General features: G+C 61.2%; 92 protein-coding genes, 2 tRNA genes and 1 riboswitch (1 of these 95 running past the window's edge). Of the genes, 67 read left to right on the forward strand and 27 right to left on the reverse strand.

Features of this window, described 5'->3' with window-relative positions; translation table 11 throughout:
* The 4 genes from tssI to AB9N64_RS19950 all read left to right on the forward strand — a co-directional run.
* Positions 1-1,027, forward strand: the 3' portion of a protein-coding gene (gene tssI, locus AB9N64_RS19935; RefSeq protein WP_371359633.1) for a type VI secretion system tip protein TssI/VgrG. 995 nt of this gene lie to the left of the window's left edge; only the last 1,027 of its 2,022 coding nucleotides appear in the window; its start codon lies off the left edge, out of view; its stop codon occupies positions 1,025-1,027.
* Positions 1,027-1,752 (forward strand): DUF4123 domain-containing protein, encoded by a 726-nt coding sequence (locus tag AB9N64_RS19940; protein ID WP_371359634.1) that lies wholly within the window; start codon positions 1,027-1,029, stop codon positions 1,750-1,752. The genes tssI and AB9N64_RS19940 overlap by 1 nt, the downstream gene beginning before the upstream one ends.
* A gap of 97 nt (positions 1,753-1,849) precedes the next feature.
* Complete coding sequence (locus tag AB9N64_RS19945) at positions 1,850-2,686, forward strand: 23S rRNA (adenine(2030)-N(6))-methyltransferase RlmJ (protein ID WP_014716619.1); 837 nt, start codon at positions 1,850-1,852, stop codon at positions 2,684-2,686.
* Positions 2,687-3,008: 322 nt separating this feature from the next.
* Positions 3,009-3,950 (forward strand): transposase, encoded by a 942-nt coding sequence (locus tag AB9N64_RS19950; protein ID WP_172832683.1) that lies wholly within the window; start codon positions 3,009-3,011, stop codon positions 3,948-3,950.
* Positions 3,951-4,000: 50 nt separating this feature from the next.
* Here the strand turns inward: AB9N64_RS19950 and msrA are convergent, their stop codons facing one another.
* The 4 genes from msrA to aceE all read right to left on the reverse strand — a co-directional run bounded on the left by msrA (position 4,001) and on the right by aceE (position 12,134).
* Positions 4,001-4,648: a peptide-methionine (S)-S-oxide reductase MsrA gene (gene msrA / locus AB9N64_RS19955; protein ID WP_014716620.1), complete on the reverse strand. Its 648-nt coding sequence runs from the start codon at positions 4,646-4,648 to the stop codon at positions 4,001-4,003.
* A 72-nt stretch (positions 4,649-4,720) separates the two neighbouring features.
* The gene (locus AB9N64_RS19960; RefSeq protein ID WP_020301653.1) at positions 4,721-7,414 is read right to left on the reverse strand and encodes a bifunctional diguanylate cyclase/phosphodiesterase; all 2,694 of its coding nucleotides are present in this window, start codon (positions 7,412-7,414) and stop codon (positions 4,721-4,723) included.
* Positions 7,415-7,830: 416 nt separating this feature from the next.
* Positions 7,831-9,477 (reverse strand): dihydrolipoyllysine-residue acetyltransferase, encoded by a 1,647-nt coding sequence (aceF, locus tag AB9N64_RS19965; protein WP_014716622.1) that lies wholly within the window; start codon positions 9,475-9,477, stop codon positions 7,831-7,833.
* Between the two features lie 11 nt (positions 9,478-9,488).
* Positions 9,489-12,134, reverse strand: a complete 2,646-nt coding sequence (aceE, locus tag AB9N64_RS19970; protein WP_014716623.1) for a pyruvate dehydrogenase (acetyl-transferring), homodimeric type — start codon at positions 12,132-12,134, stop codon at positions 9,489-9,491.
* A 383-nt stretch (positions 12,135-12,517) separates the two neighbouring features.
* On the opposite strand from aceE, the gene glnE reads away from it, so the two are divergent.
* The 8 genes from glnE (at position 12,518) to AB9N64_RS20010 (ending at position 22,637) form a co-directional block, all read left to right on the forward strand.
* Entirely contained in the window at positions 12,518-15,457 is a 2,940-nt protein-coding gene (gene glnE, locus AB9N64_RS19975) for a bifunctional [glutamate--ammonia ligase]-adenylyl-L-tyrosine phosphorylase/[glutamate--ammonia-ligase] adenylyltransferase (RefSeq protein ID WP_371359635.1), read from the forward strand.
* Between the two features lie 221 nt (positions 15,458-15,678).
* Positions 15,679-16,713, forward strand: a complete 1,035-nt coding sequence (gene waaF / locus AB9N64_RS19980) for a lipopolysaccharide heptosyltransferase II (protein WP_019818313.1) — start codon at positions 15,679-15,681, stop codon at positions 16,711-16,713.
* Between the two features lies 1 nt (position 16,714).
* On the forward strand, positions 16,715-17,776 hold the full coding sequence (gene waaC / locus AB9N64_RS19985) for a lipopolysaccharide heptosyltransferase I (RefSeq protein WP_102666012.1): 1,062 nt from the start codon (positions 16,715-16,717) through the stop codon (positions 17,774-17,776).
* Entirely contained in the window at positions 17,776-18,900 is a 1,125-nt protein-coding gene (locus AB9N64_RS19990) for a glycosyltransferase family 4 protein (protein WP_014716627.1), read from the forward strand. Before waaC ends, AB9N64_RS19990 begins: the two co-directional genes overlap by 1 nt.
* Positions 18,897-19,703 carry a lipopolysaccharide core heptose(I) kinase RfaP gene (gene rfaP, locus AB9N64_RS19995; RefSeq protein WP_014716628.1) on the forward strand — a complete coding sequence of 269 codons (807 nt, stop codon included), beginning with the start codon at positions 18,897-18,899 and terminating at the stop codon, positions 19,701-19,703. Before AB9N64_RS19990 ends, rfaP begins: the two co-directional genes overlap by 4 nt.
* Positions 19,703-20,437, forward strand: a complete 735-nt coding sequence (locus AB9N64_RS20000) for a lipopolysaccharide kinase InaA family protein (RefSeq protein ID WP_003187993.1) — start codon at positions 19,703-19,705, stop codon at positions 20,435-20,437. The genes rfaP and AB9N64_RS20000 overlap by 1 nt, the downstream gene beginning before the upstream one ends.
* Positions 20,434-21,186, forward strand: coding sequence for a lipopolysaccharide kinase InaA family protein (locus AB9N64_RS20005; protein WP_032904063.1), 753 nt, complete (start codon positions 20,434-20,436; stop codon positions 21,184-21,186). The genes AB9N64_RS20000 and AB9N64_RS20005 overlap by 4 nt, the downstream gene beginning before the upstream one ends.
* On the forward strand, positions 21,186-22,637 hold the full coding sequence (locus AB9N64_RS20010) for a lipopolysaccharide kinase InaA family protein (RefSeq protein WP_014716630.1): 1,452 nt from the start codon (positions 21,186-21,188) through the stop codon (positions 22,635-22,637). Before AB9N64_RS20005 ends, AB9N64_RS20010 begins: the two co-directional genes overlap by 1 nt.
* Before the next feature lie 98 nt (positions 22,638-22,735).
* Here AB9N64_RS20010 and AB9N64_RS20015 read toward each other — a convergent pair whose 3' ends face one another.
* Positions 22,736-24,820, reverse strand: coding sequence for a TonB-dependent receptor family protein (locus AB9N64_RS20015; RefSeq protein WP_371359636.1), 2,085 nt, complete (start codon positions 24,818-24,820; stop codon positions 22,736-22,738).
* Positions 24,821-25,009: 189 nt separating this feature from the next.
* Here AB9N64_RS20015 and AB9N64_RS20020 point away from each other — a divergent pair, with 189 nt between their 5' ends.
* The 7 genes from AB9N64_RS20020 (at position 25,010) to AB9N64_RS20050 (ending at position 32,063) form a co-directional block, all read left to right on the forward strand.
* Positions 25,010-25,336: a YceK/YidQ family lipoprotein gene (locus AB9N64_RS20020; RefSeq protein ID WP_019818311.1), complete on the forward strand. Its 327-nt coding sequence runs from the start codon at positions 25,010-25,012 to the stop codon at positions 25,334-25,336.
* Positions 25,337-25,391: 55 nt separating this feature from the next.
* Positions 25,392-25,748 carry a YceK/YidQ family lipoprotein gene (locus AB9N64_RS20025; protein WP_130175234.1) on the forward strand — a complete coding sequence of 119 codons (357 nt, stop codon included), beginning with the start codon at positions 25,392-25,394 and terminating at the stop codon, positions 25,746-25,748.
* Positions 25,749-25,890: 142 nt separating this feature from the next.
* Positions 25,891-27,648: a carbamoyltransferase gene (locus AB9N64_RS20030; RefSeq protein ID WP_014716634.1), complete on the forward strand. Its 1,758-nt coding sequence runs from the start codon at positions 25,891-25,893 to the stop codon at positions 27,646-27,648.
* Positions 27,649-28,545, forward strand: a complete 897-nt coding sequence (locus AB9N64_RS20035) for a GNAT family N-acetyltransferase (protein ID WP_014716635.1) — start codon at positions 27,649-27,651, stop codon at positions 28,543-28,545.
* Positions 28,542-29,948, forward strand: a complete 1,407-nt coding sequence (locus tag AB9N64_RS20040; protein WP_371359637.1) for a PIG-L family deacetylase — start codon at positions 28,542-28,544, stop codon at positions 29,946-29,948. Before AB9N64_RS20035 ends, AB9N64_RS20040 begins: the two co-directional genes overlap by 4 nt.
* Before the next feature lie 85 nt (positions 29,949-30,033).
* The gene (locus tag AB9N64_RS20045; RefSeq protein WP_014716637.1) at positions 30,034-31,182 is read left to right on the forward strand and encodes a glycosyltransferase family 4 protein; all 1,149 of its coding nucleotides are present in this window, start codon (positions 30,034-30,036) and stop codon (positions 31,180-31,182) included.
* A complete protein-coding gene (locus AB9N64_RS20050; protein WP_032904058.1) occupies positions 31,179-32,063 on the forward strand; it encodes a glycosyltransferase in 885 nt (294 codons plus the stop codon). Before AB9N64_RS20045 ends, AB9N64_RS20050 begins: the two co-directional genes overlap by 4 nt.
* Positions 32,064-32,111: 48 nt before the next feature.
* On the opposite strand, the gene AB9N64_RS20055 is transcribed toward AB9N64_RS20050, so the two are convergent.
* A complete protein-coding gene (locus AB9N64_RS20055; protein ID WP_103452214.1) occupies positions 32,112-33,953 on the reverse strand; it encodes a bifunctional O-antigen ligase/aminoglycoside phosphotransferase family protein in 1,842 nt (613 codons plus the stop codon).
* Positions 33,954-34,111: 158 nt separating this feature from the next.
* Here AB9N64_RS20055 and msbA point away from each other — a divergent pair, with 158 nt between their 5' ends.
* Positions 34,112-35,917, forward strand: coding sequence for a lipid A export permease/ATP-binding protein MsbA (msbA, locus tag AB9N64_RS20060; RefSeq protein WP_014716640.1), 1,806 nt, complete (start codon positions 34,112-34,114; stop codon positions 35,915-35,917).
* A 157-nt stretch (positions 35,918-36,074) separates the two neighbouring features.
* Positions 36,075-37,499 carry a bifunctional D-glycero-beta-D-manno-heptose-7-phosphate kinase/D-glycero-beta-D-manno-heptose 1-phosphate adenylyltransferase HldE gene (hldE, locus tag AB9N64_RS20065; protein WP_038448616.1) on the forward strand — a complete coding sequence of 475 codons (1,425 nt, stop codon included), beginning with the start codon at positions 36,075-36,077 and terminating at the stop codon, positions 37,497-37,499.
* A gap of 27 nt (positions 37,500-37,526) precedes the next feature.
* On the opposite strand, the gene AB9N64_RS20070 is transcribed toward hldE, so the two are convergent.
* The 4 genes from AB9N64_RS20070 to AB9N64_RS20085 are packed head-to-tail and all read right to left on the reverse strand — an operon-like array spanning position 37,527 to position 40,903.
* Positions 37,527-38,486: a hypothetical protein gene (locus AB9N64_RS20070; RefSeq protein WP_003188010.1), complete on the reverse strand. Its 960-nt coding sequence runs from the start codon at positions 38,484-38,486 to the stop codon at positions 37,527-37,529.
* Between the two features lie 41 nt (positions 38,487-38,527).
* A complete protein-coding gene (locus AB9N64_RS20075; protein WP_137270879.1) occupies positions 38,528-39,340 on the reverse strand; it encodes an aldo/keto reductase in 813 nt (270 codons plus the stop codon).
* Positions 39,337-40,512: an FAD-binding oxidoreductase gene (locus tag AB9N64_RS20080; protein WP_137270880.1), complete on the reverse strand. Its 1,176-nt coding sequence runs from the start codon at positions 40,510-40,512 to the stop codon at positions 39,337-39,339. Before AB9N64_RS20080 ends, AB9N64_RS20075 begins: the two co-directional genes overlap by 4 nt.
* 55 nt (positions 40,513-40,567) lie before the next feature.
* Entirely contained in the window at positions 40,568-40,903 is a 336-nt protein-coding gene (locus AB9N64_RS20085; protein ID WP_003188013.1) for a multidrug efflux SMR transporter, read from the reverse strand.
* A 103-nt stretch (positions 40,904-41,006) separates the two neighbouring features.
* On the opposite strand from AB9N64_RS20085, the gene AB9N64_RS20090 reads away from it, so the two are divergent.
* Both AB9N64_RS20090 and waaA read left to right on the forward strand, forming a co-directional pair.
* A complete protein-coding gene (locus AB9N64_RS20090) occupies positions 41,007-41,897 on the forward strand; it encodes a LysR family transcriptional regulator (protein ID WP_014716644.1) in 891 nt (296 codons plus the stop codon).
* A 23-nt stretch (positions 41,898-41,920) separates the two neighbouring features.
* The gene (gene waaA / locus AB9N64_RS20095) at positions 41,921-43,198 is read left to right on the forward strand and encodes a lipid IV(A) 3-deoxy-D-manno-octulosonic acid transferase (RefSeq protein WP_371359638.1); all 1,278 of its coding nucleotides are present in this window, start codon (positions 41,921-41,923) and stop codon (positions 43,196-43,198) included.
* 103 nt (positions 43,199-43,301) lie between these two features.
* Here the strand turns inward: waaA and AB9N64_RS20100 are convergent, their stop codons facing one another.
* Positions 43,302-44,741, reverse strand: coding sequence for a TolC family outer membrane protein (locus tag AB9N64_RS20100; RefSeq protein WP_014716646.1), 1,440 nt, complete (start codon positions 44,739-44,741; stop codon positions 43,302-43,304).
* A 196-nt stretch (positions 44,742-44,937) separates the two neighbouring features.
* A riboswitch (TPP riboswitch) is annotated at positions 44,938-45,043 on the forward strand.
* 149 nt (positions 45,044-45,192) lie between these two features.
* On the opposite strand from AB9N64_RS20100, the gene thiC reads away from it, so the two are divergent.
* Positions 45,193-47,082 carry a phosphomethylpyrimidine synthase ThiC gene (thiC, locus tag AB9N64_RS20105; RefSeq protein WP_014716647.1) on the forward strand — a complete coding sequence of 630 codons (1,890 nt, stop codon included), beginning with the start codon at positions 45,193-45,195 and terminating at the stop codon, positions 47,080-47,082.
* Positions 47,083-47,249: 167 nt separating this feature from the next.
* On the opposite strand, the gene AB9N64_RS20110 is transcribed toward thiC, so the two are convergent.
* Positions 47,250-47,996 carry an RsiV family protein gene (locus AB9N64_RS20110; RefSeq protein WP_014716648.1) on the reverse strand — a complete coding sequence of 249 codons (747 nt, stop codon included), beginning with the start codon at positions 47,994-47,996 and terminating at the stop codon, positions 47,250-47,252.
* A gap of 192 nt (positions 47,997-48,188) precedes the next feature.
* Between AB9N64_RS20110 and AB9N64_RS20115 the strand changes: the two genes are divergently transcribed.
* From AB9N64_RS20115 to AB9N64_RS20150, 8 genes are all read left to right on the forward strand, one after another.
* Positions 48,189-48,806, forward strand: a complete 618-nt coding sequence (locus tag AB9N64_RS20115) for an NUDIX domain-containing protein (RefSeq protein WP_014716649.1) — start codon at positions 48,189-48,191, stop codon at positions 48,804-48,806.
* Positions 48,797-49,246 carry a DUF1249 domain-containing protein gene (locus AB9N64_RS20120; RefSeq protein ID WP_371359639.1) on the forward strand — a complete coding sequence of 150 codons (450 nt, stop codon included), beginning with the start codon at positions 48,797-48,799 and terminating at the stop codon, positions 49,244-49,246. Before AB9N64_RS20115 ends, AB9N64_RS20120 begins: the two co-directional genes overlap by 10 nt.
* Positions 49,247-49,343: 97 nt before the next feature.
* On the forward strand, positions 49,344-50,156 hold the full coding sequence (gene cpdA / locus AB9N64_RS20125) for a 3',5'-cyclic-AMP phosphodiesterase (protein WP_014716650.1): 813 nt from the start codon (positions 49,344-49,346) through the stop codon (positions 50,154-50,156).
* Between the two features lie 178 nt (positions 50,157-50,334).
* On the forward strand, positions 50,335-50,943 hold the full coding sequence (locus AB9N64_RS20130) for a YqiA/YcfP family alpha/beta fold hydrolase (RefSeq protein WP_014716651.1): 609 nt from the start codon (positions 50,335-50,337) through the stop codon (positions 50,941-50,943).
* A 46-nt stretch (positions 50,944-50,989) separates the two neighbouring features.
* Positions 50,990-52,894 carry a DNA topoisomerase IV subunit B gene (gene parE / locus AB9N64_RS20135; protein ID WP_003188026.1) on the forward strand — a complete coding sequence of 635 codons (1,905 nt, stop codon included), beginning with the start codon at positions 50,990-50,992 and terminating at the stop codon, positions 52,892-52,894.
* Positions 52,894-53,889 (forward strand): esterase-like activity of phytase family protein, encoded by a 996-nt coding sequence (locus tag AB9N64_RS20140; protein ID WP_014716652.1) that lies wholly within the window; start codon positions 52,894-52,896, stop codon positions 53,887-53,889. The genes parE and AB9N64_RS20140 overlap by 1 nt, the downstream gene beginning before the upstream one ends.
* 70 nt (positions 53,890-53,959) lie before the next feature.
* Positions 53,960-56,224: a DNA topoisomerase IV subunit A gene (gene parC / locus AB9N64_RS20145; RefSeq protein WP_020301636.1), complete on the forward strand. Its 2,265-nt coding sequence runs from the start codon at positions 53,960-53,962 to the stop codon at positions 56,222-56,224.
* Between the two features lie 173 nt (positions 56,225-56,397).
* The gene (locus AB9N64_RS20150) at positions 56,398-57,111 is read left to right on the forward strand and encodes a membrane integrity-associated transporter subunit PqiC (RefSeq protein WP_032873461.1); all 714 of its coding nucleotides are present in this window, start codon (positions 56,398-56,400) and stop codon (positions 57,109-57,111) included.
* A gap of 223 nt (positions 57,112-57,334) precedes the next feature.
* Here the strand turns inward: AB9N64_RS20150 and AB9N64_RS20155 are convergent, their stop codons facing one another.
* Complete coding sequence (locus AB9N64_RS20155) at positions 57,335-58,867, reverse strand: HAMP domain-containing protein (RefSeq protein ID WP_014716655.1); 1,533 nt, start codon at positions 58,865-58,867, stop codon at positions 57,335-57,337.
* 133 nt (positions 58,868-59,000) lie between these two features.
* Between AB9N64_RS20155 and serB the strand changes: the two genes are divergently transcribed.
* The gene (gene serB / locus AB9N64_RS20160; protein WP_003188034.1) at positions 59,001-60,215 is read left to right on the forward strand and encodes a phosphoserine phosphatase SerB; all 1,215 of its coding nucleotides are present in this window, start codon (positions 59,001-59,003) and stop codon (positions 60,213-60,215) included.
* Positions 60,216-60,349: 134 nt separating this feature from the next.
* Here the strand turns inward: serB and asd are convergent, their stop codons facing one another.
* The 3 genes from asd to AB9N64_RS20175 are packed head-to-tail and all read right to left on the reverse strand — an operon-like array spanning position 60,350 to position 63,634.
* Positions 60,350-61,210, reverse strand: a complete 861-nt coding sequence (gene asd / locus AB9N64_RS20165; protein ID WP_371359640.1) for an archaetidylserine decarboxylase — start codon at positions 61,208-61,210, stop codon at positions 60,350-60,352.
* A 15-nt stretch (positions 61,211-61,225) separates the two neighbouring features.
* Complete coding sequence (locus AB9N64_RS20170) at positions 61,226-62,041, reverse strand: rhodanese-like domain-containing protein (protein WP_323557735.1); 816 nt, start codon at positions 62,039-62,041, stop codon at positions 61,226-61,228.
* Positions 62,042-62,098: 57 nt separating this feature from the next.
* Positions 62,099-63,634: an HDOD domain-containing protein gene (locus AB9N64_RS20175; protein ID WP_371359641.1), complete on the reverse strand. Its 1,536-nt coding sequence runs from the start codon at positions 63,632-63,634 to the stop codon at positions 62,099-62,101.
* Positions 63,635-63,800: 166 nt separating this feature from the next.
* On the opposite strand from AB9N64_RS20175, the gene motA reads away from it, so the two are divergent.
* Positions 63,801-64,652 (forward strand): flagellar motor stator protein MotA, encoded by an 852-nt coding sequence (gene motA, locus AB9N64_RS20180; protein WP_371359642.1) that lies wholly within the window; start codon positions 63,801-63,803, stop codon positions 64,650-64,652.
* Between the two features lie 3 nt (positions 64,653-64,655).
* Positions 64,656-65,675 (forward strand): flagellar motor protein MotB, encoded by a 1,020-nt coding sequence (gene motB / locus AB9N64_RS20185; protein ID WP_014716660.1) that lies wholly within the window; start codon positions 64,656-64,658, stop codon positions 65,673-65,675.
* Between the two features lie 58 nt (positions 65,676-65,733).
* On the opposite strand, the gene AB9N64_RS20190 is transcribed toward motB, so the two are convergent.
* Together AB9N64_RS20190 and rsgA are read right to left on the reverse strand one after the other, a co-directional pair.
* Entirely contained in the window at positions 65,734-66,129 is a 396-nt protein-coding gene (locus AB9N64_RS20190; protein WP_014716661.1) for a type II toxin-antitoxin system PemK/MazF family toxin, read from the reverse strand.
* 286 nt (positions 66,130-66,415) lie between these two features.
* Positions 66,416-67,447, reverse strand: a complete 1,032-nt coding sequence (gene rsgA, locus AB9N64_RS20195) for a small ribosomal subunit biogenesis GTPase RsgA (RefSeq protein ID WP_003188044.1) — start codon at positions 67,445-67,447, stop codon at positions 66,416-66,418.
* A gap of 108 nt (positions 67,448-67,555) precedes the next feature.
* On the opposite strand from rsgA, the gene orn reads away from it, so the two are divergent.
* Together orn and AB9N64_RS20205 are read left to right on the forward strand one after the other, a co-directional pair.
* Positions 67,556-68,098: an oligoribonuclease gene (gene orn / locus AB9N64_RS20200; protein ID WP_003171343.1), complete on the forward strand. Its 543-nt coding sequence runs from the start codon at positions 67,556-67,558 to the stop codon at positions 68,096-68,098.
* Positions 68,099-68,280: 182 nt separating this feature from the next.
* Entirely contained in the window at positions 68,281-68,898 is a 618-nt protein-coding gene (locus AB9N64_RS20205) for a trimeric intracellular cation channel family protein (RefSeq protein WP_169913170.1), read from the forward strand.
* Here the strand turns inward: AB9N64_RS20205 and queG are convergent.
* Positions 68,895-69,959: a tRNA epoxyqueuosine(34) reductase QueG gene (gene queG, locus AB9N64_RS20210; RefSeq protein ID WP_014716663.1), complete on the reverse strand. Its 1,065-nt coding sequence runs from the start codon at positions 69,957-69,959 to the stop codon at positions 68,895-68,897. The two genes, AB9N64_RS20205 and queG, sit on opposite strands and share 4 nt — an antisense overlap.
* A gap of 63 nt (positions 69,960-70,022) precedes the next feature.
* Here queG and AB9N64_RS20215 point away from each other — a divergent pair, with 63 nt between their 5' ends.
* The 12 genes from AB9N64_RS20215 to AB9N64_RS20270 all read left to right on the forward strand — a co-directional run bounded on the left by AB9N64_RS20215 (position 70,023) and on the right by AB9N64_RS20270 (position 84,371).
* Positions 70,023-70,883 (forward strand): NAD(P)H-hydrate dehydratase, encoded by an 861-nt coding sequence (locus tag AB9N64_RS20215; protein ID WP_014716664.1) that lies wholly within the window; start codon positions 70,023-70,025, stop codon positions 70,881-70,883.
* Positions 70,871-71,341: a tRNA (adenosine(37)-N6)-threonylcarbamoyltransferase complex ATPase subunit type 1 TsaE gene (gene tsaE, locus AB9N64_RS20220; protein ID WP_014716665.1), complete on the forward strand. Its 471-nt coding sequence runs from the start codon at positions 70,871-70,873 to the stop codon at positions 71,339-71,341. The genes AB9N64_RS20215 and tsaE overlap by 13 nt, the downstream gene beginning before the upstream one ends.
* Before the next feature lie 15 nt (positions 71,342-71,356).
* Complete coding sequence (locus tag AB9N64_RS20225; RefSeq protein WP_003188054.1) at positions 71,357-72,778, forward strand: N-acetylmuramoyl-L-alanine amidase; 1,422 nt, start codon at positions 71,357-71,359, stop codon at positions 72,776-72,778.
* On the forward strand, positions 72,778-74,694 hold the full coding sequence (mutL, locus tag AB9N64_RS20230; RefSeq protein WP_371359643.1) for a DNA mismatch repair endonuclease MutL: 1,917 nt from the start codon (positions 72,778-72,780) through the stop codon (positions 74,692-74,694). The genes AB9N64_RS20225 and mutL overlap by 1 nt, the downstream gene beginning before the upstream one ends.
* The gene (gene miaA, locus AB9N64_RS20235) at positions 74,694-75,665 is read left to right on the forward strand and encodes a tRNA (adenosine(37)-N6)-dimethylallyltransferase MiaA (protein ID WP_014716667.1); all 972 of its coding nucleotides are present in this window, start codon (positions 74,694-74,696) and stop codon (positions 75,663-75,665) included. Before mutL ends, miaA begins: the two co-directional genes overlap by 1 nt.
* A 94-nt stretch (positions 75,666-75,759) precedes the next feature.
* On the forward strand, positions 75,760-76,020 hold the full coding sequence (gene hfq / locus AB9N64_RS20240; RefSeq protein WP_003188059.1) for an RNA chaperone Hfq: 261 nt from the start codon (positions 75,760-75,762) through the stop codon (positions 76,018-76,020).
* 12 nt (positions 76,021-76,032) lie between these two features.
* Positions 76,033-77,334 carry a ribosome rescue GTPase HflX gene (hflX, locus tag AB9N64_RS20245; protein ID WP_003188061.1) on the forward strand — a complete coding sequence of 434 codons (1,302 nt, stop codon included), beginning with the start codon at positions 76,033-76,035 and terminating at the stop codon, positions 77,332-77,334.
* Positions 77,335-77,430: 96 nt separating this feature from the next.
* A complete protein-coding gene (gene hflK / locus AB9N64_RS20250) occupies positions 77,431-78,606 on the forward strand; it encodes an FtsH protease activity modulator HflK (RefSeq protein WP_003188062.1) in 1,176 nt (391 codons plus the stop codon).
* Complete coding sequence (gene hflC, locus AB9N64_RS20255; RefSeq protein WP_003188064.1) at positions 78,606-79,472, forward strand: protease modulator HflC; 867 nt, start codon at positions 78,606-78,608, stop codon at positions 79,470-79,472. Before hflK ends, hflC begins: the two co-directional genes overlap by 1 nt.
* A gap of 293 nt (positions 79,473-79,765) precedes the next feature.
* Positions 79,766-80,953, forward strand: a complete 1,188-nt coding sequence (locus tag AB9N64_RS20260; RefSeq protein WP_014716668.1) for an ATP phosphoribosyltransferase regulatory subunit — start codon at positions 79,766-79,768, stop codon at positions 80,951-80,953.
* A gap of 54 nt (positions 80,954-81,007) precedes the next feature.
* A complete protein-coding gene (locus tag AB9N64_RS20265; protein ID WP_014716669.1) occupies positions 81,008-82,297 on the forward strand; it encodes an adenylosuccinate synthase in 1,290 nt (429 codons plus the stop codon).
* A gap of 139 nt (positions 82,298-82,436) precedes the next feature.
* Positions 82,437-84,371, forward strand: coding sequence for a methyl-accepting chemotaxis protein (locus tag AB9N64_RS20270; RefSeq protein WP_014716670.1), 1,935 nt, complete (start codon positions 82,437-82,439; stop codon positions 84,369-84,371).
* 107 nt (positions 84,372-84,478) lie between these two features.
* Here AB9N64_RS20270 and AB9N64_RS20275 read toward each other — a convergent pair whose 3' ends face one another.
* The 4 genes from AB9N64_RS20275 to AB9N64_RS20290 all read right to left on the reverse strand — a co-directional run bounded on the left by AB9N64_RS20275 (position 84,479) and on the right by AB9N64_RS20290 (position 87,529).
* Entirely contained in the window at positions 84,479-86,032 is a 1,554-nt protein-coding gene (locus AB9N64_RS20275) for an iron ABC transporter permease (RefSeq protein ID WP_014716671.1), read from the reverse strand.
* On the reverse strand, positions 86,032-87,057 hold the full coding sequence (locus AB9N64_RS20280) for an extracellular solute-binding protein (RefSeq protein WP_014716672.1): 1,026 nt from the start codon (positions 87,055-87,057) through the stop codon (positions 86,032-86,034). The genes AB9N64_RS20275 and AB9N64_RS20280 overlap by 1 nt, the downstream gene beginning before the upstream one ends.
* Before the next feature lie 144 nt (positions 87,058-87,201).
* Positions 87,202-87,288, reverse strand: a tRNA-Leu gene (locus AB9N64_RS20285).
* 154 nt (positions 87,289-87,442) lie between these two features.
* Positions 87,443-87,529, reverse strand: a tRNA-Leu gene (locus AB9N64_RS20290).
* A 224-nt stretch (positions 87,530-87,753) separates the two neighbouring features.
* On the opposite strand from AB9N64_RS20290, the gene rnr reads away from it, so the two are divergent.
* From rnr to AB9N64_RS20365, 15 genes are all read left to right on the forward strand, one after another.
* Complete coding sequence (gene rnr / locus AB9N64_RS20295) at positions 87,754-90,381, forward strand: ribonuclease R (protein WP_371359644.1); 2,628 nt, start codon at positions 87,754-87,756, stop codon at positions 90,379-90,381.
* The gene (gene rlmB, locus AB9N64_RS20300) at positions 90,378-91,139 is read left to right on the forward strand and encodes a 23S rRNA (guanosine(2251)-2'-O)-methyltransferase RlmB (protein ID WP_003188074.1); all 762 of its coding nucleotides are present in this window, start codon (positions 90,378-90,380) and stop codon (positions 91,137-91,139) included. The genes rnr and rlmB overlap by 4 nt, the downstream gene beginning before the upstream one ends.
* Before the next feature lie 294 nt (positions 91,140-91,433).
* Positions 91,434-91,853, forward strand: coding sequence for a 30S ribosomal protein S6 (rpsF, locus tag AB9N64_RS20305; protein WP_003188075.1), 420 nt, complete (start codon positions 91,434-91,436; stop codon positions 91,851-91,853).
* 29 nt (positions 91,854-91,882) lie between these two features.
* Entirely contained in the window at positions 91,883-92,113 is a 231-nt protein-coding gene (gene rpsR, locus AB9N64_RS20310) for a 30S ribosomal protein S18 (protein ID WP_002551829.1), read from the forward strand.
* Positions 92,114-92,149: 36 nt separating this feature from the next.
* Entirely contained in the window at positions 92,150-93,043 is an 894-nt protein-coding gene (locus AB9N64_RS20315) for a hypothetical protein (protein ID WP_014716675.1), read from the forward strand.
* A gap of 18 nt (positions 93,044-93,061) precedes the next feature.
* Positions 93,062-93,508 (forward strand): 50S ribosomal protein L9, encoded by a 447-nt coding sequence (gene rplI, locus AB9N64_RS20320; protein ID WP_003171376.1) that lies wholly within the window; start codon positions 93,062-93,064, stop codon positions 93,506-93,508.
* Positions 93,509-93,618: 110 nt separating this feature from the next.
* Positions 93,619-95,016, forward strand: coding sequence for a replicative DNA helicase (dnaB, locus tag AB9N64_RS20325; protein ID WP_003188079.1), 1,398 nt, complete (start codon positions 93,619-93,621; stop codon positions 95,014-95,016).
* A 184-nt stretch (positions 95,017-95,200) separates the two neighbouring features.
* Entirely contained in the window at positions 95,201-97,504 is a 2,304-nt protein-coding gene (locus AB9N64_RS20330) for a YgiQ family radical SAM protein (protein ID WP_003188080.1), read from the forward strand.
* Positions 97,505-97,705: 201 nt separating this feature from the next.
* Positions 97,706-98,638, forward strand: a complete 933-nt coding sequence (locus tag AB9N64_RS20335) for a hypothetical protein (protein WP_019818300.1) — start codon at positions 97,706-97,708, stop codon at positions 98,636-98,638.
* A complete protein-coding gene (locus tag AB9N64_RS20340; RefSeq protein WP_038448649.1) occupies positions 98,635-99,084 on the forward strand; it encodes a hypothetical protein in 450 nt (149 codons plus the stop codon). Before AB9N64_RS20335 ends, AB9N64_RS20340 begins: the two co-directional genes overlap by 4 nt.
* Before the next feature lie 165 nt (positions 99,085-99,249).
* Entirely contained in the window at positions 99,250-100,170 is a 921-nt protein-coding gene (locus AB9N64_RS20345; RefSeq protein WP_371359645.1) for an NAD synthetase, read from the forward strand.
* Positions 100,167-100,616, forward strand: coding sequence for a hypothetical protein (locus tag AB9N64_RS20350; protein WP_371359646.1), 450 nt, complete (start codon positions 100,167-100,169; stop codon positions 100,614-100,616). The genes AB9N64_RS20345 and AB9N64_RS20350 overlap by 4 nt, the downstream gene beginning before the upstream one ends.
* Before the next feature lie 187 nt (positions 100,617-100,803).
* Complete coding sequence (locus AB9N64_RS20355; RefSeq protein WP_371359647.1) at positions 100,804-104,094, forward strand: DUF2126 domain-containing protein; 3,291 nt, start codon at positions 100,804-100,806, stop codon at positions 104,092-104,094.
* A gap of 158 nt (positions 104,095-104,252) precedes the next feature.
* The gene (locus AB9N64_RS20360) at positions 104,253-106,739 is read left to right on the forward strand and encodes a circularly permuted type 2 ATP-grasp protein (protein ID WP_073453148.1); all 2,487 of its coding nucleotides are present in this window, start codon (positions 104,253-104,255) and stop codon (positions 106,737-106,739) included.
* Positions 106,739-107,629: a transglutaminase family protein gene (locus AB9N64_RS20365; protein ID WP_019818297.1), complete on the forward strand. Its 891-nt coding sequence runs from the start codon at positions 106,739-106,741 to the stop codon at positions 107,627-107,629. Before AB9N64_RS20360 ends, AB9N64_RS20365 begins: the two co-directional genes overlap by 1 nt.
* Positions 107,630-107,760: 131 nt before the next feature.
* On the opposite strand, the gene AB9N64_RS20370 is transcribed toward AB9N64_RS20365, so the two are convergent.
* Positions 107,761-107,943, reverse strand: a complete 183-nt coding sequence (locus tag AB9N64_RS20370; RefSeq protein WP_014716683.1) for a hypothetical protein — start codon at positions 107,941-107,943, stop codon at positions 107,761-107,763.
* Between the two features lie 333 nt (positions 107,944-108,276).
* Here AB9N64_RS20370 and azu point away from each other — a divergent pair, with 333 nt between their 5' ends.
* Positions 108,277-108,723, forward strand: a complete 447-nt coding sequence (gene azu, locus AB9N64_RS20375) for an azurin (protein WP_014716684.1) — start codon at positions 108,277-108,279, stop codon at positions 108,721-108,723.
* A 136-nt stretch (positions 108,724-108,859) separates the two neighbouring features.
* Here the strand turns inward: azu and nadE are convergent, their stop codons facing one another.
* The 3 genes from nadE to AB9N64_RS20390 form a co-directional block, all read right to left on the reverse strand.
* Positions 108,860-109,687: an ammonia-dependent NAD(+) synthetase gene (gene nadE / locus AB9N64_RS20380; protein WP_014716685.1), complete on the reverse strand. Its 828-nt coding sequence runs from the start codon at positions 109,685-109,687 to the stop codon at positions 108,860-108,862.
* A 3-nt stretch (positions 109,688-109,690) separates the two neighbouring features.
* On the reverse strand, positions 109,691-110,905 hold the full coding sequence (gene pncB, locus AB9N64_RS20385; protein ID WP_003188094.1) for a nicotinate phosphoribosyltransferase: 1,215 nt from the start codon (positions 110,903-110,905) through the stop codon (positions 109,691-109,693).
* A gap of 207 nt (positions 110,906-111,112) precedes the next feature.
* Positions 111,113-112,003 (reverse strand): LysR family transcriptional regulator, encoded by an 891-nt coding sequence (locus AB9N64_RS20390; protein WP_014716686.1) that lies wholly within the window; start codon positions 112,001-112,003, stop codon positions 111,113-111,115.
* A 153-nt stretch (positions 112,004-112,156) separates the two neighbouring features.
* Here AB9N64_RS20390 and AB9N64_RS20395 point away from each other — a divergent pair, with 153 nt between their 5' ends.
* Positions 112,157-113,647 (forward strand): aldehyde dehydrogenase family protein, encoded by a 1,491-nt coding sequence (locus AB9N64_RS20395; protein WP_003188096.1) that lies wholly within the window; start codon positions 112,157-112,159, stop codon positions 113,645-113,647.
* 144 nt (positions 113,648-113,791) lie between these two features.
* The gene (locus AB9N64_RS20400) at positions 113,792-115,075 is read left to right on the forward strand and encodes an FAD-binding oxidoreductase (protein WP_038448662.1); all 1,284 of its coding nucleotides are present in this window, start codon (positions 113,792-113,794) and stop codon (positions 115,073-115,075) included.
* The last annotated feature ends 268 nt before the right edge of the window (positions 115,076-115,343 follow it).

A 115,343-nucleotide genomic window follows, 5' to 3' on the forward strand; every position in this document is an offset into this window, starting at 1 on the left:
CGAGGAAGAGGGTGGGGAGCTGCGCCAGGGGTATCGCAACACATTTGTCGCCGCGCCATGGGATGCGGTGTTTCGTCCGCCTTTGCCGGAGCCGCCGCGCCCGACGGTATCGGGGTATCAAAGCGCGGTGGTTACCGGCCCGGTTGACAGTGAGGTCCACTGTGACGAGTACGGCCGGGTCAAGGTGCAACTGGCCTGGGATCGTGTCGGTGAGCACAACGACCGTTCCAGTTGCTGGCTGCGGGTAGCCAGCGGCTGGGCCCATGACCGTTATGGCGTGGTGCTGATCCCCCGGGTCGGTATGGAGGTGCTGGTGGGGTTCGTCAATGGCGACATGGACATGCCGCTGGTGGTGGGGTGCCTGCCCAACGCCGCCACGCCAGTGCCCCTCGACCTGCCCGCAGACAAGACCCGCAGTCTCTGGCGTAGCCAGAGCAGCCCTGGCGGTGGTGGCTACAACGAACTGCGTATCGAGGACCGCAAGGGCGCTGAGGAAATCTACCTGCGCGCCCAGCGGGACTGGACCCAGCATGTGTTGCACGACCAGCAGGTACAGGTCGATAACCAGCGTCGCGTGCAGGTGGGCGGCGAGTCGCGCCATGAGCTGCGGGGCGAAGAGCAGCGCATCACCCACGGCAACCGTTTGACGCAGCTCAAGCAGGATGACCATCTGGTGGTTGGCGGTTCGCAGCACATGCGTGCCGGGCAGACCATTGCGTTGGGGGCCGGACAAAACATCATTATTGATGCGGGTGCCAGCGTGACGATCCAGGCGGGTGGGCAGTCGATCACGTTGTCAGCGGGCGGGATATTCAGCAGTGTGCCGATCCAGCTCGGCAGCGCGCCTGCTCCGACACCTGCACCGTTGATGCCTGGATTGAACGAGACTTTATTGACCGTGGTTCCCGCGCCGTTAAGCCGTGCACAAGTGTTCAGCCTCAAACGCAGCGCGCCGTTCTGCGAAGAATGCGAGCGCTGCAAGAACGGCCAGTGTGACATCGGCGCCCATGCACGGAGTGCGTCCTGATGCCCGCGCCCTTGACGCCCAATGCCTGGCTGGCGCACTACCCGTTGCAGCCAGATGAACAGCTGTACGCCGTGCTGGGCAATGCCAGCGACGCCAAGCCGCTCGCCACCTGGCAAGGCACGGCTGCGGGGAAGATGCCGCGACCGATCTGGGTGGGCACGGCCTACGCTGACTGGGAGGAGGTCATGCCCTACGTTGGCGTCGTTGAGCCGAGCAGTGCTTTTCTCGATTGGATAGCCACCACCCAAGCGGCGGATTGGGGCTGGCTGGCGGTCTCATCCAGCCCGCTGGAGGTGGTGATCGCGCATTTGAAGGGGTTGACCCAGGTGTACTTGCCGGAAAGCCAGCCGGTGTTTTTGCGCTTCTGGGACGGCGCGCACCTTTTGCCGATGTTGCAGTCATTAGGCGACGAGGCGGCGCGCGTGTTGCCGGTGTTCCAGCGCTACCTGGTCAACGGCCAACCGCTGTCGGTGGCGCCCAAATCAGTCACTGCGGCCCCAACCAGTCCGTGGTGGCAGGTACCGGCATCGTTGCTGATGCATATGGCCCAGCAGTCACCGCAGGTGCTGGTCGACAACCTGTTGCAATGGCTCCAGGAACAGCGCCCTGACCTCTACACCGCGTTTACGCCAGCGACCTTGCAGCACAAGGTCGCCTACTTCGTACGCAGGCCGCAAGTCAGCCATGGCGCATTGGCTGATTACCTTGCCTCGCAACTCAGTTGAGCCCCTGGCAATAGCGTGACATCCGTGCCGCCTGCCGTGCGGCCCTGCACCTTTGCGTCGGTAGGAGGTAAACTTCGCCCCCTGCGCAGGAGCAACCATGAATTATCGTCACGCCTTTCACGCCGGCAACCACGCCGATGTCTTCAAACACCTGACCTTGACCCGCCTCATCGCCCTGATGTCGCGCAAGGAACAGCCGTTCGCCTACCTCGACACTCACGCAGGCATTGGCTTGTACGACTTGCAGGGCGACCAGGCCAACCGCACCGGTGAGTACCTGGAAGGCATCGCCCGCCTGTGGGGCGCAAGCGACCTGCCTCCGCTCACCGCCGACTACATGCGCGTGCTGCACGAGATGAACCCGGATGGCCAGTTGCGCTACTACCCGGGCTCGCCGGAACTGGCGCGCCGCCTCACGCGGCCCCAGGACCGTGTGCTGCTCAATGAGAAGCACCCGGAAGATGGCGTGCTGCTCAAGGACAACATGAAGGGTGATCGCCGCGTCAAAGTGCATCTGGGCGAGGGCTGGCATGTGCCACGGGCCTTGCTGCCGGTGCCGGAAAAGCGCGGGCTGATGCTGATCGACCCGCCGTTTGAAAAACTCGACGAAATGCAGCGTTGCGCGGCGTCCCTCAAGGAAGCCGTCAGCCGTATGCGCCAGACGGTCGCGGCGATCTGGTACCCGGTGAAAGACCAGCGCATGTTGCGCCGTTTCTACCAGGACCTGGCCGGTACCGGTGCGCCGAAGCTGCTGCGTGTGGAGTTGCTGGTGCATCCGCTGGACACGCCCAACACCCTCACCGGCTCGGGCCTGGCGATTGCCAACCCGCCGTGGGGCCTGGAAGAGGAATTGCGTGAGTTGCTGCCATGGTTGTCCAAGCAACTGGGCCAGACCCAGGGTGGCTGGCAGATGGATTGGCTCATCGCCGAATAACCGATCTCAATCCAAACGCAGGACCCAATGTGGGAGCGGGCTTGCTCGCGAAAGCGGAGTGTCAGTCACTGAATTTGCTGACTGATATACCGCTTTCGCGAGCAAGCCCGCTTGTATGCTAGGACTTGAAGGGAGGAGAAGGGACAAAGCCCGATTCTGACTGTTGACGCAGTACAGACCGTGGGAGATTTCGCCCCTCCTCCTTTCACCCAAGCGCCGATAAAGAATGCATCTGGCTATGACCGACGATAGGAACAAGCCTGCGCCTCTGGGTGAGCCCTTCAAGTGCTCAAAACCTTAGCCCGGAGGAAGCCCCATGGCAATGCCAGTTTCTGTCTCAAAGCCAATCGTAGGCGTCGATGTCGCTAAGAATGAACTGGTGATTTATCACGCTGAAGTCGATCTGTTAGAAACAATCCCAAACACCAAAGCCGCTATCAAAAAATGGCTGAAGGCCTTGTCCTGCAAAGTGGCCATCGCAATTGAAGCCACCAATATCTACCACTTGGAGTTTGCTGATCTAGCTCATGAAGCTGGTTGCGTGGTTTACATGGTTGGAGGTTATGAGCTCAAGCATTACCGCGAAAGCGTGAAGATCCGGGCCAAGACCGATGCTTTGGATGCCAAGCTGCTCGTCCGCTATTTGAGAAAGGAGGCAGACGAACTGCGTCCCTGGACACCTCCATCACCGCTGTATCGCCATCTTCTAAGCCTGTTTCGTCGGCGCGCAGCCTTGGTTCAGGCGCGCGTCAGCCTGACGCAAAGCTGGGCGAACGAGCCGCTTCTTAAGGCCTCGTTTGCCGAGCAGGTGAAGTCGATGCAGAGACTGGAAGGGTTAATCGAAAAAATGATCAGTGACTGCCTGAAAGAAGCAGGTTTACTGGGTCAGTTGAAGCGTTGCTTGAAAGTCGAAGGTATCGGTTTTTTGACTGGCGCGCGTTTGATTGCCACCTTCCAACGGGGAGAGTTCAGGAATTCGGACGCGTTTATCGCCTTTCTTGGTATGGATTTGCGCGTCAACAAGTCAGGACAGAAGGATGGTCGTCGTAGTTTAAGTAAGCGCGGCGACTCAGAAGCTCGGCGCCTGCTGCATAACGCAGCGATGGCGGCTAGCCGAACAGAGACATGGAAAGCGTTTTATCAAGCACAGAGGGCGCGAGGCTATAGCACCACACAGGCGCTGGTAATACTGGCCCGCAAGCTTGCTAGGGTGGTGTTCGCTCTGCTGAAAGGGCAAAGCGAATATCAGCCAAAAGTTGGTTGAGGGTTGCCCCTCAACCATAGAATCTCCCACATTTTGGTTTGTGTAGCTTCCTAGATCGGGCAGGTCACGCCAGTGCCGCCGATCCCACAGTAACCCTGGGGATTCTTCGCCAGGTACTGCTGGTGATACGCCTCGGCGAAGTACACCGTCGGGGCCTCTTCGATTTCCGTGGTGATTTCACCCAGGCCGGCCTTGCTCAGCTCTTGCTGATAAGCCTCGGCACTGGCTTTGGCCGCCGCCAATTGCTCCGGCGTGGTGGCGTAGATCACCGAGCGGTACTGGCTGCCGATGTCGTTGCCCTGGCGCATGCCCTGGGTCGGGTTGTGCAGTTCCCAGAACATCTTCAGCAGGTCTTCGTATTTCACCTTGGCCTGGTCATACACCACCAGCACCACTTCGCTGTGGCCGGTCAGGCCCGAGCAGACTTCTTCGTAAGTCGGGTTAGGCGTGAAGCCGCCGGCGTAGCCGACCACGGTGCTGACCACGCCGTCGCGCTGCCAGAACTTGCGTTCTGCGCCCCAGAAGCAGCCCAGGCCGAAGATCGCAAAGCCGACGTCATCCAGGAACGGGCCCAGCAGTGGGTTGCCGTTGACGAAGTGCGTTTCCGGTAACTTCATCGGGGTTTCACGACCAGGCAACGCTTGTTCTTGAGTAGGCAGCACGTTTTTGTTCACCAGAATTTCCGAGCGCAAGACCATGATCAGTCCTCTCGTCAGGTTGAGTAACAGTAAATTGTCAGACAGCCAGTGTGCCCGAGTGTTACAGCGCTGTCAGGCGATTGGCCCGCGCGGGTAGCGTTTAAGCCTCTGCATCAGCTCGGCACCCGGGATCGGGCGGTCGAACAGGTAGCCCTGGCCCACGTCGCAACGGTGCCGGCGCAGGAACGCCAACTGCTCAGCGGTTTCGATGCCTTCGGCCACGACCTTGAGTTTGAGGTTGTGGGCCATGGCGATCACCGCCGAGGTGATTTCCATGTCGTCCTGGTTGTCCGGGATTTCATGGATAAAGCTGCGATCAATCTTAATGATGTCGATGGGGAATTTTTTCAAGTAGCTCAGCGACGAGTAACCGGTACCGAAGTCGTCCATCGCCAGGGTCAGGCCAAAGCTCTTGAGCTGGTCCAGTTGCAGGCGCGTATCTTCGGTGGCTTCCAGCAGCAAGCCTTCGGTCAGTTCCAGTTCCAGCAGGTTGGCCGGCAGCTGTTCCTCCTTGAGGATGGTGGCAATCGAGGCCACCAGGTCCGGGTCGGAGAATTGCTTGGGCGACAGGTTGATGGCCACCTGCAAGTTGCCCAGGCCTGCGGCCGTCAATTGGCGGCTCATGCGGCAGGCCTGGCGCGCGATCCATTTACCGATGGGGATGATCAGCCCGGTTTCTTCAGCCACGCTGATGAACTGGTCGGGGCGGATCATGCCTTTTTCCGGGTGGTTCCAGCGCAACAGTGCTTCCATGCCCAGCAGGCGACCGCTGCGCAGGCATAGCTTGGGCTGGTAGAACACGTCCAGCTCGTTCTGGGTCAGGGCACGGCGCAGATTGTTTTCCACGAACAGCTTGTAGCTGGCCTCGGCATTCAGGGCTTCGGTGAACACCTGCACCTGGTGTTTACCGTTGGCCTTGGCCTTGTGCAGGGCCAGGCCGGCGTTGCGCATCAAGGTCTGTGGGTCGCGACCATGCAGCGGCGCACAGGCCAGGCCCACGGAGCCGGTGACGCTGATCAATTGGTTGTCGACGAACATCGGCTTGTCGAGGGTGGTCAGCAACTGGCTGGCCACCTGCTGGCCGGTCTCAAGGTCGGCGTCGTCCAACAGCACCGCGAATTCGTTGCTGGCAAAACGCGCCAGGCTGCCGCCGCTGCTCAAGCTGTTGCGCAGGCGGCGCGCCAGGCTGATCAGCAACTTGTCGCCGGTCTGGTGGCCGAGGCTGTCGTTGATGCGCTTGAAGTTGTCGATGTCCACCAACAGCAGGCTGATCGGGCTGTCGCTGTCGCGGGCAAAGCGCTCGTCGAGGTTGCGAATGAACGCGGGGCGATTGCCCAGGTTGGTCAGGTTGTCGGTGTAGGCCAGGCGTTCGATGCGCTGCTGCGCCAGCTTGGTCTGGGTGATGTCTTCGTAGATGCCGATGTAGTGGGTCAACTCGCGGTTGTCGCCATACACTTTGGAAATCGACAGCTGGCCCCAGTAGGGTTCCAGGTTCTTGCGGCGGCTCTTGAACTCGCCTTGCCAGCTGTTGCTTTTGGCCAGGGCCGAGGGCGCGTCGAACAGCAATTCGCTGAGGTTCTCCAGGGCTGGCAGTTGGGCCAGGCGATGGCCGTGGACTTCTTCGGCGCTGTACTGGGTGATCGCGGTGAAGCTGGGGTTGACGTACTCCACCACGCCGTCGCAATTGACCAGCAGGAACGCGTTGGCGCTTTGCTCTACCGCGCGCTGGAACAGGTGCAAGGCGCTGGTGGCAGTGCGGCGGTTGTGGTTGTTGATGACCTGGGCGAACTGGTCTGCCAACTCGCCGGCGAACGCGATTTCATCGGACTGCCAGGCGCGCGGGCTGCCACCTTGTTCCAGGCACAGCACGCCGACCACCTGGCCGTCGACACGGATGCTGGCGTCGAGCATCGCGTGGATGTCCTTGGCGCGCAGGCTTTCAGCCATTTCCCGGGTGCGTGGGTCGCGCATGGCGTGGGTGGCGTCGATGGCGCGGCTGGAGTGCAGGGCTTCCAGGTAATCCGGGAAGCCGCTGGCATCGATGGCTTCAGGCAGGTGGTGTTGTTGATCGGCGCGGTGATAGGCGGAGATCGGTACCAAGTGATGGCCTTCGAGGTTCCAGATGCTGGCGCAGTCGATCTGGTAAATGTCGCAGGCGCTGCGCGTGATCAGTTCAGCGGCTTCTTGCAGGGAGTTTGGCGTGGTGTAGCGTTGGCGCGCCAGCAGCAGGATCAGTTCCTGCTGGGCGCGCACTCGCTCCAGATGCTGCAACTGTTCCTGCTGTGCTCGCTGATTGAGCTCCAGGGCAATTTGCAGGCGGCTGTTCTGGTTTTCCAGGTCGACCGTCGGGGCGGGTGCGCTGTTCTCGCTGAACAGCCCCTCGACCACCATCAGGTAGCCGCGCACCAGGTGGCGGTTGTGTTGTTTGTAGGCCTCGCCCATTTCCAGCACGCTCAGCGGGCCGTCATGGGTGTGCAGGGTATAGCGCACCAGATAATGGGGGCTGTGGGCCAGTTGTTGCTGGATCGCATCGTGCAACTGGTAGCGCGCCTGGGGTTCCATCAGGCTGGCGTAGGGCGTGCCGATCAAGGCGCAGAGTTCAACCGCCGGCAGGCCGAACTGGCGTTCGCAATTGGGATCGAGGTAGAGCAGGGCCCAGCTTGCCTCATTAAGCCGCTCGAAACGCAGCATACCGAGGCGCGAAGGCACCGGTAATTGCGTCACTACCTCGGCCGCCATACGGGCGACATCGGGTTGGCTTTTCATGGGGAAACTCGCTTGGGAAAATGCGCACTGCGCTGGGCTCACGCCCTCTTGACTGTCGACTGCGGCAAGGTTGCATCATGCAGGACGCAGTGACAAGAGAGGATGAAGGCTAAGTGCTATAAGCCTGTTATCGGCCGCGCGAGGGATTTCTGTAATTGGGGTGATCGGTGGTGCGTTGACGCAGGTAGGGTGCTTGCGTGTGGCGAGCAAGCTTGCTTGCGCTGGGCTGCGCAGCGGCCCCAAAATCTTGGGAGCGCTTCGCACTCCAGCGGGAGCAAGCTCCCTCGCCACAGCAAGCTCGCTCCTACAAAATACAGGCAAAAAAAGCCCCGCCAAGTGGCGGGGTTGAGGTACGAGCGTGGCGCTCGGAAATCGGTGTGGCAAGGACCTTCCCGGTAACAGGAAGGCCCTGCGACTTACAGCAGGATGGTGCGGATGTCGTTCAGCAACTGGCTCAGGCGCTGGGTGAAGCGCGCAGCCGCGGCGCCGTTGATCACGCGGTGATCGTAGGACAGCGACAGTGGCAGCATCAGCTTGGGTTGGAACGCTTTACCGTCCCACACAGGCTGGATGGTGGCCTTGGACACACCCAGGATCGCCACTTCCGGCGCGTTGACGATTGGCGTGAAGCCAGTACCGCCAATGTGGCCGAGGCTGGAGATGGTGAAGCAGGCGCCCTGCATGTCGTCCGGGGTGAGCTTCTTGTCGCGGGCCTTGGCAGCCAGTGCAGCCGCTTCGCCAGCGAGCTGCAGCAGGCTCTTCTGGTCGACGTTCTTGATGACCGGTACCAGCAGGCCATCCGGGGTGTCGACCGCAAAGCCGATGTGCACGTACTTCTTGCGAATGATCGCCTTGCCGCTTGGCGCCAGCGAGCTGTTGAAGTCCGGCAGTTCCTTGAGCAGGTGTGCACAGGCCTTGAGCAGCAGTGGCAGTACGGTCAGCTTCACGCCGGCCTTCTCGGCCACGGCTTTCTGCGCAACGCGGAACGCTTCCAGGTCGGTGATATCGGCCTGGTCGAATTGGGTCACGTGCGGGATGTTCAACCAGCTGGCATGCAGGCCTGCCGCGCCGATTTGCATCAGGCGGGTCATCGGCACTTCTTCGGTTTCGCCGAAGCGGCTGAAGTCCACGGTACGGATCGGCGGAATGCCCGAACCACCGGTAGCGCCGCCGGCAGCCGGAGCTTCCTTGGCTTTTTGCATCATGGTTTTGACGTAAACCTGCACGTCTTCCTTCAGCACACGGCCGTGCGGGCCGCTGGCTGCAACAGCGCTCAGCTCGACGCCGAATTCACGGGCCAACTGACGCACGGCTGGGCCGGCGTGAACCTTGGCACCGCTTGGCGCAGGTGCAGCCGCCGCAGGGGCGGGCGCAGCTTCGGCTTTTGCGGCCGGCGCAGGGGCAGCAGCGGCAGGTGCCGCTTCAGCCTTGGCCGCCGGAGCAGCAGCCGGTGCTGGTGCGGCGGCTGGCGCAGCACCTTGTACTTTGAGCTTGAGGATGAAGTCACCGGTGCCGACTTCGTCTTCCAGCTTGACCGCGATGCTTTCCACTACGCCGGCAGCCGGCGACGGGATCTCCATGGAGGCCTTGTCGGACTCCAGGGTGATCAGCGACTGGTCGGCTTCGACGGTGTCGCCGACCTTGACCAGCAGCTCGATGATCTTGGCCTTGCCCGACGAGCCGATGTCCGGGACGTGAATGTCCTGGACGGTCGCGGCGGCAGGTGCGGCGGCCGGGGCTGGAGCAGCCTCGGCAGCGGCAGGCTTTTCAGCAGCAGGTGCAGGTGCAGCGGCGGCCGGAGCCGCGGCCGCAGGGGCTGCATCAGCAGCGCCTTCGATTTCCAGTTCCAGCAGTTCGTCGCCTTCTTTCAGGCGGTCGCCCAGCTTCACTTTCAGGCTCTTGACCACGCCGGCCTTGGGAGCAGGGATTTCCATGCTCGCTTTGTCCGACTCCAGGGTCAGGATGCTCTGGTCGGCTTCGACGGTGTCGCCGACCTTCACAAACAGCTCGATTACTTCACCTTCACCGCTGCCGATGTCAGGTACGCGAATGAGTTCGCTCACAAAAAATCTCCTCAGCAGTCCAGTGGGTTGCGTTTTTCCGGGTTGATCCCGAACTTGACGATAGCGTCAGCCACCACCTTAGGTTCGATCTCACCACGGTCAGCCAAGGCTTCCAGGGCTGCCAACACCACGAAGTGACGGTCGACTTCGAAGAAGTGACGCAGCTTCTTGCGGCTGTCACTGCGGCCGAAACCATCGGTGCCCAGGACTTTGAATTCCTTGGACGGGACCCACTGGCGAATTTGTTCAGCAAACAGCTTCATGTAGTCGGTAGAGGCAATGACTGGACCCTTACGGCCGGCCAGGCACTCTTCGACGTAACTCTTGGCTGGCTTCTGGCCAGGGTGCAGACGGTTGCTGCGCTCCACGGCCAGGCCGTCGCGGCGCAGCTCGTTGAAGCTGGTGACGCTCCATACGTCGGCACCGACGTTGAACTCGTCGCGCAGGATCTTCGCCGCTTCACGCACTTCACGCAGGATGGTGCCGGAGCCCATCAGCTGTACGTGGTGTGCTGCTTCCTTGGTGTCTTCTTCGAGCAGGTACATGCCCTTGATGATGCCTTCTTCCACACCGGCCGGCATGGCTGGCTGCTGGTAGGACTCGTTCATCACGGTGATGTAGTAGAAAACGTCCTGCTGCTCTTCGGTCATCTTCTTCATGCCGTCCTGGATGATCACCGCCAGCTCATAGCCGTAGGTTGGATCAAAGGTGCGGCAGTTCGGGATGGTGGCAGCCAGGATGTGGCTGTGACCGTCTTCGTGTTGCAGGCCTTCGCCGTTCAGCGTGGTGCGGCCGGCGGTACCGCCGATCAGGAAGCCACGGGTACGGCTGTCGCCTGCTGCCCAGGCCAGGTCGCCGATACGCTGGAAGCCGAACATCGAGTAGAAGATGTAGAACGGCAGCATTGGCTGGTTGTGGCTGGAGTACGAAGTACCGGCAGCGATGAAGGAGCTCATGGCGCCCGCTTCGTTGATGCCTTCTTCGAGGATCTGGCCCTTCTTGTCTTCCTTGTAGAACATCACCTGGTCTTTATCGACTGGCTCGTAGAGCTGGCCGACGGAGGAGTAGATGCCCAACTGACGGAACATGCCTTCCATACCGAAGGTACGGGCTTCGTCCGGGATGATCGGGACGATGCGCGGGCCGATGTCCTTGTCCTTGACCAATTGCGCGAGGATACGCACGAAGGCCATGGTGGTGGAGATTTCACGGTCGCCCGAGCCGTCAAGGATAGCCTTGAGGGTGCTCAGGTCTGGCGTCGGCACGCTGAAGCTGTTGGCGCGGCGCTGTGGCACGAAACCGCCCAGTGCAGTGCGGCGCTCGCTCAGGTAGCGGGCTTCGGCGCTGTTTGGCTCTGGCTTGAAGAACGGCAGGTTCTCCAGCTCTTCGTCCTTGACCGGGATGTCGAAGCGGTCGCGGAACAACTTCAGGCTGTCGACATCGACTTTCTTGGTGTTGTGCGCGGTGTTCTTCGCTTCGCCGGCACCGGTGCCATAACCCTTGATGGTCTTGGCGAGGATGACGGTGGGTTGTTCTTTGTGGTTGACCGCTTCGTGGTACGCCGCGTAGACCTTGTACGGGTCGTGGCCGCCACGGTTGAGCTTCCAGATTTCGTCGTCGGACAGGTCGGCAACCATCGCCTTGAGTTCAGGCGTGTTGAAGAAGTGCTCACGGACGAACGCGCCGTCTTTGGCTTTGTAGTTCTGGTACTCGCCGTCGATGACTTCGTCCATGCGACGCTGCAGGATACCGTCGACGTCCTTGGCCAGCAGTGGGTCCCAGAAGCGGCCCCAGATGACTTTGGTCACGTTCCACTGAGCACCGCGGAACACGCCTTCGAGTTCCTGGATGATCTTGCCATTGCCGCGAACCGGGCCGTCGAGGCGCTGCAGGTTGCAGTTGATGACGAAGATCAGGTTGTCGAGCTTCTCGCGGCCGGCCAGGGAAATGGCACCCAGGGATTCCGGCTCGTCGCACTCGCCGTCGCCGAGGAAGCACCAGACTTTCTGCTTGCCTTCGGGGATGAAACCACGGGCTTCCAGGTACTTCATGAAGCGTGCCTGGTAGATCGCCTGGATTGGGCCCAGACCCATGGAAACGGTCGGGAACTGCCAGAAATCAGGCATCAGCCAAGGGTGCGGGTAGGACGACAGGCCCTGACCGTCGACTTCCTGGCGGAAGTTGTTCATTTGTTCTTCGCTGATGCGACCTTCCATGAACGCACGGGCGTAGACGCCTGGCGAGGTGTGGCCCTGGAAGTAGATCAGGTCGCCGCCGTGTTCGTCGGTCGGGGCCTGGAAGAAGTAGTTGAAGCCGATGTCATACAGGGTTGCGCTGGAAGCGAAGCTGGAGATGTGACCGCCCAGGTCCGAATCTTTCAAGTTCGTGCGCATTACCATCGCCATGGCGTTCCAACGTACCAGCGAGCGAATGCGGCGTTCCATGAACAGGTCGCCAGGCATGCGTGCTTCGTGGGTAACGGGGATGGTGTTGCGGTATGGCGTAGTGATGGCGTAAGGCAGTTGCGAGCCGCTGCGGGTCGCGAGTTCGCCCATACGGGTCATCAGGTAGTGAGCACGGTCTTCGCCTTCTTTGTCGAGAACCGATTCCAGGGCGTCCAGCCATTCCTGGGTTTCGACGGGATCGAGGTCTTGCATGGCTTGCTCCAGGGCGGAAAGGCTACCAGAATCGGTTGCCTGAAGTTTGCGACTGGCCTTGTGGGCAGACGACATAAATTCTTGGATGGCCGAAGGTTGCTTCGGCGTCCTGTAGTTTTACTACAAATCGTCGGCCATTTCAGCCTTTCGAATGTATATACGAGTAGTAAAACTACACAAGACTGAGCGTATGGCTCGGTCTTGCTGGTGAGCATAATCGTTATTGTTGGTCTATTGCGAACAAGAAAAGGTGAAACTTTGATGTTGCCTGCCAAGATTAATTTAATTTCAGCTATTTCTAACCTTTGTTCGACAGTCCTTCACCGAGCATGGCTCTTGCCTTCACAACTACACGCCATTTACACGCCGATCAAGGATAGACCATGAGCCTTCCAACGCTGGCCGAACTGCCGGCCATTCTGTTGCCTTACGCCGGCCGGGCCGAGCAGTCATTTCGTGACGCAGTGGCCGCGCTGGACGACGATCATGGCCTTTCTGCGTGGACGCCGCAACGGTGGGCCGACTTCGCTCGCGTGTGCGCCGCCAGTGATTTCGTCATTGAACAGAGTGTTCGTGACCCTTTGATGTTGCTTGAACTGGCGGCCTGGGGCGAGCTGGACCGCGGCTTTGCGCCCGGCGAGCTGTGCAGCCAGATAGCCGGTGCCGTGCAACAGGCCGAAACAGAAGATGAACTGGGCCGTGCGCTACGCCGCCAACGCACGCGCCAGCAGGTGCGCATCATCTGGCGCGACCTCACACGCCAGGCTGACCTGGTGCAAACCTGTCGCGATCTGTCCGACATGGCCGACGCCTGCATCGACCAGGCCTATCAATGGCTGTACCAGCGCCACTGCGCCCAGTTCGGCACGCCGACCGGCGCACGCAGTGGCGAGGCGCAGCACATGGTCATCCTCGGCATGGGCAAGCTCGGTGCGGTGGAGCTGAACCTGTCGTCGGATATCGACCTGATCTTCGCCTACCCCGAAGGCGGCGAGACGGTGGGCGTGAAGCGCGCCCTGGATAATCAGGAGTTCTTTATTCGCCTGGGTCAAAAACTGATCAAGGCCCTGGACCCGATGACCGTCGACGGTTTTGTCTTCCGCGTCGACATGCGCCTGCGTCCCTACGGTTCGGCCGGCGCCCTGGTGCTCAGCTTCAACGCGCTGGAGCAGTACTACCAGGACCAGGGCCGGGACTGGGAGCGCTACGCCATGATCAAGGCGCGGGTGGTGGCCGGCGACCAGGCGGCTGGCGCGCAACTGCTCGACATGCTGCGCCCGTTTGTCTATCGCCGTTATCTGGACTTCTCGGCCATCGAAGCGCTGCGCACCATGAAGCAACTGATCCAGCAGGAAGTGCGGCGCAAGGGCATGGCCGACAATATCAAGCTGGGCGCGGGCGGCATTCGTGAGGTGGAATTTATCGCCCAGGCATTCCAGCTGATCCATGGCGGCCGCGACCTCAGCCTGCAGCAACGCCCGCTGTTGAACGTGCTGGGCACGCTGGAAGGCCAGGGTTATTTGCCCGCGGCGGTGATCAGCGAGCTGCGCAGCGGTTACGAGTTCCTGCGCTACACCGAACATGCGATCCAGGCGATTGCCGACCGCCAGACGCAAATGCTGCCGGACAGCCCCGAAGACCAGGCACGCATTGCCTTTATGCTGGGCTTTAGTGACTGGGCCGCGTTCCATGAGCGCCTGATGTACTGGCGTGGCCGTGTGGACTGGCACTTTCGCCAAGTGATTGCCGACCCTGATGAAGAAGAGGGCGAAGAAAGCGAATTGGTGGTCGGCGGTGAATGGTTGCCACTGTGGGAGGAATCCCAGGATGACGATGCCGCGTGCCGCCAACTGAGTGAAGGCGGTTTCACCGATGCTCCCAAGGCCCTCAAGGCCTTGGCCAGCCTGCGCGCCAGCCCGCAGTTGCGCGCCATGCAGCGCCTGGGGCGTGAGCGCCTGGATGCGTTCATCCCACGCCTGCTGGCCCAGGCCGTTGAACATGCCAACCCAGACCTGGTGCTGGAGCGCGTGTTGCCGCTGGTGGAAGCCGTGGCCCGGCGTTCGGCCTACCTGGTGTTGCTGACCGAGAACCCCGACGCCCTGCGTCGCCTGCTGACATTGTGCGCAGCCAGCCCGTGGATCGCCGAACAGATCACCCGTTTCCCGCTGTTGCTCGATGAATTGCTCAACGAAGGCCGCTTGTTCAAGCCGCCGCTGGCGCCGGAACTGGCCGCTGAGTTGCGCGAGCGCCTCACGCGCATTCCCGAAGATGACCTTGAGCAGCAGATGGAAGCCTTGCGCCATTTCAAACTGGCGCACCGCCTGCGGGTGGCCGCTTCCGAAATCGCTGGCAGCCTGCCGTTGATGAAGGTCAGCGACTACCTCACCTGGCTGGCCGAAGCCATTCTTGAACAAGTGCTGGCCCTGGCCTGGCGCCAGACCGTCGCCCGCCACGGCTCGCCGCAGCGCCTGGACGGCACCCTGTGCGATCCTGGGTTCATCATTGTCGGTTATGGGAAAGTCGGCGGCATCGAACTGGGGCATGGTTCGGACCTGGACCTGGTGTTTATCCATGACGGCGACCCCCAGGCCGAGACGGACGGTGCCAAGCCGATCGATGGCGCACAATTCTTTACACGCCTGGGCCAGCGCATCATTCACCTGCTGACCACCCAGACCAACTCTGGCCAGCTGTATGAAGTGGACATGCGCCTGCGACCTTCCGGCGCATCCGGCTTGTTGGTGAGTTCCCTGGGGGCGTTTGATCGCTATCAACAAAATGAAGCCTGGACCTGGGAACATCAGGCCCTGATCCGTGCGCGGGTACTGGTGGGCAGCCAGGATGTGGGCCGGGCGTTCGAGCAGGTACGGGCTAACGTGTTGGGGCGTGAGCGGGACTTGGAGAAGCTGCGCCAGGAGGTCAGCGAGATGCGTGCCAAGATGCGTGACAACCTGGGCACCAAGGCCACGACTGCCGGCAGGGGCGCCAATGCCTTCGAGGCCACGGCGCTGTTCGACCTCAAGCAGGACGCCGGAGGTATCGTCGATATTGAATTTATGGTGCAATACGCGGCTTTGGCGTGGTCTGCGCAACATCCATCGTTGCTGCGCTACACCGACAATATCCGCATTTTGGAGGGCCTGGAGCAGGTCGGGCTGATGCCCGCCGCCGATGCCCATTTGCTGCGTGAAGTGTACAAGGCTTATCGCTCAGCCGCGCACCGCCAGGCTTTGCAGAACGAGGCCGGTACGGTAGCCGGGGACCAGTTCGCCGACGAGCGGCGACAGGTGATGCGAATCTGGCAGGCGCTGGGCTTAAATTGAAACTCGACTGATTGGCGACGCCAATTTTTATATGGGATGCGGATTAATGTGGGAGCCGGGCTTGCCCGCGATGCAGGCGCCTCGGTTCATCAGGGATACCGAGGTGATGCGATCGCAGGCAAGCCAGCTCCCACATAAAGATGCTCCCTGGCGCACCGCGATCTACAGTTATTATCGAGGCGGGGAGGCATAGGCCTCCCCGCATCGTTTGTGGAAACTACATGAATATTCTGATCGTTGGGCCCAGTTGGGTCGGTGACATGGTGATGGCACAGACACTGTTTCAGTGCCTGCGCCTGCGCTATCCAGACTGCCAGATCGACGTGCTCGCCCCTGAGTGGAGCCGGCCGATCCTCGAGCGCATGCCAGAGGTGCGTAAGGCCTTGAGCTTCCCGCTCGGCCACGGCGCCCTTGAGTTGGCGACCCGCCGACGTATCGGCAAGTCCATGGCGGGCCAGTACGACCAGGCGATCCTGCTGCCTAACTCGCTGAAGTCGGCGCTGGTGCCGTACTTTGCCGGTATCCCCAAGCGCACCGGCTGGCGCGGCGAGTTTCGCTATGTGCTGCTCAACGACGTGCGCACCCTGGATAAAGCCCGTTACCCGTTGATGATCGAACGCTTTATGGCTTTGGCCTACGAGCCGGGCACTGAACTGCCCAAGCCGTACCCGCGCCCCAGCTTGCAGATCGACCCGGTGACCCGCGACGCGGCGCTGGCCAAGTTCGGCCTGACCCTGGATCGGCCCGTATTGGCCTTGTGCCCGGGCGCCGAATTTGGCGAGTCCAAGCGTTGGCCGTCGGAGCATTACGCCAAAGTCGCCGAAACCAAGATCCGCGAAGGCTGGCAGGTGTGGTTGTTCGGCTCCAAGAACGATCATTCGGTGGGTGAAGACATTCGTCAGCGCTTGATCCCCGGCCTGCGTGAAGAGGCGGTGAACCTCAGTGGCGACACGTCCCTGGCCGAGGCCATCGACCTGTTGTCGTGCGCCGACTCGGTGGTGTCCAACGACTCCGGCCTGATGCATGTGGCGGCGGCGCTGAATCGTCCGCTGGTGGCCGTGTACGGCTCCACATCCCCAGGCTTCACTCCGCCGTTAGCCGACAAGGTCGAAGTGGTGCGCCTGGGCCTGGATTGCAGCCCGTGCTTTGACCGTACTTGCCGCTTCGGCCACTACAACTGCCTGCGCCAGTTGCTGCCCCAGCCGGTAACCGATGCCCTGCAGCGTTTGCAGGGCGACGTGGTCGAGGTTCATTGAGTTGCGGGTTCTGGTAATCAAGACCTCATCCCTGGGCGACGTGATCCATGCCTTGCCGGCCCTCACCGACGCAGCGCGGGCGATTCCCGGCATTCGGTTCGACTGGGTGGTGGAAGAAGGCTTTGCCGAAATCCCCACCTGGCACCCGGCGGTCGACAAGGTGATTCCGGTGGCGATTCGCCGCTGGCGCAAGAACCTCTGGCAAACCATCAAGAGCGGTGAATGGCGGCGCTTCAAGCAGGCGGTGCAGTCGACTAAATACGACCTGGTGATCGACGCCCAGGGCTTGCTCAAAAGCGCCTGGCTGACGCGCTATGTGCGGGCGCCCATCGCTGGCTTCGACAAAGACTCTGCGCGTGAACCCCTGGCTGCGCGCTTTTATTCCCGGCGCCTGGCCGTGGCCCGTGGGCAGCATGCGGTGGAGCGCTTGCGCCAGCTGTTTGCCGTGGCCCTGGGCTACGACCTGCCCCAACGCCTGGGCGACTACGGCCTGAGCGTTGAAAAGCTGCTCGGCCTGCCGCCGAAAAAACCGTTCGTATTGCTGTTGCATGGCACCACTTGGGACACCAAGCACTGGCCCGAAGCCTATTGGCGCGAGCTGGCCGAACGCATGGGCCGCCTGGGCGTGGACGTAAAGCTGCCGTGGGGCAACGCCGCCGAAAAGGCGCGGGCCGAACGCCTGGCCCTCGGCCTGCCCAACACCGAAGTGTTGCCCAAGCTCAACCTGGCGGGCGTTGCCCGTGTCTTGGCGAGCGCCCGTGCCTGCGTGGCCGTCGACACCGGCCTTGGCCACTTGGCGGCGGCATTGGACGTGCCGACCATTTCCCTGTTTGGCCCCACCAACCCAGGCCTTACCGGTGCCTACGGCAAAGGCCAGATTCACTTGGCCAGCGACTGGCCGTGCGCGCCTTGCCTGCAAAAACAGTGCACTTATCAACCCACTGCCGACGACCTGCGGCGGTTCGACATCGCCCGCGAGTCGCCCCTGTGCTTCACGCGCTTGAACCCTGAGCGTGTTGCAAGCCGGCTGAGCACGTTGTTACTGGCCGAGGAGCAGCACTGATGCAACTGGCTTTTGTTCTGTACAAGTACTTCCCTTTCGGTGGCCTGCAGCGCGACTTCATGCGCATCGCCCTGGAATGCCAGCAGCGCGGCCACAGCATTCGGGTGTACACCCTGATCTGGGAAGGTGATATCCCGCCAGGCTTTGAAGTGCTGGTGGCGCCGGTCAAGGCCTTGGTCAACCACCGTCGCAACGAAAAGCTCTACGCCTGGATCCAGGCCGACCTGGCCAAGCGCCCAGTGGACCGCGTGGTGGGCTTCAACAAGATGCCGGGGCTGGACCTGTACTTTGCCGCCGACGGTGTGTTCGAGGACAAGGCCCAGACCCTGCGCAACCCGATGTATCGCTGGTTCGGGCGCTACAAGCACTTTGCCGAATACGAGCGCGCCGTGTTCGATAAAAACGCCAAGACGCAGATCATGGTGTTGTCTGAGCACCAGCAGCAGCTGTTTACCCAGTATTACGGCACCCAGGCCGAGCGTTTTCACCTGTTGCCACCGGGTATTGCCCGCGACCGCCGCGCCCCGCCGAACGCCGCCGAAATCCGCGCCGAGTTCCGCGCTGAATTTGGCTTGGCCGAGGATGATCTGCTGTTGGTGCAGATCGGTTCGGGGTTCAAGACCAAGGGCGTCGACCGCAGCCTCAAGGCGCTGGCCGCTCTGCCTTCGCGGCTGAAGAAACGCACCCGGCTATTTGTAATCGGCCAGGACGACCCCAAAGTATTCCAATTGCAGAGCGCGGCGCTGGGCCTGGGCGACCAGGTGCAGTTCTTCAAGGGCCGCAATGATATTCCGCGTTTCCTGCTGGGGGCGGACCTGTTGATTCACCCTGCGTACAACGAGGCGGCCGGCATGGTGCTGGTCGAAGCGGTGGTCGCCGGCCTCCCTGTACTGGTGAGCCAGGTGTGCGGCTATGCGTTCTACATCGACAAGGCCCAGAGCGGCCGGGTGTTGGACGAGCCGTTCGAGCAAACCCAGCTCAACCAGTATTTGGTCGATATGCTCGACGACCCACAAGCGCGTGCGACCTGGAGTCGCAATGGTCTGGCCTTCGCCGAGACGGCCGACCTCTTTAGCATGCCGCAGTACGCTGCGGACCTGATTCTGGCGGAGCCAAACCGATGAAGTTGATTCTAGCCGAACCCTTCAAGACCCTCTGGGCCGGACGCGATGCGTTCGCCGAGGTCGAGAAGCTGGAAGGCCAGGTGTTCCGCGAGCTGGCCGCTCGCCGTACGTTGCGTACGGTGGTCGAGGGCCAGCCTTATTTTGTGAAGATCCACCGTGGGATCGGCTGGGGCGAAATCCTCAAGAACCTGGTCACCGCCAAATTACCGGTGTTGGGCGCGGGCCAGGAGTGGGTGGCGATCCAGCGCTTGCAGGCGCTTGGCGTACCGACCATGACCGCCGTGGCGTTCGGTGAAAAAGGCAGCAACCCGGCCGACCAGCATTCGTTCATCATCACCCAGGAACTGACCCCCATCATCAGCCTGGAAGACCTGACCCTGGACTGGGTCAAGCAACCGCCCGTGCCGGCCATCAAGCATGCCTTGACCCTTGAGCTGGCGCGTACCGTGGGCGCGATGCACCGCGGCGGCGTCAACCACCGTGACTGCTACCTGTGCCATTTCCTGCTGCACACCGACCGGCCTATCAGCGTCGACAACCTCAAGCTGTCGGTGATCGACCTGCACCGTGCCCAGGTACGTGCGACGATCCCCGTGCGTTGGCGCAACAAAGACCTGGCCGGCCTGTATTACTCCGCGTTGGAGATCGGCTTGACCCAGCGCGACAAGCTGCGTTTTCTCAAGGCCTACTTCCAGCAGCCGCTGCGCCAGATCCTGGCAGAGCAAACCGCGCTGTTGTCTGCGCTGGAACGCATGGCAGCAAAGCTGTATGCGCGTAAACAGCGATATGGGGATGCGATCTGATGGCGGGTTGGAATCTGGAACCTGCCTACGCCGCCCTGGCGGATGACTTTGGAAGCCTGGACGCGGTGTTCGCCCTGCAAGGCGAGCGGCTGACCCGCGACCCGTTGTCGGAAGTGATCCGGGTGGAGCGTGGCGGGGTCAATTATTACGTCAAGCGCTACGTAGGTGCCGGCAAGGGCCTGCGTCGTTACTTGGGCAGGCCGCGGGTGAAGTCCGAATGGCAGAACCTCAAGCGCTTCGCCAAGTGGGGCATCCCTACCGCCGACGTGGTGGCCTGGGGCCTGGACCGTAAGGGCCTGGCCTATAACCGTGGCGCCATGATCACCCGCGAACTGCCCAAGACCGAAGATCTGTCGGTGCTGGCCGAGCGTCACGATGAGCGCCTCAAAGACCCCCGGTGGGTCGATGGCATCAGCCGCCAGCTCGCCGAATACACGCGCACCATGCACGATCACCGCTTCACCCATAACGACTTGAAGTGGCGCAATCTGCTGGTGGACGACCAACGCACCCTGTACCTGATCGACTGCCCCAACGGTGATTTCTGGCGCGGTTTCTGGCTCAAGTACCGCATCACCAAAGACCTGGCCTGCCTGGACAAAGTCGCCAAGTATCACTTGTCGGCCACCCAGCGCCTGCGCTTCTACCTGCAATATCGTCAGCGCGCGCACCTGACCGCGTCGGACAAACAGCGAATTCGCCATGTGGTGAAGTTTTTCGAGGGACGCGAATGAGTGACTTCCTGGCGGCCGAAGACCGCGCTCTGCTTGAGCGCAACGGCCTGGCGACCTTCGACGCGCTGTGGGCCAAGCAACTGGATGCAGTGGACGAGCCGAACACCAGCGGCGACGGTTGGAGCAGTGTGTATCGCCTGGAGCTTGAGGGGCAGGGTTACTACCTCAAGCGCCAGAGCAACTACCTCACGCGCACCTTGCACCGCCCGTTCGGCGAGCCGAGTTTTGCCCGCGAGTTTCGCAACATCAGCCTGTATCGAAAGCTCGGTATACCGGCCCTGCAAGCGGCGTTCTTCGGTGAACGCAAGGTCAAGGGCGAGCGCCGGGCGATGCTGCTCACCCGTGCGCTGGATGGCTGGAATGACCTGGACTCGTTGCTGGAGCAGTGGTCGCAATTGAGCGCAGCCCAGCACAGTGCGATCCTGTTGGCGTGCGGCAAGCTGGCGCGTCATCTGCACAGCGTCGGGCAAGTGCATGGCTGTTTTTACCCCAAGCATATTTTCCTGCAGCCTGCCGGTGAGGGTTATGCCGCGCAGTTGATCGACCTGGAGAAAACCCGCCCGCTGCTGTTTGGCTGGCGTGACCGGGTCAAGGACCTGGAACCGCTGCTGCGCCGCGCGCCGCAATGGTCGGACGCGCAGGTGCGCCAATTGCTGGCGGCGTACCTTGAGCAGCCCGAGGACAGTGCCCTGGTGTCCACTTGGCACCAGCGCCTGACCGCGCGCCGCAGCCATAAGGAGAACCGCTGATGCGTTTATCCGAGCTGAAAACGGCTGGGCGTACCCCCGGCCTGCCACTGACCCTCGACCTGGCGGATGCCGCCGGCCCTGGGCAATTGCAATTGCTGAGCCTTTTACGGGTGTTGCCGGGGCAGCGCTATGTGGGCGCCGCCGTGTGGCGGGGTCGCCCGGTGTTGGCCAAGTTGTTGGTGGGCAACAAGGCGGCGCGGCATTTTCAGCGTGAGCTTACGGGGGTGCGCCTGTTGGCTGAGCAGGGCCTGACCACGCCGTTGCTGCTGGCCGATGGCTTGCAGGACGGCGAGGGCGGTTGGCTGCTGTTTGAATTTATCGAGGGGGCCCAAAGCCTGTCCGACGCTTGGCTCGCCGTCGAAAACCTGCCGCCGTTGGCGGACGAACAAACCGCTGTGCTCGCCGAAGCGCTGGGCGCGATTGCCCAGATGCATGCCAAGGGCCTGTGGCAAGAAGACCTGCACCTGGACAACCTGCTGCGCAAGGATGGCAAGCTGTATTTGATCGATGGCGCCGGTATTCGTGTCGAAGAGGCGGGCAAGCCGTTGTCGCGCAATCGAGTGCTGGAGAACCTCGGTGTGTTCTTCGCCCAACTGCCCAAGAACCTCGAGCCCTTTACCGAAGAGTTGCTGGTGTATTACTTGCTGGCCAACGGCGAACACGCCTTGCCAATGCAAGCCTTGGAAAAGCAGGTGCGTAAAGTCAGCGCCTGGCGTTTGAGAGACTACCTGGACAAGACCGGCCGCGAATGCACGCTGTTCAGCGTGGTGCGCGGCGCTTTTGGCTTGCGTGCGATCCGCCGCGAAGAAGAAGCCGCCATGGTGCCGGTGCTGGAGCAGGCCGATGCGTTGCTCGACCAGGGTCACCTGTACAAGACCGGTGGCGCGGCGAGCGTGGCCAAGGTCGACGTGGCTGGCCGGCCGCTGGTTATCAAACGCTACAACATCAAGGGCTTTGCCCATTGGCTCAAGCGCTTCTGGCGCCCGAGCCGCGCCTGGCACTCCTGGCGCGAAGGCAACCGCCTGGCCTTCCTGGGCTTCGCCACGCCCAAGCCGCTGGCGGTGCTGGAGAAACGGTTCCTGTGGTTGCGCAGCCGTGCCTACCTGGTCACCGAATACCTGCCTGGGCCAGACATCATCGAGCGCTTTGCGCCGTATGTTGAAAGCGGCGATGCGCCCGAGAGCGAATTGCAGGCGCTGGACCAGTTGTTTGCCGAGCTGATCCGCGAGCGCATCAGCCATGGGGATTTCAAGGGCCATAACCTGTTCTGGAGCGACGGGCGCTGGGCGATGATTGACCTGGATGCGATGTGCCAGCACGGTTCGCTGTCCAGCTTCGCCCCTGCGTATGCCAAAGACCGTGCGCGATTTATGCGTAACTGGCCGCAGGGCAGTGCGCTGTACCAGGTGATTGACCAGCGCTTGCCCAAAGAGGCGGGTGTCGGCAGTTAAATCTATCGCGGGCAAGCCCGCTCCCACACTTGATCTGTGAACGCGGTCAAAATGTGGGAGCGGGCTTGCCCGCGATGGCGCCCGTCCAGGCGCTGCATTCAGAACTGGTACTGCGCCCCAGCCCCCGCATACCAGGATCGTCCCGGCGCGGCTTCGTAATAGCGACCATTGCCGTCGCCCACAATTACCGACCCCACATACTGGCGATCCAGCAGGTTATCCAGGCGCAAGGTCTGGTGAAAGGTCCAGTGCTCTACCTTCTGCTCAAACCGTGCGCGCCAGTTGAAGACGCTGTAGGCCGGTGCGGCGTTTTGCTGGTTGGTGTCTTCTACGTAGACTTTGCTGCGGTACAGGCCCTCGATGGCGGTGCTGACCCAGTCCCGTGGTTTCCAGTTCAGTTCGGCGAACAGGGTGGTTTGTGGCACGCCGGGGAGGTAGTTGCCTTTGTCGATGGTTTTCCCATTATTGACGAAGTCGCTGTCGTATTGAGCTTGCAGGCGGGTGTAGGCGAGGCTGGTGCTCCAGTGGTCGTTGAGTTGGCTTTCCAGGCCTAGTTCGAAGCCGCGGCGCAGAGTGCGGCCGGCGTTTTGGTAGGTAGAGCGCCCGCCGTCTGATCGCGCTATCACTAACTCGTTGTCCGTGGTGATCTGGAATAGAGCAGCATTAATGCGGGTGTCCTGGCCGATGCGCGCCTTTACGCCAACCTCATACTGCTTGCTGACAGACGGCTTGAGGTTGAAGTTAAAACCGTTCGAAGTGTTTGAGTAAGCTGACTCAGCTTGAGTCGGCGTTTCAAAACCTTTGCCTGCGCTTACATAGGCGTGCAGGTCGGGAGTAAAGGCGTACATGGCGCTGATCGACGGGGTGTTCTTCTGGTGAGTCTTACTGCCGCTGTCGTCGCCATCGCTGATGAAGTGGTCGTCAACGTCCATCTTCATAGTGCTGTGACGCAAGCCGGCTTGCAGAGTCCAGTCGCCCAGCAACCAGTTGGCCTGTACGAAAGGGTCGAGGCTGGTGGCGGTGTCGATTTCATCACGACCCAGGACACCTTTGACGCCGTGTATGCCGTTGACGGTATTTGAGTAGCCCTGGCGATCATCCTGGCTGCGGTCGTAGTCGAGACCGGTGATCAAGGTCAGATCTCCAGGTGCGCTGGTAATGGGTTGCAGCCAATGGACGGAGCCACCGTAGAACGTTCGGTCGAAGTCCACTACGCCGCCGCGTTTGTCCGAGGCGCTGCCGCCTGGTATCGACAGGTACTGAATCACACTACGGCGCCCAGTGTAGGCATTGACCTGCAAGGTGGTGCCACCGAAATACCGCTCGTAATTCATCCCCAATTGCTGATGATCGATACTTTTGCGCGTGTTGTAGTTCAGCGCATTGGCGCTCACCGAACGCGGGTCGGCCTTGTACGCTGCCCAGGTTTGTCCCAGCGGATCCTGCGTACCGTTCTGCTCCAGGCTGCTGTAGATCAGCGCCAGCTTGCTGTCGTCATCGGGCTGGAAATTGAGCTTGGCGAAGGTCTGGTCGCGGCGCGCGCTGCTGTGATCGCGGTAGCCGTTGGTGTCCATGCGCGAGGCGTCGAGCACAAACCCGGCGCCATTCGCCGCGCCCTCGGCGCTCAGGTGGTTCTTGTTCAGCCCGTCGCTGCCCACCAGGGTTTCGGCGCCGATGCGCGGCGGGCCCTCGCCGTCGCGGGAGAACATCTGGATCACGCCCCCGGCGTTGCTGCCATACAGCGTCGCCGCCGGGCCGCGCAGCACTTCGATGCGCTCGGCGGTGTCGAGGTTGAAGGTGGCGGCTTGACCCTGACCGTCCGGGGTACTGGCGGGAATGCCGTCGGCGACCAGCTTGATGCCGCGCACGCCGAATGCCGAACGGGCGCCGAAGCCGCGGGAAGAAATTTGCAGGTCCTGCGCATAGTTCTGGCGGTTCTGCACCACCAGGCCGGGCACGCGGGACAGGGCTTCGGAGGCGTTGATGCCGAGTTGGCCGTCACTGATCTGTTCGCGGCTGATGCCGTCCACGGAGTAGGGCAAATCAAACGTTGGGCTGGCGCTGCGCGAACCGGTGACCACGCTGGGGTCAAGTATCAGTGGCGAGTCCTCGCCTTGCGCTGTGGTGCTCAAGGCCAGCAGGCCAGGCAGCAAGAGGGAAAAGCGAGCGTGCGTTTTTTTCATGAGGCAGCCAGAGTCTCGGGCACGCATAGTGAAGGCGCGCAAAAAGTGCGCAAGTGTAAACAGTCAGGTAAGTTTTACCATTTCGGATTTTTCCCACGCAATGTGGCGGTGCTTCTCGGATGAATGAGCCAATCTCTCGGTGCTAGCGTGGCTGACCGTTTGCGAGGCTCGGATATGAAAAGAAAAAGAATGGCTGCACTGGGTATAAGTGTCGTTGCGCTGTTATTAAGCGGTTGTGGAACCGTTAATAGCGTCATGCGCAAAGAGGGCGACACGGCGCGTGAGCTCAGGCTCGTAAAAACCTATTGCCAATCCATTCCCCGCGCTTACAGCGGCGTGGCGTTTGATTTCTGCATGCTGCACGCGGCCCCGGACCCCACCGGGTTCCTCATACCCTTCGTGCTCGTAGATATTGCGGTGTCCGCGGTTGCCGATACGGTGGTTTTGCCCTATACGATTTATCGACAATCGGCCGACGGTAATATCAGCATCTATTGGCGTCCAGGCCGTTCATAAGCCTATGGGTATAAAGCACCTGCCCAGCCCATTTACTGGGCGAAAGGAGTAGTCCGTGAGTCGTGGTTTCAAAGTACTGCTGGTTTCAACCTTGTTAATGGCCTCCGGTTGCGGAACGATCAATACCGTCTTGCGTCCGGATGCCGTGGCCAGCCAGAATCTCAAGGAGTCGCGCAGCCACTGCGAAAACGTGCCGCGTATCTACAGTGGGGTGATCTACGGCTTTTGTACCCTCAACGGCGAGCCCGCACCGGACAAAAGCCTGAAGGACCAAAGCCTGCTGGATCGCCAAGGCAATGCCTTCCCGATCATCGCGATTGAATTTGTCGCCTCTGGTGTCATGGACACCCTGATGCTGCCTTACACGATCTACCGCCAGAGCAAGGACGGCAGCATCGAGATCTTCCGCTAGCCCCTCTCGGCGCTTGCCGCTAACAGCTTCCCTCTGCTTTTAAGCTATAATCCCGCCCTTTAGCTGTTTCTCGCCCAGGCGAGAGGCACACTTTTTTCAGGCGCGATGCGCCTGCATGCAGACTAAAAGAGGCTAGACCCCAGTGGCATTGACGATTCTTGGCCTGTCCGGCGCCCTTAGCCATGATCCTTCCGCAGCCCTGTATATCGACGGCAAGCTGATTGCGGCCGCCGAAGAAGAGCGCTTCGTACGCGACAAACATGCAAAGAACCGCATGCCCTACGAGTCGGCGAAGTTCTGCCTGGAGCAGGCTGGCATCAAGCCTTCGGACGTTGACGTGGTGGCGATCCCGTTCGCCCCGATCAGCCTGTTCGGCGAGGCGCGCTGGCACTACGCCAAGCGTTACTGGTACGCCCCGGACCGCGCCCTCGACGCGATCCTGATGGGCAACCGTCGTTACAAACGCTATCGCAACAAGATCGTCTGGTGCCTGGAGCAACTGGGCTTCGATCCTAAGAAAATCAAGATCGAACCGGTTGAACACCACCTGGCTCACGCTTCCAGCGCCTACCACTGCTCGGGCTTCCAGGAAAAAACCGCGATCCTGGGCATCGATGGCAAGGGCGAGTACGCCACCACCTTCTTCGGCTACGGCGAAAACGGCAAGATCCACAAGATCAAGGAATTCTACGATCCGGACTCCCTCGGCGGCCTGTACGGCGCAATCACCGAGTTCCTCGGTTTCGAGATGCTCGACGGTGAGTTCAAGGTCATGGGCATGGCGCCGTACGGCGATGCCAGCAAGTACGATTTCTCGCGCCTGGCCTCCTTTGAAAACGGCGAGCTGGTGATCAACACCGACTACGCCAATGTCATCGGCCTGCGCCGCTACAAAGAGAAGGGCAAGGGTTTCTACTTCTCGCCGAAACTGATCGAGTGGCTGGGGCCGAAACGCGAAGGCGACATCGCCGACGAGCCGTACATCCACTACGCGGCCAGCATGCAGGCGCTGTTCGAGAAACTGGCCTTGCAGATGATCGACCACTACCTGGGCGACATCCTCAAGGACACCGGCAAGCTGGCCTTCGCCGGCGGCTGTGCGCTGAACGTCAAGCTGAACCAGAAGATCATTGCCCGTGACGACGTCAAAGAGCTGTTCGTACAGCCGGCTTCCGGCGATGCCGGCACCGCCGTCGGTGCGGCGGCCTACGTGTCCCATGCTCGTGGTGTACCGGTCGAGAAGATGGAACACGTCTACCTCGGCCCGTCCTACAGCAACGAAGACGTGATTGCCGCGTGCGCCAAGCACGAGAGCAAGCCGAACTGGCGCAAGATCGAGAACATGCCTAAGCGCATTGCCAAGATCATGGTCGACGGCAATCCGGTCGCCTGGTTCCAGGGCCGCATGGAGTTTGGCCCGCGTGCGTTGGGCGGTCGTTCGATCATCGGTTGCCCAAGTGCAACCGGCGTGGCGGATCGCATCAACCACCAGATCAAGTTCCGCGAGCGCTGGAGGCCTTTCTGCCCGTCGATGCTCGACACCGTGGCCCCACAGATGATCAAGGTCGATCACCCGGCGCCGTTCATGACCTTCACCTTTGAAGTCGCCGAAGAGTGGAAGACCCGTGTACCGGAAGTGGTGCACGAAGACGGTACTTCCCGTGCCCAGGTGCTCAAGCGCGAATACAACCCGCGCTACTACGACATGATGAAAGAGCTGGAAGTGCTGACCGGTAACGGCGTATCCCTGAACACCTCGCTCAACCGTCGTGGCGAAGCGATGATCTGCTCGCCGACCGACGCGCTGAACATGTTCTTCGGCTCGGACCTGCAGTACCTGATCATGGAAGACATCCTGGTGGTCAAGGACGGCGTGGACCCTTATGACGCCGTGGTTTAAATGCTGAACCGCTTCCAGGGCTGGCGTGAACGTGGCTGGGCGCCTGTCGAGGCCGAGGTTTACGCCCAGGCCTGGCAGCGTTACGGCGGCAGCGTGGCGACCCATCCCCAGGTGATCGAGCGGCTGGCCGGCCTGGCGCAGATACCCGTGCGCTACCTGGGCTGGGAGCAAGGGGGGGAGTTCAAGGGGGCGATCGCCACCTGGGGGCGCGACCTGGCGCTGTCCAAGGACGTGCTCAAGCGCAGCGGCAAGAAAGGCCTGTTTGACCTGGGCAACGCCGAGATCATCCTGCCGATTGCCGCCGATGCGCAGGTACCGTTACGGCACCGTGCGCGCTACCTCTCGGCGCTGAACGAGGGGCGCGTGAGCACCCTCAAGCCTCAGGCCGAGCAATTGGCCATGGCGCGCACGCCCGAAGACCTGTCGAAGAAGTTTCGCTATAACCAGCGGCGTGAACTGCGCCTGTTGGAAGAGGCGGGCGGCGTGGTACGGGCGGTCAGTGAGTTTTCCAGCGTAGAACTGGCGGCGATTTATTGCGACCTGTTCCAGCGTCGTTGGGGCTTCCCGGCGGCGGGCGCGGCGCGTCTGGCCGAGGTGCTGGAGTTGCTCAAGGAATTCCTGTTCGGCTCGGTGCTGTTTCTGAACGACGCGCCGATTGCAGTGCAATTGGTGTATCAGGTGCAGTCCAACGAGTGGTTCAGCGCCGAGTATGTCAACGGCGGCGTCGACCCTGAAACCCGTGCATTCAGCCCTGGCAGTGTGCTGAGTTTCCTCAATACCCAAAGTGCCTGGGAACAGGCGCGGGCGGCGAACAAGTCACTGCGCTTCTCCTTCGGGCGTTCCGACCGTGAATACAAGGAGCGCTGGTGCAACCCGGTGCCGGTGTTCAGCGTATGAGCCGCAAACAGCAACTGCTCAAGCGCCATCGGCGTAACAAACGTATTGCGCTGCTGATCGGCGTGTTGGTGTTGGCCGCGACCGGCGTACTGGTTGCCTGGTGGTTGCCGCTGATCCTTGCGGTGCTGTTGTGGGCCGCCCATGAGGCCTGGTTTGCCGATCACCTGTTTTACTCGCCCAAAGACAGCTATGAGTACGCGTTCCCGGCCGGCAGCGAACAACCCGGCTTGCGCCTGGAGGCGGGCCGACTGTTGCTGGATGCGCCGTTGGCGGCGGAGGAAACCCTGATCGTCGGCATTGAGTTGAAAAGTACCTGGCTGGGGCGTTTCTTCGACCCTGCGGTAGACCTGTCGGGCCTGGCAAGCCCGGACCGGCAAACCTTCGAACGCGGCGTCGCTGGGCGGCGTTATCTGAACCTGACCGGCGCCGCCGAAGACTTGGCGGCGGGCAAGCTCCACTTGCGCGGGCGTTTTTGCCGGATCAAGGGGCAGCCGACGCTGTGGCGCTTTCGCCAGCCCGACTATCGCCAGCAACGTGTGATGGTGATCGCGCCCCATGCCGACGATGCCGAGCTGGCTGCGTTCAGCCTTTACAGCCAGGCGACTGAAAGCTGGATCGTCACGCTGACCGCCGGTGAAATCGAAGCCGAGCATTATCAGCACATGGGCCTGCCCAAGGCTGAAGCTGCGCGCCTCAAGGGCCGTTTGCGCGCCTGGGACAGCGTCGCCGTGCCCCGCTGGGCGGGCGTGCCCGAGGCGCAGTGCGTGCAATTGGGCTACTTTTGCATGCAGTTGCAAGCCATGCAGGTCGCGCCGGATCAGCCTCAAGCCTCGCGCGAAGCCGATTTGGCCGATACGCGGCTGTTTCGCCAGTTCAATGGTTTTGCCCTGCCTGGCGATGCTGATGGCGCGCCGACTTGGCACAACCTGATCGCCGATCTGCGGGCGCTGCTGCTCAAGGCGCGGCCCCAGGTCATCGTGTTGCCCACGCCGTTGCTGGACCCCCACGCCGACCATATCTGCGCCCATGCGGCAGTGCTGGAAGCCTTGCAGGGCCTGGCGTGGCAGCCCGACACATTGCTCGGCTACGCCAATCACCTGCATGATAACGACCGTTGGCCCATGGGCGATTCCGGCGCTGGCGTAGCATTGCCGCCGCGTTTCGATGGCGCTGTGGAGCTGGTGCCGTGCAGTTTCGCCCTCGCCTTGAGCCAGCAGCAGGACAAGGCCATGGCCCTGGGCATGATGCACGACCTGCAGCCGCCAGCGCCGTTCAAGCGTCGAGTGCGTAGGTGGTTGCAGCAACTGCTGGCGGGCCGTAGTCCATCGCCCTATGGCGAGAACGAATTCTTTCGCAAGGCCGTGCGCCGCCACGAGCTGTTGTGGGTCCTGAAGCAGGACTGAGAGCCGATTGAAGGCGGGCCGTTATGCGCCTGCCGCCCTTTTTACCGGGCTGCGTGCCCGTAGCCAGATCGCTGCATGGAGAGTTATGAAGCCTCGTTTCAAGGTTTTGCAGTTACAGCCGGACTACAACGTCAAGACCCATGACTTCGCGGACTTGGGTGAGCAAATCGTCAAATCCCTGCCGGCTGAGCGTTTCGAGGTGACCTCCGGATTTCTCAGTGGGCGCCCGCTGCCCGGCCAGCCCCTGAGCGTGGCCGAGCACTCCCACTATTTCGAGCTGCCGGAGAAGTCTCTCAAGGGTATTCGCTTTGGCGCCATGTGGCAGATCTACAAATACTGCCGTGAGCAGAAGTTCGACGTGGTCATCTGTAACCGGTTCAAGTCGGTGAACATGATGCTGTCGCTCAACCGCTGGTTGAAGATCCCGCTGTGCATCGGCATCTCCCACGGCTTTGGCGAGTACGCCCGTGGTTACCGTCGACGTCAGACCCAGCGCTGGGTCAGCCCGGCGTGGCGCTTTGTCGGTGTGTCCGAAGCGGTCAAGGACTACCTGGTAGACCTCAACTGCGGCTTCACCCGTGAGAACACCACCTACGTCACCAACGCGATCGACATTCCCCAGGCAGAGGCTTTGCAGCTGTCCCGTGAAGACGCACGCAAGGCCTTGGGCCTGCCCATGGATGCACGGATGATTGGTGCCCTGGGCCGCCTCGTGCCGATCAAGGGTCATACCCATCTGCTGCAAGCCTTCGCCACGCTCAAGGACAAATACCCTGAGGCGCAGGTGGGCATCATTGGTTCCGGCCGTGCCGAAGCCGACCTGCGCGCCGACATCGAGCGCCTGGGCCTGACCGGCCGTGCGCACTTGCTGGGTTTTCGCGAAGACGGCATGAAGTACGTGCGTGGCTTCGATATCTGGACCATGCCGTCGCTGTTCGAAGGTCTGGGCCTGGCCTTGCTGGAAGGCATGAGCGGCCATCTGCCGGTGATTGCCTCCAACGGCCCGGCGATGCTGCCGCTGGTGCAGGGCGCGGGCGGCTTGTCCCACGACCCGGGCAATGTCGAACAACTGGCTGCGGCCCTGGATACTTACCTGGCCTTGAGCGATGAACAATTGCGCGCCAAGGGGGAGGAGGTGTTCCGCTATCTGGAGGCCAACCACACCCTCGACGAGTTCAAGCACAAGTACCTGACCCTGATTGAAACCGGTTTGCGTGAAGTAGGTAGAGCATGAATCAGCCACAACCCCTGGTCTCGGTGATCATCGCTTCCTACAACCATGGCCAGTACATCGAGCAAAGTATTCTCAGTGTGCTGGGGCAGACCTACCCCAATATCGAGCTGTTGGTGGTCGACGACGGCTCCAAGGATGACAGCGTCGAACGCATCCAGCGCTTGCAGGCCGAGCACGGCTTTGATTTCCAGGTGCAGCAGAATCAAGGGCTCAGCGCCACCTTGAACGGTGCGATTGCTCGCGCCAAGGGCAGCCTGATCGCACCGTTCGGCTCGGATGACATCATGTTGCCGGACCGTATTGCCACCCAGGTGGCGTATATGGACGGCAAGCCGAAGGTGGGCATGTGTGCTGGCAATATCGAGCTGATCGACGGGGATGGCAACCTGCACCCAGAGAAGAAACAGCGTCGCGACGTGCCGTTTCGCTGTCTGGATTTCGACGACCTGTTCCTGGACCGCAAACCGTTTCCACCGGCGCCGACCATGCTGATACGTCGCGAAGTGCTGGAGGAGGTCGGTGGTTTCGACCCACAGATTCCCCTGGAAGACTTGCTGATCCAACTGAAGATCACGGCGGCGGGCTATACCATCGACGCCCTTGACGTGGTGATGGCCAAGTATCGCCAGCACGCTAACAACACGTACAAGAACCACCGCTACATGATCCAGAACATCCTCAAGACCTACGCGAAGTTCAGCGAGCACCCGGCCTATGACGCGGTTCGCTACAACTTCCTGAACTCGATGTTCCTCAAGACCGCCGACCGCGACCGTCCGTTGGCGCGGGAGATTCTCAAGCAGATCCCTTTGAAGTTCTGGGGGCGCAAGACCTTGCGGGGGCTGGTGCGGTTGTATCTGGCGCCGCTCAAGAAGAGCTGAGCCGGCACCGCACCCTGTAGGAGCGAGCAAGCTCGCTCCTACAGGTGTTTACAGGCTTTGGACCTGCTCGCGGATTTTCGCAGTGGCGGTTGGGCTTGCCACCGAGGCGTAACCTTTGAGCAGTTGTTCGAAGTGCGTTTCGAACAGCCAGCTGCGGTCCTGCGGATAACGCTGCATGTGGCGCAGGTTACGTTGGCGCAAGGCGTGACGCAGTGAAGACGGGTAGATGCGCAGGTCAGCCACGTCGATCAGGGCAAACTCACCGTCGTCCATCAACAACACGTTACCCAGGTGCAGCGAGCGGAAGTACACGCCGCGCTCGTGCAGTTGCGCCATGAACCGGCCAAAGCGCTCCACCAGTGACTCACGCAGACTGCTGTCCAGGCTTTGCAGCGCTTGGCGCAACGTCAGGCCGGGCAGTGGTGTGTAGGTCACGGCGCTGCTGGCATCGCTGAGGCGATAGAGCCCAAGGATGTGCGGCGTGGGAATGCCCAGGGTGCGCAGTTGCTCGCTGTTGCTGGCAAAGCGCTCGGAGTACGGGTTGAAACTGCCGGAGGTGTACCAGCGGCGTGGGCGGAACAGTTTGAGGAAACTGCCGTCCTCCAGGCGCAGGACTTTGGGCCCCAGGCCATCGGCTTCAATCACGTGGGCGTTGCTGCACAGCTGTTCAAACGCCGCGGGCTTGAGGTTCTGCACCTTCATGCGCAGCAGGCTGCGGTGGCGTTGGGCGAGGCTCAGGCCAGTGATAATTGCCAGGGGAATCCACAGCAGGAACCAGTGTTCCTTGGGGCGCGACAATATGCCGCCGCCTTCGGTCAGGCCTGCTCCGATGCCATAGGCCAGCAGGGACGATGCCAGGATGAACAGCGGCTGGGCGCGCTCCTTCAAACCTTTGTATAGGCCCCAGCCGAGCATGAAGGCCCAGGGGATAAAACCAATGATGCCGACGTAATAGAGCACGCCGAGGGCAAAGCTGTGGGGCTCGCGCAGTTGATAACCGTCCGCCAAGGTCAGGAACAACTCGGAGTCGTAACTATGGCCGATCCACGGGTGCTCGGCGATAAGCTGCAAAGACATGCTCCACAATTCCAAGCGGAACGAGCTGCCACGCATAATGATTGATTCAGGATAGAACAGCATCAGCCCGACGATGCCCAAGGCGGTGCCGGCGAGCAGTAGCATTGAGCGTCGATTGCGGCTGACAAAACTCATCCAAAGTATGGCCAGCGTCAGCGCCACCAGCGGCGTGCGTGAGCCGGTCGCCAGCACCGCAGCGGTCATGATCGCCAGGGACGGTACGCTGAACCACAACACGTTGAGACGCTGGGTGGTCATGCAGACGTATAGCCAGTACACCGTGAAAAAGCCAAACAGGTGCGAGCTGAGCAGCGGGTTGTCGAGGGCGCCCAGACCACCGATCATGCGCATGCCAGGTTGATAGCCCTTGGCGAACGCCACCAGATTACCCAGGCTCACCACCAGCGCAATCACCGCAGCGCTGAAGAAGATCGGTTTGAACAATTCGTTGCGGTAATGCAGCAGCAGACCGCAGCCACCAAACAGCATGAAGGTATTCAGCGGTCGCTTGAACAGGTCGGTATCGGAACTGGGCGCGGGGCTCCAGAGCAGACTGGTCAACGCCCAGGCGGAGAACGCCAGGAACGCGATCGCCAGGGGTTCGCGCAGCAGGTCCTTGAACTCCCGAGGACGCATGCACAACAGAAACAAGGTCGGTACGCTGAACAGGATGTAGACAATTCGGTGCAGTACATTGCGATTGCCGACAAAGAACAGTGCACTCAGGAGCAGCAACAAGCCAACAGGCAAAATCCATAGGACCAGGAAGTCGAAAACGCGATTTGAGCCATAGGTAAGGCGCTTGGAGTGCATACAGTAAAGCCATTCCAGAAAGAGAAAGCCGACCATCTTAAGCTAGTGGCTAAGTAATGTCGCCGGTAGGATCCAACCGGGCCGCGGCTTACGCCGGGTGCAAGTACAACAGAGAAGCTGTGCTAAAGTCAGCCTCCTTTTTCAAAACGCCGCGTGATATGACCGACTCCAGTCCGAGCGCAAGCCCTTCGAGCTTGAAAATATACTTCCGCCTGCTCAGTTACGTTAAGCCCTATATGGGCTTGTTCGCGTTGAGTATCCTTGGATTTCTGATTTTCGCGTCGACCCAACCGATGCTGGGTTACATCCTCAAGTACTTTGTCGACGGTCTTTCCAATCCGGAAGCTGTGCTGTTCCCGACCGTGCCCTTTTTGCGCGACCTGCAATTGCTGCAGGCGGTGCCGCTGCTGATCATCCTGATCGCGGCCTGGCAGGGCCTGGGTTCATTCCTGGGCAACTACCTGTTGGCCAAGGTCTCCCTGGGTTTGGTCCACGACCTGCGGGTGCAACTGTTCAACAACCTGCTGACGCTGCCCAACCGTTACTTCGATAACCACAACTCCGGGCACCTTATTTCCCGCATTACCTTCAACGTGACCATGGTCACGGGTGCCGCGACCGATGCCATCAAGGTGGTGATTCGCGAAGGCATGACGGTGATCTTCCTGTTCGCTTCCTTGCTGTACATGAACTGGCGCCTCACCTTGGTAATGATCGCGATCCTGCCGTTGATTGCCGTGATGGTCAGTACCGCCAGCAAGAAATTTCGCAAGCAGAGCAAGAAGATCCAGGTGGCCATGGGCGACGTGACCCACGTGGCCTCGGAGACCATCCAGGGCTACCGCGTGGTGCGCAGCTTCGGCGGCGAAGTCTACGAACAGAAGCGCTTTTTCAAGGCCAGCCAGAGCAACACCAACAAGCAACTGCGCATGACCCGCACCGGGGCGATCTACACCCCGGCGCTGCAATTGGTGATCTACTCCGCCATGGCCGTGCTGATGTTCCTGGTGCTGTACCTGCGTGGCGACGCCTCGGCGGGTGACATGGTGGCCTACATCACCCTGGCGGGCTTGCTGCCCAAGCCGATCCGCCAACTTTCGGAAGTCAGCTCGACCATCCAGAAAGGCGTGGCGGGCGCCGAAAGCATCTTCGAACAACTGGACGAAGACGTTGAGGTCGACCACGGCACTCTCGAACGCGACAAGGTCAGCGGTCGCCTGGAAGTGCGTCACCTGAACTTCACCTACCCTGGCACCGATCGCCATGTGCTCAAGGACATCAGCTTCACCGCCGAGCCTGGGCAGATGATCGCCCTGGTGGGGCGTTCGGGCAGTGGCAAGTCGACCCTGGCCAGCCTGATCCCGCGCTTCTACCACCATGAAAGCGGTGAGATCCTGCTCGATGGCATCGAGATCGAAGACTACAAGCTGCTCAACCTGCGCAAGCATATTGCCCAGGTCACCCAGCATGTGACCCTGTTCAGCGACACCGTGACCAACAACATTGCCTATGGCGACCTGGCCGGTGCGCCTCGTGCCGACGTTGAAGCGGCGGCGGCGGATGCCAATGCCAAGGACTTCATCGATCAGTTGCCCAAGGGCTTCGATACTCAGGTGGGTGAGAACGGTGTGCTGTTGTCGGGCGGCCAGCGCCAGCGCCTGGCGATTGCGCGCGCCTTGCTCAAGAATGCGCCGCTGCTGATTCTCGACGAGGCCACCTCCGCTCTCGACACCGAGTCCGAGCGGCATATTCAGGCGGCACTCGATAAGGTCATGCAAGGCCGCACGACTCTGGTGATCGCACACCGGCTGTCCACCATCGAGAAGGCTGACCTGATTCTGGTGATGGACGACGGGCGGATTGTCGAGCGTGGTACCCACGGCGAGTTGTTGGCGCAGAACGGTTACTACGCCCGCCTGCATGCCATGGGCCTGGATGCACCGGTGCAGGCGGATATCACCTGATCCACCCGGCATCACGGGGTAAATGAAATGTAGGAGCGAGCTTGCTCGCTCCTACAGAGAGCAAATCCCCTCCCACATTTGCCCTGCGGCGGTCGCAAGCCATCGCAAACCCTGTGCTAATATCGCGCCCCTGTTCATTTTGTATGTGGGTTGCTCCATGAAGTTGTCCATGCCGCGATTCAATCAAGCCGCTGTCTTGGTGGTCGGCGATGTCATGCTCGACCGTTACTGGCATGGTGGTACCTCACGGATTTCCCCTGAGGCTCCGGTACCGGTCGTCAAGGTCGAGCAAATCGAAGACCGCCCAGGTGGCGCTGCCAACGTCGCGCTCAATATTGCCGCCCTCGGCGCCCCGGCCTCCCTGGTGGGGGTGACCGGCGACGACGAAGCGGCCGAAAGCCTGGCCAACAGCCTGCAGGGCGCCGGCGTGCGTGCGTTGTTTCAGCGCATCGCCCATCAGCCGACCATCGTCAAGCTGCGGGTCATGAGCCGTCATCAGCAGTTGCTGCGTATCGATTTTGAAGAACCCTTCGCCACCGACGCCCTGGCCCTTGGCGACCAGGTCGAGGCACTGCTCGAAGGTATCAAGGTGCTGGTGTTGTCCGACTACGGCAAAGGCGCCTTGCAGAATCACCAGGTGTTGATCCAGGCCGCCAAGGCCCGCAACATTCCGGTGCTGGCCGATCCCAAGGGCAAGGACTTTTCGGTTTACCGAGGCGCCAGCCTGCTCACGCCCAACCTCAGTGAGTTCGAAACCATCGTCGGCGGTTGCGCTGATGAGCACGAACTGGTGAGCAAGGGCGCGGCGCTGATGGCCGATCTCGACTTGGGCGCCTTGCTGGTGACCCGTGGCGAGCACGGCATGACCCTGCTGCGTCCGGGCCATCCGGCGATGCACCTGCCAGCGCGTGCCCGTGAAGTGTTCGACGTCACCGGCGCCGGTGATACCGTGATTTCTACCCTGGCAGCCTCCATTGCTGCCGGTGAAGAATTGCCCCACGCCGTGGCCCTGGCCAACCTGGCGGCGGGCATTGTGGTGGGCAAGCTGGGTACCGCCGCCATCAGCGCACCGGAGTTGCGCCGTGCGATTCAGCGCTCGGAAGGCTCGGAGCGCGGTGTGCTAGGCCTGGAGCAATTGCTGCTGGCGATTGACGATGCCCGGGCTCACAACGAAAGCATTGTGTTCACCAACGGTTGCTTTGACATCCTGCACGCCGGGCATGTGACGTACCTGGAGCAGGCGAGTGCCCAAGGCGACCGTTTGATCGTCGCGGTCAACGATGACGCGTCGGTCAGCCGCTTGAAAGGCCCTGGCCGCCCGATCAACAGTGTTGACCGGCGCATGGCGGTACTCGCGGGCCTGGGTGCGGTGGACTGGGTGATCAGCTTCTCTGAAGGCACGCCGGAAAATCTGTTGGCCCAGGTCAAGCCCGACGTGCTGGTCAAGGGCGGTGACTACAGCGTCGACCAAGTGGTCGGTGCGGACATCGTCAGTGCCTACGGTGGCACGGTCAAAGTGCTGGGGTTGGTTGAAAACAGCTCCACCACCGCGATTGTCGAGAAGATCCGCAACAACGAGTGATACCCCGTGGGGCGAGCCTGCTCGCCCCTAGCTTTTCTTCGGCACGATCTTGCGCAGCATCTGCCGCGCCTTGCCGGTCAAGCGCTTGAGCTTGGAGTCTTTTTCCGGCTCTGCCAGGCCCTGCTGCCTGAGCCAGTCCTTCCAGCGAATGCGCTCATCGCGCACCAGCCAGCCTTCTTGCTGGGCAAAACTTTCCGCCAGATACAGGCCGCGCGTGCTGGCCGGGTACAGCTGATCCTTCTTGACGGTATACAACTCTGCAAGCGGCTCGCCGTCTTTGAGCGGCATCAAGTACAGGTCCGGACGCTGACGATCCAGGCGTGCCACCAGTTGGTCGCCCTCCAAGCGCTCATCCACATGAAACAAACTGAGGGACTTGGCTTCCTTCGGCACTTCCAGGCGCAGGTCATAAATCAATTGCAGCGAGGCGGTCGGCAGGTGCACGTAGGCCCGTGGGCGCTCGATCAGTTGCATGGTGGCGCAGCGTACCGGGCGTGCGGCGCCGGACAAGGGGCTGAGCCGAAACGGTAGGGCTTCGCGGTAATGCAGGGCGGCGGAGTAGGGCGCCGGCAGCCAGGTGTCGTTGAAGCGCCCGCCGAGCCAGCCTTCGGGTGTTTCGAGCAGGCACTCTTCGGCAATTTCCTGGATGGCGGTGTGCAGCGGCAGGTTCAGTTCATGGGCCGGGACGTAGCCGGAGATCAGCTTGAGCACCACGTCGCCACGGTCCTGGCGGCGTTGGCGCACCAGCACCCAGTAGTCCTTGTTTTGCCAGTGCAGGGTCAGGCGTACCGAGACGCCGAGGTTCGCCAGTTCCAGGGCGAAGCGTTCGGCATCTGGTACCTCGACCGGCTTGCGCCGTTGCAGGGTCTGGGCGAAGTTGAGCGGCATGCCGACGCTCTGGTAGCTCAGGCCTTCGGGGGTGGCTTCGACGTGCAGCGGCAGTGTCTTGAAGTTGCTGGGGTTCTTTCTTATGAGCGTACGCGGCATGTCGGCTCCTTCTTGCGACGGGGTCGGCCGCGTGGGCGGCATCAGAGTTGACGAATGACCCGGGCAGCAGTTGCTACGTTATGGGCCAGGTGCAGCGGATTAATGGTCCCGACAATAGCACTGGCGACGCCCGTTTGCGCGAACAACAAGGTGAAACTGGCCTGAATTGGATCCATTCCCGGTTCCAGGCATACGTGGCCGCTGGCCAGCGCCTTTTTCACCAGGATGCCCTTGCCGTGGGCGGCCGCATAGTCGATCACGGCCTTCTCAGCCTGTTCGTTGAGGTTGTAGGTGACCATCGCGCAGTCGCCCTGTTCCAGCGCTTTCACGCCGCCCTCGACGGTTTTGCCGGAGAAGCCGAAACCGCGAATCTTGCCGTCTTTCTTCAACTGCGCCAGGGTCTGGTAAACCTCGCAATCGTTGAGGATATGCAAGTCGTTGCCGTCGGAGTGCACCAGCACCAGGTCGATAAAATCCGTTTCAAGTCGTTTCAGACTGCGTTCGATCGACATCCGCGTATGGGCCGCGCTGAAATCGTGATGGGACACGCCATTGGCAAACTCTTCGCCAACCTTGCTGACGATGACCCAGTCCTTGCGCTGGTCACGCAGCAGCGGCCCCAGGCGCTCTTCGCTCATGCCATAGGCCGGTGCGGTGTCGATCAGGTTGATGCCCAGTTCGCGGGCCTGGCGCAACAGCATGCGGGCCTCGTCGTCGCCAGGGATCTGAAAGCCGTTGGGGTATTTCACCCCTTGGTCGCGGCCCAACTTGACGGTGCCCAGGCCCAGGGGTGACACCATCAGGCCGGTGCTGCCCAGGGGGCGATGCAGGTCGTGCAGGGTTGGCAGGCTCATGGCAACAGGTGCTCCCAGACGGGTTGGCCGATTGCCGGTGCTGGCAGCTCGGGCAGCGGGGTATTGGCGCCTGGGCGGATGCCGTCGCGCTCCAGAGCGTGGAGTACGCGGTCGGCGAAGTCCGGCGCCAGGGCCAGTTTGGTGGGCCAGCCGACCAGCAGGCGGCCGTCTTCGGCAAGGAACGCGTTATCGGGACGGCTCAGCCCCGATTGCAGCGGCTCGGCGCGATCCACCCGCAGGGTGGCCCACTGGGTCTGGCTCATGTCGATCCAGGGCAGCAGTTGAGCGAGCTCTTTCTGCGCGGTGGCGATCTGTTCTTGCTGCGTACGCGCCACACCGTCAGCCTCGGCGATATCACCGCCCATGTACCACACCCAGTTGCCATCCGCGGCCGGGTGGGTGGTCACGGTAATCCGTGGCTTGGTGCCGCCGCCCAGGCAGTGGGCGTACAGCGGCTTGAGGCCGGGGCCTTTGGCGATGATCATGTGCAGCGGGCGTTTTTGCATGGCCGGCTGGCTATGGCCCAGGGCGGCGAGCAAGTCTGCCGTGCCGCCGCCAGCGCTCAGGACTATGCGCTGGGCGCGGATCTCACGGCCATCGACCTTCAAGCCCACCAGGGTGTCACCCTCCAGCAACGGTTCGATGTGCACACCTGCGAGCAGGCTGTCACCAGCCAGTTGCGCCAAGCGATTGATCAGGCTGGGCACGTCCACCACCAGCTCGGCCAGGCGGTAGACCTTGCCTTTGAAGCGACGGTCCTGCAGCGCCAGGGGCAGTTCGTCGCCCTTGACCTGATCGACGCGGCCACGCACGGCCTTGCTGGCGAAAAAGCTGGTGAGGTTGCCGGCAATCGTCCCGGGCGACCACAAGTAATGTGCCTGGGACAGCACGCGCACACCGGACAGGTCCAGCTCGCCGTTGCCGGCCAGGGCTTCACGCCAGCGGCGCGGCATATCGGCAATGGCTTCGGAGGCGCCGGTGAGGGCGCCATGCAGGGCGTATTTCGCACCGCCGTGGATGATGCCCTGGGACTTCAGGCTTTGCCCGCCGCCCAGGGTGGCGCTTTCCACCAGTACCGTGGAAAACCCCTGGCCGCGCAGGCGCGCATTGAGCCAGAGGCCGGCAACCCCGGCGCCGACAATCAGAACGTCGGTGGAAATAACGGATGGCATCGGCGACCTCAGTGTTCAAGACAAGAGGCGCAGTATACAGGCTGTTGAGTGGCGGTCAGTGTCCGGCGGTTTTCGAGAACAGCTGAATCACCACCACGCCCAGCACAATCAGGCCCATCCCCAGCATCGCCGGCACATCCAACTTCTGCCCGTAGATGAACAGCGCCGCGATGCTGACCATGACGATGCCCATCCCTGCCCATACCGCGTACGCCACGCCGACCGGCACGGTGCGCACCACCAGAGTCAGCATCCAGAACGCCACGCCGTAACCGACGATCACCAGCAACAACGGAATAGGGGTGCTCCAGCCTTTGATGGCTTTCATGGAAACGGTGGCGATCACTTCCGAGCAGATGGCGATGGCCAAGTAGTAGTAGGCGGCATTCATGGGGCAATCCTCGAGGTGATGCGCATTTGATAAGGTCGGCATTCTAGAGGTTCGCCAGATGGGGTAAAGTCATTACCTATCTGGAATTGAGATGGGTTGAGCCATGAGCGTGCAATGGGATCTGGAGCAGATGCGCCTGTTTGTCAGCGTCGCCGAGCAGCGCTCGTTTTCTGCCGTGGCGCGGGGGCAGCGCAAGGCGCAATCGGCGGTCAGCAGTGGTATTGCCCTGCTGGAGGCTGACTTGGGCGTTGTCCTGTTCGAACGTAGCAGCGGCCGGCAACCGCGCCTGACCGAGGCCGGCAGTGTGTTGTTGGAGGAAGCGCGTGAGGTGCTGCGCCAGTGTGAGCGCCTCACGGGCCGGGCGTTGTCGTTGACCCGCGGCGAGGAAGCCTGCCTGCGCCTGGCTCAGGATGAGGCGATGTTGTTCCAGCCTGTGCTCGACAGCCTGGAGGCGCTGGCCGTGCACTACCCGCTGCTGGAGGTGCAGTTGTCCAGCGCGGCCCAGGGCGATGTGGCGCGCAAGCTGGTGGAGCGCAAGGCGGACCTGGGGCTGTTGTTCTATCACGACCAGATTCCCGAAGCCCTGGAGCGAAGGGTGGTGGGCAGCGTGGAAATGGTCACGGTGTGCGGAGTCAATCACCCGTTGGCCAAGGAGCAGTACGTGACGTGCCAACACCTGGCCCAGTTTCGGCAGTTGCTGATGTCGACCCAGACCAGCGTCTACCCCGGCAGCGAGGCGGCCAGCCCCCTGGTGTGGCGCGCCGACAGCTTCTACGTATTGGCCGAATGGCTGATGAGTGGCCTGGGCTGGGCCTGGCTGCCTCGGCATATCGTGCAATACCCGACCTACCAGCAACAGATGGTCGAATTGGCCAGCGAATGGACCCCGCCCGCCCTGGTGGTGGAACTGGTGTGGCGCCGCGACGAGCACCTTGGGCCCGCCGCGCGCTTCTTGGCCAAACGTTTTGCCGAGTGCTTGCAGGCGATCGACTGAAAAAGCCGATAAACTCCGCCGCCATGAATAGAACTCTCTACAGCTGTCTGTTTTACCTGGCGCTGCCGTTGGTGGCTTTACGCTTGTGGTTGCGTGCGCGCAAAGCGCCGGCTTATGCCAAGCGGGTGGGCGAGCGGTTTTCCTATGGCTTGCCGGTGATGCGGCCCGGCGGGATTTGGGTGCACGCGGTGTCGGTCGGCGAAAGCATTGCCGCCGCCCCGATGGTTCGCGGCTTGTTGGAGCGTTATCCACAGCTGCCGATTACCGTCACCTGCATGACGCCCACCGGTTCCGAGCGGATCCAGGCGTTGTTCGCCAACGAACCCCGCATCCAGCACTGCTATTTGCCGTACGACTTACCGTGCGCCGCCAAGCGTTTTCTCGACCGCGTGCAGCCTACGCTGGCGGTGATCATGGAAACCGAGCTGTGGCCCAACCATATCCACGCCTGTGCCCAGCGCGGTATCCCGGTGGCGCTGGCCAATGCGCGGTTGTCGGCGCGCTCGGCCAAGGGGTACGCGCGATTTGCCAAGCTGACGGCGCCGATGCTGGCAGAAATGAGCCTGTTCGCCGTACAGACCGAGACCGAGGCCGAACGCTTGCGCAGCCTGGGTGCACGTCCTGAAACCGTGGAAGTGACCGGCTCGATCAAGTTCGACCTGAGCATCGACCCGCAGTTGACGGCCCGCGCCGCTGCCCTGCGTGAACAATGGGGCGCCAGCGAGCGTCCGGTCTGGATCGCCGCCAGTACCCACGAAGGTGAAGATGACGTGGTGCTGGCCGCTCATCGCCAGTTGCTGGCGAACTATCCCAATGCACTGCTGATTCTGGTGCCCCGTCATCAGGAGCGCTTTGGCCCTACGTTTGAGCGCTGCGTGCAGCAAGGGTTTGCCACCGTGCGTCGCTCCAGCGGCGAGCCGGTTACCGAGCACACCTCGGTGCTGCTCGGCGACACCATGGGCGAATTGCTGTTTCTTTACGCCCTGGCCGACAGCGCATTCGTCGGCGGCAGCCTGGTGCCGACCGGCGGGCACAACCCGCTGGAACCGGCGGCGCTGGGTAAACCGGTGATCATGGGCCCGCATGTCTTCAATTTCCTCGACATCACCGCGATGATGCGCGACGCCGGGGCGTTGCGAGAGGTGGACGATGCCGATGGGCTGGCCGAAGCGGTGCGACAGTTGTTTGAGTTGCCCCAGGACGCACGCAAGATGGCGCAGGCGGGGCTCAAGGTGATGCAGGCCAATCGGGGCGCGCTCAAGCGTTTACTGGACGGTTTGGACAAACTGATCAAACACTGACAACACCAACCCAATGTGGGAGCTGGCTTGCCTGCGATAGCATCACCTCGGTGTACCTGATGTACCGAGGTGTCTGCATCGCAGGCAAGCCAGCTCCCACATTTTAATAGCCGGGGCGGGCCTTGAGCTGTTCGGCAGCGGCTTTGGCCAGGTCCGGCGGCAGGAAGTCTTTGTCCGGGTTGTAGTCAGCCTTGAGATAGCGCGCCAGATCTTGCAAATCCCCCGGGTTGAGCGTGCCGGCCGCCTGCTTCAAGCGCAGGTTGTCGAGGATGTAATCGTAGCGGCTGTTGTTGTAGTTGCGCACCGACGCGTACAGCTGGCGCTGTGAGTCCAGCACGTCGACGATGTTGCGCGTGCCCACCTGATAGCCGATTTCCGTGGCTTCCACTGCGCTCTGGTTGGAGATGATCGACTGGCGGCGCGCTTGCACCTGCTCCACATCGGTGTTGACTGCACGGTGCAGATTGCGGGTGTTTTCCACCACTTGGCGGCGCAGGCCTTCACGTTGTTGCTCGGTCTGGTCGAGGCGCGAATAGGATTCGCGCACTTGCGAGCTGGTAAGGCCGCCGCTATAGATCGGGATGTTCAAGCGCAGGCCGACGGTGCGTTGCGACACATCGCCACCGTACGGGATGGGCAACTGATTCGGGTTGCTGAAACCCAGGGCGTCGTTGTCGCCTTTTTCGTATTGCGCAACCGCATCGAGGGTCGGCAAGTGGCCGGCCTTGCGCTGCCGAAGGGTTTCTTCGGCGGCGGTTACCGCGTAATTGCTGGCGAGCAGGTTGAGATTCTGGCGCCCGGCGGTTTCGACCCAGGCCTTGGCGTCGTTCGGCGCCGGCGGCAGCACCGGCAGCGTATGAACGATGCCCTGGATCGAATTGTATTGGCGGTTGGTCAGGGTGATCAGCGCTTCGAAAGCGTCGTCCACCTGGCGCTGGGCCAGGATGCGGTTGGCCCGGGCAGTGTCGTAGCTGGCCTGGGATTGCAGCACATCGGTCTTGTCCGACAGGCCCACATCGAAGCGTTCGTTGGACTGGTCGAGCTGGCGCTTGAAGGCATTTTCTTCGGCTTTGGTCGACGCCAGGTTGTCCTGGGCGCGCAGCACGGCGAAGTAGCTCTCGGCACTTTGCAAAATCAGGTTCTGCTCGGAGGCCGACAGTTGCAGCGAGGCTTGCTCGTTGACCGCTTGGGCGGCTTGCAGCTGGAACCAGCGGTCGGCGCGAAACAGCGGCTGGCTCAGGGTGGCGCGCCAGGAGTGGGCGTCACGGTTGGCCGTGGCGGCCGGTTGATCGATCTGGGTGCGCACGTTATTGCTGTCGGCACCGGCCGACAGATTCGGCAGCAAACCTGCGCGGGCCTGGGGCACCACTTCTTTTTGCGCGCCGTACTGCGCACGGGCAGCGGCCAGGTCGGCGTTGTTGTGCGCCGCTTCCTGATAGACGCTGACCAGGTCGGTGTTGGCGGACAAGGGCGCTTCAGCTGCCCAGACCAGTCCGTTGGTCGCACAAGACACGGCAACAGCCAGTGAGAGTTTGCGCAGCATGAGGCGATCCCTAATTTTAATATTACGACTATAATTTAGCGCTCAAGGCTAAGGCTGGCCATTCCTGGCGTCAAGCCTTGAAGCAGTGCCCGAGTGTAGTGGTCGGACCTGCGCACAACAATCCCACGATCGCGCCATTCATCACGCTGAATGCACCGCTATTGGCAATTTGCCCACGCCATGGTCTAGACTGGCCGCGTTCTTGTCGGGGTGCCTTGTTGGAAGGCTGAGATCGGTAAATACCGGATCCCGTTGAACCTGATCAGGTTAGCGCCTGCGTAGGGAACAAGATTTCTCGTCACCCGGCGAGTCCTCTTGTGCTTCGTCCGGGATGTTGTTCGACAATCGAACAGCCCTCGTGCGCCAAGCACAGCACTGGTTACAGTGCGTCCGTCCGTCACAGGTTCGCTCCGACAAAAATCCACCGCCTGGATAAGTTGGAGAGCCCGTGATGAGTACAAAACTAAAAAATACCGTGCACCTGAGTGAATCGGCCAAGGTCGACTCCGGCTCCGTGCAGCCGTTTACCCGCTCGCAGAAAATCTACGTGCAGGGCTCCCGCCCGGATATTCGCGTGCCGATGCGCGAGATCAGCCTGGACGTCACGCCCACCGATTTCGGCGGCGAAATCAACGCGCCGGTTACCGTCTACGACACCTCAGGCCCCTACACCGACCCGAATGTGATTATCGACGTGCGCAAAGGCCTGGCCGACGTGCGCTCGCCGTGGATCGAAGTACGCGACGACACCGAGCGCCTGCCCGGTCTCACATCGCACTTCGGCCAGCAGCGCTTGAGCGACGCCGAACTGACTGCCCTGCGTTTTGCCCATGTAAAGAACCCGCGCCGCGCCAAGGCCGGTGCCAACGTCACGCAAATGCATTACGCGCGCAAAGGTATCATCACGGCCGAGATGGAATACGTCGCCATCCGCGAAAACATGAAGCTTGAAGAAGCCCGTGCCAGTGGCTTGCTGGATCAGCAGCATGCCGGCCACAGCTTCGGCGCCAGCGTGCCGAAAATCATCACGCCTGAATTCGTACGCGAAGAAATCGCCCGGGGCCGCGCGATCATCCCGGCCAACATCAACCACACCGAGCTGGAACCGATGATCATCGGCCGTAACTTCCTGGTGAAGATCAACGGCAACATTGGCAACAGCGCCCTGGGGTCGTCCATCGAAGAGGAAGTGGCGAAGCTCACCTGGGGCATTCGCTGGGGCTCGGACACGGTGATGGACCTGTCCACCGGTAAACACATCCACGAAACCCGCGAGTGGATCATCCGCAACTCGCCAGTGCCAATCGGTACCGTGCCGATCTACCAGGCCCTGGAAAAAGTCGGGGGCGCCGCCGAAGACCTGACCTGGGAGCTGTTCCGCGACACCTTGATCGAACAGGCCGAGCAGGGCGTCGACTACTTCACCATCCACGCTGGGGTATTGCTGCGGTATGTGCCGCTGACTGCCAAGCGCGTGACCGGCATCGTCTCCCGTGGTGGTTCGATCATGGCCAAGTGGTGCCTGGCCCACCACAAAGAGAACTTCACCTACACGCATTTCGACGAAATCTGCGAAATCATGAAGGCCTATGACGTCAGCTTCTCCCTTGGCGATGGCTTGCGCCCGGGTTCGATTGCCGATGCCAACGACGCCGCGCAATTCGGCGAACTGGAAACCCTGGGCGAACTGACCAAGACCGCCTGGAAGCACGACGTGCAAACCATGATCGAAGGCCCCGGCCATGTGCCGATGCAGTTGATCAAGGAGAACATGGACAAGCAACTGGAGTGCTGCGACGAGGCGCCGTTCTACACCCTAGGCCCGCTGACCACCGACATTGCGCCCGGCTATGATCACATCACTTCGGGTATCGGCGCGGCAATGATCGGCTGGTTCGGTTGTGCCATGCTCTGCTACGTCACGCCCAAGGAGCACCTGGGCTTGCCGAACAAGGATGACGTGAAGACCGGGATCATTACCTACAAGATCGCGGCCCACGCGGCCGACCTCGCCAAAGGCCACCCCGGCGCGCAGATTCGCGATAACGCCTTGAGCAAGGCGCGCTTCGAGTTCCGCTGGGAAGACCAGTTCAACCTCGGCCTGGACCCGGATACCGCACGTTCATATCACGATGAAACCTTGCCGAAGGATTCGGCCAAGGTCGCGCATTTCTGTTCGATGTGCGGGCCTAAGTTCTGTTCGATGAAAATCACCCAGGAAGTGCGTGAGTACGCGGCCAACCAGCGCATCGATGCGGTGGATGTGGATGTGGCCAAGGGCTTGGCCGAGCAGGCTGAGCGGTTCAAGCAGGAAGGTAGCCAGCTCTACAAGAAGGTCTGATCCATAGGCGGCGGTGCCTGCACCGCCGTCATCGCGGGCAAGCCCGGCTCCCACAGTTGGCCTAAGTGGACACAGATTTTGTGTTCACAGCCGGTCCCCTGTGGGAGTCGGGCTTGCCCGCGATAGCGATCCGACAAACACCCACTCTCCCCTGCAATAACAACCGATCAGCGGCGTGCCGGCATCAGCTCAGGCTTGATCACGCCGGTGAGGCGCGTATAGGGCAGGGTGATTTCGATCAGCCCCTGTGCGTAAGGGGCGATGGTGCTGACGTTGTACTTGAGCACCACGCCGCCGCTGGTCAGGGCCACGTTCGGGGTTTTCTGAAACGGCCAGCTCTTCACGAACTCCGGATCGCGGTCCATCTTGGTGCTGATCAACCAGCTGTTGTGGGCAACTTTAGCGGTATTCCAGAACGCCTGCTCCTGGCCGGGCAGCAGCATGTCGGCCAGGGTCAGTTCCTTATGCAGAATCCGTGAATAGTTGATAAACCCGCGGCCTGGCTCGCCGTGGGCGACGCCCGTGTCCAGGTAGCTGGACACTTCAACGATCACCAGTCCGTCATGCTGGTCACGTACCTTGGCTTGCAAGTACATGCCGTGGCGGTCAGGCGACTCACGCAGGAAGGTGTTCCGGTAGGCGTTCAGGCTCGCCGGTACGCTGGCGCCAGGCGTGGTGCGGGTCATTTGCAGCAAACGCTGTTCCACCAGGCTGTCGAGTTGTGGCTCGGTGGGGAAATGCACGGTGTCGATATTCACCAGCGGGCAGGCCGGGCTATCACAGCCGGGCTTGATCTGCTCCGATTTGTCGGTAGTAACGTCCAGCGGCTTGAGATAGGCAGGTTGGAACAGGCTCTGGCAAGCACCCAGGGTCAAGGCAATACAGGCCACGGAGGCGATTTTTAAAAGCGACATGTGTGTCCTTCGTAAATCGATGGAAAGCGAAAAGAGTAGCGCTTGGACTGCCAACGTGGCCGCCAGTTCGCCACTAAACTGATTGCAGTGAGTTTGACGCTCGCCGCCTCTCCCGGCAACCGCAAAGGGGCTGCATCAACGGGCGTCGGCGCGTAGGATGGCGCCCATTGCACGAGCTTAACGAGGGACACCATGACGGACATCGCGAAGTCGACGCCGAACAAAATCGAGATTGTTCAGCGTGACAATGCCTATAAAGGCTTCTACAAGCTCGATCGCCTGCAACTGCGCCACGAAAAATTCGACGGCGGCATGAGCCGGGTGATCAACCGCGAGGTGTTCGTGCGTCATGACGCCGTATGCGTGCTGCCCTACGACCCGCTGCGCGATGAGGTGGTGCTGATCGAACAGTTCCGCGTCGGCGCCATGGGCCGCGCCGATAACCCCTGGCTGGTGGAGATGGTCGCCGGCCTGATTGACAAGGATGAGCAACCCGAGGAGGTTGCACACCGCGAGGCCGAGGAGGAAGCTGGGCTGACATTCTCCGCGCTGTGGCCGATCACCAAGTATTTCCCATCGCCGGGCGGCAGTACCGAATTTGTCCACCTGTACCTGGGCCGTTGCGACAGCTCGGGCGCGGGTGGCGTCCATGGATTGGAAGAAGAAGCAGAAGATATCCGCGTCACCGCCTGGGCATTCGAAGATGCCTTGCAGGCGGTGCGCGACGGCAAGATTTCCAACGCAGCCAGCATTATCGCCCTGCAATGGCTTGCGCTTAATCGCGCGGAAGTGAGGGGGTTATGGCAGTAAAGGCACGGGAACGTTATCGAGTAGACCTGATCGGGCTGCAAGCGGCCTGCGAGGCCAACTATGCGCGGCTGATGCGCCTGCTCCCGGACATGCGCCACGCCCCCCAGGCGCGGCGCATTGCTGTCACCCATGGCGACCAGATGCTCGGCGTGCTGACCCTGGAAGTCATTCTCACCTGCCCGTACACCACCACCCTGCGGGTGCGCCAGGAACACAGCCTGCCGTGGTTGCCGGTGCCGCAACTGGAATTACAGGTCTACCACGACGCCCGTATGGCCGAAGTGATCAGCGCCGAGCACGCACGACGCTTTCGCAGCATCTATCCTTACCCGAATGTGTTCATGCACCAGCCCGATGAGAAAGCACAGCTCAATGTGTTCCTCGGTGAATGGCTCAGCCACTGCCTGGCCTTGGGCCATGAGTTTGAAGTGGTGCGGTAGAGGTGAACTGCGTCTGCTTCCTTGGGTTTCCTCTTTGTGTCCTGCCCCAGCATAATCGCGCCAAATGTCCATTCCTGTAGTTGCCAGGGAGAGCGCCTTGCCGAGCGTATCCGCCGTGAATCCTGATGCCGTGTTGCTGGTGCAGTTGTCCGACAGCCATCTGTTTGCCGACGCTGACGCCACGCTGCTGGGCATGAACACCCGTGAAAGCCTGCAGCGGGTGGTCGAGCTGGTGCGTGCGCAACAGCCGGCCATCGACCTGATACTGGCGACCGGCGACTTGTCCCAGGACGGCACGCTGGCGTCCTATCAACAGTTTCGCGATTTGACCGCTCCCCTTGGCGCCCCGGCGCGCTGGATTCCCGGCAACCACGACGAACCGCAGGTCATGGCCCAGGCTGCCATGCACAGTGATTTGCTCGAACCGGTGGTGGATATCGGCAACTGGCGTATCACCCTGCTGGATTCGGCGGTACCCGGGTCGGTGCCGGGTTACTTGCAAGACGAGCAACTGCAACGGCTGGCGCAGGCCTTGAGCGAAGCGCCGGATCGCCATCACCTGGTGTGTTTCCACCATCATCCGGTGCCCATCGGCTGTGCATGGATGGAGCCGATTGGCCTGCGCAACCCCGAGGCTCTGTTTGCCGTGCTTGAGCGCTTCCCGCAGACCAAGGCATTGCTTTGGGGCCATGTGCATCAGGAAATCGACGGCGAGCGCAACGGTGTGCGACTGCTGGCTTCGCCGTCCACCTGTATCCAGTTTGCGCCGGGAAGTGAGGATTTCCAGGTCAGCGAGCAAGCGCCGGGTTATCGCTGGTTGCGCTTGCATGGCGACGGACGGTTGGAAACGGGGGTGGAGCGGGTCAAAGGCTTCGCTTTTACGGTCGATTACGGCAGCAACGGCTATTAAGGCCTGCAAACACTGATCAAAAGGTGGGAGCTGGCTTGCCTGCCATGACGGTGTACCTGGCGCTGACTCGTTGACTCAATCGCCGCCATCGCAGGCAAGCCAGCTCCCACATTGGGTCCGCTTCTGCCTGCATTCCCTGTAAACTGCGCCTCTTTGGCCCCAGCACGGAGAGCCCGGCATGTCCGCTTCGATCCTGTATATCCACGGCTTCAACAGTGCGCCGGCTTCCAACAAGGCCAGCCAGTTGACCACCGTGATGGGCACCCTCGGCCTGTCCGACCAGTTACGCGTACCGGCGCTGCATCACCACCCTCGTCAGGCAATTCTTCAATTGGAGCAAGCGATTGCGCAACTGGGCCGGCCACTGCTGGTCGGCAGCTCGCTCGGCGGCTACTATGCAACCCATCTTGCCGAACGCCATGGTCTCAAGGCGTTGCTGGTCAACCCGGCGGTCAGTCCCCATCGGATGTTCGACGGTTACCTGGGCACCCAGAAGAACCTCTACACCGATGAGACCTGGGAGTTGACACAGGACCACGTCACGGCCTTGGCCGAGCTGGAAGTACCGGCGCCCCAGGATGCCGCGCGTTATCAGGTGTGGTTGCAGACCGGGGACGAAACCCTGGATTATCGCCTGGCCCAACAGTATTACCGGGCCTGCGCCTTGCGCATCCAGGCCGGTGGCGACCATGGTTACCAGGGGTTCGCCCAGCAATTGCCGGCACTGTTGTGCTTTGCCGGCATTGGCGCAGATCAGTTTCAATCCTTCGATTTTTCGTCACTGTAGAAAATCGCAGGTCACTTTTTAATCGAACGACTCACGACGAGACCCCATGGCCACTCCCAGCGCTAGCTCTTATAACGCCGACGCCATCGAAGTCCTCTCGGGCCTCGACCCGGTGCGCAAACGCCCCGGCATGTACACCGACACCAGTCGGCCGAACCACCTTGCCCAAGAAGTCATCGACAACAGCGTCGACGAAGCCTTGGCCGGGCACGCCAAGTCGGTGCAAGTCATCCTTCACGCCGACCATTCCCTGGAAGTGTCCGACGACGGTCGTGGCATGCCGGTGGACATTCACCCCGAAGAGGGTGTGCCGGGCGTCGAGCTGATCCTTACCAAGCTGCATGCCGGCGGCAAGTTCTCCAACAAGAACTACCAGTTCTCCGGCGGTTTGCACGGCGTGGGTATTTCCGTGGTCAACGCGCTGTCGACCCTGGTGCGGGTCAAGGTCAAGCGCGATGGCAACGAGTACCAGATGACTTTCGCCGATGGCTACAAAGCCACCGACCTGGAAGTGATCGGCACCGTGGGCAAGCGCAACACCGGCACCAGCGTGTACTTTGCGCCGGACCCCAAGTATTTCGATTCGCCCAAATTCTCCATCAGCCGCCTCAAGCACGTGCTCAAGGCCAAGGCTGTGTTGTGTCCGGGGCTGCTGGTCAGCTTTGAAGACAAAGGTACCGGCGAGAAGGTCGAATGGCACTACGAAGACGGCCTGCGCTCTTACCTGGAAGACTCGGTCAGCGACTTCGAGCGCCTGCCCAACGAGCCGTTCTGCGGCAGCCTGTCGGGTAATAAAGAAGCGGTGGACTGGGCGCTGCTGTGGTTGCCCGAAGGTGGCGACAGCGTGCAGGAAAGCTACGTCAACCTGATCCCCACGGCCCAGGGCGGCACCCACGTCAACGGTTTGCGCCAAGGCTTGCTGGATGCCATGCGTGAGTTCTGCGAATACCGCAGCCTGTTGCCGCGCGGCGTCAAACTGGCGCCGGAAGACGTGTGGGAGCGCATCGCGTTCGTGCTGTCGATGAAGATGCAGGAACCGCAATTCTCCGGGCAGACCAAGGAGCGCCTGTCGTCCCGCGAGGCAGCGGCGTTTGTCTCTGGCGTGGTCAAGGACGCCTTCAGCCTGTGGCTCAACGAGCATCCGGAACTGGGCCTGGCCCTGGCGGAGCTGGCGATCAACAACGCCGGCCGGCGCTTGAAGGCGAGCAAAAAGGTCGAGCGCAAGCGCATCACCCAGGGCCCGGCACTGCCGGGCAAACTGGCCGATTGCGCCGGGCAAGACCCGATGCGTTCCGAGCTGTTCCTGGTGGAAGGTGACTCCGCCGGCGGTTCCGCCAAGCAAGCGCGGGACAAGGAGTTCCAGGCGATCCTGCCGTTGCGCGGCAAGATCCTCAACACCTGGGAAGTCGATGGCAGCGAAGTGCTGGCCAGCCAGGAAGTGCATAACATCGCGGTCGCCATCGGCGTCGATCCGGGCGCGGCAGACATGAGCCAGTTGCGCTACGGCAAGATCTGTATCCTCGCCGACGCCGACTCTGACGGCCTGCACATTGCTACCTTGCTGTGCGCGTTGTTCGTCCAGCATTTCCGCCCGTTGGTGGATGCCGGTCACGTCTACGTCGCCATGCCGCCGCTGTACCGCATCGACCTGGGCAAGGAGATTTTCTACGCCCTGGACGAAGCCGAGCGCGATGGCATCCTTGACCGCCTGGTGGCCGAGAAGAAACGCGGCAAGCCACAGGTCACGCGATTCAAGGGCCTGGGTGAAATGAACCCGCCGCAACTGCGCGAAACCACCATGGACCCGAACACCCGGCGCCTGGTGCAGTTGACCCTGGAAGACTTCGCCGCCACCTCGGAAATGATGGACATGCTGCTGGCGAAGAAACGCGCCGGCGACCGCAAGACCTGGCTTGAATCCAAAGGCAACCTGGCCGAGGTACTGGGCTGATGCGCACAGGCTTCGCCCTGGCGATCCTGATGTTGAGCGGGATGGCGGTCACCCAGGTGGCCGCAGCCAGCGTGGCAGAGCTCAAGCTGGTCTCGGAACACCCGGTTGACGGCATGCGCGGCGGGAACCTGTCGGGCCTGGCGTTGTGTGGCAACGAGCTGTGGACGGTTTCGGACCGCGATGACGACCAGATCTACCGCCTGGATACCCGTGCGCCGACCTGGAGCGCGCAAGCGCTGACGATCGACGTGCCGCCCGTGCCCGAGTCCGGCCTGCCTTGGGGCTTGCGTTCGCGCACCAAGGCCGCTTCGTTCATACGCGGCGGTGACCTGGACTTTGAAGGCATCAGCTGTGATGCCGCAGGCAACCGCTACATTGTCAGCGAAGCCCATGCCGCGGTGTTGCAGGTACCCGCAACGGGCGCCCCGGAGTGGTTGAAAATCGCACCGGGCATGGTGCGTGAAGCCAGGGCCAGTGGCATGTTGCTGCACTTTAATGCCTTGTTCGAAGGCCTGGCGGTAAACCCTGAAGGCAATCAGATCTGGCTGGCTGCCGAGCGCGAACGCCGTGGCCTGGTCTCGATCAAGCGTGGGCAGAGCGTATGGGATTGCGATGGCCGTTGTGTATTGTTGAGCGAGGCCGGCCAGGAAGTGCAACCGGCGCAGTTCCCCAACGCCAAGGCCGTGTCCAAGGACTTTGCTGACCTGTCGCTGTTCAACGGCAAGCTGTTTACCCTGGAGCGCAATGCGTTTCAGATCTGCCGGCGCGACCCGCTCACGGCCAAGGTTGAGCTGTGCTGGTCGTTTGCCGACGAAGCCCTGACGCCGCAGCGACGTTACCCGCAGTCGTATGGCCTGGCTGAAGCCCTGTTGGTGGATGCCGACGGTGCCTGGGTCGGGATCGACAACAATTTCGGCCCGCGTGCCGATGGTGAAAAACGTCCGATGGTCTATCGTTTTGCCGCTCCGGATGGCGGCTGGAGTGCCCAGCCATGAGTCGAGATTTTTTTGAATTGAATCAGCGCAGCGGCAGTTCCGCTGCGCCTTACCCCATGATGAGGCCCGCATGAGTGACATCCTCGCAGACAGCTTAGATGGCGTAGAACGCCGGTCGCTGGCTGAATTCACCGAAAATGCCTACCTCAACTACTCCATGTACGTGATCATGGACCGTGCCTTGCCGCATATCGGCGACGGCCTGAAGCCCGTGCAACGGCGCATCATCTACGCCATGAGTGAGTTGGGCCTGGACGCCGATTCCAAGCACAAGAAATCGGCGCGTACCGTCGGTGACGTGCTGGGTAAATTCCACCCCCACGGTGATTCGGCGTGCTATGAAGCCATGGTGCTGATGGCCCAGCCGTTCAGCTACCGCTATACCCTGGTGGACGGGCAGGGTAACTGGGGTGCACCGGATGACCCCAAATCCTTCGCCGCCATGCGTTACACCGAGGCGCGGCTGTCGCGTTATTCCGAAGTGCTGCTCAGCGAGCTGGGCCAGGGCACTGCCGACTGGGGGCCGAACTTTGACGGCACCCTCGACGAACCCCTGGTGTTGCCGGCGCGTTTGCCGAATATCCTGCTCAACGGCACCACCGGTATTGCGGTCGGCATGGCCACCGATGTGCCGCCGCACAACCTGCGCGAAGTCGCCACTGCCTGCGTGCGCTTGCTGGATGAGCCCAAAGCTACGGTCGAGCAGCTCTGCGAGCATATCCAGGGCCCGGATTACCCGACCGAAGCAGAAATCATCACGCCGCGCGCGGACCTGCTGAAGATGTACGAAACGGGCAAGGGCTCGGTGCGTATGCGCGCGGTGTACCACATCGAGGACGGCGACATTATTGTGACCGCGCTGCCGCACCAGGTATCGGGTGCCAAGGTGCTGGAGCAGATCGCCGCGTTGATGCAGGCCAAGCCGTCGAAATTGCCGCAAGTGGCCGACCTGCGTGACGAGTCCGACCATGAGAACCCATGCCGCATCGTGATCATCCCGACCAACAGCCGGGTGGATCATGAAGTGCTGATGCAGCACTTGTTTGCCAGCACCGACCTGGAGTCCAGCTACCGGGTCAACGTCAACATCATCGGCCTGGACGGCAAGCCGCAGTTGAAGAACCTGCGCAACCTGCTGGTTGAGTGGCTAGAGTTCCGCGTACAAACCGTGCGCCGCCGCCTGCAATTCCGCCTCGACAAGGTTGAGCGCCGCTTGCACCTGTTGGACGGCTTGCTGATCGCCTACCTCAATTTGGATGAAGTGATCCATATCATCCGTACCGCCGAGCATCCGAAGGCCGAGCTGATCGCGCGTTTCGAGCTGAGCGAAATCCAGGCGGACTACATCCTCGACACCCGCTTGCGCCAGTTGGCTCGCCTGGAAGAAATGAAGCTGCGCGACGAGCAGGATGCCCTGCTCAAGGAACAAGCCAAGCTGCAAGCCCTGCTGGGCAGCGAAGCCAAGCTCAAGAAGCTGGTGCGCAGCGAACTGATCAAAGACGCCGAAACCTATGGCGATGACCGTCGCTCGCCTATCGTCGAGCGCGCTGAAGCCAAGGCGCTGACCGAAACCGAGCTGTTGCCCAACGAGAAAATTACCGTCGTTCTGTCGGAAAAGGGTTGGGTTCGCTCCGCCAAAGGGCATGATATTGACGCCACCGGCCTTTCGTACAAAGCCGGTGATGGCTTCAAGACCGCTGCCGCCGGGCGTTCCAATCAATTCGCGGTGTTTATCGACTCGACCGGGCGCAGTTATTCGGTGCCGGCCCACACCCTGCCGTCTGCACGGGGGCAGGGCGAGCCGTTGACCGGGCGCCTCACGCCGCCACCGGGGGCGAATTTCGAGTGCGTGCTGTTGCCGGACGATGATTCGCTGTATGTCATCGCCTCCGACGCCGGTTACGGTTTCGTGGTCAAGGGTGAAGACCTGCAGGCCAAGAACAAGGCGGGCAAGGCGCTGTTGAGCCTGCCGAACAATGCCAAGGTGATCCTGCCAAGGCCGGTGGAGGATCGGGAGAGTAACTGGCTGGCGTCGGTGACCACCGAAGGGCGCTTGCTGGTGTTCAAGATCAGCGACTTGCCGCAGCTGGGCAAGGGTAAAGGCAACAAGATCATCGGGATTCCCGGTGACCGGGTGGCCAGTCGCGAGGAGTATGTGACTGACATCGCCGTGGTCCCGGAAGGTTCTACCCTGGTGCTCCAGGCCGGCAAGCGCACGTTGTCATTGCGCCCTGACGACCTTGAACACTACAAGGGTGAGCGTGGCCGGCGAGGTAACAAACTGCCACGAGGCTTCCAGCGAGTGGATGCCTTGCTGGTCGAAACGCCGGTTTAAGCGGTACTAGAGGCCTCGATCTACGATTTAACGCGTAGATCGATGCTTTCGCGCTGGAGTCATGGCGCATATTCACGGATGATATGGCCTTTCCAGCGCCGGCGTGGCCGAGCGTGTTCAGGTTATTTTTAGTATTACATTGTGGTTCGCCTTGTGGCAGCCACTTGGATGGGATGATGACTGCTCCACGCCTTCCTCTATTTTTGATGCTCGCTGGCCTTTTGGGGTTGGCGGGTTGCAGCACACATCAACCGGTGTCGCTGTACCAGCTGGACAGCGGAAGTCCGGCTCAGCCAGCCCAAACCGCTGGCATGGCCGTATTGCTGGGGCCGGTAGTGGTTGCCGATTACCTGCAACGCGAAACCCTGCTTCAACGTCAGAACGACGGCAGCCTGCAAGGTTCCACAGATGGTCGTTGGGCCGGTAGCCTGTCGTCGGATATCAACCAGTTGATGTTGCGTCAGGTCGCCGGCCAGCTGGACAGCCAGCGTGTGGTCCTGGCACCGGGACCCTCCGGGTTCACCCCGGATGTACAGGTGTTGCTGACCATTACGCGGCTGGATTCCGGCAAGTCGCAACCGGCGATCCTGGATGCACAGTGGCGCCTGATCGACCGTCGCGGGCAGGTGCGGGACAACCGCATTGTGCATCTGCAGGAAGAGCACGCCGGCACCACTGCGTCCCAGGTCCAGGCCCAGGGTGTGCTGTTGCAGCACTTGGCACAGCAGTTGTCGGTGGCGCTCAAACCATTGGCCAACCAGCCGCCGATTGCCGAAGCGCAACCGCGTAAGCAGGCCCCCGCCCAGGCCAAGCCTGCGGCCCCGGAAAAACCGAAGATGCCGATGGCCACGCCGATTCGTACGGACTTGGAAGTGTTCAGATTCTGATCTGAATGGGGCACAAACAAAAGGCCCGCTGAATAAGCGGGCCTTTTTGTTGGGCTGCGATTTAAGCTGCACCACAACCCAAATGGGGGGGCGGGCTTGTGTGTGGGCGAGCTTGCTCGCGAATGAGGTGTGTCAGGGGCGCATCAGCTGAGTGACACGCCGCCTTTACGAGCAAGCCCGCTCCCACATAAGCCCAGCTCCACAGTAGGTATAACGCTATGCCTCAGGGTTTACGGGTCTCATGCATCCGCGCCAACTGACGCTCCAGCATCGACGGATACGGCTCCATCAACCGCTCCACACAACTGGCCCCTTCAGGGCTGGCAATCGGGCGGATACGTGCGCGTTGGCGGATCAGCGTGTCCTCACTGATCTTGCGCTCCACCAGCAGCAGGTTACGGCTGTGCTGGGACAAGGCCAGGGCATCCTGGGCGATTTCGGTCAGCAGCAGGTCGATCTGGCTGATGCCAAACAGGTCGTCACCCACGGTTAGACCCAGCTGCAGTTGCAGGGTAATGCCGCTGTCGGCTACTTCGATCTGCAGGGCATGGCCCAGGGCGCGCAACAGCTCGCCGCAGCAGATGGCATTGGTCAGGTAGTCCTCGCCGCTGTCTTCGCTGTGGAACAGCATCAGCGTGCTGCCATCGTTCAGGGTGTGCAGTTCGCTCTGGTAGAGCGAAGCGGCCTGGTCGAGGCAGTCACGGTAGCGTTCGAGCAGTTCGGTCAGGCGGGCGCGGGGCAGGCGGCGCAGTTGCTCCTGGGCACCCAGTTGCACGGCGAGTACAGCACTGTGCTGTGGCTCGGCGTTCTTGACCGCAACCGGTTTGGGCGCAGCGACTGGGGCGGCTGCCGAGGTGTCGCGCAGGTCGGCGAACGGGTCTTCGTCGTCCAGCTCGTCTTCCTCAGCCTTGATCACATGGCGCGGCGCAGGCTTGAGGCCGGCCACCGGGGCGCTTTCGTCGAAGCCTGGGTCGCGCAGGTCGCGCACTTCAAACTCAGGCTCGTCGTTGTAGTCCTCGGTGTCGTCGTACTCAGGCTCAGGTTCGACTTCAGGCGCTTTCGGCTCCGGGGCAAAGCTGGTGTGGAGCTGGCGCGCGAGGTCGCCGATTTCGTCCTGGCGATCGGTGGCCGGGGTGTGTTCGTCGATATCCCGCAGCCAGATGCGCAGTTGCATCAACGGCGTGGAGATATGCCGACCAAGGCGCAGGCTCAAGGCCAGGGCCAAGGCCAGCAGGATCGCGCTCAGGATGCCCATGCTTTGCAGGCTGATGGTCATCGGCTGCTGGAACTGTTGCATATCAAGGCTGATACGCAGTTGGCCGGCCTTCACGTCCTGGAACGTGATATTGCTCTGATACAGGCCTTCGGCCTCACCGAGCAGGCCGTTTTTCGGGCGCTGCCCGGCCTCGGCCATGATCCGGTTGTCCACGCTATAGATGGCGGCGTGGGCCACCAGCGGGTTCTTGGTCAGGTTGTTGAGCAATACGTTGAGGCTGAGGATGTCGTTGGACACCAGCAACTCAGTCGCCGAAGTGGCAGTCTGGGTTGTCAGGCTCGCGCCCAGGGCGTCAGCTTGCTCGTGCATGGCCTGCTTGAACTGCAAACCCATCACGCAGGCGTAGATCACCAGGGCCAGAGCGACCAGGATCACGTTATGGCTGGCGATGCGCAATGCAATCGGTACACGGCGATGGCGCAGTGCCCGGAAGATCAGCAGGAAGAAGTTATCGGTTTTTACTGGCGTGGGCCGGTTCACTTGCGCTCGGCTCTTGGTCCGTGAAGTTGACGCGCAGTATAGCGACAGGCCCCTGGCCGGCAAAGCGCTGCCTGTGCCCGATGGTCACTGAAAGTGGGTAGAATGCGGTTTTTTTCCAGCCTGGGGGTGCGCTTTGCGCGAAATTGTCCTGATCAACATCACGGGTGAAGACCGACCGGGTCTCACCGCAGCCATTACCGGCGTCCTGGCCCAGGGTGGTGTGAACATTCTCGACATCGGCCAGGCAGTGATCCACGACACCTTGTCGTTCGGCATCCTGGTGGAGATCCCCAGCACCGAGCAGGCCTCCTCGGTACTCAAGGACATCCTGTTTACGGCGTATAAGCTCGATCAACAGGTACGTTTCACCCCGGTGTCCGAAGCTGATTACCAGCACTGGGTCGAAGGCCAGGGTAAAAAGCGCCATATCGTCACCCTGTTGACCCGCAAGGTAACGGCTGAGCAGCTGCAGCGCGTCAGTTCGATCACCGCGCAATACGGATTGAATATCGACCATATTGACCGTCTGTCGGGTCGCATGCCATTGGACACCCCGGCTGACAAAGGCAAGGGCTGCATCGAGTTCTCCGTGCGCGGTGAACCGGCTGACGCGCAAGCGCTGCGCGCCGACTTCCTGAGCGTGGCCCAGGAACTGAATGTCGATATCGCCTTCCAGGAAGACTCCCTGTTCCGTCGCAACCGCCGCTTGGCGGTGTTCGACATGGACTCCACCTTGATCGAAGCCGAAGTCATCGATGAGCTGGCCAAGGCGGCCGGTGTGGGCGAGCAAGTTTCTGAGATTACCGAGCGCGCGATGGCCGGCGAGCTGGATTTTCGTGCCAGCTTCAAGGAGCGTCTGGCGCTGCTCAAGGGCCTGGATGTGGGCGTGTTGGACTCGATCGGCGCGTCGCTGCGCCTGACTGAAGGCGCCGAAACCCTGTTCGCCGAACTCAAGCGACTGGGCTACAAGACCGCCATCCTGTCGGGCGGCTTCACGTACTTCGCCAAGCAGTTGCAGGCCAAGCTGGGCATTGACTATGTATTCGCCAACGAGCTGGAAGTGGTGGATGGCAAAGTGACTGGCGTCGCGGTGGAGCCGATTGTTGACGCCCAGCGCAAGGCCGACCTGCTCAAGGAATTGGCCCATAAGGAAGGCTTGCGCCTGGAGCAGACCATTGCGGTCGGCGACGGCGCCAATGACTTGCCGATGCTGGCGATTGCCGGGTTGGGCGTGGCCTTTCGCGCCAAACCGTTGGTCAAGCAGTCAGCCAAGCAGGCGATTTCGACCTTGGGGTTGGATGGCGTGTTGTATCTGCTGGGCTTGCGTGACCGCGACGGTCAACTATAAGCCGATCTCACTGTCACTGATCGTTCCCACGCTCCGCGTGGGAACGCCTCCAGTGACGCTCTGCGTCACGCTTTGGGCGCAGAGCGCCTCGGGCTGCATTCCCACGCGGAGCGTGGGAACGATCAACTGCAATATCAGGCTTTCGGCAGTGCGATACCCTGGCCCATCTGCACCGGCGTACCCGCTGCCAGTTCTTCAGCCCACTTCACCTGGTCCGGCCCGAACAGCACGATGGCAGTGGAGCCCAGTTTGAAACGACCCAGTTCCGCACCCTTGTCCAGATGAATCGGCGCGCGGGCCGCTTCGTCGTAGCGGAAGGTTTTCAGCTCGCGTTTCGGCGGCGTTACCAAACCGGCCCACACGGTTTCAATCGACGCAACGATCATCGCGCCTACCAACACCACGGCCATCGGGCCGCGTTCGGTGTCGAACAAGCAGACAACGCGCTCGTTACGGGCGAACAGTTCCGGCACGTTTTCGGCGGTGGTCTGGTTGACCGAGAAAATCCGCCCTGGCACATACACCATCTCGAGCAGGGTACCGGCCAGTGGCATGTGCACCCGGTGGTAGTCCTTGGGCGACAGGTAAATTGTCGCGAACTCGCCGCCCATGAACGGCGCAGCCATTGCGGCATCGCCACCGAGCAGTTCCAGCACGCTGAAGCTGTGGCCCTTGGCCTGGAAGATACGGCCATGTTCGATCGGGCCTAGCTGGCTGACCGCGCCATCGGCAGGGCTCAACACTGCACCTGGGGTTGGATCCAACGGGCGGGCGCCGTCTTTCAACGCACGGGTGAAGAAGGCGTTGAAGTGCTCGTAGGCGGTCAGGTCTTCCACCAGGGCCTGGGACATGTCCACCTGGTAGCGCTTAGCGAACCAGGCAGTGAAGGCGTTCTTGAACCAGCGCACGCGACACTCGGCGATGCAACCAGCCAGGCGCGACAGCAAGTGGTGCGGCAGCAAGTACTGGCTGAGGATAAACAACTGCTTTTTCATAACTGTCCTTAAACCTTAAATCTCAACGGGGGTGTCGGGGTGATTGCCCCATTCGCCCCAGGAACCGGCATAACCTTTGACTCGCGGATAACCGAGCGCCTTGGCCACCAGGTAGGTGAAGCCAGAGCGGTGGTGAGTCTGGCAGTGGGTGATGATTTCTTTGTCTTTGGTCAGCCCGAGGTCTTCGAGGATTTGCGGCATGTCACGGCGGATACGCAGGTTGCGCGCCTTGTCCATGCCGGCAGTCCATTCGAAGTTCACCGCGCCGGGAATGTGGCCGCCCTTGGCTGCGAGCACTTTCTCGCCGGAATACTCCAGCGGGCCACGAGCGTCCCAGATCCCCAGGTCGGCCGCGCCGAGACGGCTTTGCAGGTATTCGCGGGTGGCTGTGGGGCCGTCGTGCAGCGTAAGGCTGACCGGGCCGCCGGCTGCTGCGGGCACATCGGTGGAAAGCGGGTGCCCTTCCTCCAGCCAAGCCAGCAGGCCGCCGTCGAGGTAGTGATATTTCTGGTGGCCGATCACGTCGAGCATCCAGATAAAACGCCCGGCCCAACCGCCGCCTTCGTCGTCGTAGACCACATAGGTGGCGTCCGGGGTGTGGCCCAGTTCGCCGAACAGTTTTTCCAGGTCGGCCTTGCTTGGTAGCAGGCCGGGTGCCGGTGGCTGTCCCAGTTGGGTGCGCTTGGGGTCAACGAAATGCGCGCCGGGGATATGCCCTTCGGCGTAGCGGGCGACACTGGTGAGGTCTACCAGTATCAAGTGCTTGGAATCGAGGCGACCCAACAGGTCGGCGGATTCGATCACCAGCGGCAAGCCAGAGAAGTCAGGCATGTGAGGTCTCCTGGGCACAAATGTTGGCGATAAAGGCCGGTGATTGTAGCGCAAGCATCAGGCGCTGCGGTTGGTAAAGCTGTGCAGGGCTTTCTCGATGCATTGGGCGGTTTTGCCGAACGCCTGCACGGTGGTTTCCGAGAACGGCCCGCCGCCCTGGTCCGCCACGATCAGCATGACCACACGGCCGTTGCAGCTCAGTGAGCGCAGCAGCAGATGCTCGCCAATAAACAGACGACGCAGGATCGGTGGCAGCAATGCGGAAAACTGCGCATGGTTGTCGGGGGTCAGGCGTACCTGGGCGGACTTTTCCAGCAGGCGTTGCAGCAGTGTGCTGTTCACCACATCCAGGCTCAGGTGAGCCGCGTCCTTGGGCAGGCCGTCGGCCTGGTGTACACGCAAGGTGCTCAAGGCGCGATCTGCCATAAATATCAGTACCCGCTGCATGCCACTGGCGACCAAGGCTTCCTTGGCGCAAGTGGTCAGGTGCATGGCGTTGGCAAAGCGGCTCGGCTCCACCAGCAACTCGGTGCAGCGCGTGCGCCACACGGCCAAGGCTTCGGCCGTGGGCGGTGGTGCAGGTAGCAAGCCGCGATGGACTTTCTGCACATGCCACGGCCAGATCAGCGACAGCGCCGGGTGCCAGAGGTCGGGCATCAAGGTGGTACGCGCGCTGGTCACCGCTTGCTGGTGGGCTTGCTGTTGCACATCGCTCAATGGCGTTTGCAGGTACAGCGCCGTCAGGTATTGCCAGCGCTCTGTGTGCGGGCAGGTCCAGGATTCCTGGGCCGACATCGCCAAGCCATTGGCCAGCAACACGGTATTGGCCGGCTGGTTCAGCCAGCGTCGCAGGTTGGGCTCGGCATCGAGCAATTGCTGGTGACGCAGGGCATCGTCTTGACGGGCAATGTGCAGCGCCTTGACCAGCAGGCGTTGCTCGGCCAACAGCAACTTGTAGCCCTGTGAAACCCAGATCGGCAGGTGCCAGGCTTCGGTCAGGCCCAGGCACAGGTCGAGCAAGCGCACGCCGAATAGCTGTTGCTCGACCTGGCGTGCCGATTGGCCTTTATGGATCACCCGCAACTCCCACTCTTCCAAAAGCTTGGGGTAGGCGACGGCCATCGGCCACAGTGGCGACAAAAACAGCAGGCTGCCCCAGTGGATGTCCTGCCACAACCGCGCCAGGCGACTGCCGAACAAACCGTTAGCTTGCTGGGATGCGTGCTGGCTGATCAGCAACAGCTGACGCAAGGCCACGGGGATTTCCTGGGCGGGTACCGAAGGCAGGCGCGCCAACAGCTCTTCGGCACGTTTGAGGCCAAGACGGTTAAGTGCGACTTCAAGGTTTTCCGCAGGTTCGGCCAGGCTGCCGTGGGCTTGGCTGTTGGCTTCGCGCATCACACTCAGCACCAGGGCCGGACTGTTTTGCATCAACTCAGCAATATCTCGCAATGAACTGCGGCTATCGCGAATAGCTTTGCACACGCGTTCGTGGCTGGCCTGGGGCACGGGCAGCAGCACGTCGTCCAGGCACTTGATCCAAGCGGCGAGGGTAGTGGGGCGGTTTGTTGGGGTTGTCGTTTCAATTGCCATGATTGGGGCGCGATCATCACTTGCGTTCAACACGCCCGGAACGGGCCGAATTGGCTTTTCGCCTTAACGGGCTATAGTCTGGCGCAGTTTTGCCGATAAGTAGAACAAGAGTTTTCTGCTGCACCCAATATGTCCATGAACCCGACGGCGCAAGTACCCCTCTCCTATGGCTAAAATTATCGGCATCATTGTCGTCATCGCAAGTGTGGTCGGAGGGTACGTCCTCTCCCACGGTAAAATCGCCGCACTGATCCAGCCTTTCGAAGTGCTGATTATCGGCGGTGCAGCGTTCGGCGCATTTTTGCAGGCCAACCCAGGCTATATGACCATGCACGTGGTCAAGAAGTCCCTGGGCATGTTCAGCTCGCGCTTCTCCCACACGTTTTATCTGGAAGTGCTGGGGCTGATCTACGAGATCCTCAACAAAAGCCGCCGCGAAGGCATGATGGCGATCGAAGGCGATATCGAAGACGCCGCGGCCAGCCCGATTTTTGCCAAGTACCCGGCCGTGCTCAAAGACGAGCGCATGACCGCGTATATCTGTGATTACCTGCGCATCATGTCCTCCGGCAACATGGCGCCCCACGAGCTAGAAGGCCTGTTCGACATGGAGTTGTTCAGCCTCAAGGAAGAGCTGGAGCATCCTTCCCACGCCGTGACCGGCATCGCCGACGGCATGCCCGGTTTCGGTATTGTCGCAGCGGTACTGGGTATCGTGGTGACCATGGCGTCCCTGGGCGAAGGCGATCAGGCGGCCATCGGCATGCACGTAGGTGCGGCGCTGGTGGGGACCTTCTTCGGTATTCTCGCCGCCTATGGTTTCTTCGGCCCGCTCGCCACCTCCCTGGCCCACGATGCCAAGGAAGAAATCAACCTCTACGAAGCGATCAAGGCGTGCCTGGTGGCATCGGCCTCGGGCATGCCGCCGTCGCTGGCTGTGGAGTTCGGGCGCAAGGTGCTGTACCCGAAACATCGCCCAAGCTTCTCCGAGCTGGAACAAGCGGTTCGCGGTCGCTAAGCCATGGAAAACAACCAGCCGATCATCATCAAGCGCGTCAAGCGCTTCGCTGCGGGCCACCATGGCGGCGCCTGGAAAATCGCCTTCGCCGACTTTGCCACGGCGATGATGGCGTTCTTCCTGGTGTTGTGGCTGATGTCCACCGCTACGCCAGAACAGAAAATCGCCATCGCCGGCTACTTCAAAGACCCGATTGGCTTTTCGGAAAGCGGTACGCCGTTTGTCATTGACCTGGGCGGCTCGCCGGAACTGGCGCCCGAGCGCACCATCAACCCGGAAGTGCAAACTGAATCGCCTCAGGAAAAAATCCCGATCGAGCGCGACACTGTCGAATCCATGGCCGAGCAGGTCGAACAGGAGCGACTGGAACTGTTGCTGCAGGAATTGCAGAACAAGGTTGAAGAAAACCCACAGTTGCTGAAGTTCAAGGACCAGATTTCCTTCGAGATCACCCCCGAGGGGCTGCGCATCCAGATTACCGATGCCGCCAACCGGCCGATGTTCGACTCGGGCAGTGCGCGCTTGAAGCCGTACTTTGAAGACATCCTGCTGGCCATGGCTGACACCATCAAGGCGGTGCCCAACAAGATCAGCATCAGCGGGCACACCGACGCCAAACCCTACGCGGGCCAGGGTGATTTCGGCAACTGGGAGCTCTCGGCCAACCGCGCCAATGCTGCCCGACGTGCGCTGGTGGCCGGCAGCTACCCGGACCCGCAAGTGGCGCGGGTGGTGGGCTTTGCCTCCTCGCAGCTGTTTGATCCCAAAGACCCGTACAACCCGGTCAACCGCCGTATCGACATCGTGGTGCTGACCAAAAAAGCCCAGCGTGCGATTGAGGGCGATCAACCACCGCTACCGGCACCGACCCAGGGCGACGGTGCGCCAGGCGAAGTGCCGGCCGACCCGAACGCGCTGCCTCCGGAGCAGGAACCGCTGCCAGCCCATGAGCTGCGCCAGAAGCTGAACCTGTTTGATGACGGGGGCGTCAAGGATCCTACGGCGCCTGCACCGGGGTCATAGTTGATCTAAGCGCTGGAAACGTAAACGCCCCGATCATTCGGGGCGTTTTCATGTGTGTTCAAAGTGGGAGGTACGCTTTGACACCACTGACTACGCCTCGCATGTCGTCGGCGCACAGGCGTGGGACGAAGTACTCTCGACCTTTGGAGCGAGTCTTTCTATGCAACTTGTCGAGGCGCTCAAAGCTGACGGTATAAATCATGTCGCACTTCACCCATAGCTCTTTATAGCCATCGGACTGAAGTGGATTGGTGCGTAGCAAATGGTGCCAGTCGTATTGGGTCGCTGGTGCAGTAGAGGAGATTGGCACCACGGTGCAGAGCTTGCGACTGTGGGTCGCGGTAGGAGATATCACTACGACTTTGCGGATCTTCAGCATTTCCGGGGCGACAAAGCCTCGGGTGAAGTCACACAGCAAAACGTCGCCTTGTTTGGGGTGATAGTAGAGAGCCAAATGTTAATTCCCCACAAAAAGCAAAGCCGCCCGAAGGCGGCTTCATTCGACACGCAGCGGAGCTTGCTTCGCCCCTTCTGCGCCGCTGGATCAACTCCGAAAAGGATCCAGACTCCTGCCAGCTTTCGCTGGTGACGGAGCAATTATGAGCATCAGGAAATCCGAATACAAGCTGGCATGTGCGTATCAGCCACCCAGTTGACTCGAATTCTTGATGCCTGCTCCTGTTAAATCAATGGGCTAGGGCTTTCAGCCCGCTGGTTTATGTGTATCAAGAAATTGACCGTCAATAGCTGCTCTCAGGCAAGCTCGCAATAATCGACCGATAGCTGTTCATCCGCTGCTGCTGCACGCGCCCATCTTCCAGTGCCTTGAGCAACGCACAACCCGGCTCGCGGTCGTGTTTGCAGTCGCGGAAGCGGCAGGTGCCGATCAGGTCGTTGAACTCGATGAAGCCCGCTTCCACATCGCTGCGGCTGACGTGGCCCAAGCCGAATTCACGGATACCCGGTGAGTCAATCAACTCGCCGCCGCCCGGGAAGTGGAACAACCGCGCGGTGGTGGTGGTGTGGGTGCCCTGGCCGGACAGTTCCGACAGCGGGCCCACGCGGGTTTCGACTTCCGGCAACAGGCTGTTGACCAGCGACGACTTGCCCACGCCTGACTGGCCGACGAACACGCTGATCCGCCCGTCCAACTGCTGTTGCAGCTGTTCCATGCCGTTGCCGTGGTGAGCCGACACTTCCAGCACCGGGTAGCCCAGGGTGCGATAGACCGCCAGCAGCGCATTGAGCGCCGGGGCGTTCTGCTCGTCGATCAGGTCGAATTTGTTCAGCAGCAGCAACGGACGGATACCAGCATGCTCAGCCGCGACCAGGTAGCGGTCGATCAGGTTGGCATGGGGCTCGGGCAGTGGCGCGAACACGATCACGATCATGTCGACGTTGGCCGCCACCGGCTTGAGCTGCCCACGGCTGTCGGGGCGGCGCAGCTCGGTACTGCGCGGCAACTGGGCGACGATGACGCCGATGCCCTGGTTGCCGGCACGCCACACCACCTTGTCGCCGGTGACCAGCGCGGGCAGGTTGGCGCGCAAGTGGCAACGGAACACCTGGCCCGCGAGTTCGCCTTCGAGCGCCTCGACTTCGACCTGCACACCAAAGTGCGCGATCACCAAGCCGGTTTGTTCGGGCCCCAGGTCGCCGCCCTCGAGCGCTTCCACGGCGGAGGATTCACGTTTGGCTGCGCGGGCGGCGCGTTCACCTTGAATCTTTTCGATGCGCCAGTTTTGGCGACGGTTGAGCTGGCGTTTGGCCATTGGTGTTCCGTGTCGATAATGCAAAAGTTGGGTAAAACGGTCGCGAGTCTAGCACGCCCCCGCCTGCTAAACTGCCCGGCTACGCCAAGGTGCCAAGAGAATCAAGCCATGCAAAACCCACAGAACCTGATTTGGATCGATCTGGAAATGACCGGTCTGAACCCCGACACCGACGTCATCATCGAGATGGCGACCATTGTCACCGACAGCAACCTCAACACCTTGGCCGAAGGCCCGGTGATCGCCATCCACCACAGCGACGCCGTACTCGCCACCATGGACGAGTGGAACACCCGCACCCACGGTAACTCCGGGCTGACCCAGCGCGTGCGCGACAGCCGCATCAGCATGGCCGAAGCCGAGGCCGAAACCATTGCCTTCCTGGAAAAATGGGTGCCCAAGGGCAAATCGCCGATCTGCGGCAACAGCATCTGCCAGGACCGTCGCTTCCTTTATACGCACATGAAGGGGCTGGAAAGTTACTTCCATTACCGCAACCTGGACGTGTCGACCTTGAAGGAACTGGCTGCGCGTTGGGCCCCGGAAGTCAAAGACAGCTTCCATAAAGGCAGCACGCACCTGGCGCTGGATGATATTCGCGAGTCGATTGCTGAGTTGCAGCATTACCGCAAGCATTTCATCAAGGCTTGATTCTACGGCGCCAGTGAATGCGCCATCGCAGGCAAGCCAGCTCCCACATTTGGCTGCATTCGTAAATTCAAAGTGTGGGAGCTGGCTTGCCTGCGATACAGGCGACGCGGTTTATCGCCAAGTGCCCCCTTTTGGTGCCCTCGGCAAATGATTAGACTGCCGGCCTCTCTGTCAGGATCGCCATCATGTTGCTGATGCTCTACCTCGTCGCCATCACCGCCGAAGCCATGACTGGCGCCCTGTCCGCGGGGCGGCGTGGCATGGACTGGTTTGGCGTGGTGCTGATCGCTTGCGTGACAGCCCTGGGCGGCGGTTCGGTGCGCGATGTGTTGCTCGGCCACTACCCGCTGACCTGGGTCAAACACCCGGAGTACCTGGTGCTGACCTCCGTTGCGGCATTGGTGACGATCTTTATCGCGCCCTTGATGCGCCACCTGCGCTCGCTGTTCCTGGCGCTGGATGCGGTGGGGTTGGTGGCCTTCACCCTGATCGGCTGCATGACCGCCCTGGAAATGGGCCACGGTATGTTGGTGGCGTCGGTCAGCGGGGTCATCACCGGGGTATTCGGCGGCATCCTGCGGGATATCTTCTGTAACGACATCCCGCTGATCTTCCGCCGCGAGCTGTATGCCAGCGTGTCGTTCCTGGCTGCCTGGTTCTACTTGCTGTGCCTGTACCTGGAGCTGCCCAGCGAGCAAGCGATTCTGCTGACGCTGTTCAGTGGCTTCCTGTTACGCCTGCTGGCGATCCGGTTTCACTGGGAAATGCCCAAGTTCGTCTACAACGACGATGTGCACTAGCGCGCAGCGTGTTGCTCCAGCGCCCATTCCACGTGTTCGCGTACCAACTCCGACGGGTAGTCCCGCCGCGCCTTCAAGGCTTCCAGCACTGGAATGCTGGAGGGCGCATTGCCCAGGCCCACCGCCAGATTGCGTAACCAGCGCTCGTAACCGGCGCGGCGCAGGGGCGAGCCCTCGGTGCTGCTGAGGAATTTATCCTCGTCCCACATAAACAATTCGGCCAGTTCTGCGTTATTCAGATTGTGCCGTGGCTTGAAATCGCTTTCGGCGGTGGGTCGGGCGAAACGATTCCACGGGCAAACGATCTGACAGTCATCGCAGCCAAATACCCGGTTGCCGATCAGTGGGCGCAGGTCTTCGGGGATGGCGCTCTTGAGTTCGATGGTCAGGTAGGAAATGCAGCGCCGGGCGTCCAGTACATAGGGGCCGACGAAGGCGTTAGTGGGGCAGATGTCCAGGCAGGCGGTGCAGCGGCCACAGTGTTCGGTGGTGTGGGGTGGGTCTACCGGCAAGGGCAAATCGACAAACAGCTCGCTCAGGAAGAAATAACTGCCGGCCTTGCGGTTGAGCACAAGGGTGTTTTTACCGATCCAGCCCAGGCCCGCTTGCTCGGCAATGGCTTTTTCCAGGACGGGCGCGCTGTCGACAAAGGCGCGAAAGCCGAACGGCCCGATCTGCGCCTGGATGCGGTCGGCCAGTTGCTGCACGCGCTTGCGGATCAGCTTGTGGTAGTCGCGGCCCAGGGCGTAGCGCGATATATAGGCTTTTTCCGGCTGGGCCAGTAGTTGCGCCATCTGGGTGTCGCCGGGCAGGTAGTCCATGCGCAGTGACACCACGCGCAAGGTGCCGGGCACCAGCTCGTCGGGGTGGGAGCGTTTGCTGCCGTGGGCGCCCATGTATTCCATCTCGCCGTGGTAACCCGCGTCGAGCCAGCGTTGCAGGTGCTGTTCATGCTCAGCCAGGTCGAGGCCGCTGATGCCGACTTGCTGAAAGCCCAGCTCGCGACCCCATTCTTTGATCGATTGGGCGAGGGCGGGCAGATCGGAGGTAATAGCAGGCATGAGACACGGGAAACCACAGGTTAGATGCGTATAATTCTGCCAGACATCGGAGCTTGAAGACGCATGCCTCAGACAAAACACCCAATTACCGACGTTCAGCTGTTGTTGCCCGGCCATTTGCCGCAACTGGCTGCGCGTTCCCCGGACGCCCATAAGGGCCAATTCGGCCACCTGCTGGTCATCGGTGGTGACCGTGGCGTTGGCGGCGCGGCGTTGCTGAGCAGCGAAAGTGCCTTGCGCAGCGGCGCCGGCATGGTCTCGCTGGCGACGCGACCGGAACACGTGCCGGCCTCTCTGGCTCGGCTGCCGGAGGTCATGGCCGTCGGCGTGAGCTCGGCCAACCAGTTGATGGGCCTGCTGGAAAAAATTTCGGTGATCGTCATTGGCCCAGGCCTCGGCGATGCCGCCTGGGGCAAGAGCCTGTTGTCGGTCGCGGCCAATGCCAGCCAGCCGCAGGTGTGGGATGCCGATGCGCTCAATCAACTGGCCACTGGCAGCGTCGAGCTGCCGGCCAACTGTGTAATTACCCCTCATCCGGGCGAAGCTGCGCGTTTGTTGGGGCTCTCGACAGCCCAGGTTCAGGCAGATCGCCTTAAGGTGGCGCGCGCGTTGAGCCAAAGATTCAATGCCGTGACTATCCTCAAGGGTGCAGGCAGTTTGATTGCCAGCCCGGATGGGCGTGTGTCGCGGTGTGATCAAGGCCACCCGGCGATGGCAACAGCTGGGCTCGGTGATGTTTTGGCCGGTCTGGTCGGGGCACTATTGGCTCAGGGTATGCCCGCGTACGAAGCGAGCTGCCTGGCCGTGTGGTTGCACGCGACCGCCGGAGACCGCCAGGGCAGTTTTGGTCGCGGCTTGGCCGCCAGCGACCTGATGCCCGCCATTCGTCAATTGCTGGAGGAGCAGTCGCCGTGCCTGAAGTAATTCTTTTCCTGGCAGATGAAGAGGCCATGGTCGCGTTGGGTCAGCGTATTTCGCAGGTCACGCAAGGGGCCGGGTTGATCTTTCTCGAGGGCGATCTGGGCGCAGGCAAAACCACATTGTCCCGGGGGATTATTCGCGGCCTTGGCCATACCGGCGCGGTAAAAAGCCCGACCTTCACGTTGGTCGAGCCTTACGAGATCGGCGACGTGCGTGCTTTCCACTTCGACCTCTATCGCCTGGTCGATCCGGAAGAGTTGGAGTTCATGGGCATCCGTGATTACTTCGACGATGATGCGCTGTGCCTGATCGAGTGGCCAAATAAAGGCACAGGCTTTTTGCCAAAGCCGGACCTGACCATTACCATTACGCCGCATGAGCACGGACGTCAGCTGAAGTTGTTGCCCCAGAGCCCACGCGCTGAGTCGTGGTGTGCTGCTCTGGCATTGGAATTCAAATAATTGGTGGGGTTAGGTATGCGCTTTCGCGCGTTGGTTGCTGTCGTGGGGGTGTTGCTTGCGGCAATGACTGTCAATGCTCTGGCTGCTTCACAGGTGAAAAGTGTTCGCCTGTGGCGAGCGCCGGATAACACGCGACTGGTGTTCGACCTGTCTGGCCCGGTCCAGCACAGCGTCTTTACCTTGACGGCGCCTGATCGCCTGGTGATCGATATCAACGGTGCCAGCCTGGCCGCGCCGCTGAAAGTCTCCACCGCCAACACGCCCATTACCGCCATGCGCTCGGCCCAGCGTACGCCGACCGACCTGCGTGTGGTCATCGACCTGAAAAAGGCCGTGACCCCCAAAAGCTTCTCCCTGGCCCCCAACGCCCAGTACGGCAACCGCCTGGTGGTCGACCTGTTCGACAACCCCGCCGACGCCGCACCGCCGCCTGCGCCAACGCCGAGCGTGGCGACGGTGCCTGCGGTGCCGGTCAACCCTTCGCAACCCCAGGTCAAGCTGCCACCACCGCCGCCTGCCCCGGCAGGCAAGCGCGACATTATCGTGGTGATCGACGCCGGCCATGGTGGCGAAGACCCTGGGGCTTCCGGCTCCCGCGGCCAGCATGAGAAAGACGTGGTGCTCGCCATCGCCCGTGAACTGCAGCGCCAGGTCAATGGCATGAAAGGCTACCGCGCCGAGCTTACCCGTACCGGTGACTACTTCATTCCGTTGCGTGGCCGTACCGAAATTGCCCGTAAGAAGGGCGCTGACCTGTTCGTTTCCATTCACGCCGACGCCGCGCCTTCAACCGCTGCCTTTGGCGCCTCGGTATTTGCCCTGTCGGATCGCGGCGCTACCTCCGAGACTGCGCGCTGGCTGGCCGACAGTGAAAACCGTTCCGACTTGATCGGCGGGGCCGGCAACGTCTCCCTTGATGACAAGGACAAGATGCTCGCAGGCGTACTGCTCGACCTGTCGATGACCGCCTCGCTGACCTCCAGCCTCAACGTGGGCCAGAAAGTCCTGAGCAATATCGGCCGCGTGACCTCGCTGCACAAGCAGCGCGTAGAACAAGCCGGGTTCATGGTGTTGAAATCGCCGGATATCCCGTCGATCCTGGTGGAAACCGGGTTTATCTCCAACGCCAACGAAGCGTCGAAACTGGCCAGCGCCAGCCACCAGCAAGCGCTGGCGCGCTCCATCAGCGCCGGTGTGCGCCAGTTCTTCCAGCAGAACCCGCCGCCGGGCACCTATATCGCCTGGCTGCGCGACTCCGGCAAAATCGCCCAGGGCCCGCGTGACCATCGTGTGCAGCCCGGTGATACCGTTGCCATGCTGGCCGTGCGTTTCCAGGTCACGCCTGCAGCCTTGCGCAGCGCCAATAACCTGAAAACCGATGAGTTGAAGATCGGCCAGGTGTTGACCATCCCCGGTACTTCATTGGCGGCGCAGTGATGAGCGAATCCACCTTGAACAGCGGCTCACGCATTGAATTGCTCAGCCCGCGCCTTGCCAACCAGATCGCCGCGGGTGAGGTGGTTGAGCGCCCGGCGTCGGTGATCAAGGAGTTGCTGGAAAACAGCATCGACTCGGGTGCCAAACGCATTGATGTCGATGTGGAGCAGGGCGGCGTCAAGCTGCTGCGGGTACGTGACGATGGCAGCGGCATCTCTTCGGATGACCTGCCCCTGGCCCTGGCCCGCCACGCCACCAGCAAGATCCGCGACTTGGAGGACCTGGAGCGGGTCATGAGCCTGGGCTTTCGTGGTGAGGCCCTCGCCTCCATCAGCTCCGTGGCCCGCCTGACCCTGACCTCCCGCACCCGCAGCGCCGAGCAAGCCTGGCAGGTGGAAACCGAAGGCCGCGACATGGCGCCTCGGGTCCAGCCGGCGGCGCACCCGGTGGGTACCTCAGTGGAAGTGCGCGACCTGTTTTTCAATACCCCGGCGCGGCGCAAATTCCTCAAAACCGAGAAAACCGAATTCGATCACCTGCAAGAAGTCATCAAGCGCCTGGCCCTGGCCCGTTTCGACGTGGCCTTTCACCTGCGCCACAATGGCAAGACCATCCTCAGCCTGCACGAAGCCAACGACGACGCCGCCCGTGCTCGGCGGGTGGCAGCGGTGTGTGGCGGCGGGTTCCTTGAACAGGCGCTGCCGATTGAGATCGAGCGCAATGGCTTGAGGTTGTGGGGCTGGGTCGGGTTGCCGACGTTCTCCCGCAGCCAGGCCGATTTGCAGTATTTCTTTGTGAACGGCCGGGCGGTCCGCGACAAACTGGTGGCCCATGCGGTGCGCCAGGCTTATCGCGATGTGCTGTTCAACGGGCGACACCCGACTTTTGTGCTGTTCTTTGAGGTTGACCCTTCGGTGGTCGACGTCAACGTGCACCCGACCAAACACGAGGTGCGCTTCCGTGACGGGCGCATGGTGCATGACTTCCTCTACGGCACGCTGCACCGCGCCTTGGGTGACGTGCGCCCGGATGATCAGTTGTCGGCGCCGATTGTCACGGCCGTGGTACGCCCGAGCGGTCCGGAAGCCGGCGAGTTCGGCCCCCAGGGTGAGATGAGCCTGGCGGCCAACCTGCTGCAATCGCCGCAGGCGCAGCCAGCCTACACGGCGCCGAATTCGGGTGCCGGTGCGGGTTATCAGTACCAATACACACCGCGCCCGCAATCGACGGCGCCGGTGGCCGAAGCCCAGGCGGCGTACCGTGAGTTTTTCGCGCCGTTGCCGGGTGCCGAGCCGGGTGCTGCTGTGGCGTTGCCTGAAGGCGGCGGTGATATTCCGCCGCTGGGCTATGCCCTGGCGCAGCTCAAAGGCATTTATATCCTCGCCGAAAACGCCCATGGCCTGGTGCTGGTGGACATGCACGCTGCCCATGAACGGATCATGTACGAGCGCCTGAAGATCGCCATGGCCAGCGAAGGCCTCAGCGGCCAGCCGCTGCTGGTGCCCGAATCCCTGGCGGTGAGCCAGCGTGAAGCCGACTGCGCAGAAGAACATCACAGTGTGTTCCAGAAGCTGGGCTTCGAACTGCAACGCCTGGGCCCGGAAACCCTGGCGATCCGCCAGATTCCCGCGCTGCTCAAGCAGGCCGAGGCCAACCGCCTGGTGGCCGACGTGCTGGCAGACCTGATGGAGTACGGCACCAGTGATCGTATCCAGGCGCATATCAACGAATTGCTCGGCACCATGGCCTGCCACGGCGCCATCCGCGCCAACCGCCGCCTGGCCCTGCCGGAAATGAACGGCCTGCTGCGCGACATGGAAAACACCGAGCGCAGCGGCCAATGCAACCATGGCCGACCGACCTGGACCCAGATGGGCCTGGATGATCTGGACAAACTATTTTTGCGCGGCCGCTGATGAGTGCCTTGCCTCCCGCCATTTTCCTGATGGGCCCCACGGCCGCCGGCAAGACCGACCTGGCCATCGAGCTGACCAAGGTGCTGCCCTGCGAATTGATCAGCGTCGACTCTGCCCTGGTTTACCGGGACATGGATATCGGTACGGCCAAGCCGTCGAAGGCGCTGTTGGCCCAGTATCCGCACAAGTTGATCGACATCATCGATCCGGCGCAGAGCTATTCGGCGGCGGATTTTCGCACCGACGCCCTGGCGGCCATGGCCGAGATTACCGCGCGCGGCAATATCCCGCTGCTGGTGGGCGGCACCATGCTCTACTACAAGGCGTTGCAGGAAGGCCTGGCCGATATGCCGCCTGCCGATGCCCAGGTGCGCGCCGAACTTGAAGAAGAGGCTGCGCGCCTTGGCTGGCAGGCCCTTCATGATCAGTTGGCGGCGGTAGATCCGGTGTCTGCGGCACGTATTCACCCCAATGACCCCCAGCGGCTCACACGCGCCCTGGAAGTCTGGCGCGTCAGTGGCCAGACCATGACTGAACATCGGCTGAAACAAAGTGCGCAAAGTACTGATGCAGGCGCATCTGGACAGTCACAATTGCCCTATACTGTGGCGAATCTGGCCATCGCTCCGGCAGATCGCCAGGTGCTGCATGAACGAATTGCACAAAGATTCACAATTATGTTGGAACAGGGGTTTGTGGACGAGGTCGTAGCACTGCGTTCAAGAGGTGACCTGCATGCAGGGCTGCCTTCGATACGTGCTGTAGGCTACCGCCAAGTCTGGGATCATCTGGATGGCAAGCTGACGTCAGCCGAAATGCAGGAGCGCGGCATCATCGCCACGCGCCAGTTGGCGAAGCGCCAGTTCACCTGGCTGCGCAGCTGGAGCGATTTGCACTGGTTGGACAGCCTGGACAGCGACAATCTGTCACGCGCCTTGAAATACTTGGGAACGGTCTCCATATTGAGCTGAGTCCTTGCAATTGCCGTCTATCCTTGGGGGTGTGACGGCCATAAGCTATCTATTTTCCGATTTTTTATTATTGATCCTTAAAGGAGTGCGGCACATGTCAAAAGGGCATTCGCTACAAGACCCTTACTTGAATACTTTACGTAAAGAGAAAGTTGGGGTTTCCATCTATCTGGTCAACGGCATCAAGCTGCAAGGTACGATCGAGTCGTTCGACCAATTCGTTATCCTGCTGAAAAACACCGTCAGCCAGATGGTTTACAAGCACGCTATCTCGACAGTCGTTCCAGTTCGTCCAATCCGTCTGCCTAGCGCAGCCGGTGATGAACAGGGTGACGCTGAGCCAGGTAACGCCTGATAGGAGTCTCCTTTGTTCTTTGAGCGCCACGGTGGTGGTGAGCGAGTAATCCTCGTTCACTTGGATGGACAGGACCCTGAGGCGCGCGAAGATCCGCAGGAGTTTCAGGAGTTGGCAAATTCGGCCGGCGCCGAGACCGTTGCGTTTTTTAACGTACCGCGTCATCGGCCAACCGCCAAATACCTGATTGGCAGCGGCAAGGTCGAGGAACTGCGCGACCTGGTTCATGCCGAAGAAGCCGATCTGGTGATCTTCAATCACACCCTCACGCCCAGTCAGGAACGTAACCTCGAACGTGTTTTCGAGTGTCGCGTGATCGACCGTACCGGCCTGATTCTCGACATTTTCGCCCAGCGCGCCCGTACCCATGAAGGCAAGCTCCAGGTCGAACTGGCCCAGCTTGATCACATGAGCACCCGCCTGGTTCGCGGCTGGACTCACCTTGAGCGTCAGGGTGGCGGTATCGGCATGCGTGGCCCGGGTGAAACCCAGTTGGAAACCGACCGGCGTCTGCTGCGGGTTCGCCTGCGCCAGATCAAGGGCCGCCTGGAAAAAGTGCGCAGCCAGCGCGAGCAGTCGCGACGTGGCCGTTCCCGTGCGGATATCCCTACGGTTTCGTTGGTGGGCTACACCAACGCCGGCAAATCCACGCTGTTCAATAACGTGACCAAGTCGGATGTGTACGCGGCCGACCAACTGTTCGCCACCCTCGATCCGACCCTGCGGCGTCTGGACATCGACGACCTGGGGCCGATTGTGCTGGCCGATACTGTGGGTTTCATTCGTCACCTGCCCCACAAGCTCGTCGAGGCATTTCGGTCTACGCTCGAAGAGTCGAGCAATTCCGACCTGCTGTTGCACGTGATCGATGCGGCCGAACCGGATCGTATGTTGCAGATTGAACAGGTCATGGTGGTGCTGGGCGAGATTGGTGCCCAGGACTTGCCGATCCTCGAGGTCTATAACAAACTCGATTTGCTTGAAGGCGTTGAGCCACAGATCCAGCGCGACGAGAACGGCAAGCCCCAGCGGGTCTGGTTGTCGGCGCGAGATGGCAGTGGCTTGGAGTTGCTGGAACAAGCCATTGCCGAATTGCTCGGCAGCGATTTGTTCGTCGGCACCTTGCGCTTGCCGCAGCGTTTTGCTCGACTGCGTGCACAGTTTTTCGAGTTGGGCGCGGTACAGAAAGAAGAACACGACGAAGAAGGTGTCAGCTTGCTGGCCGTTCGATTGCCACGCTCGGAACTCAATCGGCTTGTCAGCCGAGAGGGTGTTGTACCGGCAGAGTTTATCGAACAACACACTTTGCAATAAAAGCCTGAGAAAGCGGTTGTGCCGCAGTAGCAGGCATTCTGTAGCATTGGTCGGCGCGCCGTGGGTGCGTCTTTGCTTTATCAGATGGAGAGCGCTATGGCTTGGAATGAGCCGGGTGGCAACTCGAATAATCAGGATCCTTGGGGTGGTAAGCGCCGCAATAACGGCGACCGCAAGGGGCCACCGGATCTCGACGAGGCCTTCCGAAAGCTGCAGGAAAGCCTGAATGGGTTGTTCGGTGGTGGAAAAAAACGTGGTGGTGACGACGGCGGTCGCACAAGCAAGGGCGGTGGCTATGGCCTGCTGGGCCTGGGTCTTGTCGTGCTCGCGGCCGTATGGCTGTACAGCGCGGTCTACGTGGTGGACGAGCAGGAGCAAGCCGTGGTGCTGCGCTTCGGCAAGTACTACGAGACTGTCGGGCCAGGCCTGAACATCTATTTCCCGCCGATCGACAAGAAGTACATGGAGAACGTGACGCGTGAGCGTGCGTACACCAAGCAGGGCCAGATGCTGACCGAAGACGAGAACATCGTCGAAGTGCCGCTGACCGTGCAGTACAAGATCAGCAACCTGCAGGACTTCGTGCTGAACGTTGATCAGCCGGAAATCAGTCTGCAACACGCAACCGAAAGTGCCCTGCGCCACGTGGTGGGTTCCACCGCCATGGACCAGGTGCTGACCGAAGGTCGTGAATTGATGGCCAGCGAAATCAAGGAGCGCCTGCAACGGTTCCTCGATACCTATCGCACTGGTATTACCGTCACTCAGGTGAACGTACAGAGCGCAGCGGCACCGCGTGAAGTGCAGGAAGCCTTTGACGACGTGATCCGTGCCCGTGAAGACGAGCAGCGTTCGCGCAACCAGGCTGAAACCTATGCCAACGGCGTTGTGCCGGAAGCCCGTGGTCAGGCCCAGCGCATCCTTGAAGATGCCAACGGTTACCGCGATGAAGTGGTCTCCCGCGCCAAGGGTGAGGCAGATCGTTTCACCAAGCTGGTCGCCGAGTACCGCAAGGCTCCTGAAGTGACCCGCGAGCGTCTGTACCTGGACACCATGCAGGAAGTCTTCAGCAACACCAGCAAGGTTCTCGTGACCGGCAGCAAAGGTGGGCAGAACAACCTGCTGTACCTGCCGCTGGACAAGATGATCGAAGGTGGTCGTAGCGGCGCTAGTGCACCGTCCACCGGTTCGAATGCCGCTGCCAACGAAGCGAGTGCCCGTGCGGCCGCTGACTTGCTGCAACAGCAAACACGTACCAGGGAGAGCCGTTGATGAGCAATAAATCGCTGACCGCCCTGATTGTGGGCGTCGTCGTGGTCATCGCTGCCTGGAACTGCTTCTACATCGTCGCTCAGACCGAGCGTGCGGTGCTGCTGCAATTCGGTCGCGTGGTCCAGGCGGATGTCCAGCCGGGCCTGCATGTGAAAGTCCCCTACGTCAACCAGGTGCGCAAGTTCGACGCCCGCCTGATGACCCTGGATGCACCGACACAGCGCTTCCTGACCCTGGAAAAGAAAGCCGTGATGGTTGACGCCTACGCCAAGTGGCGCGTCAAGGATGCCGAGCGCTTCTACACCGCGACCTCCGGCCTCAAGCAGATTGCCGACGAGCGTTTGTCCCGTCGTCTGGAATCGGGGCTGCGTGACCAGTTTGGTAAGCGCACCCTGCACGAGGTGGTATCCGGTGAGCGTGATGCGCTGATGGCTGACATCACCCGTTCGCTGAACACCATGGCGGAAAAAGAGCTGGGTATTGAAGTGGTCGACGTTCGCGTCAAGGCCATTGACCTGCCCAAGGAAGTGAACCGCAGCGTGTTCGAGCGTATGAGCACCGAGCGTGAGCGTGAAGCGCGTGAGCACCGCGCCAAGGGTAACGAGTTGGCTGAAGGTATCCGTGCCGATGCCGACCGTCAGCGTCGTGTACTGCTGGCAGAAGCCTACCGTGAGTCTGAAGAGGCGCGTGGTGATGGCGATGCTCAAGCCGCGGCGATCTATGCCAAGGCCTACGGCCAGGACCAGGAGTTCTACGCGTTCTACCGTAGCCTGCGTGCCTACCGTGAAAGCTTCGCGAACAAAACCGACGTACTGGTGCTGGACCCAAGCAGCGACTTCTTCCGCTACCTGGAAAAGTCCAAGTAACCAGCCCGTGATTCTGTAAGGCGCACTCCGTCGGGCGGCTAAAATGCCTGGCGGGGTGATCCTTTCAGAAAACGGGTGTATGATGCGGCAGCCGGGAAATTCCCGGCTTTTTTGCGTCTGCATGTTTGATTCGGCAGGCGTGACAGGTTTTTCGAGGAAAGTGCCCGACGAGGCCGTTTGCAGGCCGTTCGTCACGTCGCTCTTGCGCGTGGTTTATGCAAGGGGCGGGTATTTTCTGCTTCACTCAAGGCTCGGCCGAGGGCTGGCCGCCCGGATCAAAGGGGAATGGCGTAATGGCAACGGTAGACCGCTGGCTGCTGCCAGATGGCATCGAAGAAGTACTGCCACCAGAAGCTGCGCGCATTGAAGTAGCGCGTCGCCAGGTGTTGGATCTGTTCCAGAGCTGGGGTTACGAGTTTGTCGTGACTCCCCATATCGAGTACCTGGAATCCCTGCTGACCGGCGCGGGCCAGGACCTGGATCTGCGCACCTTCAAGGTCATCGACCCGCAATCGGGCCGGCAAATGGGGTTCCGTGCCGACATCACGCCGCAAGTGGCGCGCATCGATGCGCACACCCTGCGTCGCGAAGGCCCGAGCCGCCTGTGCTACGCCGGCAGCGTACTGCATGCCCAGCCACGTGCGTTGTCGTCCTCCCGTAGCCCGATCCAGTTGGGCGCCGAGTTGTACGGCGATGCCAGCCCGAGCAGCGATGTTGAAGTGATCAGCCTGATGCTGGCCATGCTGCAACTGGCGGATGTGCCGGATGTGCACATGGACCTGGGCCACGTCGGTATCTACCGTGGCCTGGCGCGCGCTGCCGGGTTGTCCGGTGAAGTGGAGCAACAGTTGTTCGATGCCCTGCAGCGCAAGGCGATCGATGAAGTGATCGCCCTCACCGAGGGTGTGCCTGCTGAGCTGGCTGGCATGCTGCGCGCGCTGGTAGACCTGTGCGGCGGCCGTGAAGTGCTGGTGGCTGCGCGTGAGCGCCTGGCCAATGCGCCGGCACCGGTATTGGCGGCACTGGATGATGTGCTGGCGATTGCCGAGCGCTTGTCGGCACGGTTCCCGCAGCTGCCGCTGTATTTTGATCTGGGTGAATTGCGCGGCTACCACTACCACACCGGTGTGGTGTTCGCGGTGTTCGTTCCGGGTGTTGGCCAGGCCATCGCCCAAGGTGGTCGCTATGACGATATCGGCGCCGACTTCGGTCGTGCGCGTCCGGCCACTGGTTTTTCCACCGATCTGAAAACCCTGGTGACCCTGGGGCGTGCTGAGGTCGAGCTGCCGTCTGGTGGCATCTGGATGCCCGACAGTACGGACGCAGCGCTCTGGCAGCAGGTTTGCCAGTTACGCCGTGAGGGTCAGCGTGTAGTCCAGGCCTTGCCTGGGCAGCCATTGGCCGCCGCCCGTGAAGCGGACTGCGACCGGCAATTGATTCAGCAGAACGGGCTTTGGCAAGTATCGCCACTGGCTTCTTGAGTTTTCCTGCCGGCCATCGCCGGCACCAAGTTTGCGCGAATGAGGACAAGTGTTATGGGTAAGAATGTCGTAGTCCTGGGCACCCAATGGGGTGATGAGGGCAAAGGCAAGATCGTTGATCTGCTGACCGAACATGCTGCCGCCGTAGTGCGCTACCAAGGTGGCCACAACGCTGGCCACACCCTGGTCATCGATGGCGAAAAAACCGTCTTGCACCTGATCCCGTCGGGTGTCCTGCGCGAAGGCGTGCAGTGCCTGATCGGCAACGGCGTGGTGGTTGCACCTGACGCCCTGCTGCGCGAGATCACCAAGCTGGAAGAAAAAGGCGTACCGGTGCGCGAGCGCCTGCGTATCAGCCCGTCCTGCCCGCTGATCCTGTCCTTCCACGTTGCGCTGGACCAGGCCCGTGAAAAGGCGCGTGGCGAACTGAAGATCGGCACCACCGGTCGCGGCATCGGCCCGGCCTACGAAGACAAGGTTGCACGTCGTGGCCTGCGTGTGGGCGACCTGCTCAACATGCCGCGCTTTGAAGACAAGCTGCGTGAACTGGTGGATTACCACAACTTCATGCTGGTCGGTTACTACAAAGAGCCAGCCATCGAGTTTGAAAAGACCCTGGCCGAGTGCAAGGAATACGCTGAGCTGCTCAAGCCGCTGATGCTGGACGTGACGGCCGAGCTGCACGACCTGCGTCGCGCTGGCAAGGACATCATGTTCGAAGGTGCCCAGGGTTCGTTGCTGGACATCGACCACGGTACCTACCCGTACGTGACCAGCTCCAACACTACTGCTGGCGGCGTTGCCACCGGCTCGGGCGTTGGCCCGATGTTCCTGGACTACATCCTGGGCATCACCAAGGCTTACACCACCCGTGTAGGTTCCGGTCCGTTCCCGACTGAGCTGTTCGACGACGTTGGCGCACACCTGGCCAAGCAAGGTCACGAATTCGGCGCCACCACTGGCCGTGCTCGTCGTTGCGGCTGGTTCGACGCCGTTATCCTGCGTCGCGCTATCGATGTGAACAGCATCTCGGGCATCTGCCTGACCAAGCTGGATGTACTCGACGGCCTGGAAGCCATCAACATCTGCGTCGGCTACAAAGACGCCCAAGGCAACGATGTTGCCCCGACTGACGCTGACAGCTACGTGGGCCTGCAGCCTGTGTACGAAGAAGTGCCAGGCTGGACCGAATCGACCGTGGGCGCCAAGACCCTGGAAGAACTGCCAGCCAACGCCCGCGCCTACATCAAGCGTGTGGAAGAGCTGATCGGTGCACCGATCGACATTATTTCGACCGGCCCGGACCGCAACGAGACCATCGTTCTGCGTCACCCGTTCGCGTAATAAGCTGTTGATGTAAAAAGCAAAGGGCTCCTTCGGGAGCCCTTTGTCGTTTCTGCCTGGCAAACGGCACGACCCTTGCTGTGTTTCCCTCTTTCGAGGTGCTATCAAATTAGTGGCACCCGTGGTGGAGGGATTTCCAGTGTCTGCCGTTCTCTCGTTGTTACAAAGCCGTCTGTTGCGGCCGGTGTTCGTTACCCTTGGTATCGCTCTTTTGGTGCAAGTGCTGGTGGCCGTCGCGCTGACGCGGAGCACGGTGACGGCGCTGGAAGCCGATTTGGGCAATCGTCTGGGCATAGATAGCCAGAAGTTGTCTGGTGAACTGGCCCAGGCTGGCAAGGAAGTCACGTCCAGCCTGGACAGCCTCTCCGCCAGCACGCGCCAGCGCCTCACAGCCGGGCTTTCCACGCGCTTGCAGGAAGAGCAAAAGCAGTTGCGTGCGACGCTGGAAAAAGACCTGCAGGACTCCGCCAATGACATGGCGCAACTGCTGGCCTCGGTCGCGCCCCGTGCCATGTGGGACAGTGACGTGCCGACCCTTTCTGAGTTTGCCCGCCGGGCCCAGCGCAACCCCAATGTGCTGTTTGTGGTGTATGACGACGCCGCAGGCGAGCACCTGACCCGATACCTGAACCGCGAAAACCCTATCAACCAGGCCCTGCTGGCAAAGGGCGCAGGGGAGCGTGCCCTGGACAAGGTGCTGGACGCGGCCAAGACAGACCCCTCCGTGTATTACGTCGAAGCCTCCATCAGCCCCAACGGCGTGGAAATCGGCAAGGTGCGCATGGGCGTGTCGACCGCGACGGTTGAAGCCGACCTGCAAGCCTTGGATAAGCGCTTTGCCGCGCTGATCGCCAGCGGTGATCAGCTGGTGGGTGACAGCCTCAAGGGAGCCGCTGCTGACAGCGCCAACGCCATGGGCGCCCGGCTGCAATCGGCGCAAGCCACTGCCACGCAAATGACGGCCAACACGGCCGCCGCTGTGCAAGACGCGGCGGGCACCCTGCGCTGGCGTATCGGCATGGGTCTGGCGCTGGTGGGGCTTGGGGTCTTGCTGCTGATCGCTATTGTGCTGGGCCGGCGCGTGGTCAATCGTCTGAAGCTGCTGATTGCCGCGATGGATGACCTGGCGGCCGGCGAAGGCGACCTCACCAAGCGCGTGCAGATCAACAGCAAGGATGAAATCGGTGATATGGCCTCGGCGGTCAATCGCTTTGTGGATAAGTTGCAGCCCATCGTGCGGGAGGCAGGCGACGTGGCCCAGCGTACTGGCGTGGAAATCGGCGCCATGACGTTGCGCAATGCTGGCGCCGATGCGGCGGCGGGCTTGCAGCGTGATGAAGTGGCCGAGAGTTTGCGCGCTTTGTCGCAAATGGCCGATGAGGCCCAGGCCGAAAGCCACGCCATGCAGGCGGCCCTGCAGCAGGTGGTGGATATTCGCCAGGCCACGGATGAAAACTCACGGACCTCGGCCGAAGTTGGCAGCTTGATCGAGGCGTTGGCGGGGCAGGTGCAGGCCGGTTCCCAGGTGATCGAACGGCTGGCGCAGCAAAGCGAACAAATTGAAGTGGTGTTGACCGTGATTCACGGTATCGCCGAGCAAACCAACCTGCTCGCTCTCAACGCGGCCATCGAAGCGGCACGGGCTGGCGAGACTGGGCGCGGCTTTGCGGTGGTGGCCGATGAAGTGCGTGCGCTGGCCAGCAAGACTCAAAGCTCCACTGGCGATATCCAGGCGCATATTGTTGCGTTGCAGCAGGGCGCGCGTGAGGCCGTAGAAACCATCGGCAAGGCGGGGCGCCAGGCCAGTGAGGGCTTGCTGGTGCTGCGCGATAGCGTGCGCTTGCAGCAGACGGTGCAGGCTTCTGTGGAGCAGGTGCATGCGGCGATTGGCCTGGCGACGCGCGCGGCCGAGCATCAAGCCCAGGGCGCGCATGCGGTGCGTGGGCGCGTCGAGGTGATTCATGCCCAGGCCGAGCGTGCGGCGCAAGCGGTGGTGGAGACGACGGCCAGTGGCAAGGTGTTGGATGGGTTGGCGGCGCAGTTGAAGGCGAGTTTGGGGCAGTTCAGGGCGTGAGGTTGTCTGGACTGGCCTCATCGCAGGCAAGCCAGCTCCCACATTCAACTGCATTCCAAAGTTGGAACTCGGTCACTGTGGGGGCTGGCTTGCCTGCGATAGCTGTTTCAGCGACTCAGATACATCCGAGTCGTGAGCAGATACACCGGCAACCCCGACACCACTATCAACAACGCCGCATACGGCGCCGCCGCCGCAAATTCCACATTCGAGGTATGTGCCCAGACGGCCGTCGCCAAGGTATTCAACCCGGTCGGGCTGAGCAGCAACGTCGCCGTCAATTCCTTCATCGCATCCAGGAATACCAAGGCAAACGCCGCCCCCAGCGCCGGAAAGATGATTGGCAACGTCACCCGGCAAAACGCACTGAAGGACGATGCGCCTAACGTGCGCGCAGCCTCTTCCAGCTGTGGCGCCGCCTTGTTCAGTGCTGTACGAATCGGCGCCTGTGCCAACGGCAAAAACAGCAGCGCATAAGCAATCAGCAATAACGCAGAGGTCTGGTACAGCGCGGGGATGTAATGCAGGGCGAAATACACCAGGGTCAGCGCAATCACCAGGCCGGGCAGGGCATGCAGTAGATACGGCAAGCGTTCGGCCCAGATTGCCAACTGTCCTTTGTAGCGCACCACCAGCAGCCCAACCGGCACTGCCAGTACCAGGCACAGTGCGGCGCCGCCCAGGGAGAGCGCCAGGGATGACAGCAGCGCCTCGCTGATCTCGGCCATCGGAAACGCCGCTGACGAACCGACGGCCAACCAATAGCCGAGCATGCCCAGCGGGATGCCGCTGCCGATGATCGCCAATGCCAGGCAATACACCTGGCCCAATGGCGCCCACTTGCCGAGTCGAACCTGCTCGGCGTGCCGCGCCGCGCCCTGGCCAATGCGCACATGCCGGCCTTTGCCGCGTGCGCGCAGCTCCAGCCACAGCAGGGTCAGGCACATCACCAGCAGCACTGCCGAGAGCATTGCCGCATTGGCATTGCTGAATTCCAGTTCGAACTGCTGGTAGATCGCGGTGGTGAAGGTCTGCAACCCGATAATCGACAGCGCGCCGAATTCCACCAGCATGTGCAGTGCGATCAATAGTGAGCCGGCCAGCAGCGATGGCCACAGCAGCGGGAGTGTGATGCGAAAGAACACGCCCCAGCGGTTGAGCCCCAGCGTGCGGGCCGATTCTTCCAGGGAGGGGTCTAGATTGCGCAGTGTTGCCGCCACCGGCAAAAACACCAGCGGGTATTTGGACAGGCTCATCACCAGGATCGCGCCACCGAGCCCCTCGAACTGAGCGCTCAGCGACACCCAGGTAAAGCTGCTGACAAACGCCGGCACCGCAAACGGCAGGCACAGGATCACGCCCCAGATGCGCCGTCCTGGCAGGTTGCTGCGTTCCAGTAGCCAGGCCAGGGACAGGCCGATCACGCCGCAGGTCAGGGTCACGCCGACCATCAATGCCAGCGTGTTGCGCAGCAGCCCGAACACATAAGGTCGCCACAGTAGATGCACCGCCTCCGTCCAGCCCGCCTGCCAGGCTTTGAGCCCGACATAGGCGAGCGGCAACAGGCTCAGGCCAACCAGCAATAGCACAGGCAGCAGCAGCCAGATTGACGGGCGTTTGCGACGGGGGGTGAACCCCGTGACGGAAAGCGATGGGTTCATCAGTTCAGGCCAACGTCACGTTCCAGCTCCAGGGCTTCTTCGGCGTTACCCAGGTCTGCGGGGGTGACCTTTGGTGGCTGCAGCTCGCTAAATGGCTTGAGGCCGCGGTTCGATTCCATGCCCTTGCGCAGCGGGTACTCGGCCGACGTGTTGGTGATCACGCGCTGGCCCTCTTCGCTGGCCATGAATGCCAGCAATTGCTGAGCTTCTTTGGGATGCTTGCTGGATTTGAGTGCGGCAGCGGAGGACACGGTGATCAGGCCGCCAGCATCACCATCGGTGAAGTAATGCAGCTGGGAGTCCAGGTTGGTTTTTTCCTTTTTCAGGGCGAACCAGTAGTAGTTGTTTACCAGCACGGTAGCCACTTCGCCGTTTTCCACGGCCTTGAGGGCGACCATATTGTTGCTGTACACCTTGCCGAAGGCGCGCAGGCCGGTCAGCCATTCTTCCGCGGCTTCGCGACCGTGCAGCTTGATGATTGCCACGGCTTGTTCCTGGAACGCGCCGCTGGTGGGCACGAAACCGACCTTGCCTTGCCATTCGGGGCCGGCGAAATCCAGTACCGACTTGGGCAAGTCTTTTTCCGCAATCAATTTGGGGTTGAAGGCTACGACGCGGGTGCGTGCGGTCACGCCCATCCAGTCGCCGTTTTTACCCACGTAATCCTTGGGCAGTACATTGAGGGTGCTGGCATCGATTTTTGCCAACAGGCCTTGCTCGCCGAGTTTGTTCAGGGGCGGTGATTCTTCGGTGTAGATGACGTCGGCAGGGGAGCGCTCACCTTCTTCGACGACTTGGCTGGCCAACTGGTTGCTGCTGCCTTTGCGCACGTTGACGTGGATGCCGGTCTTGGCTTCGAAGGCCTTGGCGAGTTCATCGCCGACTTCTTTGTGTTGGCCGTTGTATAAGGTCAGGGAGACCTTGTCGGCAGAATGGGCGGCGGGCGAGAGCAGGGTCAGGCTGAGTAGGGTGAGGGTCAGGCCGCGCAGAAGGGATGTCTTGAGTCGGTTGTCACGGATCATCATCCGAAGTGTTCCTCGCTTATATGCAACAAATCATTGCAAGGATAAACGATAAATCTTCTCAAGTGCGGATGACGGGGAAATCACTGGGGAAGTTTTCAAACCCCGGAAACGAAAAAACCCGCTTTCGCGGGTTTGATCTGAATTTGGTGCCCAGGAGAAGACTCGAACTTCCACGACCTTGCGATCACCAGCACCTGAAGCTGGCGTGTCTACCAATTTCACCACCTGGGCATTATCTAACAACGTTGCCGCTGTTGATGGGGCGAACTATACGGCGGGGTTTTTAATCTGTAAACCCCTGATTCGAAAAATATAAATCAATTTTTCCGTTAAAAATCAAAGGCCTGAAACGAAAAAACCCGCTTTCGCGGGTTTGATCTGAATTTGGTGCCCAGGAGAAGACTCGAACTTCCACGACCTTGCGATCACCAGCACCTGAAGCTGGCGTGTCTACCAATTTCACCACCTGGGCAGCATCAACAACGTTGCCGTCGTCGATGGCGCGCACTATACGGAGCGATATTTGAGCTGTAAACCCCTGCCATGAAAAAAGCCTGGAAAATTTCACCAGCGGTCGTGCAAGGTGCGTGGCGGGGGTCGTAAAGGTCTTTTAAACGCTTGTTGATACCTGAAATTTCCCGTTTCAATACGCGTATGCCAAACTAACCCACATATAGACAAGGTGAAAACTCTCTAATGGCCGATTGGCAGTCCCTCGATCCCGAGGCCGCTCGTGAAGCGGAAAAATATGAAAACCCTATTCCTAGCCGCGAACTGATCCTGGCGCACCTCGCCGATCGTGGTTCGCCTGCTAGCCGCGAGCAGTTGGTCGAAGAATTCGGTCTGACCACCGAAGACCAGCTCGAAGCCCTGCGCCGCCGTTTGCGTGCGATGGAGCGCGATGCTCAATTGATCTACACCCGTCGTGGCACTTACGCGCCGGTAGACAAGCTCGACCTGATCCTGGGCCGCATTGCCGGCCACCGCGACGGCTTCGGCTTCCTGATACCGGACGATGGCAGCGACGACCTGTTCATGAGCCCGGCGCAAATGCGTCTGGTGTTCGATGGCGACCGTGCCCTGGCGCGGGTTTCTGGCCTCGACCGCCGTGGTCGTCGTGAAGGCGTGATCGTCGAAGTGGTGTCCCGTGCCCACGAATCTATCGTCGGCCGTTACTTTGAAGAAGGCGGCATCGGCTTCGTTGTGCCGGATAACCCCAAGGTCCAGCAGGAAGTGCTGATCACCCCGGGCCGCAATGGCGCCGCCAAGGTCGGCCAGTTCGTCGAGGTGAAAATCACCCACTGGCCTACTGCGCGCTTCCAGCCCCAGGGCGATATCGTGGAGGTGGTCGGCAACTATATGGCGCCGGGCATGGAAATCGACGTTGCCTTGCGCACCTACGATATTCCTCACGTCTGGCCTGATGCCGTGCTCAAGGAAGCCGCCAAGCTCAAGCCGGAAGTCGAAGAGAAAGACAAAGAAAAACGTATCGACCTGCGCCATCTGCCGTTCGTCACTATTGACGGCGAAGATGCCCGCGACTTCGACGATGCGGTCTACTGCGAAGCCAAGCCTGGCAAGCTGCGCCTGTTCTCCGGCGGTTGGAAGTTGTACGTCGCGATTGCCGACGTCTCCAGTTACGTGAGGATCGGTTCGGCCCTGGATAACGAGGCTCAGGTGCGCGGCAACTCCGTGTACTTCCCAGAGCGCGTGATTCCGATGCTGCCTGAGCAGCTGTCCAACGGCCTGTGCTCCCTGAATCCGAAAGTCGACCGTTTGGCCATGGTGTGCGAGATGACCATCTCCAAAACCGGCGAAATGACCGACTACCAGTTCTACGAAGCGGTGATCCACTCCCAGGCGCGTCTGACCTACAACAAGGTCAGCACCATCCTGGAAACGCCGAAGACCAGCGAAGCCAAGGCCCTGCGTACCGAGTACGCTGGCGTGGTGCCGCACCTCAAGCAGCTTTACTCGTTGTACAAGGTGTTGCTGGGTGCCCGTCATACCCGTGGCGCGATCGATTTCGAAACCCAGGAAACCCGGATTGTCTTCGGCTCCGAGCGCAAGATTGCGGCGATCACCCCGACCACCCGTAACGACGCGCACAAGCTGATCGAGGAGTGCATGCTGGCGGCCAACGTGGCCACTGCCGAGTTCCTCAAGAAGCACGAAATTCCTGCGTTGTACCGTGTGCACGACGGCCCGCCGCCGGAGCGCCTGGAAAAACTTCGCGCCTTCCTCGGCGAACTCGGCCTGTCCCTGCACAAAGGCAAGGATGGTCCTACGCCTAAGGATTACCAGGCCCTGCTGGCCAGCATCAAGGACCGTCCGGATTACCACGTGATCCAGACCGTGATGCTGCGATCCCTGAGCCAGGCGGTGTACAGCGCCGATAACCAGGGCCACTTCGGCCTGAATTACGAGGCGTACACCCACTTCACTTCGCCGATTCGCCGCTACCCGGACTTGCTCACGCACCGGGCGATCCGCAGCGTGATCCATTCCAAGCAGAACACCCCGCACGTCAAGCGCGCCGGTGCCATGACCATTCCGAAAGCACGGATCTATCCGTACGACGAAGCGGCCCTGGAACAGCTGGGTGAGCAGTGCTCCATGAGCGAGCGCCGCGCCGACGAAGCCACCCGCGACGTGGTGAACTGGCTCAAGTGCGAGTTCATGAAGGATCGCGTGGGCGAATCGTTCCCGGGTGTGATCACCGCCGTGACCGGCTTTGGCCTGTTCGTCGAGCTGACCGACATCTACGTCGAGGGCCTGGTGCACGTCACCGCCTTGCCGGGTGACTACTACCACTTCGATCCTGTGCACCACCGCCTGGCGGGCGAGCGCACCGGTCGCAGCTTCCGTCTGGGCGATACCGTTGAAGTGCAGGTCATGCGTGTCGACCTCGACGAGCGCAAGATCGACTTCGGCATGCCTGACAAGCCGGCAGAGCCTGCGGGTCGTAAAAAACGTGGTGAAACCACAGCGCCTGCGTCCAAAGGCAAAGCGACCACTGCAAAAACCACGGCCGAGCCTGCACCTGCCAAGGCCGGTCGTCGTTCTTCTGCCAAGGACAAGGCCCCTGAAGCCTACCGCCCAAGCGACGCTGCGGCGAAAAACGCCGAGCTGCGCAAGAGCCGCGAGTTGAAGCAGCAGTTGCTCAACGAAGCCAAAAGCGGTGGTAAAGCGGCGTCTGGGGGAAAGTCTCACGGGGCGGAAAAGCCGTCGAGCAAGCCAAGTAAACACCGTAAAGGCCCGCCAAAAGCGGGTTCGGCTCCCGCAAAAAGCGGCGGGTCGCGCAAACCTAAGGCCAAGTCATGAGTCTGGAAAAAATCTACGGCGTGCACGCCGTAGAAGCACTGCTGCGTCACCATCCCAAGCGCGTCAAGCAGGTGTGGTTGGCCGAAGGTCGCAGCGAGCCGCGCGTACAGGCGCTCGTCGAGTTGGCTACGCAGAATAAGGTTGCCATCGGCCAGGCCGAGCGTCGTGAAATGGACGTGTGGGTCGAAGGCGTTCACCAAGGTGTGGTGGCTGACGTCAGTCCGAGCCAGGTGTGGGGCGAGGCGATGCTCGACGAGCTGCTCGACCGTACCGAAGGTGCACCGTTGCTCTTGGTGCTGGACGGCGTGACCGACCCGCACAACCTCGGCGCCTGCCTGCGTTCGGCGGATGCTGCCGGTGCGCTGGCGGTGATCGTGCCCAAGGACAAGTCCGCGACCCTGACGCCGGTGGTGCGCAAGGTCGCCTGCGGTGCGGCGGAAGTGATTCCGCTGGTGGCCGTGACCAACCTTGCGCGTACCCTGGAGAAGCTCCAGCAGCGCGGCCTGTGGGTCGTGGGCACGGCGGGGGAGGCTGAGGTCAGCATTTATGACCAAGACCTTACCGGCCCTACCATCCTGATCATGGGCGCCGAAGGCAAAGGCATGCGCCGGTTGACCCGTGAGCATTGCGATTACCTGGTGCACCTGCCGATGGCTGGTAGCGTCAGCAGCCTCAATGTGTCGGTTGCGACGGGTGTTTGCCTGTTTGAAGCCCAGCGTCAGCGTGGTGCGAAAGCCAAGGCCAAGCCCAAGAAGTGATCAAAATGTGGGAGCGGGCTTGCCCGCGATGACGGAGTGTCAGTCAGCAGAGATGTTGCCGGTGCCATGGTCATCGCAGGCAAGCCCGCTCCCACATTGGTTCTGTGGTGTTTATTCAGGATTGTTCAAATAATCACCAATTGCCTTGCGCCGCTTCTCCCCCTTCTCTACAATTGCGCCCCTTGCCTTCCTGGCAGGCACCGATGTGCCTCCCCTGCGGCAAGATCCATAAGTGTCATTCACTCCTTGTCTGACCGTTTTTGAGCGGCAGGCTACAACCCGTAAGGAGCATTCATGCGTCATTACGAAATCATCTTTTTGGTCCACCCGGATCAAAGCGAGCAAGTCGGCGGCATGGTTGAGCGTTACACCAAGCTGATCGAAGAAGACGGCGGCAAAATCCACCGTCTGGAAGATTGGGGCCGTCGTCAACTGGCCTACGCAATCAACAATGTTCACAAGGCTCACTACGTGATGCTGAACGTTGAGTGCACTGGCAAGGCCCTGGCCGAGCTGGAAGACAACTTCCGCTACAACGATGCAGTGATCCGTAACCTGGTCATCCGTCGCGAAGAAGCCGTTACCGGCCAATCCGAGATGCTCAAGGCTGAAGAAAACCGCAGTGAGCGCCGTGAGCGTCGCGATCGTCCTGAGCACGAAGGCGCTGAAAGCGCTGAAGGCGAAGAGAACGACAGCGATAACGCTGACGAGTAATCCACGGACCTTATTAAGGAGCCTATCAAATGGCACGTTTCTTCCGTCGTCGTAAATTCTGCCGCTTCACCGCTGAAGACGTGAAAGAGATCGATTACAAAGATCTCAACACTCTGAAAGCCTACGTATCCGAGACCGGCAAAATCGTTCCAAGCCGTATCACCGGTACCAAAGCACGTTATCAGCGTCAGCTGGCCACCGCTATCAAGCGCGCCCGCTTCCTGGCCCTGCTGGCCTACACCGACAGCCACGGCCGCTGAGACCGGGCAGTCGACAAGTAGTAAGGGATTGAATGCATGCGCGCCTTAGCTGAGTTCATCATGCGCGGTCGCGTGCAGGCCACTCTGGTAGTGGCTGGATGTGCTGCATTGCCGTTGCTTTATTGGTTGGGTGCTGCCGCAGGTTGCCTTGTGCTGCTGCGGCGCGGTTTGAAGGACGCCCTTGGCGTTCTTGCCCTGGGTTTGTTGCCGGCCTTGATCTGGTGGCTGCAAATGGGTGATCCACGGGTACTTCTGGTACTGCTGGGGTCATCGAGCCTTGCGTTGGTTTTGCGCGCAAGTGAGTCCTGGGTCCGTACGCTGCTGGTCAGCGTGGCATTGGGGTTGGTGTACTCAGTGATGCTTGGCGCGGCTTTCCGCCCGCAAATCGAGGCGCTGGCGCAGGAGATCGTCAAGATCCTGCCGTTGGCCCTCGGGGATCTCTACCAGCATTTGTCGGTAGATGAGCGAGCGCGGTTTGCGTCACTGATTGCCCCGGTCCTGACTGGCCTGATTGCGGCTTTGTTGCAGGTCGTCAGCGTGCTGAGCCTGATTCTTGGGCGTTATTGGCAGGCGTTGTTGTACAACCCGGGTGGTTTTGGTCGCGAGTTTCGCAGTATCAGAATCCCAGCGGGGCCGGCGATGTTGCTGCTGGCGTGCATGGTTGTCGGGCCGAACTTCGGCCCACAGATGGCCTTGCTGGCGCCGATTTGCAGCGTACCGCTGGTGTTTGCCGGGCTGGCCCTGATTCATGGGCTGGTTGCGCGAAAGCGCCTGGCCAGGTTCTGGCTGGTGGGGTTGTACGTCACGCTGTTGCTGTTCATGCAGCTGATCTATCCGTTACTCGTGGTCTTGGCCATTGTTGACAGCCTGATTGATTTTCGCGGTCGTCTGGCGTCGAAAGACGCCGATAACGCGAACGGTGAAGGTTAAAAGTTAGAGGATTTTCACATGCAACTGATCCTTCTGGAAAAAGTCGCCAACCTGGGCAACCTGGGCGACAAAGTGAACGTTAAGGCCGGCTACGGTCGTAACTACCTGCTGCCATACGGCAAAGCCACCGCTGCAACCGCTGCCAACCTGGCTGCGTTTGAAGAGCGTCGTGCTGAGCTGGAAAAAGCCGCAGCAGACAAAAAAGCGTCGGCCGAAACTCGCGCTGCCCAACTGGCTGAGCTGGAAGTGACTATCACTGCCACCGCTGGTGACGAAGGCAAGCTGTTCGGTTCGATCGGCACCCACGACATCGCTGATGCACTGACCGCCTCCGGCGTTGAAGTGCAGAAGAGCGAAGTTCGTCTGCCGAACGGCACCATCCGCAACGTAGGCGAATTCGACGTAGCCGTGCACCTGCACGCCGAAGTTGAAGCCACCGTACGCGTTGTCGTGGTAGCAGCTTAAGTCGCACCTAACTGACTGGCACCTCGCGTGCCAGCCGGTTAACATCGGGCACGATCCTGTTTACAGGTCGTGCCTTTTGTTTTTCTACACACCCCAAATTCCAAGTGGCCATGAACGAAATCTCCGCTCCTGAGCAATACGATCTGCAAACCGCTGCCCTGAAGGTGCCGCCGCATTCCATCGAGGCCGAACAGGCCGTGCTCGGTGGCTTGATGCTGGACAACAACGCCTGGGAACGCGTGCTGGATCAAGTCTCGGACGGTGACTTCTATCGTCATGACCACCGCCTGATCTTCCGCGCCATCGCCAAGCTGGCCGACCAGAACTCACCGATCGACGTGGTCACCCTGGCCGAGCAGTTGGACAAGGAAGGCCAGACCTCCCAAGTGGGTGGCCTGGGCTACCTCGGTGAGCTGGCGAAAAACACGCCGTCCGTCGCCAACATCAAGGCCTATGCCCAGATCGTCCGCGAGCGCGCCACCCTGCGCCAGTTGATCGGCATCAGCACTGAAATCGCCGACAGCGCCTTCAACCCCGAAGGCCGCACTGCTGCCGAGATCCTTGACGAAGCCGAGCGGCAGATCTTCCAGATTGCAGAAGCACGGCCCAAGACCGGCGGCCCGGTCAGCGTCAACGACCTGTTGACCAAAGCCATCGACCGCATCGACACCCTGTTCAACACCGACGCGGCTATTACCGGTATTTCCACCGGCTACACCGACCTCGACGAAAAGACCAGCGGCCTGCAGCCGTCCGACTTGATCATCGTCGCCGGCCGTCCGTCGATGGGTAAGACCACCTTTGCGATGAACCTGGTGGAAAACGCCGTTCTGCGCAGCGACAAGGCGGTGCTGGTGTACTCCCTCGAGATGCCAGGTGAATCGCTGATCATGCGTATGCTCTCGTCTCTTGGCCGTATCGACCAGACCAAGGTGCGTTCCGGTCAACTTGAGGATGACGACTGGCCGCGCCTGACCTCGGCGGTCAACCTGCTCAACGACCGCAAGCTGTTTATCGATGACACCGCCGGTATCAGCCCGTCCGAAATGCGCGCGCGTACCCGGCGCCTGGTGCGTGAGCATGGCGACATCGCCCTGATCATGATCGACTACCTGCAGTTGATGCAGATCCCCGGTTCCAGTGGTGACAACCGTACCAACGAGATTTCTGAAATCTCTCGTTCCTTGAAGGCGCTGGCCAAGGAATTCAACTGCCCGGTGGTAGCGTTGTCCCAGCTCAACCGCTCCCTGGAGCAACGTCCCAACAAGCGTCCGGTGAACTCCGACTTGCGGGAATCCGGAGCGATCGAGCAGGACGCCGACGTGATCATGTTCGTGTACCGCGACGAGGTGTACCACCCCGAGACGGAACACAAGGGCATTGCCGAAATCATCATCGGCAAACAGCGGAACGGCCCGATCGGGTTTATCCGGTTGGCGTTCATCGGCAAGTACACGCGTTTCGAGAACCTGGCGCCGGGTAGCTACAACTTCGACGACGACGAGTAGTTTCAAGCACCTGTAAGGGCCTCATCGCAGGCAAGCCAGCTCCCACATGTGGAATGCGCTCTCCTGTGGGAGCTGGCTTGCCTGCGATGGGGTCACCACAATTCCGACTACTACCGTCGGAATTGGTCAAAATTTGTGCTATATTCCGCGCCCGCGATTTTTCATCTTCACACCGGTCACCGTCATGCAAACAGCCAAGCCGTTATTTGACTATCCCAAGTACTGGGCCGAATGTTTCGGTCCTGCGCCATTCCTGCCGATGAGCAGGGAGGAGATGGATCAGCTTGGCTGGGATTCGTGCGACATCATCATCGTCACCGGTGATGCCTATGTTGACCACCCATCGTTCGGCATGGCGATCATCGGCCGGCTGCTGGAGTCCCAGGGCTTTCGCGTCGGGATCATTGCGCAGCCGAACTGGCAGTCCAAAGACGACTTCATGAAGCTCGGCGAGCCGAACCTGTTCTTCGGCGTCGCGGCCGGCAACATGGACTCGATGATCAACCGCTACACCGCCGACAAGAAAATCCGCTCTGACGACGCCTACACCCCCGGCGGCATGGCTGGCAAACGCCCCGACCGTGCGAGCCTGGTGTACAGCCAGCGTTGCAAGGAAGCCTACAAGAACGTGCCGATCGTACTCGGCGGCATCGAAGCTTCCCTGCGCCGCATCGCCCACTACGACTACTGGCAAGACCGTGTGCGCAACTCGATCCTGATCGACGCCACCGCCGATATCCTGCTGTACGGCAACGCCGAGCGGGCCATCGTCGAAGTTGCCCAGCGCTTGTCGTGGGGCCACAAGATCGAAGACATCACCGATGTGCGCGGTACTGCGTTCATTCGCCGTGACACGCCGGCGGGCTGGTACGAAGTGGACTCCACGCGCATCGACCGTCCGGGCAAGATCGACAAGATCATCAACCCGTATGTGAATACCCAGGACACCCAGGCCTGCGCCATCGAGCAGGAAAAAGGTCCAGTCGACGATCCGGAAGAAGCCAAGGTTGTGCAGATCCTCGCCAGCCCGCGTATGACCCGTGACAAAACCGTGATCCGCCTGCCATCGGTGGAAAAGGTCCGCGGCGACGCGGTGCTCTATGCCCACGCCAACCGCGTGTTGCACCTGGAAACCAACCCAGGCAACGCCCGTGCCTTGGTGCAGAAGCACGGTGAAGTGGACGTGTGGTTCAACCCGCCGCCCATTCCCATGACTACCGAAGAAATGGACTACGTGTTTGGCATGCCTTATGCCCGCGTACCGCACCCGGCGTATGGCAAGGAGAAGATTCCGGCCTACGACATGATCCGTTTCTCGGTGAACATCATGCGTGGCTGCTTCGGCGGCTGCACCTTCTGCTCGATCACCGAGCACGAAGGCCGCATCATCCAGAACCGTTCCGAAGAGTCGATCATTCGCGAAATCGAAGAGATCCGCGACAAAGTGCCGGGCTTCACCGGCGTGATCTCCGACCTCGGCGGCCCGACGGCGAACATGTACCGCATCGCCTGCAAAAGCCCGGAAATCGAATCCGCGTGCCGCAAACCGTCGTGCGTGTTCCCTGGCATCTGCCCGAACCTGAACACCGACCACTCGTCGTTGATCCAGCTGTACCGCAGTGCCCGTGCGTTGCCGGGTGTGAAGAAGATCCTGATCGCTTCCGGCCTGCGCTACGACCTGGCCGTCGAGTCGCCGGAATACGTCAAAGAGCTGGTCACCCACCACGTCGGTGGCTACCTCAAGATCGCCCCGGAACATACCGAGGAAGGTCCGCTCAACCAGATGATGAAGCCGGGCATTGGCAGCTATGACAAGTTCAAGCGCATGTTCGAGAAGTACACCAAGGAAGCGGGCAAGGAGCAGTACCTGATCCCGTACTTCATCGCCGCCCACCCCGGCACCACCGATGAAGACATGATGAACCTGGCCCTGTGGCTCAAGGGCAATGGCTTCCGTGCCGACCAGGTGCAGGCGTTCTACCCGTCGCCGATGGCCACCGCCACCGCGATGTACCACTCGGGCAAAAACCCGCTGCGCAAGGTCACCTACAAGAGCGACGCGGTGACCATCGTCAAGAGCGAGGAGCAGCGCCGCCTGCACAAGGCGTTCCTGCGTTACCACGACCCGAAGGGCTGGCCAATGCTGCGTGAAGCATTGACCCGCATGGGCCGTGCCGACCTGATCGGGTCGGGCAAGGACCAACTGATCCCGCTGCACCAGCCGTCCACCGACAGCTACCAGAGCGCCCGGCGCAAGAACTCGACGCCGGCCGGCAGCCATAAGGTCGCCAAGGAAACCACCACCAAGATCCTCACCCAGCACACCGGCCTGCCACCCCGTGGCAGCGACGGCAGCAACCCGTGGGACAAGCGCGAGCAAGCCAAGGCTGCGGCCCAGGCGCGCAATAAGCAGGCGGCCAAAGAGCGCAGCGATGCGGCCAAGGGCAAGGGCGGCAAGCCTACGCGCAAGCCGGTTGTGCCGCGTTGATCGACGCCTGAAATGCAAAACGCCAGCCTCGTGCTGGCGTTTTGCTTTCTGGTCGGTGGTGAGTCTGTTTGGTAAGGTGGCGCCCATTAGATTGCTATCGCAGGCAAGCCAGCTCCCACACTTGGAATGCATTCCCCTGTGGGAGCTGGCTTGCCTGCGATGAGGCCGGTCTGGGCACTCTCAATTTCAAGGAAGAACACTATGGGCAACCCCTTGCTCAACATCGGCATGGACTCCAACCGCTCCCAATTCATGGCGCGCCAACGCATTGAGAGCCAGATCAACCTGCCGCGGCTGTTCGCCGTCATTGACGCCGACCCCAGCATCGTCGGCGCTGGCGTGGTGTACATCGACGCCGATTTCAACGTGATCACCCTGCGCGAATTCAAGCCCATCTGCAGCATCAAACCCAAGCGCGTCATTTTGCGCGAGGCGCAGAAGTACATCTCGCCGGCGCAGTTCGTCGAGCAGGTGAAGACCGACCCCCGTGAAGGGCGACTCCAGAAGGAGGCCTTTGATATGGGGCTTTCCTGTGGGGCGGCGGTGATCGGTTGGATCGTGGTGTTCAGTGGCAGCGTCGCCGTACCCTTCACCGCCGGCGCCAGTGCTTTTGTGGTGGGTATTGGTGTCACAGCGGCGCTGGCCAGCAGTGCTCAGTGCGGGTTTGGCGTGGCCCGTACCTATAACGAGATCCTTGACCCGCAAGCCAACGACCGCATGGACGACGCCCAGTGGTATGGCGCGGTGTCACCGATTCTCGATGCCGCGTCGTTGGTCGGGATCGGAACGGGAGCCTTCACCACATTAAGGCTACTCAAGGCCAAAAAAGCCGCTGCGTTGGGCAAGAGCTGGTATGAATTGCTCAAGGGCTTGAATCGCCAGGAGCGCAAGAAGTTGACCCAGGAATTGCTCAGCCTCAAAGACCCAAGCCTGACCCCCAAGCTGCTCAAGTTGCAGCAGCGCGCCGGCACATTGCCCAAGCGCTACAGCTCCACGGAAATTCGTCATGCCACGCTCACCCAGCTCAAGGACGCCTTGGGCGGCATGTTGGGTATCTGGGGCAGCTATCGAACCGGTCACGTCGGCTCGGCGTCGACGCTTGCCATTGGCCTGTATGAGGAACTGACGGAATGAAGGGGTTTCCCGATAGGCGCAGTTTCCTTGCGCGTTATTTTCCGGTGTTCATGGGCACCATCTTCATGGCGATTTTCTCTGGTTCGGTGGCTGTGTCCACGGCGGGCGTGACCTATTTGCGCGGTGTTGAGCCGGCGCTCAAGGCCAACTACTCCGGGGCTGCAATCCTGGTGCTGGTGGCAGTGTTGGTGTTTGGCAATGTGATGATTGCACGCGGGTATCCCTGGGCGACCCGGCTGGTGGCGGGCTACCTGGTGTGTTGCCTGCTGTTCGTGTTGCCGATGATTCAATACGGCCTCAATACCCTGGTGTACGGCTCGGCGGTGCTGTTTCCGCTGCTGGGCTTGCTGCTGCTCAACAGTAAGCGCCATCGTGAAATGCGCCAGCGGTTACTCGAAATACGTCACCTGCGTCGGGCGGAGATTGCGCAACGCAAGGCCCGTTGATTAGGTAGGTTTATTGGCGGTAGGTGGCCTGTTTGTTAGGGTGGCGCCCATCAGATTGCTATCGCAGGCAAGCCAGCTCCACAGGGGAATGCATTTCAAGTGTGGGAGCTGGCTTGCCTGCGATGAGGCCGGTCTGGGCACTTTCAATGTCAAGGAAGAACACTTATGGGCAACTCCTTGTTCAACATCGGCATGGATTCCAACCGCTCTCAATTTATGGCGCGCCAGCGCATCGAGAGCCTGATCAATCTGCCACGGCTGTTTGCGGCCATCGATGCTGACCCCGGCGTTGTCGGTGCTGGCGTGGTGTATATCGATGCCGATTTTAATATCGACACTCTGCGCGAATTCAAGCCCATCTGCAGCATCAAGCCAAAGCGTGTCATCCTGCGCGAGGCGCAGAAATACATCGCGCCGACACAATTCGCTGATCACGTAGTAAACAATCCACGGGAATCCAGGCTGATCGGCGAGGCCGTAAATACCGGAATCTCTTGCCTGGGTGCTGTCATCAGTTGGGCTGCGATTGCCAGCGGTACTATTCTGGTTCCTTTCAGTGCCGGCGCGAGCTCAGTCATTGTGGTGGTGGGGTACGCGGCCGCAGGCGCGAGTTCGCTCCAGTGCTTCAATGGCATTGCCCGAACGACCCTTGAGGTGGCCAAGCCTGAGGTAAACGATTGGCTCGACAGTGAAGGCTGGTACCAGAATGCATCCATTGTGCTGGACGCGGCATCGTTGGCCGGTGTGGGCGCTTCAGCCCTGACGACGGTCAAGCTGGTCAAGGTCGCTAAGGCATCGACGGGCAAGAGCCTGCGGGAAGTGCTACGCGGCTTGAACCGTCAGGAGAGGGCCAAGCTGACCAAGGAACTACTGAGCATCAATGATCCCAGCCTGACCTCGAAGATGCTCAAGCTCAGGCAGGCATCGGGTGAGCTCTCCAAGCGTTTCACCCCGACGCAACTCAAGCAAAGCACCAGTACTCAGATCAAAGATATCCTGGGAGCGACCGTCGGGTTCGGAGGCAGCGCCTACTCTGGGAACGTCAATACCATTGCGATAGGCTTGTACGAGGAAATAAACGAATGAGTGAGCTGATGACGCTGCGCGACTTCTTCAGGCGTCACTTCTTGACGTTTCTGGGCGGCGTATTTGCTGCGTACTTTTCGCTGGCACTTGCAGTGGCGCTGGCTTTCGTTACCTATTTTCGTGATGCGCCCCTTGCTCAAGTCGGGCTCAAGATCCTGGTCGCAGGTGCATTGCTTATCTTGTTGACGGTCCATAGCAACTTTATGATCCTGCGGGGCAAACCTTCATGGGCATGGGTGATGGTCGCCATCTACGCTGCCTGTCTGTTGTTTGTGCTCCCCATGATTCAGTACAACCCACACAGGGTTCTCTATAGCCTGTCGCTGATTTTCCCGCTGTTCGGCCTGCTGGTGCTCAACAGCAGCGGGCAGCGAGAGATGCGGGCAAAACTTGTGCAAATCCGTCAACTGCGCCAAGCCCTGAATACCAGGCGTATTACGCCTTAACTGGGTAGATTCACCACCTGCACTCAGCCCGGCGCTACAAATGTGTGCAGCGCCTGCACCATAGCCGCAACGTTGGCGCTGTTTTGGTGCTGTACTGCACCGGGCCTGACGTTTTAGTGCAATGACTGCTGCTGTGGCATAAGTCTTGCGCGCGTTGTGCTTATGCCCTGGCTCGCAGGAGGCCGCCGTGTCGATTCATGTCGCGTTGCACCACGTTACGCATTACCGCTACGACCGTGCAGTTGAACTCGGCCCGCAGATCGTGCGGCTACGCCCGGCGGCCCATAGCCGTACGCGGATACTGTCCTACGCGTTGAAGGTGTTGCCCGAGCAGCATTTCATCAACTGGCAGCAAGACCCCCAGGGCAATTACCTGGCGCGCCTGGTGTTCCCGGAAAAGACTGACGAGTTGCGCATTGAAGTCGACCTGGTCGCCGAGATGGCGGTGTTCAATCCGTTCGATTTTTTCCTGGAGCCCTACGCCGAAAATATCCCGTTCAGCTACGCCGCCGATGAGCAGCGCGAGCTGGCGCCGTATCTGGAAACCTTGCCGCTGACGCCAAGGTTGGCTGCGTACCTGGCCGGTATCGACCGCACGCCGCTGCCTGCTGTGGATTTCCTGGTCGGCCTCAACCAGCGCCTGGCCGCCGATATCGGTTACCTGATTCGCATGGAACCGGGCGTGCAAACTCCGGAATTTACCCTGGAAAACGCATCCGGCTCTTGCCGCGACTCGGCCTGGTTGTTGGTGCAATTGCTGCGCAACCTCGGATTGGCGGCGCGATTTGTCTCTGGTTATCTGATTCAACTGACCGCCGACGTCAAAGCCCTCGACGGCCCGTCCGGTACCGAGGTGGACTTCACCGACCTGCACGCCTGGTGCGAAGTGTATTTGCCCGGCGCTGGCTGGATTGGCCTGGATGCCACGTCCGGGTTGTTCGCCGGTGAAGGGCATATCCCGTTGGCCTGTAGCCCCGATCCATCGTCCGCCGCGCCCATCAGCGGGTTGGTGGAGCCGTGCGAATGCGAGTTCACCCATGAGATGTCGGTGGAGCGCATCTGGGAAGCGCCACGGGTGACCAAGCCCTACACCGAAGAACAATGGTTGGCGATCCAGACCCTGGGCCGGCAGATCGACGGCGACCTGCTCAAGGACGACGTACGCCTGACCATGGGCGGCGAGCCGACCTTCGTCTCTATCGACGACCCAGACGGCGCCGAATGGAACACCGCAGCCCTGGGCCCGGACAAGCGTCGCCTGTCCGCCGAGCTGTTCCAGCGCCTGCGCCAGCACTATGCGCCCAAGGGCCTGGTGCATTTCGGCCAAGGCAAGTGGTACCCCGGGGAGCAATTACCACGTTGGTCGCTCAACTGTTATTGGCGCCGCGATGGCGTGCCGATCTGGCACAACAGCGCGCTGATCGCCGATGAGCAAGAGGACTACGGCGCCGATGGGGTGATGGCCGGGCGTTTCCTGGCCAGCGTCGCCGAACGCCTAAAACTGCCGGCGCGCTTTGTGTTCCCGGCGTTCGAAGACAATTTCTACTACCTGTGGCGCGAAGGGGCGCTGCCCCAGAACGTCACTGCCCAAGACCCGCGCCTGAGCGACGACCTGGAGCGTGAGCGCCTGCGCAAAGTCTTCAGCCAGGGCCTGGATAAAGTCATCGGCCAAGTGCTGCCGCTGGCACGGACTGCGGCCAATGACCGCTGGCAGAGTGGTCGTTGGTACCTGCGCGACAACCATTGCCGCCTGGTGCCGGGGGATTCGCCGCTGGGCTATCGTCTGCCGCTCGCTTCGCAGCCCTGGGTGACTGCGGCGGAGTATCCGTTTGTGCATCCGACCGACCCTAACCAGGATCAGCCGGAGCTGCCGACCAGCGCCCAGTTGCAAAACCATGGCGAGCCCGCGCCGGGTGATGAGCGTGTGCCCAAGGTCGACGAGTCCGCCGACTGGCTGACCCGTACCGCGCTGTGCGCCGAAGCACGAGAAGGCCGCCTGTACCTGTTTATGCCGCCGCTGGAGCGCATCGAGGATTACCTGGAGCTGGTGACTGCCATTGAGGCCACCGCCGAAGAGCTGCATTGCCCGGTACTGCTGGAGGGCTACGAGCCGCCAGCGGATATGCGCCTGAGCAATTTCCGCGTCACGCCAGATCCCGGTGTCATTGAGGTCAACGTACAGCCATCCGCCACCTGGGACGAGTTGGTGGAACGCACCGAATTCCTCTACGAAGAGGCACGGCAAACCCGCCTGACCACCGAGAAGTTCATGATCGACGGGCGCCATACCGGCACCGGTGGCGGTAACCACTTCGTGCTCGGCGGCGCGACGCCCAAGGACTCGCCCTTCCTTCGCCGGCCGGACCTGCTACGCAGCCTGATCAGCTACTGGCATAACCACCCGTCGTTGTCCTATTTGTTCTCCGGCCTGTTTATCGGCCCCACCTCCCAGGCGCCCAGGGTAGACGAGGCGCGCAACGATGCGCTGTATGAACTGGAAATCGCCTTCGCGCAGATGCCTGCACCGGGCGAGGACTGCCCGCCGTGGTTAGTGGATCGCCTGTTGCGCAACCTGCTGATCGACGTGACGGGCAATACCCATCGCGCCGAATTCTGTATCGACAAACTCTACTCACCCGACGGCGCCACGGGCCGACTGGGCCTGCTGGAACTGCGCGCCTTTGAAATGCCGCCCCATGCGCGCATGAGCCTGACCCAGCAGTTGTTGCTGCGAGCGCTGGTCGCGCGGTTCTGGCGCGAGCCCTATGCGCCGCCGAAGCTGGCGCGCTGGGGCACTGAACTGCATGACCGTTTCCTGTTGCCGCACTTTATCGAGCAGGACTTTGCCGACGTGATCGTCGAGCTGAACGCGGCTGGTTACCCGCTACGAGCCGAATGGTTCGCGGCGCATCTGGAGTTTCGTTTCCCCAAGGTGGGCGACTACGCCGTCAGCGGTATCGAACTGGAACTGCGCCAGGCCTTGGAGCCTTGGCATGTGCTGGGCGAGGAGGGCGCGGTGGGGGGCACGGTGCGCTATGTGGATTCGTCCCTGGAGCGCCTGCAAGTGAAGTTGAGCGGGTTGCCGCCGCAACGTTACCTGCTGACCTGCAATGGCGTGCCGGTGCCGCTGCAACCGACCGGCCGCGTCGGTGAGTTCGTGGCGGGCGTGCGTTATCGCGCCTGGCAACCGGCCAACTGCCTGCAACCGACCATCCCCGTGCATGCGCCGCTGGTATTTGACCTGCTCGACACCTGGATGCAGCGTTCGTTGGGCGGCTGCCAATACCATGTGGCGCACCCGGGCGGGCGCAATTACGACAGCCTGCCGGTGAATGCCAATGAGGCGGAGAGCCGGCGCATGGCGCGGTTTTTCCGCTTGGGGCATAGCCCGGGCAAGCTTGTGGTGCCGACTGTAACGGTAAACGATGAGTTGCCAATGACCCTGGATTTGCGGCGTTTCACAAAAAATAAGGAATGAACATGATCCAAGTGTGGGAGCTGGCTTGCCTGCGATAGCGGTGGTTCAGTCGATAGTTCTGGTGACTGACACACCGCTATCGCAGGCAAGCCAGCTCCCACATTGGATCGTAGTGAATTTGAGTTAACCTGACTTCCCTTGCCTCTGCCGAGCGTTCCATGTCCGACTTGCTCGACCGTTACCCGCTCACCGCGGGCACCTATCACGAACTGCTGGACGCCAGCGGCGCGGTGCGTGCCCATTGGCGGCGCTTGTTCGATCACCTGCAACGCAGCACGCCCGCACAACTGGCCCAGCGCCAGGCATTGCTGACGCGCCAGATCCAGGAAAACGGCGTGACCTACAACGTCTACGCCGACCCCAAGGGGGCCGACCGCCCCTGGGAGCTGGACCTGTTGCCCCATGTGCTGGCGGCCGAGGAGTGGCAGCAACTGTCGGCCGGCATCGCCCAGCGTGCGCGCCTGCTCAATGCGGTACTGGCCGACCTGTATGGCCCGCAGCGCCTGATCAAGGAAGGCTTGCTGCCGGCCGAACTGGTGTTCGGGCATAACAATTTTCTGTGGCCGTGCCAGGGCATTCAGCCGCCTGACGGGGCGTTCCTGCATCTGTACGCGGTCGACCTGGCGCGCACGCCGGATGGCCGCTGGTGGGTCACCGCCGACCGCACCCAAGCCCCGTCGGGCGCCGGCTACGCCCTGGAAAACCGCACCATCGTGTCCCGCGCCTTCCCGGACCTGTACCGGGATATGCAGGTGCAGCACCTCACCGGTTTCTTTCGCACGCTGCAGGAAACCCTGGCGCGCCAGGCCCCTGGCGATGACCAGCCGCCACTGATCGTGCTGCTCACGCCGGGGCGTTTCAACGAAAGCTATTTCGAACACCTGTACCTGGCGCGTCAGCTCGGCTACCCCCTGGTAGAGGGCGGCGACCTCACCGTGCGTGACAGCACTGTGTTCCTGAAAACGCTCAGCGGCCTGCGCCGGGTGCACGCGATCATGCGTCGCCTCGACGATGATTTCTGCGACCCGCTGGAACTGCGCACTGACTCGGCGCTCGGCGTGCCGGGCCTGCTCGACGCCGTGCGTCAAGGCAACGTGCTGGTGGCCAATGCCTTGGGCAGTGGCGTGCTGGAGTCCCCGGGGCTGCTGGGCTTTTTGCCCAAGATCAACGAATTTTTGTTCGGTGAAACCTTGATCCTGCCGTCGATTGCCACCTGGTGGTGCGGCGAAGCGCCGGTGCTTGCCGAAGCCCTGGAAAAACTCCCGGAACTGCTGATCAAGCCGGCATTTCCCTCACAAAGTTTCGCCCCGGTGTTTGGTCGCGACCTTGACGACGAACAGCGCCAGGCCCTGGCCGAACGGATGCGTGCGCGCCCCTATGCCTATGTCGCCCAAGAGCTGGCGCAACTGTCTCAGGCGCCCGTATGGCACACCGTGGATGACCACTTGCAACACCGTGCCATCGGCATGCGTGTCTACGCCGTGGCCAGTGAAGACGGTTATCGGGTACTGCCTGGCGGCCTGACTCGCGTGGCGGCCGACGCCGATGCCGAGGTGGTGTCGATGCAGCGCGGCGGGGCGAGCAAGGACACCTGGGTGCTCGGTGAGCGCGCGCCGGGTGGCGAGCAATGGCGCGCCCAACGCACCATTGGCGCCTATGACCTGGTGCGCCGCGATCCCTATCTGCCCTCGCGCGTGGTGGAAAACCTGTTCTGGTTCGGTCGTTACTGCGAGCGCTGCGACGACAGTGCGCGCTGGCTGCGTATCGTACTGGCGCGGTATGTCGATGGCGACGATCCGCTGGCGTTGCAGGCCGCCGTCGAACTCGGCGAAAGCCTGCGCCTGTTGCCGGAGGAGGGCGAGCTGCCGGAGCGCCTGCTGGCCGCCTTGCTGGGTGATGACTGGCCTTCAAGCCTGCGCGCCAATTTGCAGCGCTTGCAGTGGGCGGCGTCCCAGGTGCGCGGCAAGTTGTCCAGGGAAAACTGGCAGGCCCTGGTGGAGCTGCAACGCGAAGCCATGGAACTGGAAAGCGACACTGCAGACTTTGGCGAACTGCTCGACTTTCTCAACCGCCTGGTGATGTCCCTGGCGGCACTGTCCGGTTTTGCCCTCGACGACATGACCCGCGATGAAGGCTGGCGCTTCTTGATGATGGGTCGACGCATCGAGCGTCTGCAATTTCTGAGCAGCAGCCTTGCGGCGTTCCTGCGTGGCGTGGCCGTGTTCGATCAGGCCGGGCTGGAATGGTTGCTGGAGCTGGGCAACAGCAGCATCACCTACCGCTCGCGCTACCTGGCGGTGCCGCAGTTGATCCCGGTGCTCGACTTGCTGCTGCTCGACGAGCAGAACCCCCATGCGGTGCTGTTCCAGCTCAAGTTGGTGAGCCGCACCCTGCGCCGTCTCAATGATGATTTTGGCGTGCCCCGTGAAACCGGGCTGGCGCCGTTGGTCGAGCGCCTGGCGCGTTTTGACCTGGGCTGCCTGGAGGACGGCCTGTTTGGCGAAACCAGCGTGCGTGCCGCGCTGGACGGCCTGGCCGACTTGCTGCAAGCGGTGGCCGATGAAAGCGGGCAGGTGTCGGATCGCCTGGCGCTGCGCCATTTTGCCCACGTGGATGATGTCAGCCAGCAAACGGTGTCGGTGTAATGAGCGCGCGCTATCAGATTTTCCACGATACCCATTACCACTATGACAGCCCGGTGTCCCTGGCCCAGCAACTGGCGCACCTGTGGCCAAGGCCGTGCGCCTGGCAGAAGTGCACCTGGCAGCAGTTGGATATTAGCCCGGAACCCACCTCGCGCCGCGACGAACTGGACGTATTCGGCAACCCGATCACTCGCCTGGCGTTCGAACGGCCCCATGATGAATTGCTAGTGAACGCCGGACTCACTGTAGAAGTGCTTTCGCGACCCGCTCTGGACTTCCAGCGGTCGCCGCCCTGGGACCACACCCGCGACAGCCTGACCTACAGCAGCCAGGCCTTGAGCGCCGAGCTGATCGAAGCCTGCCGCTATCGCTTCGAGTCGCCCTATGTCCATCTGAAGAAAACCTTCGTCGAGTTCTCCGAAAGCTGCTTCCCGCCCGGCGAGCCTTTACTGCTGGGCACGCAGGCATTGATGGAGAAGATCTTCAGCGAATTTACCTTCGATGCCGAAGCCACCCAGGTCGCCACGCCACTGGTTGAAGTGCTGGAGCGCCGTCGCGGCGTGTGCCAGGACTTCGCTCACCTGATGCTTGCCTGCCTGCGTTCCCGTGGCCTGGCGGCGCGCTATATCAGCGGCTACCTGCTCACCCAGCCACCGCCCGGCCAGCCACGGCTGATTGGCGCGGATGCTTCCCATGCGTGGGTTTCGGTGTTTTGCCCGGTATCAGGCTGGGTGGATTTTGACCCGACCAACAATGTGCAGCCGGCGCTGGAGCACATCACCCTGGCCTGGGGCCGGGACTTTTCTGATGTGTCGCCATTGCGGGGGGTGATTCTGGGGGGAGGCAGCCACGACCCGGAGGTGCGGGTGACGGTGATGCCGCTGGAATGAAAAACGATCATTCCCACGCTCTGCGTGGGAATGCCTGCTGTGACGCTCTGCGTCACCCTTGCGCTGGCTTCAAGCCTGGTGCGGGACGCGGAGCGTCCGGGGCTGCATTCCCACGCGGAGCGTGGGAACGATCATTCAGCTGGGTCTTTCGGGGTTTCGGTCTCGTCAGTTGCCGCTTCACCTTCGGCATCCGGGTTCAGCGCGCCGGCTTCTTCCTCTGCAGCGGCTTTCTTGCGTTGCAGCTTTTCCTCTTTCTTCTGTTCCTTGGCCAAGTCTCTCTGACGTTTGGCGAAGGAGTAATTAGGTTTGGCCATGGGCGATCCTCTAGGGTCGAAGGTGAGGGTGGGCGGCGCGCAGCTGCCTCGGGTCGTCATGGTAGCAGCTTCAGGGGGCCCTTTGCTTTCACTTACCGCAGGCGTAGGCAGCCAGAAGGCCGTTGAACAGGTGATTGAGGTGCATGGCATGAACTCCCGTGAGTGATGGGCCGATCATAATCAGGGTGCGGCAGTTTGGCTGGTTGATTGTGTTGATGAAGCTGATAGCCTAAAGTTGTATACAATCTGTTGATTCAGATCATAAGAACTCAAGCCTGATTGAGGCACCCTTACCGCAATCCGCGTTTTTAAAACCCTGCCTTGGAGATTCACATGTTTGCCAAACTCGTTGCTGTTTCCCTGCTGACTCTGGCGAGCGGCCAGTTGCTTGCTGCAGAGTGCAAGGTCACTGTCGACTCCACCGACCAAATGTCGTTCAACACCAAAGCGATTGAAATCGACAAGAGCTGCAAGCAGTTCACCGTTGAGCTGACTCACTCGGGTAACCTGCCCAAGAACGTGATGGGCCATAACTGGGTGCTGACTACCGAAGCCAATATGCAACCGGTGGCAACCGACGGCATGGCTGCGGGGATCGACAAGGATTACCTGAAAGCCGGTGATGAGCGCATCATCGCCCACACCAAGATCATCGGTGCCGGCGAGAAAGATTCGGTGACCTTCGACGTCTCCAAGCTGAAGGCCGATGAGAAATACAGCTTCTTCTGCTCGTTCCCAGGCCACATCTCGATGATGAAAGGTGCTGTGGTTCTGAAGTAAGACCGCGTTATCGTTCATCGCAGGCAAGCCAGCTCCCACATTCGACCGCATTCCCATGTTGGAATCCGGTCAAGTGTGGGAGCTGGCTTGCCTGCGATGGCGATGTGACAATCAATGCAAAACGATCAGGTTCACCTCAAGGCGCAAACGGCATCACCCGCTTGTGCTCAGTCTTGCGATAGGTCTCGCAGATAATCCTGAACGCCTCCTCACGCACCGGCTCACCCTGCAGGAACGCATCAATCTCGGCATAGGTCACGCCATGTGACGCCTCGTCCGGCTTGCCCGGCGACAGGTCTTCCAGGTCGGCGGTCGGTACCTTCTCCACCAGCGATTCCGGCGCGCCAAAGTGACGGGCAATGGCCCGCACCTGATGCTTCACCAGCCCGCTCAACGGTGCCAGATCGCACGCGCCATCACCGAACTTGGTGTAGAAGCCCATCACCGCTTCCGCCGCATGGTCGGTGCCGATCACCAGCCCACCGGCCGCGCCAGCGATGGTGTACTGCGCCACCATACGCATACGCGCCTTGGTGTTGCCCAGCACGAAGTCACGGGACGCCGCGGCCTTGCCTTCAAAGGCCGCCACTTCATTGGCCAGGGCTTTAACCGCCGGGCCGATGTTCACGGTGTGACGTTCATCCGGCTCGATAAAGTCCACCGAGGCCTGGGCGTCGTGCTCGTCGAACTGGGTTTCGTAGGGCAGGCGCACGGCGATAAAGCGGTACGCCTCATCGCCGGTGCTGGCGCGCAGTTCCTGCACCGCACGTTGGGCCAACAGGCCTGCGGTCAGGGAGTCGACACCACCACTGATGCCGAGCACCAGGGTCTTGAGCCCGGAATTGCGCAGGCAGTCCTGGATAAAGGCCACGCGCCGGGCAACCTCGGCTTCGAGTGCGGCCTGGTCCTTGAACGGGGCTTGCACCTTGAGCTGTTGTGCAATCTCACGCTGTACGGCTTGCATGATTCACTCCTTGCTGGATAGGGCAGGTACTTTGAAAACGTGACGCAAATAGGCGACAAAATTCGGGTCGGTGCAATGGGTCTTGCCCGCTTCATCGGAAATTTTTGCGACGGGCTGGCCATTGCAGGCGGTCATTTTAAGCACGATGCTCATCGGTTCCACCCCTGGAATATCACAGGTCAGGTTGGTGCCGATGCCAAAGCTCACATTAATGCGACCGCGCAACGCCCGGAATATTTCCAAGGCTTTGGGCAATGTCAGACTGTCGGAGAACACCAGGGTCTTGCTCATCGGTTCGATGCCCAGCTTGTGGTAGTGAGCGATGGCTTTTTCTGCCCACTGGATCGGATCACCGGAGTCATGGCGCAGGCCGTCGAACAGCTTGGCGAAGTACAAGTCGAAGTCGCCCAGAAACGCGTCGGTGGTGATGCAATCGGTGAGGGCGATACCCAACAGGCCACGGTACTCGCGCACCCAGCAATCAAGGGCGGCGATCTGGCTGTCGATCAGGCGTGGGCCGAGTTGCTGGTGGGCCATGATCCACTCGTGGGCCATGGTGCCCAGCGGCTTCATATCGAATTCGCGCGCCAGGTGCACGTTGCTGGTGCCGACAAAACGGCCAGGGAAATCGTGCTTGAGCACGCTGACCACTTCCTCTTGCACCCGGTAGGAAAAGCGCCGGCGCGTGCCGAAGTCCGCCACTTGCAGCTCCGACAGCTCATCGCTGCTGGCGTTGGCGGTCAACCAGTCGAACTTGCGATACAGCTGCTCGCGGGCCTGTTCAAGGATCACGGTCTGGTAGCGGTAGCGGTTACGCACCTCGCTGACGATGGCCAGCATTGGCACTTCAAACAGGATCACATGCAGCCACGGTCCGCGCAGGCGGATAAACAACTCGCCGTTCTCGATGCCGGTTTGCACATACCGCAGGTTGAAGCGAAACAGCCCGAGGAAACGCAGAAAATCCGGCTTCATAAAGCTGATGCGTTCCAGGAACCCCAGTTGATCGGGGCTCAGGCTCAGCTCGGCGAGGCGCTCGATCTGGTAACGAATCTCCGCCAGGTAAGGGCGCAGGTCTTCGCTGTTACGGCAACGAAACTCCCATTCAACTTCCACGTTCGGGTAGTTGTGCAGCACCGCCTGCATCATGGTCAGCTTGTAGAAGTCGGTGTCGAGCAGGTTCTGCACGATGCGATCGGCAAACACACTCTCGCTCATAACGGGAATCTCCAGACGGGTCGGCGATGGAGGCCGGCCTTTACGCACAATTGAGGAAGGGGGTTAGTGGCGCATAGACTTGTGGGGTTTTGCCAGTGATTTTTTCAGTAAGGCCACTGGCGCCATCGCAGGCAAGCCAGCTCCCACATTTGAAGTGCATTCCAAACGGTGGGAGCTGGCTTGCCTGCGATGGCGATTCTCCAGGCGCTAAAGCACCTGCTCCATCATCCACTTCACAAACTCGCGCACCTTGGGCACCTCTGCCGAATGCTCAGGATACGCCAGGTAGTAAGCATCCTGGCTCGGCATCGCATGTTGCCAGGGGATCACCAACTTGCCCTCGGCCAATTCCTCCTCCACCAGAAAGCGCGGCAATAACGCCACGCCGCATCCCACCTGCGCCGCACGGATACACATATAAAACGTGTCGAACCGCGGGCCATGGTAGCTGTGCTCGGTATGGAAGCCCTGGCTGGCGAACCAGTCATGCCAGCCCTGGGGCCGCGAGGCGTTTTGCAGTAGCACCAGGTCGCTCAGTTGCGTGGGGTCGGTGAAAGGCTGGGCGGGCAGGCTGTCGGGCGAACACACCGGTACCAGCTCTTCACTGAACAGTTTCAGGCTCTCGGTGCCGGGACGTGCGCCCTGGCCGAAATAGAACGCCATGTCGGCCTTGCCTTGCAGTAACTCGTCCGGGTCCTGTTCGTTGCACAGGTCCAGGTGGATCTGCGGGTGGCGCAAACGCCAGCCTTTGAGGCGCGGCACCAGCCAGCGTGCTCCGAAGGTGTAGGGCGTGGACACGCGCAGCACTTCGGTTTCGCCCCCGTAGGAGCGCAGGTAGTGGGTGGACATTTCCACCTGGGTGAGGATCTTGCGCACCTCCACCAGGTACAGGTCGCCCGCCGGGGTCATCTGCAAGCGGCGGCGCACGCGGCGAAACAGCAGGTGTTGCAACAGTTCTTCCAACTGCGCTACTTGTTTGCTCACCGCGCTTTGGGTGAGGTTCAGTTCCTCGGCGGCGCGGGTGAAGCTCAGGTGGCGGGTGGCCGCTTCGAAACACTGCAGGGCGGTGATCGAGGGCAAATGTCTTTTGTTCAGCACGGCATGCCTCTTTTTATTCTTTGCATGAATAAAGGGAATGATATCTCGCCTAATCGTCGTTTGTTGGCAAGTCTTGGGCCAGCTAAAAATAGGGCCAGGATCGCCGTGCGTATTGCGGCGCGAATTTTTGTCTGCAGATTGAAGGAGTGACCCATGGTTGCCGCATTGCTTGATCGTCTCGGGGTAAACCCGGCGCTGTACCAGGCTGGAAAACAACCCGTGCATTCACCGATTGATGGCAGCCGTATCGGCAGTGTGCACTGGGAAGGCGCCGCCGAGGTGGAGCAACAGGTCAGTCGCGCCGAGCATGCATTCGAGGCCTGGCGCAAGGTGCCGGCGCCGCGACGTGGCGAGCTGGTGCGCCAGTTCGGCGACGTATTGCGCGAGTACAAGGCCGACCTGGGCGAACTCGTTTCCTGGGAAGCGGGCAAGATTACCCAGGAAGGCTTGGGTGAAGTGCAGGAGATGATCGACATCTGCGACTTCGCCGTCGGCCTGTCGCGCCAGTTGTACGGCTTGACCATCGCCTCCGAGCGCCCAGGCCACCATATGCGTGAAACCTGGCACCCGCTGGGCGTGGTCGGCGTGATCAGCGCCTTCAACTTCCCGGTGGCTGTGTGGGCGTGGAACACTGCGCTGGCCTTGGTGTGCGGCAACGCGGTGATCTGGAAACCGTCGGAAAAGACCCCGCTCACTGCACTGGCCTGCCAGGCCTTGTTCGAGCGCGTACTGAAAAAATTCGACGGTGCCCCCGAGTACCTCAGCCAAGTGATCATCGGCGGCCGTGACGCCGGCGCTGCGCTGGTGGATGACCCGCGCGTCGCCCTGATCAGCGCCACCGGCAGCACGCGTATGGGCCGTGAAGTGGCACCCAAAGTCGCCGCACGTTTCGCCCGCAGCATCCTTGAACTGGGCGGCAACAACGCGATGATTCTCGGCCCAAGCGCCGACCTGGACATGGCCGTGCGCGCCATCCTCTTCAGCGCGGTGGGCACCGCCGGCCAACGCTGCACCACCCTGCGCCGGCTGATCGCCCATGAGTCGGTCAAGGAAGAAATCGTCACCCGCCTCAAGGCCGCCTATTCCAAAGTGCGCATCGGCCACCCACTGGAAGGCAACCTGATCGGCCCGCTGATCGACAAGCACAGTTTCGACAACATGCAGGACGCCCTTGAGCAAGCCTTGAGCGAAGGCGGCAAGGTGTTCGGCGGCAAGCGCCAACTGCAAGACACATTCCCCAACGCCTACTACGTATCGCCGGCCATCGTGGAAATGCCCGAGCAAAGCGACGTGGTGTGCAGCGAAACCTTCGCGCCGATTCTTTACGTGGTCGGCTACACCGACTTCGCCGAAGCCCTGCGCCTGAACAATGCCGTGCCACAAGGTTTGTCGTCCTGCATCTTCACTACCGACGTGCGTGAAGCCGAGCAGTTCATGTCGGCGGTGGGCAGTGACTGTGGCATTGCCAACGTCAACATCGGCCCGAGCGGCGCGGAGATCGGTGGCGCGTTCGGGGGTGAAAAAGAAACCGGCGGCGGGCGTGAATCGGGCTCGGATGCGTGGCGCGGGTATATGCGCCGGCAAACCAATACTGTGAACTACTCGCTGGAACTGCCGTTGGCACAAGGCATCACGTTCGACTGACCAGACTGATCGTTCCCACGCTCTGCGTGGGAACGCATTCTGTGACGCTCCGCGTCACGACAATGCGGACGCGGAGCGTCCAAGGCTACATTCCCACGCAGAGCGTGGGAACGAGCGGTGGTGAATTCATCCCGGAGTCTGGCAATGGCACTGCGCGAAACATGTTTATGGGAACACCTCACCCCAGGCCGTCCCGACCGAGCCGCGCTCAAGGGCGCGGTCAAGGTGGATGTGTGCGTGATCGGCGCCGGCATCACCGGTTTGTCGGCGGCCATTCATTTGCTGGAACAAGGTAAAAGCGTCGTCGTACTGGAGGCCCATCGCACCGGTCACGGCGGCTCGGGGCGCAACGTAGGGCTGGTCAACGCCGGCCTGTGGATTCCACCGGACGAGATCGAGGCCGGTTTCGGCACAGCGGTGGGCAGCCAGCTCAACCGCATGTTGGGTGCGGCGCCGTCCCTGGTGTTCAGCCTGATCGACAAGTACAACATCGACTGCCAATTGCGCCGTGAAGGCACCTTGCACATGGCGCACAACGCCCGTGGCGAGGCGGACTTGCGCAGCCGTGAGCAGCAGTGGAAGCGCCGTGGCGCACCGGTTGAGTTACTCACCGGCCAGGCCTGCGAGCACGCCACCGGTACCCGGAAAATCGCCGCCGCGTTGCTGGATCGGCGCGCCGGCACCTTGAACCCCATGGGCTACACCACTGGGTTGGCAAATGCCGCCGCAGCGTTGGGCGGGCAGTTGTTTGACCATTCTCCGGTCACCCAGCTTGAACGCCAAGGCGCCGATTGGTCGGTGCAGACCGCCGAGGGCGCGGTGCAGGCCGCGCAGGTGGTGATCGCCTCCAACGCCTACACCGAAGGCGAATGGACTGAACTGCGGCGTAACTTCTTCCCCGGCTATTACTACCAGGTGGCGTCGGCGCCGCTGACCGATGACGCGGCCAAACAGATCCTCCCCGGCGGCCAGGGTTCGTGGGACACGCGCCAGGTCCTGAGCAGTATTCGCCGCGATGCCGACGGGCGCCTGTTGCTGGGCAGCCTGGGTAACGGCAACCAGAAGCCGGCGTGGTTCCTCAAGGCATGGGCCGATCGGGTGCAGCAACACTACTTCCCGTACCTCAAACCGGTGCAATGGGAATTCACCTGGACCGGCTGCATCGCGTTCACCCCCGACCACTTGATGCGCCTGTTCGAACCGGCCCCCGGCCTGGTGGCGGTTACCGGTTATAACGGGCGCGGGGTGACCACCGGCAGCGTAGTGGGCAAGGCGTTTGCCGACTACCTGTGTCACCAGGACCCCCAAGCCTTACCGATCCCTTTTGCCCCTATGCAACCTCTGGCCGCTGTGGGCCTGCGCAGTTGCCTGTATGAAGCCGGCTTCTCGCTCTATCACGCCGGGCAATGCCTGAGGATCGTGATCTGATCAGCGAAATACTCCTCAGAAGCCTGCGTTTTCTTAGCAGGCTACCCATCTGTATTGGTGCAAGTCGTAGCAATCACGCACTGTAAATGTGCAGTTCCGTTACGCACATTGTTACAGCTGTAGGAACTGTCGTTTATGCCTGTGGTTGCAGGTGCGACCTACCAGGGTTGTACTTTTTTGCAGTGCTGGTTGCACCCGTAGACGCTAGACGGTTGCACGTCCTGGCAAAAGGCGTCGAAACGCCTGTAATAACAATGACACCGTGTCT

The organism is Pseudomonas sp. KT_2_4 (assembly GCF_041410225.1).
Taxonomy (GTDB): Bacteria; Pseudomonadota; Gammaproteobacteria; order Pseudomonadales; family Pseudomonadaceae; genus Aquipseudomonas; species Aquipseudomonas paracarnis.

Coding starts and splice junctions, on each gene's coding strand:
- msrA (WP_014716620.1), bottom strand. CDS start 4,648: ATGGTCTTGCGCTCGGAAATTCTGGTGAACAAAAACGTGCTGCCTACT.
- glnE (WP_371359635.1), top strand. CDS start 12,518: ATGAGCCTTCCAACGCTGGCCGAACTGCCGGCCATTCTGTTGCCTTAC.
- dnaB (WP_003188079.1), top strand. CDS start 93,619: ATGAACGAAATCTCCGCTCCTGAGCAATACGATCTGCAAACCGCTGCC.
- AB9N64_RS20000 (WP_003187993.1), top strand. CDS start 19,703: ATGGCGGGTTGGAATCTGGAACCTGCCTACGCCGCCCTGGCGGATGAC.
- AB9N64_RS20120 (WP_371359639.1), top strand. CDS start 48,797: ATGGCAGTAAAGGCACGGGAACGTTATCGAGTAGACCTGATCGGGCTG.
- AB9N64_RS20040 (WP_371359637.1), top strand. CDS start 28,542: ATGAGCCGCAAACAGCAACTGCTCAAGCGCCATCGGCGTAACAAACGT.
- AB9N64_RS20150 (WP_032873461.1), top strand. CDS start 56,398: ATGATGACTGCTCCACGCCTTCCTCTATTTTTGATGCTCGCTGGCCTT.
- rfaP (WP_014716628.1), top strand. CDS start 18,897: ATGAAGTTGATTCTAGCCGAACCCTTCAAGACCCTCTGGGCCGGACGC.
- AB9N64_RS20225 (WP_003188054.1), top strand. CDS start 71,357: ATGCGCTTTCGCGCGTTGGTTGCTGTCGTGGGGGTGTTGCTTGCGGCA.
- thiC (WP_014716647.1), top strand. CDS start 45,193: ATGAGTACAAAACTAAAAAATACCGTGCACCTGAGTGAATCGGCCAAG.
- AB9N64_RS20265 (WP_014716669.1), top strand. CDS start 81,008: ATGGGTAAGAATGTCGTAGTCCTGGGCACCCAATGGGGTGATGAGGGC.
- asd (WP_371359640.1), bottom strand. CDS start 61,210: ATGAAAAAGCAGTTGTTTATCCTCAGCCAGTACTTGCTGCCGCACCAC.
- nadE (WP_014716685.1), bottom strand. CDS start 109,687: ATGCAAGCCGTACAGCGTGAGATTGCACAACAGCTCAAGGTGCAAGCC.
- AB9N64_RS20005 (WP_032904063.1), top strand. CDS start 20,434: ATGAGTGACTTCCTGGCGGCCGAAGACCGCGCTCTGCTTGAGCGCAAC.
- AB9N64_RS20280 (WP_014716672.1), bottom strand. CDS start 87,057: ATGATGATCCGTGACAACCGACTCAAGACATCCCTTCTGCGCGGCCTG.
- AB9N64_RS20400 (WP_038448662.1), top strand. CDS start 113,792: ATGGCACTGCGCGAAACATGTTTATGGGAACACCTCACCCCAGGCCGT.
- AB9N64_RS20395 (WP_003188096.1), top strand. CDS start 112,157: ATGGTTGCCGCATTGCTTGATCGTCTCGGGGTAAACCCGGCGCTGTAC.
- AB9N64_RS19960 (WP_020301653.1), bottom strand. CDS start 7,414: ATGAAAAGCCAACCCGATGTCGCCCGTATGGCGGCCGAGGTAGTGACG.
- AB9N64_RS20335 (WP_019818300.1), top strand. CDS start 97,706: ATGGGCAACCCCTTGCTCAACATCGGCATGGACTCCAACCGCTCCCAA.
- miaA (WP_014716667.1), top strand. CDS start 74,694: ATGAGTGCCTTGCCTCCCGCCATTTTCCTGATGGGCCCCACGGCCGCC.
- waaA (WP_371359638.1), top strand. CDS start 41,921: ATGAATAGAACTCTCTACAGCTGTCTGTTTTACCTGGCGCTGCCGTTG.
- AB9N64_RS20055 (WP_103452214.1), bottom strand. CDS start 33,953: ATGCACTCCAAGCGCCTTACCTATGGCTCAAATCGCGTTTTCGACTTC.
- waaF (WP_019818313.1), top strand. CDS start 15,679: ATGAATATTCTGATCGTTGGGCCCAGTTGGGTCGGTGACATGGTGATG.
- AB9N64_RS20035 (WP_014716635.1), top strand. CDS start 27,649: ATGCTGAACCGCTTCCAGGGCTGGCGTGAACGTGGCTGGGCGCCTGTC.
- AB9N64_RS20350 (WP_371359646.1), top strand. CDS start 100,167: ATGAGTGAGCTGATGACGCTGCGCGACTTCTTCAGGCGTCACTTCTTG.
- mutL (WP_371359643.1), top strand. CDS start 72,778: ATGAGCGAATCCACCTTGAACAGCGGCTCACGCATTGAATTGCTCAGC.
- AB9N64_RS19950 (WP_172832683.1), top strand. CDS start 3,009: ATGCCAGTTTCTGTCTCAAAGCCAATCGTAGGCGTCGATGTCGCTAAG.
- hflK (WP_003188062.1), top strand. CDS start 77,431: ATGGCTTGGAATGAGCCGGGTGGCAACTCGAATAATCAGGATCCTTGG.
- AB9N64_RS19945 (WP_014716619.1), top strand. CDS start 1,850: ATGAATTATCGTCACGCCTTTCACGCCGGCAACCACGCCGATGTCTTC.
- AB9N64_RS20340 (WP_038448649.1), top strand. CDS start 98,635: ATGAAGGGGTTTCCCGATAGGCGCAGTTTCCTTGCGCGTTATTTTCCG.
- AB9N64_RS20275 (WP_014716671.1), bottom strand. CDS start 86,032: ATGAACCCATCGCTTTCCGTCACGGGGTTCACCCCCCGTCGCAAACGC.
- AB9N64_RS20015 (WP_371359636.1), bottom strand. CDS start 24,820: ATGAAAAAAACGCACGCTCGCTTTTCCCTCTTGCTGCCTGGCCTGCTG.
- parC (WP_020301636.1), top strand. CDS start 53,960: ATGAGTGACATCCTCGCAGACAGCTTAGATGGCGTAGAACGCCGGTCG.
- AB9N64_RS20360 (WP_073453148.1), top strand. CDS start 104,253: ATGTCCGACTTGCTCGACCGTTACCCGCTCACCGCGGGCACCTATCAC.
- AB9N64_RS20130 (WP_014716651.1), top strand. CDS start 50,335: ATGTCCGCTTCGATCCTGTATATCCACGGCTTCAACAGTGCGCCGGCT.
- AB9N64_RS19990 (WP_014716627.1), top strand. CDS start 17,776: ATGCAACTGGCTTTTGTTCTGTACAAGTACTTCCCTTTCGGTGGCCTG.
- rlmB (WP_003188074.1), top strand. CDS start 90,378: ATGAGTCTGGAAAAAATCTACGGCGTGCACGCCGTAGAAGCACTGCTG.
- AB9N64_RS20345 (WP_371359645.1), top strand. CDS start 99,250: ATGGGCAACTCCTTGTTCAACATCGGCATGGATTCCAACCGCTCTCAA.
- queG (WP_014716663.1), bottom strand. CDS start 69,959: ATGCCTGCTATTACCTCCGATCTGCCCGCCCTCGCCCAATCGATCAAA.
- AB9N64_RS20050 (WP_032904058.1), top strand. CDS start 31,179: ATGAATCAGCCACAACCCCTGGTCTCGGTGATCATCGCTTCCTACAAC.
- parE (WP_003188026.1), top strand. CDS start 50,990: ATGGCCACTCCCAGCGCTAGCTCTTATAACGCCGACGCCATCGAAGTC.
- AB9N64_RS20110 (WP_014716648.1), bottom strand. CDS start 47,996: ATGTCGCTTTTAAAAATCGCCTCCGTGGCCTGTATTGCCTTGACCCTG.
- AB9N64_RS20370 (WP_014716683.1), bottom strand. CDS start 107,943: ATGGCCAAACCTAATTACTCCTTCGCCAAACGTCAGAGAGACTTGGCC.
- AB9N64_RS20330 (WP_003188080.1), top strand. CDS start 95,201: ATGCAAACAGCCAAGCCGTTATTTGACTATCCCAAGTACTGGGCCGAA.
- motA (WP_371359642.1), top strand. CDS start 63,801: ATGGCTAAAATTATCGGCATCATTGTCGTCATCGCAAGTGTGGTCGGA.
- rsgA (WP_003188044.1), bottom strand. CDS start 67,447: ATGGCCAAACGCCAGCTCAACCGTCGCCAAAACTGGCGCATCGAAAAG.
- AB9N64_RS20020 (WP_019818311.1), top strand. CDS start 25,010: ATGGCTGCACTGGGTATAAGTGTCGTTGCGCTGTTATTAAGCGGTTGT.
- hfq (WP_003188059.1), top strand. CDS start 75,760: ATGTCAAAAGGGCATTCGCTACAAGACCCTTACTTGAATACTTTACGT.
- AB9N64_RS20315 (WP_014716675.1), top strand. CDS start 92,150: ATGCGCGCCTTAGCTGAGTTCATCATGCGCGGTCGCGTGCAGGCCACT.
- rplI (WP_003171376.1), top strand. CDS start 93,062: ATGCAACTGATCCTTCTGGAAAAAGTCGCCAACCTGGGCAACCTGGGC.
- AB9N64_RS20085 (WP_003188013.1), bottom strand. CDS start 40,903: ATGAATGCCGCCTACTACTACTTGGCCATCGCCATCTGCTCGGAAGTG.
- AB9N64_RS20045 (WP_014716637.1), top strand. CDS start 30,034: ATGAAGCCTCGTTTCAAGGTTTTGCAGTTACAGCCGGACTACAACGTC.
- AB9N64_RS20010 (WP_014716630.1), top strand. CDS start 21,186: ATGCGTTTATCCGAGCTGAAAACGGCTGGGCGTACCCCCGGCCTGCCA.
- AB9N64_RS20100 (WP_014716646.1), bottom strand. CDS start 44,741: ATGCTGCGCAAACTCTCACTGGCTGTTGCCGTGTCTTGTGCGACCAAC.
- rpsF (WP_003188075.1), top strand. CDS start 91,434: ATGCGTCATTACGAAATCATCTTTTTGGTCCACCCGGATCAAAGCGAG.
- AB9N64_RS20365 (WP_019818297.1), top strand. CDS start 106,739: ATGAGCGCGCGCTATCAGATTTTCCACGATACCCATTACCACTATGAC.
- AB9N64_RS19940 (WP_371359634.1), top strand. CDS start 1,027: ATGCCCGCGCCCTTGACGCCCAATGCCTGGCTGGCGCACTACCCGTTG.
- AB9N64_RS20070 (WP_003188010.1), bottom strand. CDS start 38,486: ATGCCGCGTACGCTCATAAGAAAGAACCCCAGCAACTTCAAGACACTG.
- motB (WP_014716660.1), top strand. CDS start 64,656: ATGGAAAACAACCAGCCGATCATCATCAAGCGCGTCAAGCGCTTCGCT.
- msbA (WP_014716640.1), top strand. CDS start 34,112: ATGACCGACTCCAGTCCGAGCGCAAGCCCTTCGAGCTTGAAAATATAC.
- AB9N64_RS20075 (WP_137270879.1), bottom strand. CDS start 39,340: ATGAGCCTGCCAACCCTGCACGACCTGCATCGCCCCCTGGGCAGCACC.
- AB9N64_RS20170 (WP_323557735.1), bottom strand. CDS start 62,041: ATGCCTGACTTCTCTGGCTTGCCGCTGGTGATCGAATCCGCCGACCTG.
- AB9N64_RS20260 (WP_014716668.1), top strand. CDS start 79,766: ATGGCAACGGTAGACCGCTGGCTGCTGCCAGATGGCATCGAAGAAGTA.
- rpsR (WP_002551829.1), top strand. CDS start 91,883: ATGGCACGTTTCTTCCGTCGTCGTAAATTCTGCCGCTTCACCGCTGAA.
- AB9N64_RS20090 (WP_014716644.1), top strand. CDS start 41,007: ATGAGCGTGCAATGGGATCTGGAGCAGATGCGCCTGTTTGTCAGCGTC.
- AB9N64_RS20140 (WP_014716652.1), top strand. CDS start 52,894: ATGCGCACAGGCTTCGCCCTGGCGATCCTGATGTTGAGCGGGATGGCG.
- pncB (WP_003188094.1), bottom strand. CDS start 110,905: ATGAGCGAGAGTGTGTTTGCCGATCGCATCGTGCAGAACCTGCTCGAC.
- orn (WP_003171343.1), top strand. CDS start 67,556: ATGCAAAACCCACAGAACCTGATTTGGATCGATCTGGAAATGACCGGT.
- aceE (WP_014716623.1), bottom strand. CDS start 12,134: ATGCAAGACCTCGATCCCGTCGAAACCCAGGAATGGCTGGACGCCCTG.
- hldE (WP_038448616.1), top strand. CDS start 36,075: ATGAAGTTGTCCATGCCGCGATTCAATCAAGCCGCTGTCTTGGTGGTC.
- AB9N64_RS20115 (WP_014716649.1), top strand. CDS start 48,189: ATGACGGACATCGCGAAGTCGACGCCGAACAAAATCGAGATTGTTCAG.
- hflC (WP_003188064.1), top strand. CDS start 78,606: ATGAGCAATAAATCGCTGACCGCCCTGATTGTGGGCGTCGTCGTGGTC.
- AB9N64_RS20080 (WP_137270880.1), bottom strand. CDS start 40,512: ATGCCATCCGTTATTTCCACCGACGTTCTGATTGTCGGCGCCGGGGTT.
- AB9N64_RS20215 (WP_014716664.1), top strand. CDS start 70,023: ATGCCTCAGACAAAACACCCAATTACCGACGTTCAGCTGTTGTTGCCC.
- azu (WP_014716684.1), top strand. CDS start 108,277: ATGTTTGCCAAACTCGTTGCTGTTTCCCTGCTGACTCTGGCGAGCGGC.
- rnr (WP_371359644.1), top strand. CDS start 87,754: ATGGCCGATTGGCAGTCCCTCGATCCCGAGGCCGCTCGTGAAGCGGAA.
- AB9N64_RS20175 (WP_371359641.1), bottom strand. CDS start 63,634: ATGGCAATTGAAACGACAACCCCAACAAACCGCCCCACTACCCTCGCC.